Source organism: Pigmentiphaga humi (assembly GCF_900606115.1).
GTDB classification, from domain to species: domain Bacteria; phylum Pseudomonadota; class Gammaproteobacteria; order Burkholderiales; family Burkholderiaceae_B; genus Pigmentiphaga; species Pigmentiphaga humi.
Genome location: NZ_UWPJ01000023.1, coordinates 56,978 through 170,296, shown reverse-complemented (window position 1 = coordinate 170,296; position 113,319 = coordinate 56,978). Strand labels below are relative to the sequence as shown.

95 protein-coding genes, 2 tRNA genes, 1 pseudogene and 1 riboswitch (1 of these 99 running past the window's edge) are annotated in these 113,319 nt (G+C 67.7%); of the genes and pseudogenes, 35 read left to right on the top strand and 63 right to left on the bottom strand.

Going from position 1 to position 113,319, the window contains the following annotated elements; translation table 11 throughout:
- Positions 1-49 precede the first annotated feature (49 nt).
- The gene (locus tag PIGHUM_RS14615) at positions 50-1,006 is read left to right on the top strand and encodes a Bug family tripartite tricarboxylate transporter substrate binding protein (RefSeq protein WP_124080299.1); all 957 of its coding nucleotides are present in this window, start codon (positions 50-52) and stop codon (positions 1,004-1,006) included.
- 84 nt (positions 1,007-1,090) lie between these two features.
- The gene (locus PIGHUM_RS14610; RefSeq protein WP_124080298.1) at positions 1,091-1,774 is read left to right on the top strand and encodes a GntR family transcriptional regulator; all 684 of its coding nucleotides are present in this window, start codon (positions 1,091-1,093) and stop codon (positions 1,772-1,774) included.
- Between the two features lie 57 nt (positions 1,775-1,831).
- On the opposite strand, the gene PIGHUM_RS14605 is transcribed toward PIGHUM_RS14610, so the two are convergent.
- Entirely contained in the window at positions 1,832-2,740 is a 909-nt protein-coding gene (locus PIGHUM_RS14605) for a LysR family transcriptional regulator (protein ID WP_124080297.1), read from the bottom strand.
- Positions 2,741-2,885: 145 nt separating this feature from the next.
- Here PIGHUM_RS14605 and PIGHUM_RS14600 point away from each other — a divergent pair, with 145 nt between their 5' ends.
- Complete coding sequence (locus PIGHUM_RS14600) at positions 2,886-3,782, top strand: DUF1684 domain-containing protein (RefSeq protein WP_124080296.1); 897 nt, start codon at positions 2,886-2,888, stop codon at positions 3,780-3,782.
- Positions 3,783-3,797: 15 nt separating this feature from the next.
- Here PIGHUM_RS14600 and PIGHUM_RS14595 read toward each other — a convergent pair whose 3' ends face one another.
- The 4 genes from PIGHUM_RS14595 to PIGHUM_RS14580 all read right to left on the bottom strand — a co-directional run bounded on the left by PIGHUM_RS14595 (position 3,798) and on the right by PIGHUM_RS14580 (position 7,748).
- The gene (locus PIGHUM_RS14595) at positions 3,798-4,541 is read right to left on the bottom strand and encodes a sulfite exporter TauE/SafE family protein (protein WP_124080295.1); all 744 of its coding nucleotides are present in this window, start codon (positions 4,539-4,541) and stop codon (positions 3,798-3,800) included.
- Between the two features lie 78 nt (positions 4,542-4,619).
- Positions 4,620-5,435: a phosphosulfolactate synthase gene (locus PIGHUM_RS14590; RefSeq protein ID WP_124080294.1), complete on the bottom strand. Its 816-nt coding sequence runs from the start codon at positions 5,433-5,435 to the stop codon at positions 4,620-4,622.
- A 19-nt stretch (positions 5,436-5,454) separates the two neighbouring features.
- The gene (locus tag PIGHUM_RS14585) at positions 5,455-6,774 is read right to left on the bottom strand and encodes a lyase family protein (protein ID WP_160142277.1); all 1,320 of its coding nucleotides are present in this window, start codon (positions 6,772-6,774) and stop codon (positions 5,455-5,457) included.
- 2 nt (positions 6,775-6,776) lie between these two features.
- Entirely contained in the window at positions 6,777-7,748 is a 972-nt protein-coding gene (locus PIGHUM_RS14580; RefSeq protein WP_124080292.1) for a Bug family tripartite tricarboxylate transporter substrate binding protein, read from the bottom strand.
- Between the two features lie 107 nt (positions 7,749-7,855).
- Between PIGHUM_RS14580 and PIGHUM_RS14575 the strand changes: the two genes are divergently transcribed.
- On the top strand, positions 7,856-8,869 hold the full coding sequence (locus tag PIGHUM_RS14575) for a LysR family transcriptional regulator (protein WP_124080291.1): 1,014 nt from the start codon (positions 7,856-7,858) through the stop codon (positions 8,867-8,869).
- Here PIGHUM_RS14575 and PIGHUM_RS14570 read toward each other — a convergent pair.
- Genes PIGHUM_RS14570 through PIGHUM_RS14555 form a run of 4 tightly spaced genes read right to left on the bottom strand, consistent with a single transcriptional unit; the run spans position 8,818 to position 15,416 of the window.
- Entirely contained in the window at positions 8,818-10,731 is a 1,914-nt protein-coding gene (locus PIGHUM_RS14570; RefSeq protein ID WP_124080290.1) for an ABC transporter ATP-binding protein, read from the bottom strand. The genes PIGHUM_RS14575 and PIGHUM_RS14570 overlap by 52 nt on opposite strands.
- Positions 10,728-12,194 (bottom strand): ABC transporter permease, encoded by a 1,467-nt coding sequence (locus PIGHUM_RS14565; protein WP_124080289.1) that lies wholly within the window; start codon positions 12,192-12,194, stop codon positions 10,728-10,730. Before PIGHUM_RS14565 ends, PIGHUM_RS14570 begins: the two co-directional genes overlap by 4 nt.
- Before the next feature lie 4 nt (positions 12,195-12,198).
- A complete protein-coding gene (locus PIGHUM_RS14560; RefSeq protein WP_124080288.1) occupies positions 12,199-13,176 on the bottom strand; it encodes an ABC transporter permease in 978 nt (325 codons plus the stop codon).
- Complete coding sequence (locus PIGHUM_RS14555) at positions 13,173-15,416, bottom strand: ABC transporter substrate-binding protein (RefSeq protein ID WP_124080438.1); 2,244 nt, start codon at positions 15,414-15,416, stop codon at positions 13,173-13,175. The genes PIGHUM_RS14560 and PIGHUM_RS14555 overlap by 4 nt, the downstream gene beginning before the upstream one ends.
- Before the next feature lie 227 nt (positions 15,417-15,643).
- Here PIGHUM_RS14555 and PIGHUM_RS14550 point away from each other — a divergent pair, with 227 nt between their 5' ends.
- Both PIGHUM_RS14550 and PIGHUM_RS14545 read left to right on the top strand, forming a co-directional pair.
- Positions 15,644-16,609 carry a Bug family tripartite tricarboxylate transporter substrate binding protein gene (locus tag PIGHUM_RS14550; protein WP_124080287.1) on the top strand — a complete coding sequence of 322 codons (966 nt, stop codon included), beginning with the start codon at positions 15,644-15,646 and terminating at the stop codon, positions 16,607-16,609.
- A gap of 116 nt (positions 16,610-16,725) precedes the next feature.
- A complete protein-coding gene (locus PIGHUM_RS14545; protein WP_124080286.1) occupies positions 16,726-17,703 on the top strand; it encodes a YihY/virulence factor BrkB family protein in 978 nt (325 codons plus the stop codon).
- Positions 17,704-17,717: 14 nt separating this feature from the next.
- On the opposite strand, the gene PIGHUM_RS14540 is transcribed toward PIGHUM_RS14545, so the two are convergent.
- The 7 genes from PIGHUM_RS14540 to PIGHUM_RS14510 form a co-directional block, all read right to left on the bottom strand.
- On the bottom strand, positions 17,718-17,912 hold the full coding sequence (locus PIGHUM_RS14540; RefSeq protein WP_124080285.1) for a hypothetical protein: 195 nt from the start codon (positions 17,910-17,912) through the stop codon (positions 17,718-17,720).
- A gap of 67 nt (positions 17,913-17,979) precedes the next feature.
- Complete coding sequence (locus tag PIGHUM_RS14535) at positions 17,980-18,384, bottom strand: RidA family protein (RefSeq protein WP_425466728.1); 405 nt, start codon at positions 18,382-18,384, stop codon at positions 17,980-17,982.
- A gap of 12 nt (positions 18,385-18,396) precedes the next feature.
- Complete coding sequence (locus PIGHUM_RS14530) at positions 18,397-19,620, bottom strand: acyl-CoA dehydrogenase family protein (protein ID WP_124080284.1); 1,224 nt, start codon at positions 19,618-19,620, stop codon at positions 18,397-18,399.
- A 1-nt stretch (position 19,621) separates the two neighbouring features.
- Entirely contained in the window at positions 19,622-20,476 is an 855-nt protein-coding gene (locus tag PIGHUM_RS14525; RefSeq protein WP_124080283.1) for an enoyl-CoA hydratase family protein, read from the bottom strand.
- A 59-nt stretch (positions 20,477-20,535) separates the two neighbouring features.
- On the bottom strand, positions 20,536-21,057 hold the full coding sequence (locus tag PIGHUM_RS14520) for a MarR family winged helix-turn-helix transcriptional regulator (protein WP_124080282.1): 522 nt from the start codon (positions 21,055-21,057) through the stop codon (positions 20,536-20,538).
- Positions 21,058-21,072: 15 nt separating this feature from the next.
- Entirely contained in the window at positions 21,073-21,846 is a 774-nt protein-coding gene (locus PIGHUM_RS14515) for an SDR family NAD(P)-dependent oxidoreductase (protein ID WP_124080281.1), read from the bottom strand.
- 3 nt (positions 21,847-21,849) lie between these two features.
- The gene (locus PIGHUM_RS14510; RefSeq protein WP_124080280.1) at positions 21,850-24,246 is read right to left on the bottom strand and encodes a bifunctional salicylyl-CoA 5-hydroxylase/oxidoreductase; all 2,397 of its coding nucleotides are present in this window, start codon (positions 24,244-24,246) and stop codon (positions 21,850-21,852) included.
- Between the two features lie 336 nt (positions 24,247-24,582).
- On the opposite strand from PIGHUM_RS14510, the gene PIGHUM_RS14505 reads away from it, so the two are divergent.
- The 4 genes from PIGHUM_RS14505 to PIGHUM_RS14490 all read left to right on the top strand — a co-directional run bounded on the left by PIGHUM_RS14505 (position 24,583) and on the right by PIGHUM_RS14490 (position 30,410).
- Positions 24,583-27,735: a response regulator gene (locus PIGHUM_RS14505; protein WP_124080279.1), complete on the top strand. Its 3,153-nt coding sequence runs from the start codon at positions 24,583-24,585 to the stop codon at positions 27,733-27,735.
- A gap of 33 nt (positions 27,736-27,768) precedes the next feature.
- Positions 27,769-28,590: a CheR family methyltransferase gene (locus PIGHUM_RS14500; protein ID WP_124080278.1), complete on the top strand. Its 822-nt coding sequence runs from the start codon at positions 27,769-27,771 to the stop codon at positions 28,588-28,590.
- A gap of 69 nt (positions 28,591-28,659) precedes the next feature.
- A complete protein-coding gene (locus tag PIGHUM_RS14495) occupies positions 28,660-29,247 on the top strand; it encodes a chemotaxis protein CheB (RefSeq protein WP_246013212.1) in 588 nt (195 codons plus the stop codon).
- Positions 29,248-29,255: 8 nt separating this feature from the next.
- Entirely contained in the window at positions 29,256-30,410 is a 1,155-nt protein-coding gene (locus tag PIGHUM_RS14490) for a hybrid sensor histidine kinase/response regulator (protein WP_124080276.1), read from the top strand.
- A 28-nt stretch (positions 30,411-30,438) separates the two neighbouring features.
- On the opposite strand, the gene PIGHUM_RS14485 is transcribed toward PIGHUM_RS14490, so the two are convergent.
- The gene (locus PIGHUM_RS14485) at positions 30,439-32,517 is read right to left on the bottom strand and encodes an ATP-dependent helicase (RefSeq protein ID WP_124080275.1); all 2,079 of its coding nucleotides are present in this window, start codon (positions 32,515-32,517) and stop codon (positions 30,439-30,441) included.
- A gap of 51 nt (positions 32,518-32,568) precedes the next feature.
- Here PIGHUM_RS14485 and PIGHUM_RS14480 point away from each other — a divergent pair, with 51 nt between their 5' ends.
- Entirely contained in the window at positions 32,569-33,489 is a 921-nt protein-coding gene (locus PIGHUM_RS14480; protein WP_124080274.1) for a DUF72 domain-containing protein, read from the top strand.
- Here PIGHUM_RS14480 and PIGHUM_RS14475 read toward each other — a convergent pair.
- A complete protein-coding gene (locus tag PIGHUM_RS14475) occupies positions 33,470-34,756 on the bottom strand; it encodes a c-type cytochrome (RefSeq protein WP_124080273.1) in 1,287 nt (428 codons plus the stop codon). The two genes, PIGHUM_RS14480 and PIGHUM_RS14475, sit on opposite strands and share 20 nt — an antisense overlap.
- Complete coding sequence (locus tag PIGHUM_RS14470; protein WP_160142276.1) at positions 34,753-35,484, bottom strand: c-type cytochrome; 732 nt, start codon at positions 35,482-35,484, stop codon at positions 34,753-34,755. The genes PIGHUM_RS14475 and PIGHUM_RS14470 overlap by 4 nt, the downstream gene beginning before the upstream one ends.
- 227 nt (positions 35,485-35,711) lie before the next feature.
- Between PIGHUM_RS14470 and PIGHUM_RS14465 the strand changes: the two genes are divergently transcribed.
- From PIGHUM_RS14465 to PIGHUM_RS14455, 3 genes are all read left to right on the top strand, one after another.
- Positions 35,712-35,788, top strand: a tRNA-Arg gene (locus PIGHUM_RS14465).
- A 106-nt stretch (positions 35,789-35,894) separates the two neighbouring features.
- Complete coding sequence (locus PIGHUM_RS14460) at positions 35,895-37,121, top strand: LysR family transcriptional regulator (RefSeq protein ID WP_124080271.1); 1,227 nt, start codon at positions 35,895-35,897, stop codon at positions 37,119-37,121.
- Between the two features lie 103 nt (positions 37,122-37,224).
- Positions 37,225-38,238, top strand: coding sequence for a Bug family tripartite tricarboxylate transporter substrate binding protein (locus PIGHUM_RS14455; protein WP_124080270.1), 1,014 nt, complete (start codon positions 37,225-37,227; stop codon positions 38,236-38,238).
- 133 nt (positions 38,239-38,371) lie between these two features.
- Here the strand turns inward: PIGHUM_RS14455 and PIGHUM_RS14450 are convergent, their stop codons facing one another.
- The 3 genes from PIGHUM_RS14450 to PIGHUM_RS14440 form a co-directional block, all read right to left on the bottom strand.
- Positions 38,372-38,599, bottom strand: a complete 228-nt coding sequence (locus tag PIGHUM_RS14450) for a hypothetical protein (protein WP_124080269.1) — start codon at positions 38,597-38,599, stop codon at positions 38,372-38,374.
- Positions 38,600-38,876: 277 nt separating this feature from the next.
- Positions 38,877-39,062 (bottom strand): CsbD family protein, encoded by a 186-nt coding sequence (locus PIGHUM_RS14445; RefSeq protein ID WP_124080268.1) that lies wholly within the window; start codon positions 39,060-39,062, stop codon positions 38,877-38,879.
- A gap of 161 nt (positions 39,063-39,223) precedes the next feature.
- Positions 39,224-40,456 carry an MFS transporter gene (locus tag PIGHUM_RS14440; RefSeq protein WP_124080267.1) on the bottom strand — a complete coding sequence of 411 codons (1,233 nt, stop codon included), beginning with the start codon at positions 40,454-40,456 and terminating at the stop codon, positions 39,224-39,226.
- Positions 40,457-40,547: 91 nt separating this feature from the next.
- A riboswitch (FMN riboswitch) is annotated at positions 40,548-40,701 on the top strand.
- 116 nt (positions 40,702-40,817) lie between these two features.
- Between PIGHUM_RS14440 and ribB the strand changes: the two genes are divergently transcribed.
- Positions 40,818-41,483, top strand: coding sequence for a 3,4-dihydroxy-2-butanone-4-phosphate synthase (ribB, locus tag PIGHUM_RS14435; RefSeq protein WP_124080266.1), 666 nt, complete (start codon positions 40,818-40,820; stop codon positions 41,481-41,483).
- A 131-nt stretch (positions 41,484-41,614) separates the two neighbouring features.
- Here ribB and PIGHUM_RS14430 read toward each other — a convergent pair whose 3' ends face one another.
- Positions 41,615-42,547 (bottom strand): VOC family protein, encoded by a 933-nt coding sequence (locus tag PIGHUM_RS14430; RefSeq protein WP_124080265.1) that lies wholly within the window; start codon positions 42,545-42,547, stop codon positions 41,615-41,617.
- A gap of 40 nt (positions 42,548-42,587) precedes the next feature.
- Positions 42,588-43,427 carry a fumarylacetoacetate hydrolase family protein gene (locus tag PIGHUM_RS14425; protein ID WP_124080264.1) on the bottom strand — a complete coding sequence of 280 codons (840 nt, stop codon included), beginning with the start codon at positions 43,425-43,427 and terminating at the stop codon, positions 42,588-42,590.
- Between the two features lie 82 nt (positions 43,428-43,509).
- Between PIGHUM_RS14425 and PIGHUM_RS14420 the strand changes: the two genes are divergently transcribed.
- The 5 genes from PIGHUM_RS14420 (at position 43,510) to PIGHUM_RS14400 (ending at position 48,047) form a co-directional block, all read left to right on the top strand.
- The gene (locus tag PIGHUM_RS14420; protein WP_124080263.1) at positions 43,510-44,187 is read left to right on the top strand and encodes a GntR family transcriptional regulator; all 678 of its coding nucleotides are present in this window, start codon (positions 43,510-43,512) and stop codon (positions 44,185-44,187) included.
- Between the two features lie 94 nt (positions 44,188-44,281).
- Entirely contained in the window at positions 44,282-45,616 is a 1,335-nt protein-coding gene (locus PIGHUM_RS14415) for a DUF3182 family protein (protein ID WP_160142275.1), read from the top strand.
- Positions 45,603-46,346 carry an alpha/beta hydrolase family protein gene (locus tag PIGHUM_RS14410; protein WP_124080261.1) on the top strand — a complete coding sequence of 248 codons (744 nt, stop codon included), beginning with the start codon at positions 45,603-45,605 and terminating at the stop codon, positions 46,344-46,346. The genes PIGHUM_RS14415 and PIGHUM_RS14410 overlap by 14 nt, the downstream gene beginning before the upstream one ends.
- A gap of 100 nt (positions 46,347-46,446) precedes the next feature.
- Complete coding sequence (locus PIGHUM_RS14405) at positions 46,447-46,938, top strand: DUF421 domain-containing protein (RefSeq protein WP_124080260.1); 492 nt, start codon at positions 46,447-46,449, stop codon at positions 46,936-46,938.
- Between the two features lie 107 nt (positions 46,939-47,045).
- Complete coding sequence (locus tag PIGHUM_RS14400; protein WP_187697793.1) at positions 47,046-48,047, top strand: SDR family oxidoreductase; 1,002 nt, start codon at positions 47,046-47,048, stop codon at positions 48,045-48,047.
- Between the two features lie 41 nt (positions 48,048-48,088).
- On the opposite strand, the gene PIGHUM_RS14395 is transcribed toward PIGHUM_RS14400, so the two are convergent.
- The 6 genes and pseudogenes from PIGHUM_RS14395 to PIGHUM_RS24430 all read right to left on the bottom strand — a co-directional run.
- The gene (locus PIGHUM_RS14395; RefSeq protein WP_160142274.1) at positions 48,089-48,358 is read right to left on the bottom strand and encodes a DUF883 family protein; all 270 of its coding nucleotides are present in this window, start codon (positions 48,356-48,358) and stop codon (positions 48,089-48,091) included.
- Between the two features lie 85 nt (positions 48,359-48,443).
- Positions 48,444-50,204, bottom strand: a complete 1,761-nt coding sequence (locus tag PIGHUM_RS14390; protein WP_124080257.1) for a thiamine pyrophosphate-requiring protein — start codon at positions 50,202-50,204, stop codon at positions 48,444-48,446.
- 508 nt (positions 50,205-50,712) lie between these two features.
- Positions 50,713-50,804 (bottom strand) — tRNA-Ser (locus PIGHUM_RS14385).
- A gap of 81 nt (positions 50,805-50,885) precedes the next feature.
- Positions 50,886-52,145, bottom strand: a complete 1,260-nt coding sequence (locus tag PIGHUM_RS14380) for an aspartate kinase (protein ID WP_124080256.1) — start codon at positions 52,143-52,145, stop codon at positions 50,886-50,888.
- Between the two features lie 100 nt (positions 52,146-52,245).
- Positions 52,246-53,001, bottom strand: a complete 756-nt coding sequence (locus PIGHUM_RS24210) for a PD-(D/E)XK nuclease family transposase (protein ID WP_281279085.1) — start codon at positions 52,999-53,001, stop codon at positions 52,246-52,248.
- A 10-nt stretch (positions 53,002-53,011) separates the two neighbouring features.
- Positions 53,012-53,341, bottom strand: a pseudogene (locus PIGHUM_RS24430) (hypothetical protein); the annotation flags it as partial.
- A 360-nt stretch (positions 53,342-53,701) separates the two neighbouring features.
- Between PIGHUM_RS24430 and PIGHUM_RS23915 the strand changes: the two are divergent.
- A complete protein-coding gene (locus PIGHUM_RS23915; protein ID WP_160142273.1) occupies positions 53,702-53,857 on the top strand; it encodes a hypothetical protein in 156 nt (51 codons plus the stop codon).
- Between the two features lie 240 nt (positions 53,858-54,097).
- On the opposite strand, the gene tilS is transcribed toward PIGHUM_RS23915, so the two are convergent.
- The 4 genes from tilS to cysS form a co-directional block, all read right to left on the bottom strand.
- Entirely contained in the window at positions 54,098-55,498 is a 1,401-nt protein-coding gene (gene tilS / locus PIGHUM_RS14360) for a tRNA lysidine(34) synthetase TilS (RefSeq protein WP_160142272.1), read from the bottom strand.
- 144 nt (positions 55,499-55,642) lie between these two features.
- Positions 55,643-56,608 carry an acetyl-CoA carboxylase carboxyltransferase subunit alpha gene (locus PIGHUM_RS14355; RefSeq protein ID WP_124080252.1) on the bottom strand — a complete coding sequence of 322 codons (966 nt, stop codon included), beginning with the start codon at positions 56,606-56,608 and terminating at the stop codon, positions 55,643-55,645.
- Positions 56,608-57,276 (bottom strand): DNA-3-methyladenine glycosylase family protein, encoded by a 669-nt coding sequence (locus tag PIGHUM_RS14350; RefSeq protein WP_124080436.1) that lies wholly within the window; start codon positions 57,274-57,276, stop codon positions 56,608-56,610. The genes PIGHUM_RS14355 and PIGHUM_RS14350 overlap by 1 nt, the downstream gene beginning before the upstream one ends.
- Positions 57,277-57,321: 45 nt before the next feature.
- Positions 57,322-58,704, bottom strand: a complete 1,383-nt coding sequence (gene cysS, locus PIGHUM_RS14345; RefSeq protein ID WP_124080251.1) for a cysteine--tRNA ligase — start codon at positions 58,702-58,704, stop codon at positions 57,322-57,324.
- 134 nt (positions 58,705-58,838) lie between these two features.
- Between cysS and PIGHUM_RS14340 the strand changes: the two genes are divergently transcribed.
- The 4 genes from PIGHUM_RS14340 to PIGHUM_RS14325 all read left to right on the top strand — a co-directional run bounded on the left by PIGHUM_RS14340 (position 58,839) and on the right by PIGHUM_RS14325 (position 61,664).
- Complete coding sequence (locus PIGHUM_RS14340; protein WP_124080250.1) at positions 58,839-59,558, top strand: tetratricopeptide repeat protein; 720 nt, start codon at positions 58,839-58,841, stop codon at positions 59,556-59,558.
- A 53-nt stretch (positions 59,559-59,611) separates the two neighbouring features.
- Positions 59,612-60,121 carry a peptidylprolyl isomerase gene (locus PIGHUM_RS14335; protein ID WP_222929263.1) on the top strand — a complete coding sequence of 170 codons (510 nt, stop codon included), beginning with the start codon at positions 59,612-59,614 and terminating at the stop codon, positions 60,119-60,121.
- Positions 60,118-60,618 carry a peptidylprolyl isomerase gene (locus PIGHUM_RS14330; protein WP_124080248.1) on the top strand — a complete coding sequence of 167 codons (501 nt, stop codon included), beginning with the start codon at positions 60,118-60,120 and terminating at the stop codon, positions 60,616-60,618. The genes PIGHUM_RS14335 and PIGHUM_RS14330 overlap by 4 nt, the downstream gene beginning before the upstream one ends.
- Positions 60,619-60,920: 302 nt before the next feature.
- The gene (locus PIGHUM_RS14325; protein ID WP_187697796.1) at positions 60,921-61,664 is read left to right on the top strand and encodes a UDP-2,3-diacylglucosamine diphosphatase; all 744 of its coding nucleotides are present in this window, start codon (positions 60,921-60,923) and stop codon (positions 61,662-61,664) included.
- Between the two features lie 50 nt (positions 61,665-61,714).
- Here PIGHUM_RS14325 and PIGHUM_RS14320 read toward each other — a convergent pair whose 3' ends face one another.
- From PIGHUM_RS14320 to PIGHUM_RS14300, 5 genes are read right to left on the bottom strand one after another with little or no spacing between them, the layout of a single operon-like run.
- On the bottom strand, positions 61,715-62,815 hold the full coding sequence (locus PIGHUM_RS14320) for an NHL repeat-containing protein (RefSeq protein WP_124080246.1): 1,101 nt from the start codon (positions 62,813-62,815) through the stop codon (positions 61,715-61,717).
- 31 nt (positions 62,816-62,846) lie between these two features.
- Positions 62,847-63,737 (bottom strand): alpha/beta fold hydrolase, encoded by an 891-nt coding sequence (locus tag PIGHUM_RS14315; protein ID WP_124080245.1) that lies wholly within the window; start codon positions 63,735-63,737, stop codon positions 62,847-62,849.
- Entirely contained in the window at positions 63,734-64,024 is a 291-nt protein-coding gene (locus PIGHUM_RS23910) for a 4Fe-4S dicluster domain-containing protein (protein WP_160142271.1), read from the bottom strand. Before PIGHUM_RS23910 ends, PIGHUM_RS14315 begins: the two co-directional genes overlap by 4 nt.
- Positions 64,021-65,805, bottom strand: a complete 1,785-nt coding sequence (locus PIGHUM_RS14305; RefSeq protein WP_124080243.1) for an FAD-dependent oxidoreductase — start codon at positions 65,803-65,805, stop codon at positions 64,021-64,023. The genes PIGHUM_RS23910 and PIGHUM_RS14305 overlap by 4 nt, the downstream gene beginning before the upstream one ends.
- A gap of 1 nt (position 65,806) precedes the next feature.
- The gene (locus tag PIGHUM_RS14300; protein ID WP_160142270.1) at positions 65,807-66,685 is read right to left on the bottom strand and encodes a Bug family tripartite tricarboxylate transporter substrate binding protein; all 879 of its coding nucleotides are present in this window, start codon (positions 66,683-66,685) and stop codon (positions 65,807-65,809) included.
- A gap of 268 nt (positions 66,686-66,953) precedes the next feature.
- Here PIGHUM_RS14300 and PIGHUM_RS14295 point away from each other — a divergent pair, with 268 nt between their 5' ends.
- Complete coding sequence (locus PIGHUM_RS14295) at positions 66,954-67,556, top strand: MarR family winged helix-turn-helix transcriptional regulator (RefSeq protein ID WP_124080241.1); 603 nt, start codon at positions 66,954-66,956, stop codon at positions 67,554-67,556.
- Positions 67,557-67,594: 38 nt separating this feature from the next.
- Here PIGHUM_RS14295 and PIGHUM_RS14290 read toward each other — a convergent pair whose 3' ends face one another.
- Positions 67,595-68,725, bottom strand: coding sequence for a PrpF domain-containing protein (locus tag PIGHUM_RS14290; RefSeq protein WP_124080240.1), 1,131 nt, complete (start codon positions 68,723-68,725; stop codon positions 67,595-67,597).
- Positions 68,712-69,485 carry an RNA methyltransferase gene (locus PIGHUM_RS14285; RefSeq protein WP_124080239.1) on the bottom strand — a complete coding sequence of 258 codons (774 nt, stop codon included), beginning with the start codon at positions 69,483-69,485 and terminating at the stop codon, positions 68,712-68,714. The genes PIGHUM_RS14290 and PIGHUM_RS14285 overlap by 14 nt, the downstream gene beginning before the upstream one ends.
- A gap of 55 nt (positions 69,486-69,540) precedes the next feature.
- On the opposite strand from PIGHUM_RS14285, the gene PIGHUM_RS14280 reads away from it, so the two are divergent.
- The 4 genes from PIGHUM_RS14280 to cls all read left to right on the top strand — a co-directional run bounded on the left by PIGHUM_RS14280 (position 69,541) and on the right by cls (position 73,626).
- Positions 69,541-70,365 carry an inositol monophosphatase family protein gene (locus tag PIGHUM_RS14280; protein WP_124080238.1) on the top strand — a complete coding sequence of 275 codons (825 nt, stop codon included), beginning with the start codon at positions 69,541-69,543 and terminating at the stop codon, positions 70,363-70,365.
- Positions 70,366-70,598: 233 nt separating this feature from the next.
- Positions 70,599-71,414, top strand: a complete 816-nt coding sequence (locus PIGHUM_RS14275; protein ID WP_124080237.1) for an undecaprenyl-diphosphate phosphatase — start codon at positions 70,599-70,601, stop codon at positions 71,412-71,414.
- 177 nt (positions 71,415-71,591) lie between these two features.
- The gene (locus PIGHUM_RS14270; protein WP_124080236.1) at positions 71,592-72,179 is read left to right on the top strand and encodes a GTP cyclohydrolase II; all 588 of its coding nucleotides are present in this window, start codon (positions 71,592-71,594) and stop codon (positions 72,177-72,179) included.
- A gap of 4 nt (positions 72,180-72,183) precedes the next feature.
- Positions 72,184-73,626 (top strand): cardiolipin synthase, encoded by a 1,443-nt coding sequence (cls, locus tag PIGHUM_RS14265; protein WP_124080235.1) that lies wholly within the window; start codon positions 72,184-72,186, stop codon positions 73,624-73,626.
- Here cls and PIGHUM_RS14260 read toward each other — a convergent pair.
- A complete protein-coding gene (locus PIGHUM_RS14260) occupies positions 73,623-75,290 on the bottom strand; it encodes a Na+/H+ antiporter (RefSeq protein WP_124080234.1) in 1,668 nt (555 codons plus the stop codon). The genes cls and PIGHUM_RS14260 overlap by 4 nt on opposite strands.
- An 81-nt stretch (positions 75,291-75,371) precedes the next feature.
- On the bottom strand, positions 75,372-76,958 hold the full coding sequence (gene gshA, locus PIGHUM_RS14255) for a glutamate--cysteine ligase (RefSeq protein ID WP_124080233.1): 1,587 nt from the start codon (positions 76,956-76,958) through the stop codon (positions 75,372-75,374).
- A gap of 276 nt (positions 76,959-77,234) precedes the next feature.
- Between gshA and PIGHUM_RS14250 the strand changes: the two genes are divergently transcribed.
- A complete protein-coding gene (locus PIGHUM_RS14250; RefSeq protein ID WP_124080232.1) occupies positions 77,235-77,585 on the top strand; it encodes a hypothetical protein in 351 nt (116 codons plus the stop codon).
- 85 nt (positions 77,586-77,670) lie between these two features.
- Here the strand turns inward: PIGHUM_RS14250 and PIGHUM_RS14245 are convergent, their stop codons facing one another.
- The 9 genes from PIGHUM_RS14245 to glgA form a co-directional block, all read right to left on the bottom strand.
- A complete protein-coding gene (locus tag PIGHUM_RS14245) occupies positions 77,671-78,969 on the bottom strand; it encodes a solute carrier family 23 protein (protein ID WP_124080231.1) in 1,299 nt (432 codons plus the stop codon).
- A gap of 125 nt (positions 78,970-79,094) precedes the next feature.
- Positions 79,095-81,800, bottom strand: a complete 2,706-nt coding sequence (gene treY, locus PIGHUM_RS14240) for a malto-oligosyltrehalose synthase (protein ID WP_124080230.1) — start codon at positions 81,798-81,800, stop codon at positions 79,095-79,097.
- Complete coding sequence (gene malQ / locus PIGHUM_RS14235; RefSeq protein ID WP_124080229.1) at positions 81,790-83,901, bottom strand: 4-alpha-glucanotransferase; 2,112 nt, start codon at positions 83,899-83,901, stop codon at positions 81,790-81,792. Before malQ ends, treY begins: the two co-directional genes overlap by 11 nt.
- On the bottom strand, positions 83,898-85,733 hold the full coding sequence (gene treZ / locus PIGHUM_RS14230; RefSeq protein ID WP_124080228.1) for a malto-oligosyltrehalose trehalohydrolase: 1,836 nt from the start codon (positions 85,731-85,733) through the stop codon (positions 83,898-83,900). Before treZ ends, malQ begins: the two co-directional genes overlap by 4 nt.
- Positions 85,730-87,814, bottom strand: coding sequence for a glycogen debranching protein GlgX (gene glgX / locus PIGHUM_RS14225; protein ID WP_124080227.1), 2,085 nt, complete (start codon positions 87,812-87,814; stop codon positions 85,730-85,732). Before glgX ends, treZ begins: the two co-directional genes overlap by 4 nt.
- Positions 87,815-87,820: 6 nt before the next feature.
- The gene (glgB, locus tag PIGHUM_RS14220; protein ID WP_124080226.1) at positions 87,821-90,022 is read right to left on the bottom strand and encodes a 1,4-alpha-glucan branching protein GlgB; all 2,202 of its coding nucleotides are present in this window, start codon (positions 90,020-90,022) and stop codon (positions 87,821-87,823) included.
- The gene (gene treS / locus PIGHUM_RS14215; RefSeq protein WP_187697792.1) at positions 90,003-93,374 is read right to left on the bottom strand and encodes a maltose alpha-D-glucosyltransferase; all 3,372 of its coding nucleotides are present in this window, start codon (positions 93,372-93,374) and stop codon (positions 90,003-90,005) included. Before treS ends, glgB begins: the two co-directional genes overlap by 20 nt.
- A 16-nt stretch (positions 93,375-93,390) precedes the next feature.
- Complete coding sequence (locus PIGHUM_RS14210; RefSeq protein ID WP_246013191.1) at positions 93,391-96,525, bottom strand: alpha-1,4-glucan--maltose-1-phosphate maltosyltransferase; 3,135 nt, start codon at positions 96,523-96,525, stop codon at positions 93,391-93,393.
- Positions 96,525-98,051 (bottom strand): glycogen synthase GlgA, encoded by a 1,527-nt coding sequence (gene glgA, locus PIGHUM_RS14205; RefSeq protein ID WP_160142269.1) that lies wholly within the window; start codon positions 98,049-98,051, stop codon positions 96,525-96,527. Before glgA ends, PIGHUM_RS14210 begins: the two co-directional genes overlap by 1 nt.
- Before the next feature lie 335 nt (positions 98,052-98,386).
- On the opposite strand from glgA, the gene PIGHUM_RS14200 reads away from it, so the two are divergent.
- Positions 98,387-98,776: an ankyrin repeat domain-containing protein gene (locus PIGHUM_RS14200; protein WP_124080223.1), complete on the top strand. Its 390-nt coding sequence runs from the start codon at positions 98,387-98,389 to the stop codon at positions 98,774-98,776.
- A 15-nt stretch (positions 98,777-98,791) separates the two neighbouring features.
- On the opposite strand, the gene PIGHUM_RS14195 is transcribed toward PIGHUM_RS14200, so the two are convergent.
- From PIGHUM_RS14195 to PIGHUM_RS14165, 7 genes are all read right to left on the bottom strand, one after another.
- Positions 98,792-99,985 carry an MFS transporter gene (locus PIGHUM_RS14195; protein WP_124080222.1) on the bottom strand — a complete coding sequence of 398 codons (1,194 nt, stop codon included), beginning with the start codon at positions 99,983-99,985 and terminating at the stop codon, positions 98,792-98,794.
- A 106-nt stretch (positions 99,986-100,091) separates the two neighbouring features.
- Positions 100,092-101,693, bottom strand: a complete 1,602-nt coding sequence (locus PIGHUM_RS14190) for a sulfite reductase subunit alpha (RefSeq protein WP_124080221.1) — start codon at positions 101,691-101,693, stop codon at positions 100,092-100,094.
- Positions 101,690-102,697 carry an FAD:protein FMN transferase gene (locus PIGHUM_RS14185; protein WP_124080220.1) on the bottom strand — a complete coding sequence of 336 codons (1,008 nt, stop codon included), beginning with the start codon at positions 102,695-102,697 and terminating at the stop codon, positions 101,690-101,692. Before PIGHUM_RS14185 ends, PIGHUM_RS14190 begins: the two co-directional genes overlap by 4 nt.
- Positions 102,698-102,765: 68 nt before the next feature.
- Positions 102,766-103,575, bottom strand: coding sequence for a DUF4198 domain-containing protein (locus PIGHUM_RS14180; RefSeq protein WP_124080219.1), 810 nt, complete (start codon positions 103,573-103,575; stop codon positions 102,766-102,768).
- Positions 103,576-103,615: 40 nt separating this feature from the next.
- Positions 103,616-104,128 (bottom strand): DUF2271 domain-containing protein, encoded by a 513-nt coding sequence (locus tag PIGHUM_RS14175; protein WP_124080218.1) that lies wholly within the window; start codon positions 104,126-104,128, stop codon positions 103,616-103,618.
- Between the two features lie 10 nt (positions 104,129-104,138).
- The gene (locus tag PIGHUM_RS14170; protein ID WP_124080217.1) at positions 104,139-104,777 is read right to left on the bottom strand and encodes a PepSY-associated TM helix domain-containing protein; all 639 of its coding nucleotides are present in this window, start codon (positions 104,775-104,777) and stop codon (positions 104,139-104,141) included.
- 164 nt (positions 104,778-104,941) lie between these two features.
- Positions 104,942-105,160: a dodecin gene (locus PIGHUM_RS14165; protein ID WP_124080216.1), complete on the bottom strand. Its 219-nt coding sequence runs from the start codon at positions 105,158-105,160 to the stop codon at positions 104,942-104,944.
- 135 nt (positions 105,161-105,295) lie between these two features.
- Here PIGHUM_RS14165 and mdtD point away from each other — a divergent pair, with 135 nt between their 5' ends.
- Together mdtD and PIGHUM_RS14155 are read left to right on the top strand one after the other, a co-directional pair.
- Entirely contained in the window at positions 105,296-106,708 is a 1,413-nt protein-coding gene (mdtD, locus tag PIGHUM_RS14160; protein WP_281279083.1) for a multidrug transporter subunit MdtD, read from the top strand.
- 50 nt (positions 106,709-106,758) lie between these two features.
- Positions 106,759-107,661, top strand: coding sequence for a recombination-associated protein RdgC (locus PIGHUM_RS14155; protein ID WP_124080214.1), 903 nt, complete (start codon positions 106,759-106,761; stop codon positions 107,659-107,661).
- A gap of 16 nt (positions 107,662-107,677) precedes the next feature.
- On the opposite strand, the gene PIGHUM_RS14150 is transcribed toward PIGHUM_RS14155, so the two are convergent.
- The 3 genes from PIGHUM_RS14150 to PIGHUM_RS14140 all read right to left on the bottom strand — a co-directional run bounded on the left by PIGHUM_RS14150 (position 107,678) and on the right by PIGHUM_RS14140 (position 111,730).
- Complete coding sequence (locus PIGHUM_RS14150; RefSeq protein WP_124080213.1) at positions 107,678-109,078, bottom strand: MFS transporter; 1,401 nt, start codon at positions 109,076-109,078, stop codon at positions 107,678-107,680.
- Positions 109,079-109,098: 20 nt separating this feature from the next.
- Positions 109,099-110,808 (bottom strand): sulfatase-like hydrolase/transferase, encoded by a 1,710-nt coding sequence (locus PIGHUM_RS14145; protein WP_160142268.1) that lies wholly within the window; start codon positions 110,806-110,808, stop codon positions 109,099-109,101.
- A gap of 199 nt (positions 110,809-111,007) precedes the next feature.
- Positions 111,008-111,730: a TerC family protein gene (locus tag PIGHUM_RS14140; RefSeq protein WP_124080211.1), complete on the bottom strand. Its 723-nt coding sequence runs from the start codon at positions 111,728-111,730 to the stop codon at positions 111,008-111,010.
- Positions 111,731-112,110: 380 nt separating this feature from the next.
- On the opposite strand from PIGHUM_RS14140, the gene PIGHUM_RS14135 reads away from it, so the two are divergent.
- Positions 112,111-113,088 carry a threo-3-hydroxy-L-aspartate ammonia-lyase gene (locus PIGHUM_RS14135; protein ID WP_124080210.1) on the top strand — a complete coding sequence of 326 codons (978 nt, stop codon included), beginning with the start codon at positions 112,111-112,113 and terminating at the stop codon, positions 113,086-113,088.
- Here the strand turns inward: PIGHUM_RS14135 and PIGHUM_RS14130 are convergent.
- On the bottom strand, positions 113,076-113,319 hold the 3' portion of the coding sequence (locus PIGHUM_RS14130) for a hypothetical protein (RefSeq protein WP_124080209.1). Its footprint extends 119 nt past the window's final position; only the last 244 of its 363 coding nucleotides appear in the window; the start codon falls outside the window, past its right edge — the gene reads right to left on this strand; the stop codon is at positions 113,076-113,078. The genes PIGHUM_RS14135 and PIGHUM_RS14130 overlap by 13 nt on opposite strands.

Genomic DNA, 113,319 nt, shown 5'->3' with positions numbered 1-113,319 from the left:
CTGCCGCGTGTCCGGCCATATCGTCTCCTCAACGTTGCAAGGAGTTCCCATGAAAAGCTTGTTTGCCGCCCTGGGACTGTCCATGGGCATGTTCGCAACCGCTGCCCATGCTTTCCCCACCCAACCGCTGACCGTGATCGTGCCCTATGCGGCGGGTGGTTCGTCCGATGCGCTGGCGCGCGCACTCGGCCAGGCCGTGGGCAAAGCCGCCAACACCGCCGTGGTGATCGAGGACCGGCCCGGCGGAGGCACGGTGATCGGCGCCCAGGCGCTGTTGGGCAAGCCCGCCGACGGCCACACCGTTTTCATGATGGCCGCCAGCTTTATCATCAATCCCTATCTCATCAAGAACCTGCCGATAGACGTGAACAAGGATTTCCAGCCGATTACACGGCTGGCGTCCAACCCGCACGTGCTGGTCGTATCGCCCAAGGTTCCCGTCAGCGACCTGCAGGGTTTCCTGACCTGGACCAAGGCGCAACACGGCAAGGCCAGCTTTTCCTCGTTCGGCAACGGGTCTTCGGGCCATCTCGGCTTCGAACTGTTCAAGCAGCGCGCCGGGCTGGAGATGCTGCACGTTCCCTACAAGGGCTCGGCCCCCGCCACCATGGCCGTCCTGTCCGGCGAAGTCGATGCCACGCTCGGCGACATCGGCGTGATCGCTCCGCATGTGGCGGCCGGCAAGCTCAAGGCGCTGGCGATCTCCGCCGACAAGCGGTCGCCCGTCCTGCCCGACGTGCCCACCTTCGCCGAGGCAGGCCTGGCCGGTTTCGAATCCGAGACCTGGATGGGCCTGCTGACGCGGTCCGGCGTGCCGCAAGACCGGGTGGCGCGCCTGAATGCCTTGTTCGTGCAGGCGCTGGCGGATCCGGAAGTCCGCAAGACGCTGCAACAGCAGGGCATGGATCCCCAGCCCAGCAGCCCCGAAGCGTTCCGCAGCTTCCTGCAGCAGCAGTCCGACCAATACCGCGCTGCGATCGAGAAGGCCGGACTCAAGCCGGAATGACGCGGCGCCCCACGGCGCTGCCGCCGGATACGGGAGGGCGAAGGGCTACAATCGCTGGCGCTCTCCCCTACCCCGTCCCATTGCATGCCGAAGACCGCCAAGACCGTGCGCCCGCCCGCCAGCCAGCCCGCCAACGATGACGTCGGCGCGCGCTCGCTCGGCGAGCAGGCGTACGTGGCGGTCAAGAAGCTGATCCTGTCGCACCAGTTGCGTCCCGGCGAGCAGATCAACGTGGCCCAGCTCTGCGAACGCCTGGGCCTGGGCCGCAGCCCGGTGCACCAGGCCACCCATCGGCTGGCCCGCGAAGGACTGGTGGACATCCTTCCGCGCAAGGGCCTGCTGGTCAAGGCCGAGTCGCTGGACGGCTTCCTCGAGCTCATGACCGCGCGGCAATTGATCGAGCCGTTCCTGACCGGCCTCGCGGTGGACAACATGCGGCCGGAGGTCGTTGAAGAATTGCGCGCGCTGGTGGAGGCAGGCTGGGAGCACTACCGCCGCAAGGACCATCCCGCCGGCATGGAAGTCGACCGGCGCTTCCATCACCTGATCTATGCGGCGGCGGGCAATCGCACGCTCGCCGACATCGCCGCCTCGCTGCTCGACCGGTGCATGCTGCTGTGGTTCCGGCCCAAGGTGGATGCGGCCGAACGCGCCAACGTGGCCGAACTCGAAGAACTGCTCGAATATATCGAACGCGGCGACCGCGAAGAGGCGGTACGCACCATGGAGAACCACGTCGGAGCGGTCAGACGCAAGTTCCTGGGCTGAAGCTCCGCGGCGCGGGCACTGCCGCCAGGAACTGTCCGCGCCGGAAGACGCCGCTCGTCATATGCCCGCGTATTCGTCGAAGCGGGCTTCCAGCCGGTCCAGCAGCGCCGCGGGGGCCATCGGCAGCGCGCGCCCCGCCCTGACCAGCAGGGAGAGCTGCATCGAGCGCGCATGCGGGTCGGACAAGGGAACGTGGATCAGCTCGCCGCGCCGGATCTCGTCGAGGACCGACATCCTCGTCATGATCGCGACGCCGGTGCGGTCCAGCACGAGCTGGCGCATGGCGAAGATGGAATTGGTTTCCAGCAGCGGCGTCACCCGGCCCGACATGCCGTTGTGCAGGCCGTCCAGCATGCGCCTGAGTTCCATTTCCGCCGTCGGCAGTATCAAGGGATGGCGTGCGCATTCGTGAAACCTGATGCTGCGCCGCCTGGCAAGCGCATGCCCGGCCGGCACGACCGCGCCGATGGCCACGGGAACCGTGCGCACCCGGTGTATCAGAGCCGTCGGCGGAGGCGTCCAGCACAGTCCGATGTCAAGTTCGCCGGCCTCGACCAGACCGGCGATCTGGTCCGAATTGGCGATGTGGACCGTGAAGGATATGCCGGGGTGGGCCCGGTTCGTCTCGGCCACGAAAGACGGAATGAAACGATCGCTCAAGTACTGCAGCACGCCCATCCGGACCCGCCCCCAGCGCAAGCCTTTCAGTGCGTCGAGCTGGACGAGGGACGAGTCGAATTCGTGCTGCAGGCGGCGCACGCTGGCCAGCATCAGTTCGCCGGCCTCCGTCAGGCGCACGCCGCGCGGCAGCCGCTCGAACAACGCGACGCCGAGCATGTCCTCGAATCCCTTCAGTTGCCGCGTGACCGCCGAAGGCGCGATATGCAGGCGCTCGGCGGCGCGGCGCACCGAACCTTGGACGGCGACTTCTTCGAAATAGCGCAGGAACGGAGACAGGGCGTGCATGGCGGCCGGGGACGATAAGCGGATTGCGTTGCCTTCATGAGAACGCAGATCGCTAAAAACGATTCTTGTAGCACGCGGGGGTGGGCCTATAAAGTTTACTCAACCCGCAGACGCCCACGCGCTCACGCAACCGGAAGAGGCACTCATGGCGCTTTCAAAGAAATACATCGCTGAATGGCAGACATGGCATGACGACCGGATAGCCGATCTGAACCGGCCTTATGGCTTCCTGTCCGTCGTCAGCCAGGACTGGCTGACCGAAGGGGAGCCGTTCACTTCGGAATTCGTCGGCGGACAATGGCTGCTCGAGGATGGCGAGATCTACTACCGCCCCGACCCGGACTGCATCGCGAAAGGCGAGTTCCTGACGGTCGATGGCAAGAACGCGACCGGACCGACCCGTATTCCGCACGGCTACAACAAGAACTCCGGCACGGGATCGGCCGTGCATCTCTTCTATAGGGATCTCGAAGTGGAGACGATCACCCGGGTGAACGCCCGCGACGAGACGATCTACGGGGTCCGCGTCAGGGACCCGGAAGAGGCCGCGCGCAAGCGGTTCGACGATATCGAGACCTTCCCGCTCAGCGAAGAATGGATCGTGCCGGCCACATTCACGGCAACGGACATCGAATTGCACAATGTGCCTACCGTGGACGACAGCGTCTACGAGGCCAGCTACATCGTCGGCACCATCGCGCTCGCCATCGAAGGCCAGGCTTTCCGCCTCGAAGTCAGCTGCCACCGCGCCGGCAGCGAGGACACCGGCTATTTCAGCAACTATTGCTACGTCCATTTCGGCGACCGCACCAACGGCAAGGAAACCTACGGCGGCGGCAGAATCATCAAGTTCCGCGACCTCGACGAGCTTGCCGCCCTGCAGGCGCTCGATTTCAATCGCGCCGTGTCGTTCCCTTGCGCCCTGTCCACATTCGTTGCGTGCCCGTCCACCCCGCCGGGCAGCCGGCTTCCGTTCCGGGTCGCCGCGGGCGAGTACACCCCGCCCGTGCCCCACGAGCGCGTGTCCACCTACAAGGGATGAGCGGCAAGAGCGGCGCTACAGCAGCGACGCCACGCCCTGGGCCAGGTAGACCGTGCCTATGCCCAGCACGATCGTCCTGGTCCAGCGGCGAAACTGCGCATCGGATATCCGGTCCAGGACCGAACGGCTCAGCGAGGTCCCGGCTATCGCGCAGGCAACGATGCCGCCCCATTGCCACCACGGCATCGCCAGGGAGCCGACCCCCAGGGCGCCGCCGAAATAGAACAGTTTCGAGGTGTGCCCCAGTATCTGGCAGGTGGCCTTGGTGGCGACGACCGTGCGGCGGTCCATTTCGTTGGAGCGCACGAAGAAAATGTCGAGCAGCGGTCCGGTCACGCCGCTCACCAGGTGCATGATCTGGCAGATGAATCCGCAGACCTCGGCGGCGAAGCGGCGCTCGGCCTGCGGCGCCAGGCGCGCTGGCATGGCGATCGCGATGAAGGGGCTCAGGCCCAGCACGATCAGCACCATTGCCCGGCTGGGAACGAACTGGATGCTCAGCATGAGGGCGAAAGCGAGCGCCGACCCCAGCGCATAGCGCCCCACTATCCCCCAGTGCGTGTGCGAGCGCCAGAGCACCGCGCGCCAGACATTGGACGCCAGCAGCGCGGCGCTTTGCATCAGCATGGCCGCGGTCACCGGCATGAGCACGAGCAGCGCGCCCATCAGCACCATTCCCCCCGCCATGCCGAAGACGCCGGACAGGAAGGAGGCAAAGATCGTCAGCGCGCCGACCAGCGCGAATACACCCACGGTCATCCGAGTTCCCCATGAAGGGAGCACCTGGCGCGGCGGCATTGCCGCCGGCCCCCCAACAGGCGATCCCGAGCCGCGATACTACTCGAACTGCGCGAACAGCGAATAGCCTACCGCCCGCCCCACCCCGCGCCGCAGGCCTTCCAGGCGCAATGCCTGCCCCAGCGTGACATTGGCCAGGTTGACGTTCGCGCCGAACTCCTGGATCAATGAGGCGTGCTGCTGCGGAAAACGGTAGGGATCGCCTTCTATCATGATCGCGTCGAACCAGCTGCTTTGCTTGAGATCGTTCATCGCGGAGGGAGAGGTGGCCGTGAGCAGGTCCAGCTCGGACTGCTCCAGCGTCACGTGTCCGATTCCCAGCTCGTTCATGTCCGATACGATGCGCGCCAACTCGTCCAGTTCGAGCGGCGCCTCGGGGTTCTTCGCGCCGAATTCGTACACGACCCGGACGCCCTGCCCCTGCAGGCGCTCGATCACGCGCCGGCGCTCGTCCCGGTCGAGGGTGATGCAGTTCTCGGAGACCTCGACGGCGTCCAGGCCCAGCGTGCGGAGCAGGTTCACCATTCCGTCCAGCTCGTTGCGGCGCCATGCGTATTCGAACAGTATCCCGCCCGCGTACACGTCGATGTCGAAGCTCCGGTAGCACCCGATCGCCTTGCGCATCACCGGATGCGGCACGAGCAGGGGATTCAGGGCGAATATCTTGGCCATGTCGATGTAGGGCGCGGCGCACTCCAGCATTCCGCGCAAACTGGATTCGCTGCCGCCCCAGCCGAACGTATCGGGGCCGAAATCGATGACCGAGGTAATGCCCTGGGCGCGGGGCTTTTGCCCCCGTTCGGGAAGGACCAGGCATGCGGCGTGGCCGGCGTTTTCGAGCGTCGTGTCTTCCATGGATATCTCTCCGTGTCGTCTATGTGCGGGGACCTTGCGCCGCCCGCTCGCCCGCCCTGCGCGCTTCGATATGGTCGAGCGCACGGCCGACCGCCTGCGGCGCCATGCCCAGATACGTGCGGTGATCCAGCAATTGGGCGATCCGATCGCAGTCCAGGTGCGGTGCGATGCCCGGATGGCCGCGCAAGGCCTGGGCGAACGGCATGCCGGACGAGCGGGCCTCCAGCGCGGCCTCGCGAACCAGCGTGTGCGCGGCATGCTTGCCCACGTGCTCGCCGAGCGCGAACATGACTCTCTCGGCCATGATCAGGCCTCCGGTCCGGCCCAGGTTGCGCGCCATATTCTCCGGGTATACCTTGAGCCCCGCCAGCAGTCCGTGGGCGGCGGCCAGCAGCCTGTCCATGTTGTGCGCGATCGAAGCCAGCGAACTGTCGTTGCTGATCTGGTCCCGCTCGTAGATGGACACCATCCAGTCCAGCAAGACCTCCGACTCGTGGCAGACCTGGCGGGCCAAGCCGATGACCGCCGTTGCCTTGCGCGGGTTGGATTTGTGGGGCATGGTGCTGGACCCCACTTCTTCATTGCCCTCGTCGAGCTCGGCGAAGTCGTCGCCTTGCAGCAGGAAAATCTCTTGCGCCATCCGCGCCATGCTCTTGGCGGTGATCGCGAGCAGGCTGCCCCATTCGGCGTGCTTGTCCCGCGTTCCCTTCCAGTCCGCGGGTTCGGGCGCCCCGAGGCCGAGCTCCGCCATCGTCCGGCGCTCGACTTCGAAGCCCTGGTCTCCGAGCGCCGCGTAAGTGCCGACGGCGCCCGCCAGCACGCCGGCGCTCGTCCGCTCCAGCCACCCGTCCAGGCGGTCCAGGTTGCGGCGGTTCTCGAGCATCCAGGTCGCGGCCTTCAGGCCGAAGGTGATCGGCAACGCATGCCGCCCCACCGTCCGTCCCATCATCGGCGTCGCGCGATGATCGCGGCACAGGCGCGCCAATTCCTCTTCGACTGCGCGCATGCGTGCCCCGAGGCGTTCGACCGCCATGCGCATCTGCATGATCTGCATGGTCAGGCGGATGTCCGGCGTGGTGGCGCCATAGTGCAGGTAGGGAGCGGCTTCCTCGCCCAGTTGCTCGGACCAGGCGCCCAGCAAGGCCACCAGCGGGTGCCCGACTTTCGCCGCGTGGCGCCGGATAACGGCCTCGGGCGCATAGGCGGGGTCGGCCTTGGCGCGAATGGCCGCGGCGGCCTCCTTCGGAATGATGCCCATCGAGGCTTGCGCGGCGGCCAGCGCCGCCTCGATGCGCATGGCTATCGCGACGCTGGCGCGCTCGCCGAAAATCTCGTCCATGCTCAATTTCCCACCAACCCCAGTTTCTGGACAAGCTCGGCCCAGGCCTGCTGCTGGCGGGCCAGCCATGGTCCGAACTCCTTCTGGCTGCCGGATACCGCCTCGAAACCTATCTCCTTGAACTTGGCCTGGACCTCCGGCGCGGCAAGCATTTGCGCGACGGCGTCCTGCATCTTCGCGGATACACCGGCCGGCGTCCCGCCCAGGCCGACCAGTCCGATCCAGAGCTGTACGTCGAAGGCCTTGAATCCCGCCTCGGCGAACGTGGGAACGTCCGGCGCCTGCGGGTCGCGTTTGTCGCCCGTCTGGGCGAGCGCGCGCAACTGGCCGCTCTTCAACTGGTTCAACACCGGCGCCAGGCCGATGAAGCCCGCATCGACGCGGCCCGAGACCATGTCGACGATGGACTGGCCGCCGCCCTTATAGGGAATATGGGTAATGTCTATGCCCGTCTGCTTGCGGAAAATCTCGCCCGCCAGGTGGTGCACCGACCCGGTGCTGGATGCCGCATACGAGATTTTCCCGGGCTGGGCCTTCGCCCGCTCCACGAACTCCTTGACCGTCCTGGCCGGGAACCGGGCGTTGACCACCAGCAGCTCCGGCGACGTCGCGATCTTCGCGATGGGCTCGAATTGATCCATGCGCCAGTCCAGCGACTGCCTGAGCAAGGGCTGCAGGGGAATGGAGTCCGTAATCAATGCGAAGGCGTACCCGTCGGGCTGGCTACGCGCCAGCTCGCTCATCCCTATCGCTCCCGCCGCCCCGGCGCGGTTGTCGACGACGATCGTGACGCCCAGCCGCTTGCCCAACTGGTCCGCCACTATCCGTCCGACGATGTCCGTCGCGCCGCCGGGCGCGAACGGCACGATCAGGGTAATGGGCTTCTCCGGCCACCCCGCCGCCAGCGCGGCGGAACCGTGCAAGCCTGCCGTGGCCGCGACGGCGCAAGCAACGAACTGCCTACGGCTGAACATGGTGTCACCTCCTTTTTCTTTATGGATGCCGATCGACCCGAAGTATGCCGGGCTTGCTGATAAGGAGATAATTGAACTTTCCGTTCATGTGAAATGGATTTCCGATCATGGCGAACGACCAGACCTCGTTCCGCATTTCCCAGCTCCGGTTCAGAAACCTGCGTCTGCTCGAATTGATCGACCGCTTCGGATCGATACGCCAGGCGGCCAGGCAATTGCACGTGACCCAGCCTACGGCAAGCGCGATGCTGCGCGAGATCGAAGCCGCGCTGGGCAAGCCGCTGTTCGTGCGCTCGCGCAGCGGCATGACCTCGACGCCGAGCGTCAAGGCCATCCTGAGGCGCGTGGAAGTCATAGGCAACGAACTGGCGACGATCGAGGCCGAGGCCGGCGGGACCCGGGATATCCTGCGCATCGGCGTCTTGCCGCGCTGCATGCTGAACATCATGCCGGCGGCATTGTCGGGCCTGATCGCTTCCCATCCCTCGCTGGACATCCAGCTGACGGAAGGCACTTCGGATCTCTTGCTCGAATGGCTGTCGCAGGGAAGGTTCGATTGCGTCGTCGGCCGGGTGACCCGCGATGCCGCGCTCGTGCCCGAAGAGGGCCATCGGTTCCGCGTGGAGACCCTCTACGACGAGGGCATGTGCATAGTCGTGGCCCGGAGCGACCCCTTGGCCGCGCGCAGGAAACTGGCACTATCCGACCTGGCGGGCCGCGCCTGGGTCTTGCCTCCGCCAGGCTCGGTAACGTCGGCGCTGCTGGTGGACGAGTTCCTCCACGCGGGCCTGCCGCCCCCGCAACCGGTCATCCGTTCGTCCAGCTTTCTTTCCAACCTGAGCCTGGTCGAACAAGGCGGCCTTATTACCGCCTCGCCGACGTCCGCGGCGCAGCATTACCGGCGCCTGCGCAGCATCCGAGTCCTGCCCATCGAGTTGAGCGCCCCGCTCCCGCCTATCTCTCTGATTCTGTCCCGGCATCGCGCCATCGACGGTCCGCTGAAGAACCTGAGAAAGGAATTGCTGCGGGCGGCTGGGCAGTTGCGCCCGGCCGCCCCCGAACAAGCTCCTCATGCCGCGGCGTCGAAACGCGGCACGGCATCGAGCAGGCGGCGGGTATAGGCGTGATCGGGCCGGGTCAGGACGCGCTCGGCCGGGCCGGCCTCGACGATGCGGCCGCCTTGCATGACCGCGATGTCGTCGGCCAGGTACTCCACGACGCCGAAGTTGTGGGTGATGAACAGGTAGGCGATGCCCAGGTCGCGCTGCAAGGCGTGCAGCAGGTTCAGGATCTGCGCCTGCACCGACACGTCGAGCGCCGAGGTCGGTTCGTCGCAGACCAGCAGCCTGGGCTCGACCGCCAGGGCGCGCGCGATGGCGATGCGCTGGCGCTGGCCGCCGGAGAACTCGTGCGGATAGCGGTCGCGCGCCTCCGGGCGCAGGCCGACCTGGTCGAGCAGGCGCGCGGCCGCGGCCTGGCGGGTGCGGGCGTCGAGGTCGGGCCGCAGCGAACCCAGCCCTTCGTCGAGGATCTCCCCTACCCGCATGCGCGGGTCGAGCGAGGCATACGGATCCTGGAAGATGATCTGGATGTTGCGCCGCAAGGCCTTGAGCCGGCGCGCGCGCGCGCCCAGCAGGTCTTGTCCGGACAGCCGCGCCTGGCCGGATACCGAGGCCACGCCGTCGAGCAGGCGCAGCAAGGCCTTGCCCGTCGTGGTCTTGCCGCAGCCGGATTCGCCCACCAGCGCCAGCGTCCTGCCGGCATGCAGCGCCAGGTCTACGCCGTCCACCGCCTTGATCCAGCCCACCGTGCGCCGCAATACCCCCTTGCGTATCGGGAAATGGACTTTCAGCTCACGCACCTCGAGCAGCGGTTCCCCTGCGGCGGGCCGCCCGGCGTCTTGCGGCTGGGGCGCCTCGGCCTCGGGCAGCGCGGTGCCGGCCGCAGCCGCCTCGGCATCCGGCAGGACGGCTTGCTGGCGCCCGCCCTCGAGCGCATCGATCTGCGCCAGGCGCACGCAGCGCACCGCATGGTGCGGGCCGTCGGGCAGCAGCGGCGGCGGTGCGGCGTCGCACTCGGACGCGTGTGCCGGACAGCGCTGCGCGAACCGGCAGCCGCCGAAAATCTGGTTCAGCGGCGGCACCGATCCCGGTATGGCCGCCAAATGCATGCCGCGCCGCGCCATGGTGGGCAAGGCGCCGAACAGCAACCGTGCATAGGGGTGGCGCGGCCGGCTAAAGAACTCCTTGGCCGGCGCGGTCTCGACGATCTGGCCCGCATACATCAGCGCGACGTGGTGCGCCATGCTGCGCACGATGCCCAGGTCGTGCGTGATCAGCATCATCGCCATGCCCAGTTCGGCCTGCAAGGCGCGCAGCAGGTCCAGGATCTGCGCCTGGATGGTGACGTCGAGCGCGGTCGTCGGCTCGTCGGCGATCAGCAGTTCCGGTTCGGCCGCCAGCGCGATGGCGATCATGACGCGCTGCTTCTGCCCGCCCGAGAGCTGGAACGGGTAATCGTCGATGCGCCGCTCGGGCTCGGGAATGCCCACGCGGCGCAGCCATTCCACCGCCTTGGCGCGCGCCGCCGCGCCGCGCAGCGCGGTATGCGCGACGATGGTCTCGACGATCTGCTCGCCCACGCGCATCACGGGATTGAGACTGGTCGACGGCTCCTGGAAGATGATGCCGACCCGGCCGCCGCGCACCCCGCGCATGCGGCTTTCCGGCAGGCGGTTCAGGTCGGTGCCTTCCAGCACGGTCTGGCCGCGCTCGATGCGGCCGGCATCGGGCAAGAGCCGCAGCAGCGCGAGCGCCGTCATGCTCTTGCCGCAGCCGGACTCGCCCACCAGCGCGAAGGTCTCGCCGCGCGCGATCGTCAGCCCCAGGGCGTCCACCGCATGGACCACGCCATGGTCGCTGTCCAGCCTGACGTCCAGGCCGCGCACCTCGAGCATGGCGGCGGGTGTAACGGGCGCGTTCATTGCCGTTCCTCCTGCAGCGCGGTGGGCCGGCGCCGCGCCCAGGCGGGCCGGTAGCTGCGCGCGCGCGGGTCGAAGGCCTCGCGCACGGCGTCGGCGAACAGATTGGCCGACAGCACCAGGGCCAGCATGAAGACGAAGGCCGACAGCAGGTTCCACCAGATCATCGGGTCGCGCGACATTTCCAGGCGGGCCAGGTTGATCATCGAGCCGAAGGAGTTCATCGATGGGTCCACGCCGACGCCGAGGTAGGACAGCACGGCCTCATAGAGCACCAGCGTGGAGAAATCGAGCACCACGGTGATCAGCACGATGTGCATGACGTTGGGCAGCAGGTGCTTGAGCATGATGCGCGCCGGCGAGGCCCCGAAGGCGCGCGCCGCCAGCACGTAGTCCAGTTCACGCAGCTTGAGCGTCTCGGCCCGCAGCAGGCGGCACAGTCCGGCCCAGCCGGTCACGCCCAGGATGATGCACAGCAGGAACAGGCGCAGGTCGGCGCGCTCGGCACCGGTCTCGAACAGTTCGGGGTTGGTGTCGATGAAGACCTGCACCATCAGCACGCAGGCGGCGATCAGCAGCACGCCGGGAATCGAGGTGAGCGTGGTGTAGACGTATTGGATGACGTCGTCGACCCAGCCCTTGAGATAGCCCGCCATGATGCCCAGCGACAGCGCCAGCGGCAGCGTGGCGAGCGTGGTGAGGCTGCCGATCACCAGCGCGGTGCGGAAGCTCTTGACGGTCTGCACCAGCACGTCGTTGCCGGTGCTGTCCGTGCCCAGCGCGTGATAGCCGGTGGACAATGCCGCCGCCACGCCGCCCAGCACGGCGATGACGCCGAAAGTCAGCAGCATGGGCCCCAGCGGCGTGCGCGTGCGCCGCCTGACGATGGCGCGCCAGGCCGCGCCCAGCGAGGCGCGCCGGCGGCGCGCCAGGGACGCCGACGCGAACAGCGCAACCACCGCCGCCACGGCCAGGCCGGCGGCCGCGCCGGCCGCGGTCCGCCGCAGCACGTCGCCCAGCCACTGGCCGTCGGGATCCTCCAGGTGCGCGCCGCCGTGGCGCAGGCGCGGGTAGTCGCGCACCGGCTTGCCGTCCACCAGCATGGATTCCTTGGTGAACTGCCGCACGGCCAACGGCGCGGAGTAGGTTTTCTCGCGCCCCGCCATCGGTGCCTCGAGTAGGTCGTCGAGCACCGAACGGGTGACCGGCGCATAGGCGCGCGCGCTCTGCGCGCCGTTGACCTCGACCGACTCCAGCAGCGGCCGGTAATGCAGGGAATCGAGCAGGCCGATCAGTACGAACACACCCATCACCACAGCGGCGCACATGGCCGGCGTGTCGCGCGCCACCCGGCTCCAGGTGGCCCGCAGGTTGGGGCTGCGGCGCGCATGCCAGGCGTAGCCGGCCACCGCCAGCACCAGCAGGAACAGCGCGACATCGGTCCATAGGAAGACGAGCTTGGGCATGTTCTTACTCGAAACGCACGCGCGGATCCGCGATCGTGTAGGAAATATCGGCCAGGATCAGGCCGATGATGTAGAGCACCGAGCCGATGAACACCATGGCCCGGACGATGGCGAAGTCCTGGGCATTGATGGCGTCCAGGGTGTAGCTGCCCAGCCCCGGGATGCCGAAGAACGACTCGGCGATCAGGCTGCCCATGAACAGCAGCGGGATCGCCGAGATGGTGCTGGTCAGGATGGGCAGCATGGCATTGCGCAACACGTGGCGGAACAGCACGATGCGCTCGGACAGGCCCTTGGCGCGCGCGGTGCGTACGTAATCCTTGCCGATTTCCTCCAGGAACAGCGCGCGGTAGAAACGCGCTTCGGGGCCGAGCTTGGCGACGATCGCCACCAGTACCGGCAGCAGCAGGAAGCGCACGCTGTCCAGCCCGCCGGCGAAACCCGACAGCGGCACCAGCCGCAGCGTCTTGGAGAACAGGTACTGCCCCGCGATGATGTAGAACAGCGCCGAGATCGACAGCATGGCCACGCACAGCACCACGCCCCAGAAGTCGAGATACGTCCCCCTGAAGAACACCAGCAGCAGCGCGAACGCGATGCTGGCGAACAGCCCCAGTATGAAGGTCGGCACGGCCAGCGCCAGGCTGGCCCCGACGCGCTGGCGGATTTCGTAGCCGATGTCGCGGCCGGCGTCGGAGGCGCCGAAGTCGAACACGAACAGACGCGCCGAGCGCTCGAAGAAGATCGTATCGGTATAGCGCCCGGCGCCCTGCGCCTGGCCGTTGACCAGCAGCGGCTTGTCGTAGCCGCGCTCGACCTTCCATTTCTCGATGGCGTCGGCGGTGACGCGGCGCCCGCCTATGGCCAGGCGCGCCATGTCGTCGGGCGTGTTGACGGCGAAGAACAGCATGAAGGTGAACAGGTTCACGCCGATCAGGATCAGGATGCCGTAGAGGATACGGCGCACGATGTAAGCGGTCATGCCGCGCTCCTGTCGGATTGGCCGGCGTAGACGGCCGCCGCCCGCTCACGGCGGCGCACCATGAGCCAGGCCGGCAGCGCCAGCAGCACCAGCAATGCGGCCACCAGCGCCACCGGCCACCACACCGGCCGGTTCCATTCGGCGATCTTCCGGGCGCGCAGGTCGGGGTCGATTTTCATGTACTGGAGGTTGTTGCGGATCATCTGGGTCGGCTTGCCGTTGCCCACCCACTGCTGATAGGCGCCCCCGGACTTGGGGAAGTAGCCGAACAGCCAGGCGGCATCGCCCTGGACGATGGCCACCATGCGCGCGATCAGCGCCTCCTTCTCGGGGCCGTCGTCGAGGTATTTCATGCGCTCGAACAGCTTGTCGAATTCGGGATTGGCATAGTTGGAGGCGTTCTCGCCGCCCTCTTTGGCCTTGCCGTTGGGGCCGTAGAGCAGGAACAGGAAGTTCTCGGCGTCGGGATAGTCGGCGTTCCAGCCCCACATGAAGATCTGCGCCACGCCGCGCCGCATCTTGTCCTGGAAGCGGTTGTAGTCGGTCGAGCGGATCTCCAGCTGGATGCCGAGCTTGCCGAACTGGCGCTGCATCCAGTCGAACTGGGAGCGCGCCGCCGGCGAGACGCCGCCCATGGCGTCGTAGTTCAATACCAGCGGCTGGCCCGTCTCGGCATTGCGCCCCTCCGGATAGCCGGCCTCGGCCAGCAGCCGCCTGGCCACGTCGAGCGGCTTGCGCGCGACCTGACCCTCGGCGATGTCGTAGACCACCGGGTTGGCGCCCGCGGGCGGCTCGCGGTAGCCCAGCAGGCCGGGCGGCAGCGGGCCATGGGCCACTTGCGCCTGGCTGTTCTCGAAGATGGTGACGTACTCTTCCCAGTCCACCGCGATGCTGATGGCCTGACGCAGCTTGCGGTTGCGTTCCTGCTGCGCGGGCGTGTCGCCCTTGCCCACCACCGGATCCAGCCAGTTGAAGCCCATATACCAGTTCTGCGTTTCCACCGTGGTGGGCAGCTTCAGGCCGCGCTCGGCGTACAACGCGGCCTTTTCCTGCGAGTCGCCCGCGGCAACCAGGTAGGCCACGCCGTATTCGCCGCGCTCGGCCTGCGGCACGTCGTAATAGCCCTGCAGGAACTTGCCCTGCAGCGGCACGCTTTCCTTTTCGATATTGAAGACGATGCGGTCGATGAAGGGCGTGGGCTTGCCGCAATCGTCCAGCAGCCCTTCGGCGCGGTCCTGCTCCGAGCCTTCGCAGGGATAGGGCTCGCCGTGGAAGTTCGGATTGCGCGTCAGCACGTGGCGGCGGTTCTCCCGGTACTCGGTGAGCATGTAGGGGCCGGTGCCCACGGGCCAATAGTTCAGCGTCAGATTGCGCGCCGCCATCCCCGGCTGGCTGTAGAACTGGTCGGCCTCCCAGGGGATGGGCGAGAAAAACGTCATCGCCAGCCAGTATTTGAACTGGGGGTATTTGCCCTTGATGCGGATGCGCAGGGTATGCGGATCGATCGCTTCGACGCCCTCGAAGGCATATTGGCGGAAATCGATCCAGGGCAGGTCGCGCGTGGTCGGATCCAGGCCCTTGCGCATCTGCGCATCGAGGGCGCGGATGCGATCGCCATACTCCTTGAAGCCGACGATGTACTCGGCCATGTGCGCGAAGATCGGCGACACCACCCGCGTGGTCGCCAGGCGGCGGATGCCGTAGACGTAGTCGTCGGCCGTCAGCTCGCGCGTGCCGGTCTCGGGAAAATCGGTGATGGCGTATTTGCCCTCGAGGTCGCCCGGCTGAAGATGGCGGTAGCGATCGCGCCCGGCCCCGTCCACCGCGAAGGCGGGATGCGGCTGGAAGCGGATGCCCGGCTTGATGGGAATGTCGTAGACGCTCTGTGCGACCTGCTCGCCCGGCACGTCGCCGGCCAGCGGGCGGCCCTGGGCATCCAGGTAGACAGGGTCGGCCACCTTGACCGCGGCGCGCGGCACCAGTTGATACGGACGCTTGAGGTAGTGGTAGCCGTAGAGCGGCTCGTAGATCTGGTAGGTGTACGGCGTCTCGTCCACCGAATACGAGCTGGCGGGATCGAGATATTTGGGCGAACGCTGCGTGAACGCGGTATAGAGCACGTTCTGGCGCTCGGCGCCGGCGGCATAGGGACTGTTCAGCGGCGAAGCAGGTTCGCTGCCGGGCCGGCCACAGCCGGCCAGCACGGCCATGGCCAGAAACAGGCATGCCGTTCCGCCCATCGCGCCCCGTTTCGCACCGTCAGCGCGCATCCAACGCATCTGCCACCCCCCCTGTAGGCCCACTGCTGAGCAGCATAGCAAATCCGTACCTTCGGCCGGGCCGCATGTTTCAGGGATAGCCCCAAGATCCCGCCCGCCATAGCCGGATGGCATAGCCATGCCGGACAAATTCATTGTGCAGCGTACATGGCAAGCTTCTAGCATGGGCGCTTTGCTACGGAGGCCCCATGATCCGCTACGCCGCGCTCACCCTGTCCTGCATGCTGGCCGCATCGCTCGCCCATGCCGAAACATACCCGTCCCGCCCCATCACGCTGGTGGTTCCCGGCCCCGCCGGCGGCACGCCCGACGCCGTGGCGCGCATGGTGGGCGAACAACTGCGCACCCGCCTCGGCCAGCCGGTCGTCATCGAGAACAAGGCCGGCGCCAGCGGCTTCATCGGCACCCAGGCCGTCGCGCGCGCCGCCCCGGACGGCTACACGCTGCTGATGGGCTTCGCCCAGACCATGGCGGTCAGTCCGGCCACCTACAAGAAACTGCCCTACGACCCAATCAAGGATTTCGAGCCGGTGGCACGCCTGGTGGAGTTCGAGCTGGCGCTGGCCACGCCCGCCAGCGTGCCCGCCGACTCGCTCCCGCATCTAGTCTCCTGGCTGCAGGCCGGCCGCGGCAAATACTCGTACGGCTCGTTCGGCGCGGCCTCGCCTTCGCAATTCGCCGGCGACATGTTCAATCGCGCGGCCAGGCTGGACATGCAGCACGTTCCCTACAAGGGCTCGGCCCCGCTCGTCACCGACCTGGTGGGCGGACAGGTGCAGTTCGGCTTCCTGGTGCTGCAGGCCGCCCAGCAGCTTGCGCAGGACGGCAAGCTCAAGGTGCTGGCCGTCACGGGCGCCCGGCGCCAGCCCACCGCGCCCAACGTGCCGACCATGGCCGAATCCGGCTACCCCGACGTCAACGCCACGGGCTGGTACGGCTTGTACGCGCCCAAGGGCACGCCGGCGGCAGTCGTGAGCCGGCTGGAAACCGCGGTGCGCGACGCGCTGGACGACGCGGACATCCGCCAGAAGCTGGTTTCCCAGGGCGTCAACGCCGCGTTCGCCGCGCATGCCGAGCTGGCCGGCTACCAGCGCGCCGAGATCGAACGCTGGCGCGGCATCGTGGCGCAGACCGGCTTCAACGTGCAGGATTGACCCTCCGGGGCCAGGCGTTAGCAAACGCCTACAGTTGCGTCGGAATGTTTTAAGTACTGACGCACCGTGCCTGCGCTGCACAGAATGGAGCCTGGACCCGCCCGCCTCCACTCTCCATGCCCAACGGACTCCTCGACAAGCTGCGCCGCATCCTCATCGTCTCCGTGCTGTGGGATACGGTCCAGCGCTGGTCCGATCACCGTGCCGCCAGCAAGGGCGCCGCGCTCGCGCTCTACATGGTGTTCTCGCTGGCGCCCATCCTGCTGCTGGTGATCGCGATTGCCGGCGCCTTCTTCGGCGAAGACGCCGTGCGCGACCAACTGGTCCACCAGATCGGCGGCCTGACCGGCCGCCAGGGCGCCGAGGCCATACAGACCGTGCTGGCCAGCGCCGTTCAGTCGGAGAAAACCTGGGCCGCGGCCTTGATCTCCACCGTGCTGCTGATGTTCAGCGCCACCACGGCCTTTGCCGAGCTGAAAAGCAGCCTGGACGATCTATGGGATGTCCCGCCCGCCCGGACCAGCGGCGTCTGGGCGCAGATCCGCGGCCGCCTGCTGTCGTTCGGGCTCGTTCTGGTGCTGGCGCTGTTCCTGCTGATCTCGCTTGCGGTGAATGCCGCGCTGTCGGTGCTGCAGGACTACTGGCATGCCTTCTGGGTCGAATCGGCATTCGCCACGGCGGCGCTGGTGCTGTCCAATGTCTTTTCCTTCGCCGTCATCACCGCCTTGTTCGCGGTAGTGTTCAAGCTGCTGCCCAGCGTCTACATCCCATGGCGCGACGTGTTCCCCGGCGCGCTGGTGACCGCGGTCCTGTTCCTGGTCGGCAAGGGGCTCATCAGCCTGTACCTGGGCCAGGGCAGCGTGGCCTCGTCCTACGGCGTGGCCGGATCGGTCATCGCGCTGCTGCTGTGGATCTACTATTCCGCGCAGATCTTCTTCTTCGGCGCCGCGTTCACGCGGCAATTCGCCGATACCTTCGGCCGCCGCGGCCAGCACAGCCTGGACCAGGTATTAAAAGAAGTGCCGCCCGCTCCCGCCGATCATCAGCCGTCGTCCGACCCAGGGCGCCGCGGATCCGGCTCCGCCGGTCCGTAAGCGCCTAGGTGGGTTCAATGCGGCGGATCGATCCAGACGAAGGTCTCGCCGCGCTCGATCATCTCGGCGACGTCCTCGGCAGGGACCTCGTAGTCGGTCCCCATGAGGCTGGCGGCGCCCGATTCGTGGATGTGGATGATCGAAGGCGGGTCGGTCTCGATGAAATACCAGTAGTAGCCGGGCTTGAGCGTATGCGGGTTGTCGTTCACGGTGCTTCTCCATGGATCACACCCCGATGATACCTACACCGCCCTGTATCGGGCGACTGCGGGCCCTTCAGTCCGGGACCACGGCCGTGACTTCGATCTCGACCAGGGCCTCGTCCTCGATCAACCCGGCTACCTGCACCGCGGTCATCGTCGGGAAATGCCGGCCGATGATCTCGCGATAGGCCTGGCCGATCTCGGGATACGCCGCCACGTAGGCGCGCTTGTCCAGCACGTACCAGGTCATGCGCACGATGTGCTCGGGCCTCGCCCCGCCGGCGGCGAGCACGGCCGCGATGTTGGCCAGGGCCTGCCGCACCTGGCCGGCGAGGTCTTTCGCGTGGAAGACTTCGTCGGCGTCCCAGCCTATCATCCCGCTGATGAAGACCTGCCTGCCCCGGGCGGACACGCCGTTGCTGTAGCCGCGGGGACGCGGCCAGCCCTCGGGTTGCAGGAAGTCGATGCTCTGGCTCATGGAAACTCCTTGTCAGGCGGCTGCGTCGCGCAGCAGCTCGCGTGCGATGATCAATTGCTGGACTTCGGTGGCGCCCTCGTAGATGCGCAGCGCGCGGATCTCGCGGTAAAGGCGCTCCACCGTCTCGCCGCACACCACGCCCTGGCCGCCGAACATCTGCAGCGCGGCGTCGATCACGCGCTGGGCGGTCTCGGTAGCGGTCATCTTGGCCATGGCCGCCTCCTTGGTGATGCGCGCGCCGTTGTCGCGCGCCCAGGCGGCGCGATAGGTCAGCAGCGCCGCCGCATCCACGCCGGTCGCCATCTCGGCCAGCCTGGCCTGGGTCATCTGGAAATCGGCCAGGGTCTGGCCGAACATGCGGCGCGAGGTCGCCCGCGCCAGCGCTTCGTCCAGCGCGCGCCGCGCAAAGCCCAGCGCGGCGGCGGCCACCGAGGTGCGGAAAACGTCCAGGGTGGCCATCGCCACCTTGAAGCCCTGCCCGCCCTCGCCCAGGCGCTGCGACACGGGCACGCGGCAGTTCTCGAAGCTCAGCCGCGCCAGCGGATGGGGAGCGATGACATCGATGCGTTCGGCTATCCCGAACCCCGGCGTGCCGGCATCGACGACCAGCGCGGTAATGCCGCGCGCGCCGGGCGCTTCGCCGGTGCGCACGAACACCACGTAGAAATCGGCGATGCCGCCGTTCGATATCCAGGTCTTGCAGCCATTGAGCACGTAGTGCCCGCCGTCCTGCACCGCCGCGCAGCTCATGGCGGCGACGTCCGAGCCGGCCTCGGGCTCGGACAGCGCGAACGCCGCGATCGCCTGCCCTGCCGCCACGCGCGGCAAGTAGGCGGCGCGCTGCGCCTCGGTGCCGAACAGGCTGATGGCGCCCGAGCCCAGGCCTTGCATCGCAAACGAGAAATCGGCCAGGCCGTTGTGGTAGGCCAGCGTCTCGCGCAGCAGGCATACCGCGCGCGTATCGATGACATCGCTCAACCCGCCGTGCGCCAGGCCCGCCACGGCATAGCGCAGCCAGCCGTCCTCGCCCAGCGTGCGCACCAGTTCCCGGCACGTCGCGTCGGTATCCGGACCGTGGAGCTGCGCCACGCGGCGCTGCGCCCAGGGGTCCAGCTCGGCCACCAGTTCCTGGTGGCGCAGCTCGAAGAACGGCCAGTTCAGGTGCTGCACCCGCGCGGCCGTTCCCGCCGGCTGGCCCAGCGGCGTCGCCGCCTTGGTCGAGGAGTCCGAAGCCATGTCAGTTCCCTTCGAAAGTGGGCCGCTGCTTGGCCACGAACGCGTGGTAGGCGCGATGGAAGTCGTTGGTGGCCATGCAGATGGCCTGGGCCTGCGCCTCGGACTCGATGGCCTGTTCGATCGCCATGTTCCATTCCTGCTGCAGCATGCGCTTGGTCATCGCGTGCGCGAACATCGGTCCCTGCGCCAGGCTGGACGCCAGCGCGCAGGCGTCGTCCTGCAGGGCCTCGGGTTCGCACAGGCGATTGAAAAAGCCCCAGCGCTCGCCCTCCTCGCCGCCCATCGAGCGTCCGCTGTACAGCAACTCCGACGCCCGGCCCTGGCCGATCAAACGAGGCAGCACCGCGCAGGCGCCCATGTCGCAGCCGGCCAGGCCGACCCGCGCGAACAGGAAGGCGGTCTTGCTGCGCGCCGTTCCCAGCCGCATGTCGGAAGCCATCGCCAGGATCGCGCCGGCGCCCGCGCACACCCCGTCCACCGCCGCGATGATGGGCTGCGGGCACGCGCGCATGGCCTTGACCAGGTCGCCGGTCATGCGCGTGAAAGCCAGCAGCGACGGCATGTCGAGCCGCGTCAGCGGGCCGATGATGTCGTGCACGTCGCCGCCCGAGCAGAAATTGCCGCCGGCGCCCTGGATGACCACCGTATGGATGTCCTCCGCATAGGCCAGCGACCGGAAGAAATCGCGCAGCTCGGCATAGGAATCGAAAGTCAGCGGGTTCTTGCGCTCGGGCCGGTCCAGCGTCACCACGGCCACCGCGCCGCGGACCTCCAGCGAAAAATGCCGGGGACGATACCCCGCCATCGCCTGCTCACCACCGTGCAGCATCTGCCGCTCACCATGTACGTAGCGCATTCCGTTCACCTATTAAAAAGCCTCCACGCTTGCCGTTGCACGCCCCAGGGGGACGCACGTCAGCGCGTAGGGGGGAGCCTCATTTTCAGCAGAGAAAGCAGTTCCATGAGCGCGTCTTTCGACTCGGCCGGCAGGCCGGAGAACAGTTCGACGATCCACTGCTCGTGCACTGCCGCCATCTTGACGAAGGCCTTGCGGCCGGCGGGCGTGAGCTTGACGACGAAAGAGCGCCGGTCTTCCGGCGACGGCTCGCGCAGAACCAGCCTTTCCTGTTCGAGCTGATCGGTGATCCCGGTCACGTTGCCGCCCGTCACCATCATGCGCTGCGACAATTCGCCCATGCGCAGCCCTTCGGGATGGCGTTCGAGCTGGGCCATCAGGTCGAAGCGCGGCAAGGTGATGTCGAACTGGCTGCGCAGGCGCGAACGGATCTCGCTCTCGATGCGCGTGGTGCACGACAGCATGCGCAGCCACAGCACCAGCGACTGGTGGTGATCCTCGGTCAGCCGCGCCTCCAGGTCCAGAACCGGCACGGGCCCGATGCCGCCCCCGCTCGCCTCTTCGACGGACTTCCGTGCCATCGCTCATCCTTTCTGTCAGGTAGTTTCACCACCCGCGACGGCGACGGACTGGCCGTTCATCGCGGACGAAATCGGCAGGCACAGCCAGCCGACGGCATGCGCCACTTCCTCGGGCTGCACCAGCCGCTTCTGCGGGTTGAAGGCCGCCAGCGCCGCCTTGGCGTCGGCCTCGCTGCGGCCGGTGCGGGCGGAAATGTTGGCGATGGCCTCGCGGCCGAGGTCGGTTTCGGTAAACCCCGGGCACACCGCATTGACGGTAATGCCCTTGGTGGCGACTTCCAGCGCCATGGCCCGCGTCAGCCCGACCACGCCGTGCTTGGACGCGCAGTAGGCCGCAGTATAGGTATAGCCGATCAGCCCCGCCGTGCTGGCGACGTTGACGATGCGGCCCCAGCCCGCCTCGAGCATGCCGGGCAGCACGGCGCGCGAGCAATAGAAAGTGCCGCTCAAATTGACCGCCAGCATGCGCGCCCAGAGCGCGTCGTCGGTGCGCCCCACCGAGGCGGATCCGGCCTGGCCGGCGTTGTTGACCAGGATATCGATGCGCCCGCCCGCCTGGACGGCCGCGGCGACACCCTGCTCCACCGATTCGGGATCGGCGACGTCGATGCGCACCCGGCGAGCCGTTCCCAGCGCGGACAATTCCTCTACCGTCTGGTCGAGCGCGGCTTCGCCTCGTCCCGCCACGGTGACGCAAGCGCCCAGGCGCAGCAGTTCCCGGGCCACCGCCAGGCCGATGCCGCGCGCGCCGCCCGTCACCAGCGCATGTCTACCGTCGAGCTTGTCCATGTCCTACCCCATCAGCATGCGTTCGGCGATCTCGCGCGCCGACAGGCCTTGCTGGGCCGCGGCCAGCTGGCGTTCGCGCTCGAGGTTGCGTTCAAGCTGCATCTTTCCTGCGTAGTATTGCCTGGGCCAGCCTGCGTCGAAACCTATCTTGGCCGACTCCAGCAGCGTCCATGCGGGATTGGCCAGGTGCGGCCGTGCCAGCGCGCACAGGTCGGCGCGGCCTGCGGCGATGATGCCGTTGACGTGATCGGCTTCGAAGATCCCCCCTACCGCGATGGTCGCGATGCCGGTCTCGTTGCGGACGCGGTCGGCGAACGGCGTCTGGAACATGCGTCCATAGATGGGCTGTTCGCGCTTGCTGACCTGGCCGGAGGAACAATCGATCATGTCCGCGCCGGCCTGCTTGAACAGCCGGCCGATCTCGACCGCGTCGTCCGGCTTGATGCCGCCCTCGACCCAGTCGTGCGCCGATATCCGCACGCTCATGGGCTTGTGCGCCGGCCACACCGCACGCATCGCCGCGAAGACCTCGAGCGGATAGCGGCAGCGGTTCTCCAGGCTGCCGCCGTATTCGTCGGTGCGCAGGTTGGTGAGCGGCGAGATGAAGGTGGACAGCAGGTAGCCGTGGGCGCAGTGCAGCTCCAGCCAGTCGAAGCCGGCCTTGTCGGTCTCGACCGTGGCGCGCACGAAATCGCCCAGCACCCGGCGCATGTCCTCGCGCGTGGCCTCGCTCGCCACCTGAGAGATGCCCTCCAGATACTGGGTGGGCGACGCGGCCAGCAGCGGCCAGTTGCCGGATTCCAATGGCTGGTCCGTGCCTTCCCAGGCCAGGCGGGTGGAGCCCTTGGGACCGGCATGGCCCAGTTGCATGGCGATCCGCGCATCGGTGTTCCGGTGCACGAAATCGACGATGCGCTTCCAGGCATCGGTGTGCCCCGGCCGGTACAGGCCCGGGCATCCCGGCGTAATGCGCGCATCGGCCGATACGCAGGTCATTTCGGCGAACACCATCGCCGCGCCGCCCATGGCGCGGCTGCCCAGATGCACCATATGGAAATCGCCCACCGTGCCCCCCACCGCCGAATACTGCGCCATCGGCGACATGACGATGCGGTTCTTCAGCACCAGGTCGCGCACGCGCAGCGGCGTCAGCATGGGCGGCAGCGGCTTGCCGTGCTGCCCGGCGGGCAGGTCCTGGCCGGTGGCCGCCACCGCGCGCTGCGCCAGCCAGCGCTCGTACCCCTCGACATAGGCCGGATCGCGCAGGCGAAGGTTCTCGTGCGACAGGCGCTGGCTGCGCGTCAGCATGGAATAGGCGAACTGCTCGGGCTCCATGCCGACGTAGCGATCGACGTTCTCGAACCACTCCATGGAGTTGCGCGCCGAACTCTGGATCTTCAGCACCTCGATCGCGCGCACCGCTTCGTAGCCGGCCATCACGGCCGCCAGGTCGTCGCGCGGCGCGTTGTCGAAGCAGCGCGCCAGCTCGATGGCATCTTCCAGCGCGAGCTTGGTGCCCGAGCCGATGGAGAAATGCGCCGAATGCGCGGCATCGCCCATCAGCACCACCGGCACCTGCTTGCCCTCGATGGCGTTCCAGTGGACCCAGCTGCCGCAGACGATGCGGGGAAAGCGGATCCAGTTGGCCGAACCGCGCAGGTGCGGCGAATTGCTCAGCAGGGGCTGTCCGTCGAGGTATTTGGCGAACAGCCGTTCGCAGAAAGCGATGGCGTCCGCCTGGCTCATCTCGTCGAGTCCGGCGCGCTGCCAGACACTGTCCGGGGTCTCGATGATGAAGGTGGAAGTATCGCCGTCGTATTGGTAGGCGTGGGCCTGGAACCAGCCGTGCTCGGTTTCTTCGAAAGCGAATGTAAAAGCCGAAAACAGTTTCTTGGTGCCCAGCCAGACGAAGCGGCAATCGCGCGTCTCGATGTCGGGCCGGTACGTGGACTGGTAGCGCGTGCGGATCTTGCTGTTGAGCCCGTCGCAAGCCACCACGAGATCGGCGCCGTAGCGTGCGGCGACGGCCTGGTCGTCGTCCACTTCGGTCTCGAACACCAGCTCCACGCCGAGCTCCTCGCAGCGCTCCTGCAGGATGTTCAGGAGGCGCTTGCGCCCGATGCCGCAGAAGCCGTGCCCGCCCGACGTAATGGTGCGGCCCTTGAAATGGACGTCGATGTCGTCCCAGTGATTGAACGACTGCAGGATCTTGCGCGCGGTAGGCTCGTCGGCCTGCACCAGGTTGCCCAATGTCTGGTCGGAGAACACCACGCCCCAGCCGAAGGTATCGTAGGGCCGGTTGCGCTCGATCACGACGATGCGCGAGGACGGATCGCGCTTTTTCATCAACAGCGCGAAATACAGGCCGGCGGGACCGCCGCCGATGCAGACGATATTCATGGCACCTCCGCGGGCTGCGCGGAAAAGTCTGTATGAACCGGCTGTACGAACCGGAGACGGCCGCGGCGCGACGCTTGGCGACCTTGGATATTATTTCATACCTAAAATATTTTTGCGTCAAGCAAGGCTCGGGATAGTCCCGATGCCGGGCCGCCCGGCATGGCGGGGAGCGCCGCCGCAACCGCCGCGTTTGCCTCGCATCGGCGTTTTGCGCCGTCCCGGCAGACCGTTTATGCTTGGGAGCCTCTTCCGTCCCGCCCGGGCCGCACGCCGCCGGGCTTTGCGTCCGGCCGGTACGCCGGCATTCCTTCCGACCCTATCGTTTCCCTTCTGGATATGGCCCTGCCCCGCAACCTGAACTCCCTCCAGACCTATCTGCTGGCAGGCGTAGTCGCCCTGGTGGTCTTCGCCACGGATATGGTCCTGCCCATCGGCTATGCCATATGGGTGTTCTATTTCGGCGCCGTGATCAGCTGCCTGCTTTCGCGCGACCGCTACGCACCCTATGTGATCGCCGCGGCCTGCTGCGGCCTGATCATCATCGGCTACGGCACCTCGCCGAACACGCCCGACATGGCCACGATGGCGATCTTCAACCGCGCGATAACCGGCTTTTGCCTGCTCGGCTTGGCAGGCATCGTCTCCGCCTATATCCAGTCCAGCACCAGCCTGGCGCGCAACGCCTGGGTCCAAGACGGTCAGGTCCGGCTGTCCAAGGCCGTCCAGGGCGAGCAGAGCGAATCTGAATATGCGGCGCTGGTGCTGCGGACCGTGGCCGATTACCTGCGTGCGCAGGCCGGCGTGATGTATTCGCTCGACGGCGGACGGCTGCGGCGCGTGGCCGGCTGGGCGTTGCCCGATACGGCGGGCGTGCCTGCCGAAATCCCGGTGGGCGAAGGCGCGATCGGCCAGGCGGTGCTGGAGCGCAAGGCGCTCGTCCTGGACGGCGTGCCTGTCGCCCATCTGCAGGTCGGCTCGGCCCTGGGGGCGGCCGACCCGGCGCGCCTCATTGCCGCACCGGTCACGGCGGAAGGCAAGGTGGTGGGCGCCATCGAACTGGCGTTCACCGACAGCCACGGCGGCAGCGACGATGCGCAGGAGATGCTGCAAACCGCCGCCGAAGCCATCGGCTCCGGCCTGCGTTCGGCGCAATACCGCATGCGTCTGGAGGAACTGCTGGCCGAAACCCGCCGCCAGAGCGAGGAATTGCAGGTGCAGCAGGAAGAGCTTCGCGTATCGAACGAGGAACTCGAGGAACGCAGCCGCGCGCTAATGGACTCGCAATCGCGGCTGGAGACGCAGCAGGCCGAGCTGGAACAGACCAACAGCCAGCTCAACAGCTATACCGATAGCCTGGAAAAGCAGAAGCAGAACCTGATCATGGCGCAGCGCGCGCTGGCCGAGAATGCGCGCGCGCTGGAGCGGGCCAACCAGTACAAGTCCGAGTTCCTGGCCAATATGTCGCACGAGCTGCGCACGCCGCTGAACAGCTCGCTGATCCTGGCCAAGCTGCTGTCCGAGAACAAGGACGGCAACCTGAGCGATGACCAGGTCCGCTACGCCCAAACCATCCACTCGTCCAACACCGATCTGCTGGTGCTGATCAACGACATCCTGGATCTTTCCAAGGTCGAGGCTGGCCACATCGAGATCCAGGCCGAGCCCGTCGCCATGGCCAGCTTGCTGGAAGCCCTGCAGCGCGCCTTCGAGCCTGTGGCGGCGCAAAAACACCTGGCGTTCGTCATCGAGCGCGCCGACGATGCGCCGCAGTTGCTGGTGACCGACAACCAGCGCCTGCAGCAGATCCTCAAGAACCTGCTGGCCAACGCGTTCAAGTTCACCGAGCGCGGCCGCGTCACGCTGAAGGTATCGCCCGCCGGCGACAATGCGGTCCGCTTCGACGTCACGGACACCGGCATCGGCATTCCGAGCGCCCAGCAAGACGTCATTTTCGAAGCGTTCCGGCAGGCCGACGGCACCACCAGCCGCAAGTACGGCGGCAGCGGGCTGGGACTGTCGATCTCGCGCGAGTTCGCCCATCTGCTGGGCGGCGAGATCACCGTCTCCAGCCAGGAAGGCACCGGCAGCACCTTCTCGCTGACGGTCGCGCTGCATGCGCCTTCCCAGCCGGCCGAAGGCGGCAAGCCGGCGGTACCGCACACTGCCACGCCTCCCACCCGTGGCAGCGCTGCGGCGCCCGCTCTTGCCGCAGAGCCTCCGGCCATTGCCAGCGCGCCTGCCGCGACGCCCGCCGCGGCGCCTCCGGCGCCGGTCGGCCGCGTCGCCGACGACCGCAACGCGCGCCACCGTCCCGAACGCCTGATCCTGGTGATCGAAGACGACCTGGCGTTCGCACGCATCCTCTACGACCTGGCCCACGAACTCGATTTCGACTGCATCATCGCAGCCAGCGCCGGCGAAGGCATGGGCCTGGCCCGCACCGCCCAGCCCTGCGGCATCCTGCTCGACGTGGGCCTGCCGGACGACTCCGGCCTCAGCGTCCTGGAGCGCCTGAAGCGGGACCCCGCCACCCGCCACCTGCCGGTGCACGTGATTTCCGCCACCGATTACACCGAGACCGCGCTGCAGCTGGGCGCGATCGGCTACACCCTCAAGCCCAGCGCGCGCGAGCATCTGGAAAATGCCATCCACTCGCTGGAAAACCGGCTCAAGCAGCGCATGCGGCGCATCCTGATCGTCGAGGACGATGCCGAGCTGCGCGGCAACATCCAGCTGCTGCTCGACTCCCCCGACCTGGAGCAGACCGGCGCCGGCACCATGGCCGACGCCCTGGAGCAATTGCGTTCGACCAGCTTCGACTGCGTGATCATGGACCTGGCCCTGCCCGACGGCTCGGGCTACGACCTGCTCGAGAAAATGGCCAGCGGCGGCCCCTACGCCTTCCCTCCGGTCATCGTCTACACGGGACGCTCGCTGACGCCCGACGAAGAACAGCGCCTGCGGCGCTATTCGAAATCCATCATCATCAAGGGCGCTAAATCGCCCGAACGGCTGCTGGACGAAGTCACGCTGTTCCTGCATAGCGTGGAATCGGAACTGCCCGCCGAAAAGCAGCGCATGCTCAAGGAGGCGCGCAAGCGCGACTCCGCCTTCGAAGGACGCCGCATCCTGCTGGCCGAAGACGACATCCGCAACATCTTCGCGCTGTCGCAGGTGATCGAGCCGCTGGGCGCGCAACTGGAGATCGCCCGCAACGGCAGGGAAGCGCTGGACCTGCTGGCGCGCGAGGGCAGCGCCATCGACCTGGTCCTGATGGACATCATGATGCCGGAGATGGATGGCCTGACGGCGATTCGCGAAATCCGGGCGCAGAACCGGCATGCCCGGCTGCCCATCATCGCCCTCACGGCCAAGGCCATGCCGGCCGATCGCCAGCGCTGCCTGGACGCCGGCGCGAGCGACTACATCTCCAAGCCGCTGGACGTCGATAAATTGCTGTCGCTGTGCCGCGTCTGGCTGCCGCAATAATCGAGGCTCTTGCCATGCATAGCGACTCTTGAAATGAGCAAGAACCCGGATTTCGACATCGAGCTCAAGCTGTTGCTGGAGGCGATCTACCTCAAGTACCAGCACGATTTTCGCGACTACTCCGTCACGTCGCTGGCGCGACGCATCCGGCAGGCGCTGCCGGTATTCCACTGCCATACGCTGTCGCAGCTGCAGGACAGATTGCTGCACGACCCCGCGGTGTTCCCGCAGCTGATGCAATACCTGACGGTCCAGGTCAGCGAGATGTTCCGCGACCCGGGGTATTTCAAGGCGCTGCGTCAGCACGTGGTGCCGCTGCTGCGCACCTATCCGTCCATCAAGATCTGGGTGGCCGGCTGCAGCACGGGCGAGGAACTGTGGTCGCTGGCCATCATGATGCACGAGGAAGGGCTGGGCGAGCGCACGCTGTTCTACGCCACCGACATCAATCCGCAGGCGCTGCGCTCCGCCGAGGCGGCCATCTATCCGACCGAGCGCATCAGCGAATTCAGCCGCAACTACCTGGCCGCGGGCGGCACCGCGTCGCTGTCCGACTATTACCATGCCGCCTACGACGCCGCCTCGTTCGCACGCAGCTTCAAGTCGCAAGTCGTGTTCGCCAACCACAGCCTGGCCACCGACAGCGTCTTTTCGGAAGTCCACCTGGTGTCGTGCCGCAACGTGCTGATCTACTTCAACCATGGCTTGCAGGACCGGGCCCTGGGCCTGTTCCGCGACGCGCTGGTGCGGCGGGGCTTCCTCGGGCTGGGCAGCAAGGAGAACCTGCGCTTCACCTCGGCCAGCGAACATTTCGACGATTTCGTGCCGGCCGAGAAAATCTATCAAAGGAGCTGAAGGCCCCACCCCGAGCGGCTATCGCCGGGCCCCGGGTCATCAACAGCGCCATGAATGATTGATATGGATATGTGCTTGTCTATTCGTGCTGTCGAAGCGGTCGCGATCGGCGCTTCGGCCGGGGGCATCGAGGCCTTGGGGGAACTGCTGCCGGCGTTGCCGGCGGGGTTCGTGCCGGCGGTCTGCATCGTCCAACACATCGTCCCTTCGCAGCGCAGCATGCTGGCCGAACTGTTCGGCGAACGCTGCGCCCTGCCCGTCCTCGAGGCCAGCGACAAACAGCCCATACTCGGCGGTCATATATACTTCGCTCCCCCCGATTACCACCTGCTGGTAGAGCCCGGCCGCACGTGGGCGCTCACTCAGGAAGAGCCGGTCAATTTTTCGCGGCCGTCGATAGATGTACTGTTTGAAACGGCTGCGGAGGTGTACGGTCCGGCGCTGCTGGGTATAGTTCTGAGCGGAAGCAATGGCGACGGCTCGGCGGGCGTGCGGGCCATCGGCCGGGCGGGGGGATCGGCATGGGCGCAGGATCCTTCCACGGCTCCGGCCGACGCCATGCCGCGTTCCGCCATCCAGACCGGACATATCGATGCGGTACTGGACATCCGACAAATGGCTGCCCTGCTGGCCGCATGCACGATGGAGAAAAACTGAGGATTGCCATGTCACGCTCCACCAAGATCCTCGTGGTCGACGACCTCGAACAAAATATCGTGGCCCTCGAAGCGCTGGTACGCCGCCCTGATGTCGAGCTGCTGCGCGCCGACTCGGGCGCCCAGGCGCTGGAACTGCTGCTCGAAAACGACGTCGCCCTGGCTCTGGTCGATGTGCAGATGCCCGGCATGGACGGTTTCGAATTGGCCGAGTTCATGCGCGGCAGCCCGCGCACCCGCCATGTCCCCATCATTTTCCTGACCGCGGCCGACCGCAACAGCCATCGAACCTTCCGCGGCTACGAGGCGGGCGCCGTCGATTTCCTCTACAAGCCCATCGATCCGCACATCCTGCGCAGCAAGATCGAAGTCTTCGTGCAGCTGCAGAACCAACGCCTGCAATTGGCCGATCAGCTCGACAAGCTCACGCAATTGCTGCGCACCAATGAAATGTTCGTGGCGGTGCTGGGCCACGACCTGCGCAATCCGCTGTCCGCCGTGGTCAACCTGTCCGAAGCGCTGGTGCGCGCCGCCGGCGAGGGGCAGGTGCACGATTGGGCCCTGCGCATCCGCAATAGCGGCAACCGTATGTCGCGCATGGTGGACCAATTGCTCGACCTGGCGCACATGCGCTCCGGCACGCTGGCGATCAGCAGCGAGCCGGTGGATCTGTCTTCGCTTTGCTCGGCCATCATCGACGAACTCGACCCGCTGGGCGACAAGCGGACGGTGACGCTGGACGTCGTGGGCGATGCGCGCGGCAGCTGGGATCCCGACCGCCTCCAGCAAGTGTTCTCGAACCTGCTGGGCAATGCGCTGCAACACGGCACGCCAGGGCACCCGGTCAGGCTCCAGATCGACGGCAACCGTCCCCATGCCCTGCACGTCCGGGTCGTCAACGCCGGTACGATCGCCTCCGACGTACGGCCACACCTGTTCCAGCCCTTCGAGGCGGGCAAGCTGCGGCGCAGCAACGGCAGCGGGCTGGGCCTGGGGCTCTACATCGCGCGCGAACTGATCAACACCCACCAGGGCCAGTTGCGGCTCGATTGCGAGACGCCCGGACTGACGATATTCGAAGTCGAGCTGCCGCGCCGGGCTCCCGCTCCGGCTGCAAGCCAGTTCACGCTGGCCCAGCCTGCCGACAGCGCCGGACGCGCTTGAAGCAACCGGGCGCTGCCGGCAGGCGCCCTCAGGACCAGGCGCCGCGCAGCCGGCCGGCGATATCGATGCGGCTGCCCTCGCGCACCGGCGCAGCGCCGGCCGCCTGGCCGCGCGACTTGGGCAGCACCTCGAACAGCGGCAACAGCGCATCGGGCACGAAGCGGCTGCGCGTGCCGTAGACGTGGCGGTCGCCCAGGCCGCTTTGCTGGTGCACGTAGAATCGCTGCGGCACCACCAGTTGCAGCCGCTCGCGCGCCCGCGTCATTGCCACGTACAAGAGCCTGCGCTCTTCCTCGATTTCATCGGCATCGCCGGTGCTCATGTCGGACGGAATGCAGCCGTCGACCACGTTCAGCACATAGACCGCGCGCCACTCCTGTCCCTTTGCCGAATGGATGGTGGACAGGATCATGTAGTCTTCGTCCAGCAGCGGCGCCCCCGACTGCCCACTGGTGGCATCCGGCGGATCGAGCGTCAATTCCGTCAGGAACTGTTCCCGCGAAGCATAAGTGCCGGCGATGCGCGCGAGCTGGTCGAGGTCGGCCTGCCGCACGACAGGATCGTCGTACAGGCGCGGCAGTTGCGGCAGATACCAGCGCAGCGCCAGGTCCAGGTCGGCGGGCCAGGCCAGCGCCGGGTCGCCCAGCGCCAGCACCGTCTCGAGGAAAGGCTGCCAGTCCGCGGCAACCGCGGCGCCCGGCTTGAAGGCTTGCAGCGCCTGGCGCGGCAGGTCGGCGGCGGCCATGGCGTCGAGCACCCGCGCGGCCGTGGCCGGCCCTACCCCCGGCAGCAACTGCACCGCGCGAAAGCCCGCCAGGCGCCCCAGCGGATTGCGCGCCCAGCGCAGCAGCGAGAGCACGTCCTTGATGTGCGCCGCCTCGAGGAATTTCAGGCCGCCGAACTTGACGTAGGGAATGTTGCGGCGAGTCAGTTCCAGCTCCAGCGCCGCGCTGTGGCTGGCCGAGCGGAACAGCGCCGCCTGCGAGATCAGCCGCACGCCCGCCTCGCGCCGGGCCAGCACCTGGTCGGCCACCCAGCGGGCCTGGCCGGATTCGTCGCTGACGTAGACCAGTTCGGGCTTCTGCGATGAAGCCCGGTCGGTCCACAATTGCTTGGCATAGCGCTCGGGAGATTCGGCAATGACCGCGTTGGACGCATCCAGGATGGGCTGGGTGGAGCGATAGTTGCGCTCCAGCGTCACCACCTGCGCGGGGCGGGCGAACTGGCCGGGAAAATCGAGGATGTTGCGGACGGTGGCCGCGCGAAACGAATAAATGGATTGCGCATCGTCGCCGACCACCGTCAGGCCGCGGCCGTCCGGCTTCATCGCCAGCAGGATCGCCGCCTGCAGGCGGTTGGTGTCCTGGTATTCGTCGACCAGCACGTGCTCGAAGACCCCGCCCACCTCCTCGGCGACGGCGGGCTCCTTCATCATTTCCGCCCAATACAGCAGGAGGTCGTCGTAGTCGAGCACGTGCTGGTCCTGCTTGGCGGCCACGTAGGCGCCGAACAGGGCCTTCAGTTGCGCCTCCCATTGCGCGCACCAGGGAAAGTGGCGCGCCAGCACCCGGTCGAGCGGCTCCTGCGCATTGACGGCGCGGGAATAGATCGACAGGCAGGTGCCCTTGAGCGGAAAGCGCGACTTGGCGCCGGAATACCCCAGTTCGTGGCGCGCCAGGCCCATCAGGTCTTCGGCATCTCCGCGGTCGTGGATGGTGAACGATTCGGACAGGCCGATGCGCGGCGCATATTCGCGCAGCAGCCGCGCGCCGACGGCATGGAAGGTGCCGGCCCATTGCAGCGCGGGCGGCTGCGCGCCGCCCGGCCGCATGCCGAGAACGGCTTGCAGCACCCGTCCGACGCGCCGCTCCATCTCGGCCGCGGCGCGGCGGGAGAAGGTCAGCAGCAGGATGCGGTTCGGATCCGCCCCGTCGGCGATCAGGCGCGCGACGCGATGCGCCAGGGTGCTGGTCTTGCCCGACCCGGCGCCGGCGATGACCAGCAACGGCCCCGCGTCCGGCGCCGCGCCGTAAGCGACGGCCTCGCGTTGCTGGGGGTTGAGTTCGGCCCAGGGATCGCGGGCGACGGGGTCCGGAGCGTGTGACATGCGGTGGCGAAAACTGTATATTCATCCAGTATAGACCATGCCGATTCCGCCATGACCGTGCGCACGGGCACCTGCTCCTGGACCGATCCCACCCTGCTGGCCTGCGGCCGCTTCTACCCGCCCGGCGTGCGCAGCGCCGAGCAGCGCCTGCGCCACTACGCCGCGCGTTTCCCGCTGGTGGAAGTGGACAGCAGCCACTACCGGCTGCCGGACGCCTGCACCGCCTATCTCTGGACACAGCGCACACCCCCGGACTTCCTGTTCCACGTCAAGGCGTTCCGGCTGTTCACCGGACACCTGACGCCGGTGGCGGCCCTGCCTCCGGACCTGGCCGGCGAATTGGATCCCGCCATCCGCTACGTGGACTACGCCACCCTGCCCCGGGAACTGCGCGACGAAACCTGGCGGCGCTTCCTGCCGGCGCTCGAGCCTCTGCGCCAGAGCGGCCAATTGGCGGCCGTCCACATGCAGTTCGCGCCGCGGGTGCGCAACGACGCATCGGGCCGGGCGCTGGTGCGCGCCTGCGCCGCCCGGCTGGAGGATCTGGCTCCGGCCGTGGAATTCCGTCATCGCTCGTGGCTGACCGCCTCGTCGCGCGCGGCCACGCTGGCCTTGCTGCGCGAAGCGGGCGCCGTGCACACGGTGGTCGACAGCCCGGTCGGGCCCGTCAATACCGTGCCGGCGGTCTGGGCCGCGACGCACCCCGGCCTGGCGGTGGTGCGGCTGCATGGCCGCAACCGCGGCGCCTGGAACCGCCGCGGCGTACACGCCTCCTCGGGGCGCTTCGTCTACGAATACACCCCCGAGGAACTGGCCGAGATCGCCGAACTGGTGGCGCGCCTGACCCGCTCGGCCGCCAACGTGCACGTCCTGTTCAACACCAACCACGAAGACCAGGGCATGCGCAATGCCGCCGCCTTCCAGGACGCCTATGAACGCAAGCGGCAGCGGGTCAGCGCGCCGCTTCCCTGACTTTGCGCACTTCCGGCAGGCTGACCGCGCTGGCCTGGTTGTCCCAGCTCTGGCGGATGTAGGACACCACCGCGGCGACGTCCTGGTCGTTCAGCATCTGGCCGAACGGCGGCATGCCGTGCGGCTCGGGATTGCCCGCCGTGGACGGCGGGAAGCCACCGGACAGCACCATGTGGATGGCATTGTCCGGCGCGGCGGCCATGACCGAGATATTGCCCGCCAGCGGCGGCCAGGCCGGAACGTTCCCTTTGCCGTCGTCCTGGTGGCACTGCGCGCAGTACTGCCGGTAGAGCCTGCCGCCGTTCTGCATGACCGCCTGCGATGCCGGCTCGGCCAGCGCGGCCTTGTCGGTGCCGGCCGCAGGCAGCGACTTCAGATAGACGGCCATCGCCCGCAGATCGCTTTCCTGCGCATGCTGGAAACCCTGCAGGATCGCTTCGGCCATGGGCCCCGCGGCGTGCGAGCGGCGCGAGACGCCGGTCTTGAGCAGCTCGACGATGTCCTGCTCGGTCCATGCTCCCAGGCCGGTGGCCTGGTCGCCGGTCAAAGGCGGCGCGTACCAGGACTGGCCTTCGATGCGCGATCCGGCAAGGCCGGCAGAGAGGGCCATCGCGCCCAGGCGGTTGCGCGGCGTATGGCATTCGGCGCAATGCGCCAGCCCTTGCACCAGATAGCGGCCGCGCAGCCAGGCTTCGGAACGCTCCTCGGGCGGCGTGTCCGGCCGGTCGGACTGCGGGCGGAAATAGAACGCGCGCCACACCGCCACCAGCCAGCGCTGGTCGTAGGGAAACTTCAGCTCGTGCGGCCGGTTCTCCTGCGCCGCCGGCGGCAGCGACTGCAGGTAGGCGAACAGCGCGTCGGCGTCGGCGCGCGACACATTGCGGTAGCTCGGGTACGGAAAAGCCGGATACAGCAGGCTGCCGTCGGGCGTCTTGCCATGATGCAGCGCCCGCCAGAAATCGTCGGCGCTCCAGTTGCCCAGGCCGTGCCGCGGATCCGGCGTCAGGTTGGGCCCGTAGAACACGCCGAAAGGCGTGTCCAGCGCCCGCCCGCCGGCATACGCCTGGCCGCCCGCCGCCGTATGGCAGCCCATGCAGTTGCCCAGCCGGGCAAGATAGCGGCCGCGCTCCACGCGCTGCCCCGCATCGGTCTCCGCGGAGACAGGCGCCGCCGTGCCGCCGTGCTCCCGATAACCGGCCCAGAAGACCGCCGCCACGCCGGCTATGGCCAGCATGCCGACTCCGGCCATGAAGGTGCGCACTTTCATGGCTGTCCCTCCACCACGGCCTGGCTGCCACAGGCCATCGGCATGGGCGCGGGAAGCTTGTCGGCCGGCGCCGCGCTGCGCACCGATTGCGACGACAGCCATCCCGCCACCGCGCTGACGTCCTCGGGCGTCATGCGCCGTGCAATGTCGGCCATGCAGTCCGGGCCGATCGCATGGCGCAGGCCGTTGGTCCAGGCGCCGAATTGCGAGCCGATGTAGTCGTGGGGCAGCCCCAGCAGCGCGGGCACCGCCGGCCGTACGCCGTTCAGCGCTTCGCCGTGGCACGCCACGCACGCGGGCAGCTTGCGCCCGCTGTCGCCCTGCATGACCAGTTGCCTGCCACGCTCCAGCGTCGCCGCCGGCAGCCGCGAGGGCACCGGCGCCGCATAAGGAGGATGCTGTTCGGAAAACCAGTCGGCGATCTGGCGCAGATAGTCGTCCGACATGAACTCCAGCAGGTGCTGCATCGGCCGGTACTGGCGCCGCCCATCGCGGAAATAGACGAGCTGGTTATAGAGATAGTCCGCCGGCTTGCCGGCGATGCGGGGGTAGTAGCCGTCCGGGCCGGCACGGCCCTGGCTGCCGTGGCAGGCCGTACAGGCCGCCATGCGCCCCGCCATCGTTCCCGGTTCGAGCCGCTCCGGCTGCTGCGCTGCCAGCGGCGCCGATACAGCCAGCGCCGCCAGCGCCCCCATGATTTTGTATTTATGCTTATTGGCCAATGGCATGGTGTTATCGAATGCCGCCACCCCGGGCGCGGCATCCGTAAAATGCGTGTCGACCGCACCAGTGTAGCCCTCCCTCCGCGTGGCCGGACGCGGCAAGGTGTCGCACCCGGCCCGGCAGCAGCAGCCGCCGCGGGGGCATCGCGGCATACGCGTGGACGGGCTTTGGCGACTTGCGCCGCCTGATTTGCACAACGGAAAAAGTGTGGCTATAATTCTGTTTCTTCGCAGCGCCCGTAGCTCAGTTGGATAGAGTACTTGGCTACGAACCAAGGGGTCGTGGGTTCGAATCCTGCCGGGCGCGCCAGAACAAAACCTCCGGGTAACCGGGGACCAAAACGGCTTGAGGACCACGACCCTCAAGCCGTTTTTCTTTGCCTGCAGATTCTTTACGCGCAGATTTTGGGCCGCCTATGACCCAGCAGACCGTACCGCTACGTATTCTCCGGGTGGTCGCATCCGTGGCCGAAACCGGCGGCATCACGAAAAGCGCGAAAGCCCTGCATCAATCCGCTTCGTCCATCACCCGGGCGGTGCAGAGCGCCGAATCCGCGCTCGGCATCCCGCTGTTCGACCGGGGCGCCCGCGGCATGGCGCCCACCGCGGCGGGCGCCATGCTGACCTTGCGGATCGGCCGCGCCATGCACGTGCTGCGTGACGCCGCCGACGGACTGCAATTGCGCGGCGCCCCCGCTTCGGTCGCCACCCTCCCTCGATTGGTCAACGACAGCTTGCTGGCGGCGCTGTCCGCGCGTGCCGCCCACGCCACCGAAAGCGCCGCGGCCGACGCCCTGGGCCTGTCGCAACCGGCCCTGCACCAGGCGCTGCGCCGGCTCGAGCACCTCGCCAAAGTGCAGTTGTTCGAACGCACCCGCGTCGGCACCCGCCTCAACGAATCGGGACGCTGGCTGCTGCTGCATGCCCAGCAGGCCCTCGACGAGATCCGCATCGGGCACGAGGAACTGGCACGCTGGCGCGGACTGGGCGGACGCAACGTCGCGATCGGTTCCCTGCCCATGACCGGCGACGTACTGGTGCCGCGCACGGTGGCGCTGACGCTCGAATCCCAGCCCGACATCTGCCTGACGATCAAGGGCGGCACCTACGAATCGCTGATCGCCATGCTCAGATCGGCGGAGATCGATTTCCTGGTCGGACCGCTGCGCGGCGCCGCGCTGGCCGGCGACCTGGTCGAGGAAGAACTGTTCGTCGACCGCTTCGTTGCGGTCGTGCGCAGCGGCCATCCCCTGATGCGGGGCAGGCAGCAGCCCTCGCTCGTGCGGATGGCCGGCTATCCGTGGATAGGCCCGCTGCCGGGCACGCCGGCGCAGCAGGCCTTCGACCAACTGTTCGCGCAGGCCGGCCTGGCCGCGCCCTGGGTCTCGATGCAGGTCAACAGCACCGCCGTCCTGCGCTCGCTGCTGCTGGCCGGCAACCACATCGCACTGGTCTCTCCGCTGCAGGTGCATGCCGACGTCGCGGCCGGGCTGCTGGCCCACGCCAGCGAGCCGCTGCCCGGAACGGAGCGATCCATAGGCATCACGCAACGCCGCGGCGCCCTCGCCTCGTCCGCTTGCGAGCAGGTTTTAGCCGCCTTGCGCCAGGCCGTCCAGGAAACCGCGGCCCCTGCGTCCTTATAAGAAGAACGCAACGTTCTGCCGATACCCAGCAAGACAACCCTTTCCAGCCGCGCCCCAGGATCCGTATACTTGTTGCGAATACCAACAACACACGAGACTAGCCATGGCCTTGCACACTTCCCCATCCCGTTTCCTGCGCCGCAATGCACTTGCGCTGCTGGCCGCCATGACCGCCGCCGGCGCCGCGGGCACCGCCTGGGCCGCCGATGACGCCAGTTCCTATCCGAACCGGCCGATCCGCCTCGTCATTCCGTTCACGCCGGGCGGCTCCACCGACATCCTGGGCCGCACCATCGGCGAGCAGCTGAACAAGGCATGGGGCCAGCCGGTCGTGGCCGAGAACGTGCCGGGCGCCGGCGGCAGCATCGGCGCCGACCGCGTCGCCAAGGCCACGCCCGACGGCTACACGCTGCTGATGGGCCACATCGGCACGCTGGCCGTGACGCCGTCGCTGTACTCCAAGCTCCCGTACGATCCGATCAAGTCGTTCGCCGCCGTGGCATGGGTGGCGCGCGTGCCGAACGTGCTAGTGGTGCACCCCTCCGTGCCGGCCAAGACCCTGAAAGAACTGGTCGCCTACGCCAAGGCCAATCCCGAAAAGCTCACCTACGGTTCGGGCGGCAACGGCAGCGCGGCCCACATCGCCACCGAGTATCTGAAGCTGCAGAGCGGCACGCAGATGCAGCACGTGCCGTACAAGGGCACGGCTCCCGCGGTGACCGATCTGGTCGCCGGCCACATCAAGGTCATGTTCACCGGCGTGCCCGCCGTCAATGCCCAGATCAAGGCTGGCCAGCTGCGTCCGATCGCGGTGTCGTCGCCCAAGCGCGTGAAGATGCTGCCCGATGTCCCGACCGTGGCCGAATCCGGCTACCCTGGCTTCGAGGCCGACCAGTGGTACGGCGTCGTGGCGCCGGCCGCCACGCCCAAGGAAGTGATCGCCAAGCTGAACAAGCAGATCAACCAGTCGCTGTCCTCGGCCGAGATCGAGACCAAGCTGTCCAGCGAAGGCGCCGAGGCCACGCCGAATCCGCCGGAAGTCTTCGCCAAGCTGATCTCCGACGAAATCGCTCGCTGGAAGCCGGTGATCGAGAAAGGCGGCGTGAAGATCGACTGATCGACTGCGCATCCGCCGCATGACGCCGGGCACCCCGGCGTTGCCGGCCGAAACGGCAACGGGGCATGTCGGAAGACATGCCCCGTTCGTTTTTCAGGCGTCCTGCCAGGCGCAATAGCGCGTAGCCCCTGGTTCAGGCGCGGTTCATGACCGGCGCGTATATCTGCGCATTCGCGTCTTCGTAGCGGCCATCCTGCCGGCGGGACACCAGCGGCCCCGAATGCAGTTTGTAGACGATACGGCCATCGTCCGCTCCCCAGCGCAGCCAGCCCTGAAACACATTACCCTGGTGATCCGAGACGAATATGGAAAACGGCGGATCCGCGGCGTGCGATTGCAAAGCCCCCCAGAACTGCAGCACAGCTCACTCCCTCGCGTATACATGTAAATAACTGTATCAATCGCGACGGCGAGGCGATATCCCTCGAACGGGGGATATCGCCTCGCCGTGAGACGGCGCGCCAGGGCGCGAGGCAGATCGGGCGCCGGAGCGCACGCTCCGCTTGCGCCGGGAGAGCCGCTCCAGGGCGGCGCGGCGGTTCGTTCCTGACGGCCGCCTCCAACGGACGCGGGGCCGGCGCATTGCTGCACCGGCCCCGCCATTCTTCCATCATGCCACCCTCGCGGGTGGCGCAGGCTCATGCGTCCTTCACCGCATCGCGCAGCTTGTCCTTGGCCTGCCCGACGTTTTCCTGCACTTTGCCCACGTTCTTCTGCACGTTCCCTTCGGCCTCGAGACCGTGGTCGCCGGTCACCTTGCCGGCGGTTTCCTTGACTGTGCCCTTGACCTGATTGGCAACACCCTTGATCCGGTCTTTATCCATGGTCGCTCCTTGAGGTGGATGGAGTACCGCAATCGCGGTACGACACCTCTACCTTAAGAGAACTCCGGCCTGAAAGGACCGGCGTTTGTTAGCAAGTCTTCCACCTCCCCGGGGGGCGGTCATATCCTGCAAAGCTTGATGCACTTGTCCGGCCTCGGCGCCTACCGCCGCGCGGGGGCGCGCAGGCACCACCACAGCACCGAGACCGCCTGCAGCACGCCCACGCCGGCGAAGGTCCAGGAGTACGCCAGGACGCTGGACAGTCCGGCCGCCCGGAGCCCGTCCACCGCGACGCCGATTCCCCATTGGATGAGGAAGGCGCCGATGAAGACGAACATGTTGTAGAGCGTCACCACGCGCCCCGCCACTTCCCTGGGAAATTGCATGGAGACGTAGGGCTGCATCAGCGCCACCGGGGCCGTCCCCAGCGCCATCAGCAGCCATAGCATCCACGCGCCCGGCGCCGGATACAGCGCGAGCAGGAAGGTCGCGGCGATGCAGACCGCATAGCCGGCCAGCGCAACACGATCCAGGCCGAAGCGGCGCTGCAGCGGCGGACTGGCCAGGCCCATGACCACGTAGCCGGCCATCATCGTGGACATGATCAGCAGCAGCGTGGACGCGCTGCGGGCCGTGCTCATGCCGAGCACGTCGATCAGCCAGGGTCCCGCCCACAGGGTATAGAGCGCGATCGCCGCGCCCTGCCCGATGATGGACGGCGGCATGACGCGCCGCATTTCCGGATGCCTGAGCAATTCCCAGAAAGCACTCGCGCCTGCGCTTTTCGTGCCCGAGGCGACGTCCAGGTCGCGGTCGGGCACCATGCGCCACAGCAGCGCCGCGACCACCGCGAACGACAAACCCGAGACCAGGTGCACGCTGCGCCAGCCGTAGTGCCCGGCCAGCCACGCCGCCGGACTGGTGAAGAACACCGCGCCGGCCGTGCCCGCGACCATGGTCCATAGCGCGAGCTGGGGCTGGCGTCCGGACGGATAGCAGCGGCGGAAATAGGAGAACGGCGCCATCAGGCTGGCCGCCACGCCCACCCCGATCAGGATGCGGCCGAGCGAGACCAGCATGAACGCATCCGCCACGACCATCAGCAGCGAGCCCAGCGCAGCCACGGCCAGCAGCACGGCTTCCACGCGCCGCGCGCCATACCGGTCCAGCCATACGCCCAACGGCGGCTGCATGGCGGCCATCGCGATGAAGAAGGCGGACGACAGCCATCCGAGCTGCGCGCTGGTTACGCCGAGGTCTTGCGTGATGAACGGCGCGATGGCGGCGTTGACCGACCGCAATCCGTAGGAGAAGAAATAGGCTGCCGCGAAGCAGGCGAATACGATGAGGGACTGGCGCCGGCCCAGCGGTGCCGGTGACGATGTGCCGGGCATGATGACGGTGATGGCCGAAAGCGTTCAAGGATACCCGATTCGACCGCCCCGCCGCTTCTTGCTACCATAGGCACAGCCGCCCTGCCGGGCGGTGCGTCTTCAGGGCGGGGTGCAAATCCCCACCGGCGGTAGGGTGCGACGATGCGCACCGAGCCCGCGAGCGCTTGCCGGCCACGCCGGCAAGGTCAGCAGATCCGGTCGAATACCGGAGCCGACGGTCATAGTCCGGATGAGAGAAGACGGGAACCGGTACCGCCCAGCACGCGCGCGCGCCTGTGCCGCGGTATGCCTCCTACCGGCGCGCTCTTGCGAACGCGCTGTGCCCTGAACGCTTCTCGTGGCCAACATACGGAGCGTTTCCATGCAGTCCCTGCAGCACTATTTCCAGTCCACCACCGCCGAACAGCGCATGCATGCCGCGCTCGCCGCCCTTCGGCAGGGCCAGCCCGTCGTCCTGCTCGATGACGAGGACCGCGAAAACGAGGCGGACCTGATCATCGCCGCCGAATCCATTACCGAAGCCATCATGGCGCGCATGATCCGCGATTGCAGCGGCATCGTGTGCCTGTGCCTGACGCCCGGCCACGTCGAAGCGCTGGGCCTGCCGCAGATGACCAGCAGCAACCGCAGCCGCAACGGCACGGCCTTCACCGTCACCATCGAAGCGCGCGACGGCGTCAGCACCGGCGTCTCGGCGGCGGATCGCATCACCACCGTGCGCGCGGCGCTGAGCGGCGATCCCGGCACCCTGGTCAGCCCGGGCCACGTATTCCCGCTGCGCGCAGACCCGCGCGGCGTGCTGGGCCGGCGCGGCCATACCGAAGGCTCCCTCGACCTGGCCCGCCTGGCCGGTTTCGCCCCCGCGGCGCTGCTGTGCGAACTGATGCACGAAGACGGCTCGATGATGCGCGGCGACGCGGCGCTTGCCTATGGCCGCCAACACGGCTGGCCGCTGCTGACCATCGAGGACATCGTCGCGTGGCTCGTGAACGCCGAAGCCGCCAACGCCGAAGCTCTCGCCGCCTGAAGCGGAGACAAAATTGCCCGGCGCCGCCCCCCCCTGGGTCCGGCGCCGGGCTGCCCCAAGGCGGGCCCAGGCCCCGTCAGGGGCTGCCCCGTGTATGTCCCAGTCCATACACCCCGCAGCGGCTGGGGGGGCTAGCCTTCCACTTCGGTATTGAAGATGAAGTCGGCCGGTACGTCCGGTCCCCAGAGATAGAGCGAATCTTCCGGTGGGAACTCACCCGCGGGCCACGGCTTGCCGGCGGAAACATAGTCGATGTCGGCCGAATACTCGCAGAACGACCCCCAGGGATCCTGCACATAGAAGAAGTAATTCGACCCCAGCACGTGCCGGCCCGTGCCCCAGCCGTGCTTGTAGCCGGCCGTGTTCATCTGGGCCGCGCCGCGGCCCACTTCGTCCAGCGTGGCAACGTCCCACGATGAGTGGTGCCAGCCCTTGCCCGCGCTTTTGGCGAACGCCACCAGGTGGTGGTCGCAGCCGTGCGGCGCATGCGTGAACGCGATGATGTCCAGCGACTTGTCGGACAATTGCAGGCCGATGGCGCGATGGTGGAAATCCACGGCATCCGGCACGCTGGACGTGAACAGCAGCACGTGCGAAAGCCGCCGCGGCCGCACCTGCCTGCCTTCCGAACGCGGATGCGACCCGCGCATGTCCGCGCCGACCTTGGGAACGTCGAATGGCGATTTGCTTTCCGGCATGGTCCGCGGGCCGGCCCGGACCTGGATCAGGTTGCCGTCCGGATCGTGGAACCAGATGCCCTCGCCGTTCTTGAACGGGCTGTCGATATCGAAACGGCCCCCGGCCTCGCGCGCCTGCCGGCCGATGGCTTCGAGATCCTGCTCGTAGCAGTTGAAGCTCAGGTAGGCCAGCGACTTGCCGGAAGCCGGCAGCACGCGCGCCCAGCGATGGCCGTCGGCGGCGCGCAGTTCGAGCTCGCCGCCTGCGCGGCGGACATCGAGCCCGAAGTTCGTGAAGAAATGTTCCGCCTGGTCGAGCGACGGCACATTCAACGCGAAATGGTCGATCGAATGCACCGCCGCCCCGGCGAAGTATTGCTCAGGCATGTCTCCTCCTGCCGCGCATGGCGGTCTGGTTCCCGGCGGCTCAGCGTTCGTCGACGATGGGGTTGCGCAGCGTGCCCAGCTTCTCGACGGTCACCTCGCACACGTCGCCGTGCTTCATCAGCAGCTTGGGCGTGCGCGCCCAGCCGATGCCGGCCGGCGTGCCCGTGACGATGACGTCGCCCGCCTCGAGCGTGATGGCTTCGCTGGTCACGGAAATCAGTGTTGGAATGTCGAAGATCATGTCGTCGGTCGTGGCCGACTGCACGACTTCGCCGTTCAGGCGCGTCTCCAGCTTCAGGCCCTTGGCGCCGGGAGGCACCTCGTCGGCCGTGACGAAATCGGGGCCGAAGCCGCCGGTGTTGTCGAAGTTCTTGCCCACCGTCCATTGCGGCGACTTGAACTGGTATTCGCGCACCGAGCCTTCGTTGAATACGGCGTAGCCGGCCACGCAATCGAGCGCCTCGTCCTTGGGAATGAAGCGGCCGCCCTTGCCCAGGATGACGGCGACCTCGCCCTCGAAGTCCAGCGAGTCCGAGACCTTGGGCCGCACGATGGGCGCGTTGTGTGCCACCAGGGTGGTATGCAGGCGCAGGAACAGCGTCGGATAATCCGGCTGTTCGTACTTGCTTTCCTTGGTATGGTCGGCGTAGTTCAGGCCGACGCAGATGATCTTGGTCGGGCGCGCCATCGGCGGCAGGAAGCGCGCATCCGCATCCTTGACCGTCTCGCGCACCGCTTGGCCCTTCGCATAGGCGACCAGGTCGGCGCCGCGCGCCAGCAGCGATTCCAGGCTTTCTTCGCCGATCACGTCGATGTCGCCCTGGGCGTTGCGCACGCCCAGGACAGCCCTGCCATTTCTTTCAATCGATACGTAGCGCATGGTGAATCTGTCTCCACTTCACATTGGTCATGACCGGCATCCTATGCGAAAATATATACAAAAACAAGTTTTATAGATCAAATTGAGCGCCCTTCCTTCTTCTCCCACCACAGCGTCCGCGCTGCAATGGACCATCCGCCAGGACCTCATCAACGGGGTCTATCCGGCTGGCGCCAAGCTGCGCATACGTGAACTGGCCGAACGCTACGGCGTCGGCACCATCCCGCTGCGCGAAGCCCTGTCGCGGCTGTGCAGCACGGGTTTCGTCGTCGCCGTGGACCAGAAAGGCTTTCGCGTCTCGGAAATATCCGAGTCCGAACTGCGCGACATCACGCACGCGCGCCGCCAGCTCGAATCGCTGGCCCTGCGCGAAGGCATCGCCCGGCGCGACGCCGGCTGGGAAGGCCGGGTGCTGGCCGCCTCCCACCAGCTCAAGCACATCCCGCTGTACCAGGATGGCGTGCTCAACCCCGATTGGGAGCGCGCGCACGAGACCTTCCACGAAATCCTCACCTCGGGCGGGGACTCGGAATGGATCGCGCGCTTCTGCGCCACGCTGCGCGAGCAGACCGCCCGCTACCGCGCGCTGTCGGCCGGCATCGGCCATGCCGAACACCGCGACGTGGATGCCGAACACGGCGCCATCGTCCAGGCGATCCTCGACCACGACGCCGATCGCGCATGCGAACTGCTGTGCGAACATTTCTCGGCGACCACGCGGCTGGTGGGCGAGCTGCTGAAGCGGCGCGCCGCGGCCTGAGGCCGGCGTCCGCCGGAGGCGCGGATCGGCACGGATGCGGTGCGTCGCCTCGCGCCACGGTATGCTTTCTCCACTTTCGCACATGGAGACGAGCATGACCCGACCCAAACCCGCCGACCAGACGCAACTGGGCGGCAGCTTCAACCAGGCCCTGTTCGACAAAGGCCTGGCCACGCGCCGTGAAGTCCTGGGCCGCGAACACGTGGACGCCTCGCTGGCCAAAGCCGCCGAAGACCCGCTGCGCATGGAGCTGCAGCAGCTCGTCACCCAGCACTGCTGGGGCGACATCTGGAACCGGCCCGGCCTGGACCGCCGCACGCGCAGCTTCCTGAACCTGGCCATGATCACTGCGCTCAACCGCCCCCACGAGTTGCGCCTGCACGTGCGCGGCGCCATCAACAATGGCCTGACCAAAGAAGAGATCAACGAGGTATTCATGCAGGCCGCGATCTATTGCGGCAGTTGCTACTACGTGCCGGATCGAACCCTGGTCGGGAACTGGCGCTCCGGCGCGCTCGGCATACGCGCGGCATCGCATTTGTTCGGCGGCATCGTTCCCCATGGTTTCATCGCGACGAAGGTAGTGAGCCATGGCTTGTGGGCCGCGGACAGCCAGGCGCCGGCCGGTTGGGCGCACGGACTGGCGCCGCGCCTGCATGGCTGCGTGCTGAGCGGCTATTCGGCGTTCTCCCGCGAGGACGCCCTGCGTGCGGGCCGGGCGCTGCTGCGCAACGGGCCGGTCAGGCTCAAGTCGGCCGCCGCCTGTGCGGGCCGTGGCCAACGCGTGGTGGAAGACAACGGCGACCTCGAAGCCGCGGTGGACGACGCGGCGCGCAGCGGCGCGCTGGCTTCGGGCATCGTGCTGGAAGAAAACCTAGAGGACGTGGAAACCTTCAGCGTGGGCTGGTGCCGCGTCGGCGACCATACCCTGGCCTATGTGGGAACCCAGGAACTCACGCGGGACCGCCAAGGCCAGCCGGTGTACGGCGGCTCGGTCCTGCGCTGCGTGCGGGGCGAGCCCGGGCGGCTGGCCAGCCTGGACCTGTCGGCCGGGCTGGCGCGCGCCGTCGAGCTCGCCGTCGCCTACGACGCGGCGGTATCCGCGGCCTATCCCGGCCTGCATGCGTCGCGCCGCAACTACGACGTTGCAGCGGGTCGGGATGCCGGCGGCCGGACGCGAACCGGCGTCCTGGAGCAATCGTGGCGCATGGGAGGCGCGAGCCCCGCAGAGATGGCCGCGATGGTGCATTTTTTCCGCACCCCCCTGCAGGATGAGGTGTGGGCTTACAGCAAGGAACGCTATGGCGCGGACGCCGGCGAACCGCCCGCCGGCGATTGCGTGTTCCAGGGAGAGGACAGCCAGGTCGGTTTCATGACCAAGTCGGGCGGCATATTGGACACAAGAGGTAGCGAATATGGTGGGTCGTAGCGATCCAGCGGTCATAGAAGTCGCCGGCAGCGAATTGCAAGGCACTTTCCTGACCCCGCGGAGCAAGATACCGGGTGTGCTGTTCATCCACGGCTGGGGCGGCAGCCAGTCCTTCGATCTGTTGCGCGCGCAAGGCATCGCCGCCTTGGGCTGCATCTGCCTGACTTTCGACCTGCGCGGCCATGCCGCGACAGAGGCCCAGCGCGAGCAGGTATCGCGAGACGACAACCTGCACGACATCATGGCGGCCTACGACCGCCTGGCGGCCCATCCCGGGCTCGACTCCACCGAGGTAGCGGTGGTGGGCAGCAGCTATGGGGCCTATCTCGCCGCCATCCTGAGCGGCCTGCGCAAAGTGCGCTGGCTCGCGCTGCAGGTGCCGGCGCTGTATCCGGACGATCACTGGTTCAAGCCCAAGGACCAGCTCGATCGCAGCGTGCTGCGCGCCTTGCGCAACCGGGCGGTCACTCCCGACGAAAATCGCGCGCTGGCGGCTTGCGCGGGCTTCCAGGGGGACGTGCTCATCGTCGAATCGGAGCACGACGATTTCGTTCCCCACTCCACCGTCATGAACTACCGTTCCGCCTTCCGGCGCGCGCATTCCATGACCCATCGCATCATCGACGGAGCGGACCACGCGCTGACGGAAAAAACCGCGCAGCGGGCGTATACCGCCGTCCTGGTGAACTGGATCACGGAAATGATAACGGGCGCGCGTATCAGCGGCTGACGGGGTTGCGCCACGGTGCGCAGCGGCGCCTCCGGCCGCCGATCGGACCGGGCATGCGCCTTGCTGCCGGGTTTCCAGCTCAACCGCTGGGAGCACCGCCATGAGTCCGGACTGGTCCGAAATGTTTTCTTTGTCCGTCGCGCCGCTGGAGATCGTCATCCGCGGCAGCATCATCTACTGGTTCATCCTGATCCTGCTGCGCGTGGCCGGCCGCCGCGACGTGGGGTCGATGGGCGTTGCCGACATGCTGGTGCTGGTGTTGATCGCCGATGCGGCACAGAACGCGATGGCCGCCGAATACCGCTCCATCATCGACGGCATGGTGCTGGTCGCGACCATCGTGGGCTGGAGCGTCATCGTGGACCGCCTGGCCTACTTCGTGCCCTCGATCGGGCAGCTATTGACCAGCAGCCGCGTGCTGCTGGTTCGCGACGGCACGCTGGAACGCCGCAATCTGCGCCGCGAATACATCACCGTGGACGAATTGATGAGCGAGCTGCGCCTCAAGGGCATCGACGAACTGGGCCAGGTGCGGCGCTGCTACATCGAAGCGGACGGCAACATCAGCGTGCTGCAGAAGCATCAGGACTGACCGCCGCGCCGCCGCTTCCGCCCCGTGGCCGGCCGGGTATGCGCATTGCTGGCAACACCGCCGAACGGGGCGCCGCGCCCTCCCCCGCATCCACGAGGAGAAACGACATGGAAGACCACGACCGGTCCGCCGACCGAACGGCCGAACGCCAGCGCCAATTGCAAAAGGACCAGGACCGGCGCGATGCCCAGGATAGCGCCTCGAATTCGTCCAAGGATCAGGGATCCGGCCAGCAGGCCGCCCAGACCGGCGACAGGCAGCGCCCCGAGCCTCCCCTACCCGCCCAGCACCAGGCCAAGCCCGGCCGCAGCAGCGAACTCGATCCCCAGCCCCAGTTCATGGCGCCCGACTACCGGGGCAGCGGCAAGCTGGATGGCATGGTCGCGCTCATCACCGGCGCGGATTCCGGCATCGGCCAGGCCGTGGCGGTGCTTTATGCGCGCGAGGGCGCGGATGTCGCGATCGCCTATCTCAACGAGGACGAAGATGCCGCGCGCACGCTGCAAGCCGTACAGGCCGAAGGCCGGCGCGGCGTCCTGATCAGCGGCGACGTGCGCGACCCCGCCTTCTGCGAAGAAGCGGTGGCCCGCTGCGTGCGCGAGCTCGGCCGCCTGGACATCCTGGTGAACAATGCAGCCTTCCAGGAGCATGCGGAATCGCTGGAAGACATTACCGATGCGCGCCTGGACGAAACGCTGCGCACCAATGTCTACGGCTATTTCCAGATGGCCCGGGCCGCGCTGCGCGTGATGCCGGATACCGGGTGCATCATCAACACCGGCTCGGTGACCGGCCTGCGCGGCAGCGCTAAACTGCTCGACTACTCGGCCACCAAGGGCGCCATCCATGCGTTCACCCAATCGCTTGCCGCGAACCTGGCCAAGCGCGGGATCCGCGTCAACGCCGTGGCGCCAGGTCCGGTGTGGACACCGCTGAACCCGGCCGACCGTCCGGCCGAAGAGGTCCGGAATTTCGGCAAACAGACCGACCTGGGCCGGCCCGCCCAGCCGGAGGAAATTTCGCCCGCCTACGTTTTCCTCGCGGCGCCTTGCTGCGCCAGCTACATCACCGGCATCGTCCTCCCCATCACCGGCAGCGCGGGAGATTGAGGAATGAAACTCGCCCCCCCCTGCGCACGCGCCGCGGGAGCTCACGCGTCGCGCCGGCTCAGGCAGGCAGCCAGGGCTGCCCCTGCCAGGAAAGCCATGCCCAGGGATTTCCACGGATGGCGGCGCACGCATCGTTCGGCGCTTCCGCATCCCTCGCGCATGCGGGTTTCGAGGGCGTCGCGCCAGTCGCTCTCCCGCGAGGCGCGCGCAGCCCATTCCCGCCTGAGGCGGTCGCGGCCGGTCTCGATCTCCGCACTGCCATAGGAGGCGGTACGCTTGAGCAGTTCTTCCAGTTCTCGTTCCTTGTTCATGCCATCTCCCGATCGATCGCGGCATGCGCATTGCCGCATGCCTCGCGCTCGAGCCGCAAGTTGCGTGCCGCGGCAGGACGAGGCATCACGCCCACCACTGCCTGAGCGTGGCGCGCAACGCCGCTCCCCCGGCCGCATCCTTGCCCAGCGCGCGCAGATAGGCCGCGAACTGTTTGGGCTCGATATGCGGTGGAACAGGCGGTATTTCAGGATCAGCCATAACCTCGATCACCAGCGGCACGCGTGACGAAACGGCGCGCTCCATGGCGCTGCCGACCTGGTCCGCCGCGTCTATCCGTATGCCGTCCAGACCCAGCAGCTTCGCATACTCGGCGTAAGGAAACGCCGGCAGCCGCTGGGACGCTTCGAATCGGGGATCACCGCCCATGACGCGCTGCTCCCAGGTCACCAGGTTCAAGTCGCCATTGTTCAGCACCAGCACGACGAAGCGCGGATCCGGCCAGTCCCGCCACCGGTCGGCCACGCCGATCAGGGTGTTGATGCCGTTCATCTGCATCGCGCCGTCTCCCACCAGCGCGAACACCGGCCGTTCCGGCCAGGCGAGCTTGCCCGCCAGGGCATACGGCATCGCGCATCCCATCGTGGCCAGCCCGCCCGATACCGACGCCAGCATGCCCGGACGCGCGTCGATGTCGCGCGCGTACCAATTGGCGGCGGAGCCCGAATCGCAGGTCAGAATGCTGTCGTCCGGCAATCTGCGGGACAGCTCGTAGAACGGCAGTTGGGGATTCACGGGCGTGCCCGGTACTGCGGCCCTGGCCGCCACGGTCTGCTTCCATCGGGCAACGTCGTCCTCGATCTGCCGCCGCCAGGCAGGGTCCGTCTTTTCCTCGAGCAGCGGCAGCAAGGCGGCCAGCGTCTGCTTCGCATCCCCGACCAGCCCGGCTTCGGCCGGATAGCGGACCCCGATGGAACGGCCATCCCTGTCTATCTGCACGCAACCGGCCTGCCCTTCGGCGGGCAGGAACTCCGCGTAGGGAAACGTCGTGCCGACCATGAGGAGGCAGTCGCAATCCTGCATCATCTGCCAGCTGGGCCGCGTTCCCAGCATGCCTATGCTGCCGGTCACGTAGGGCAGCGCGTCGGACAGGACCGCCTTGCCGAGCAGGGCCTTGGCTACGCCAGCGCCGAGCCGGTCAGCGACGGCCGCCAGTTCAGCGCTCGCTCCAAGCGCGCCGGCTCCCGCCAATATGGCGACTTTGCGGCCGCGATTGAGCACGTCCGCGGCGCTGCGCAGGGCGTCCTCACCGGGCACATGGGCGTGCGACACGAAACCGATGCCGCTGTGCATCATCCCGTGGCGCCGCGGCGGGGCCGGCACCGCGGGCAATTGCTGCACATCGTTGGGCACCACGATGCAGGTGACGGCGCGGCGTTCCAGCGCGATCCTCATGGCCCGGTCGACCAGGTGGCGGGCTTGTTCCGCGCTCGTCATGAGCTGCACGAAATCGTGCGCGACGTCCTTGAAGAGCGAAACCAGATCGACCTCTTGCTGGAAATCTCCGCCCAGGCTGCTGCGGCTTTGCTGCCCCACGATGGCGACCACCGGCTGGTGGTCCATCTTGGCGTCGTACAGGCCGTTGAGCAGGTGGATCGCGCCCGGCCCCGACGTGGCCAGGCAAACCCCGGCCTGGCCGGTGAACTTGGCGTGTGCGCACGCCATGAAGGCGGCCTCTTCCTCATGCCGGGACTGGATGAAATCGAGATCCCGGTTGCGGCCGAAAGCGCCGATCAAGCCATTGATGCCGTCACCGGGGTAGCCGTAGATCCGCGCCACCCCCCAACTGGCCAGCCGGGCCAGCATGAAGTCCGCTACCGTCGCCATATCCGCTCTCCGAAAACATCGAGTAAAGGCCGGAAAGCAGCAAGCGACGTACCCGCAGCAAGGCCTGCCGGCCCTCCGGGGATGCGCCCAGGAGGATTCAGGACGGCCGAGCCACCATGAGATAAAGATCGCAAGAAAGCAGAACAGCGCGGGTATGCCGAGAACGATCCAGGCTTTGAACCACGTCCAATAAGCCCTGGGCAAGGATTCGTCCGCCGACAGGGCCGCCTTCGCGATGTTGCATTCCCCACCTGGACGATCTCAGGCGGCGCGGCGAGAAAAAGGAGCGGCTGACGCCGGGATTCGAGCGCGCGCTGTCGCGGCTCTCCATGGGGCCGCCTTCGGCGCCGGCCTGGCGCTGGCGGCCCACCTCGTGGTGTCCAGACGTTAGGCGCCAAGTCCATGCGACGGAAGACCGGCCGTCCAAAGCCCCGTTTCTGATAGTTGTTTGGCAGGGGCAATAAAAAACCCCTTGATTCGCCAAACGAATCAAGGGGTTGCCAATACTTGGCGGAAGCGGTGGGATTCGAACCCACGATGCAGTTTTAGCCGCATACTCCCTTAGCAGGGGAGCCCCTTCGGCCACTCGGGCACGCTTCCGAAGCGGGGCGTAGTGTAGCACGCCTTTGGGGAGCCACCGGCCATGGCGGCCGGCATTTATCCCCTTTCACAGCAATTATTCTACTGCGCAGCGGCCTGGTCCAGGCCGAACGCCTTATGCAGCGCGCGCACGGCCAGTTCCATGTACTTATCCTGGATGACCACCGAGGTCTTGATCTCGCTGGTGCTGATCATCTGGATGTTGATGCCTTCCTCGGACAGGGTCTTGAACATCAGGCTGGCGATGCCGACATGCGAACGCATACCGATGCCGACGATGGAAACCTTGCACACCTTGTCGTCCGCCACGACTTCGCGGGCGCCGATGGTCTTGACCACGTCGCGGTTGAGCACCTCGATCGCCTTGTTGAACTCGTTGCGGTTCACCGTGAACGAGAAATCGGTAGTGCCGGCGACCGACTGGTTCTGCACGATCATGTCGACGTCGATGTTGGCGGCGGCGACGGGACCCAGGATGGAGAAGGCGACGCCCGGCTTGTCGGGCACGGCAACGACGGTGATCTTGGCTTCGTCCCGGCTGAATGCGATGCCCGAAACAACGGCGGCTTCCATTTTCTCGTCTTCCTCAAAAGTAATCAGGGTGCCCGACTTCATTTCTTCGTCGAGCGGAATCATCGGGTCGGTCAGCGACGACAGCACGCGGACCGGCACGCGGTACTTGCCGGCGAATTCGACGGAGCGGATCTGCAGGACCTTGGAGCCCAGCGAGGCCATCTCGAGCATTTCCTCGAAGGACACGACGTTCAGGCGGCGCGCCTCGGGCACCACGCGCGGGTCGGTCGTGTAGACGCCGTCCACGTCGGTGTAGATCAGGCACTCCGCAGCCTTGAGCGCGGCCGCGACCGCCACGGCGGAGGTGTCCGAACCGCCCCGGCCGAGCGTGGTGATGTTGCCTTCGTCGTCCACGCCCTGAAAACCGGTGACGATGACCACGCGGCCGGCGTCGAGGTCGGCGCGCACGCGCGCATCGTCGATCGAGTTGATGCGGGCCTTGGTGTGGGACGAATCCGTGCGGACCGGAACCTGCCAGCCGGCGTAGCTGCGGGCATCCAGGCCCTGCGCCTTGAGCGCCATGGCCAGGAGGCCCACGCTGACCTGTTCGCCGGTAGAGGCGATCATGTCGAGTTCGCGCGGATCGGGTTGTTCCTGGATTTCCTTGGCCAGGCCGATGAGGCGGTTGGTCTCGCCCGACATGGCCGAGGGAACGACCACGATCTGGTGGCCGGCGGCGTGCCATTTGGCCACGCGCCGCGCCACGTTCTTGATGCGCTCGACCGAGCCCATCGACGTACCGCCATACTTGTGAACGATGAGTGCCATGGATTTTGCGTTACCGTCCGGTTGCACGCTTAAAGAAAGACTAACCGTAAATTCTAGCGCACCTGGAACGGCGCCGCAAAAAGCCTGGCTCCGAGCCCCGTCAGGCAGGATTGGAGCGAAACACCTCGTCCAGCGTGCCGGCATCGAGCAGGTTCAGCGCCCAGGTCTCGAGCCGGGACGCCGTGGCGGTGCGCAGTTGCTCGAGCACGGCATCCGGCAGCGGGCCGAACTTGCCAGTCAGGAGGTTTTCCAACAGACGCGCTCCGACTTCCTGGCGACCTTCTTCCCGCCCTTGCGCCAGTCCTTGCTCCAGACCCCGTGCCATGCCTTGCTCTATTCCCTGCTCGAGCCCCGTTCGCGTGGCATAGGCCAGCGCGGCGGCATCATCGGCAATGGCCTTCTCGCGGGCGAACGCCCGCCAGCGAGCGTCCTCGTCCATGGTGAGCACCTTGAGCCGGCCCAGCGCTTCATGGACGGGTTCGTGGGTGATGTCTTTCATCCGGGCTTCCTCCTGGGCGTGCTGCAGGCACGCAACCCATGCCGACAGGGCCGGCGGCAGGCGGCCGAGCCGTTCGGCCTTGCGCAGTTCGATTATATGCAGCTGCAGCGTCTCTCCCAGCCGCACCGCAGGTTGGCGCTGGTCGCGCAGCTCGAAGCGCCAATCGGCCTGGTCCGGATCGGCCAGCAGGTCCTCGACGAGGAAGTGGATGGCGATGGTGGGCTTGAGGGCGAGGTAATCGTGGCCGCGTTCGATCTGCCCCGACAACGCCCGGGCCAGGTAATAGGCGCTGCGGGGCCGGCCATTGTTCGTAGTGGCGCACCTGCATCTCGATGTTGTAGAGGTGGCCGGCGGTATCGCGGGCGAGCAGGTCCAGGGCGATGGCCTTGCCGTGCAGCTCGGTGGGATCGATGTGCGGATTCAGGATCCGCTCGACCTGGATCGGCGCCTGGTCGTGGCGCACGGCGTTGATCAGGTCGGCCAGCAGGTGCGGGGCGCTGGTGAACAGGAGCTTGAAGACCAGGTCGTTGCGCAGATCGAGCAGCGGGCCGGTGTAGGGTTGGCTGGCGTGGGGCCGCTCAAGACCCGAGGCGTCCTGGAGGGAGCCGTAGGGCGGCGTGTCGGGTTCGGATGCGCGGCTCAGGACTGGCCGGACCGGATGCCGCGGATAGGGAAAGGTGCCGTGGAAACGCTGCATGGTGGACTCGCGTCAACAAGGGAGGGTCCACCTTAGTCCCGGCCACCGCATCCGGATGCGTCAAATGCATGGGTTTGCCCAAGCGGGTTACTACATACGCATGGCGGAAAGGCTCGGTCAGCTCCACCTTGCGGCCATTCTCAGGAAACGGCCTTCAAGCGCTCCACCCGCGGGCATACTTCGCGGCTTCTATTGCATCGCAGAACTACCCAAGTTCCTCAGCTTGTCCGGGTTTCTTGGCGGCGATTCTCCTCCTCTCTATCTGCAAAGCGGTGGTCTGCACGATCCCGCACCTCTCGATGGTGACGAAACCGGGAAGTCCATCGATCACCGCATACCGGACCAAGCTAAGGGGACTTGATGAATCCCCGTGCAAGCTGGGCATGGCGCGCGATTACCTCTGCGATGCTGATCAGCGGACGTGTCGAGGCAGGCACCTTGCCGCTCGGCATCCGTGACCGAGCCAAGCATCCGGTACGCAAGACGGACGAGGCGAGGACGCATTTCGGAGAATGACGGGTCGGAAGGGATGTCGTTCATCTGCCGCCTCTCCCCTCCCTGCGTGAACCGCTTCGACCTTATATCTTGCCGTCGAGGCTGCTGTGGATGCAGACTGACACGAAGCCGGGCTGATGCCGGATGGCACTTTCAGTGGATTCTGAAAGCGCCCTCGCCAATTCGGCCTGCTTGCCAGGCCGACACCGGCCGTTTCCCGGGCATCTGTTGCGCAATGCCTGAAAACGGCCAGGTTTGTCGTCAGGACGTCACGGTAGCGCCGGGATGATCCGCCTGCCATTCGAGGCGGATGCCGGGCGAGGCCTGCGGCATCCGCGCATCGACGCCCAGTCCGGCCGCGAAGACCAGCACGTCGCCCCGGTACAACAATGGCAGGCGTTCGCGCTCCCAGCTGGGTATGCCGCGCTCCTGGTAGAGGTTCTTGAGACTGCGGCTGGAGCCTTGCGCGCTCGTCTTCAGGCGCTCGCGCCCCCGGCGCATGCGCAGCGTGAGCCCGGTATCGCGCAGCCACGCCGGGTCGATGCCGGTCGCAGCGCTGGCGAACAGCAACGTTCCGCCCATGTCGGGCAGCGCCACGGACACTTCGCCCGACCACCTGAACTCGATGCTGCCGGCCTGCGCCGACGGCGGTTTGTTCCTGCTGTCCACGATGACATGATCCCGATAGCGGCGCACCTGCCAGCCGCCATGCCGCAGCAGCAATTGCCTGTCCTGCGCGGCATCGGCCAGTTGGCGCACCATTTCCCGCAAACGGGCCTCGGACGGCGCAGCGATCCCGCGCCCCGCCAGCCAAAGCCTCAGCGCCATGGCCCGGCGCGCCGGCGCCAGACGGTTCAGCCCCGACAGGCGCAAGGCATTGCCATAGGGGGGGCACATTTCCTGGATGGCGTCCAGGTCGGACTGCGCGATCTCCCTGAGCAAGGCCGCCGCCTCGGCCGACCGCCGCGCAAAGCGCTCCAGGGTCGTGCGATAGCCCGGCCAGTGGCGCTCGACGGCGGGCAGAACCGCTGCGCGCAGGACGCCGCGCGCATGGCGGGCGTCGAGGTTGCTGGGGTCCTGCACCGCCGCAAACCCGGTTTGCGCCGTGTAGGCCTGCATGAACGCCAGTATCCGACTTCTGGGCACGCCTAGCCAGGGGCGCAGGTAACGAATCCCGTCCCGCACGGTCTCGCCGGCCATGGCGCCCATGCCGTCCGGACCCGCGCCGCGCAGCAGCCTCAGCAGGACGGTCTCGGCCTGGTCGTCGAGGTGATGGGCGAGCAGAATGGCGGCCACGCCGGCCTCGGTGGCCAGCCCGGCCAGCGCCTCGTAGCGCGCGGCGCGCGCGGCGGCTTCGATCCCGGCGGGGTCATGCGGGTCCACCGCCACCCGGCGCATGCGCAGCTCCAGCCCGAGGCGTTGCGCCAGGTCGCCGGCGCGCGCCGCCCAGGCGTCCGCATCGGGATGCAGGCCGTGATGCACGTGGAACAGCAACAGCGGCAGGCCCCGGCGCCGCGCCCAACCCGCCGCCTTGATCGCCAGCGCGGCGGAATCCGGCCCCGCGCTCAGCGCAACCGCGACGGGCGCGGCCAGCGGCGGCAGACCGTCGAGCGCCCGCTCCAGAAGTTCGGACGCATGCAGGGCGGCGATGTCAGGATCCATATGAATAAAAAACCATATCTGATCCGGCTTCCTCTCAATCCTGCCAAGCTGTAAGGGCATAACCCAGGGCGCCGCGGATCCGGCTCCGCCGGTCCGCCAGCGCCGCCCCCTTGAGGGGGCCCGCGTAGCGGGTAGGGGGTGGGCTTATCCTACGGTTTCCTTGAAGCGGCCATAAGCCATGATGCGTTCCAGGCGCGTGGTCACGAGATCGCCCGACTTGACGCCCTGGAAGTGCCGAAACGCGTCCGCCAGCGCGCGCTTGAGCAATTGCGCCATGTGCTTGGGGTCGCGGTGCGCTCCGCCGACCGGCTCGTTGACGATCCTGTCCACCAGGCCCAGGGCCTTCAGGCGGTGGGCTGTGATGCCCAGCACCTCGGCGGCCTCGGAGGCCTTTTCCTGGCTGCGCCACAGAATGGAGGCGCAGCCTTCGGGCGAGATCACCGAATAGGTGGCGTATTGCAGCATCAGCACGCTGTCGGCCACCGCAATGGCCAGCGCGCCGCCCGAGCCGCCTTCGCCGATGATGGTGGCGACGATGGGCACTTGCAATTCGGCCATGGCGAACAAGTTGTGGCCGATGGCCTCGGACTGGCCACGCGCCTCGGCATCGATGCCGGGATAGGCGCCCGGGGTATCGACAAAGGTGAACACCGGCATGCCGAATTTCTCGGCCAGCCGCATCAGGCGCAGCGCCTTGCGATAGCCCTCGGGCTTGGGCATGCCGAAGTTGCGCACGGCGCGCTCCTTGGTGTCGCGGCCTTTCTGGTGCCCGATCACCATGCACGGCGTGCCGTTGAAGCGCGCCAGGCCGCCCACGATGGAGCGGTCGTCGGCGAACATGCGGTCGCCGTGCAGCTCATGGAAGTCGGTGAAGATGTCGCGCACGTAGTCCAGCGTATAGGGGCGCTGCGGATGGCGCGCCACCAGCGCGGTCTGCCAGGGCGTCAGCTTGGAATAGATTTCCTTGGCCAGCGTCTGGCTTTTCTGCTGAAGGCGGCTGATTTCCTCGGAGATATCGACGGCGGAATCGGCTTGCACAAAGCGCAGTTCCTCGATTTTCCCTTCGAGTTCGGCCAGGGGTTGTTCGAATTCAAGAAATGCGTTGCGCATCAGTACTCCACGGGAACAGGATCCAGGCTGCGCCACAGATACCAGGTTGCGACGGTACACCAGGGTTTCCAGGCCTGGGCCACTTCGCGCGCTTCGAAGCGGGACACGGGTTCCCCGCTGAAATAATGCAGCGAAATGGCGCGCAGCAGGCCCACGTCGTCCAGCGGCAGAATGTCCGGCCGCCGCAGATTAAAGATCAGGAACATCTCGGCTGTCCAGCGCCCGATGCCGCGGATCGCGGTCAGCTCGGCGATGACGGCCTCGTCGTCCATCTCGGCCCACAGGGCCGGATGCACCAGGTCCTGCCGGAAGTGCGCCGCCAGGTCGAGCAGGTACTCGGCCTTGCGCTGCGACAGCCCGGAGGCGCGCAAGCCCGGCAGCCCGGCATGCGCCACGGCCTGCGGCGTCAGGCTGCCGCCGCAGGTATCCAGGCTGCGCGCCCATACCGCGTCGGCGGCGCGGACCGAGATCTGCTGGCCGACGATGGCGCGCGCCAGCGTAACGAAAGGCTCGCCCCGGGACAGCAGATGGACCTCGGGGTGTTGCGGGATCAGCTTCTTGAGGATGCGGTCGCGCTTGACCAGGTGGGTCACCGCGGCATCCCAGTAGGCCGGCTTGTCGGTTCCGGCTACGAAGCAGGCGGCCAGGGGCGCGCCGGCATCGGCCATTGCTTGAGACTTCATTTCCAACATCGGATATCCGGTTCGCGGCACTCAGGCCTTGCGCCACACGGTCACGCCGCCGGGCTTGTCTTCCAGGACGATGCCTTCGGCCAGCAATTCGGCGCGGATGCGGTCGGCAGCGGCAAAGTCCTTGTCCTTCTTGGCCTGGGCACGCTCGGCAATGCGCGCCTCGATGGCGGCGGCATCGCTGTCGCCGCCTGCCGAGGCGCCCTGCAGAAAGGCCCGGGGCTCTTGCTGCAGCAGGCCCAGCAACCCGGCCAGCGCCTTCATCTGGCCGGCGGCCCGCGGCGATGCCGTCTTGTTCACCTCGGCGGCGAGGTCGAACAGCACGGCAATTGCCTCGGGGGTATTGAAATCATCGTCCATCGCGGCCTTGAAGGCCTGGCCGGAAGAGTCGCCCCAGTCTACTCCCTGCTCGTCGGGCGCGGCATTGGCCAGCGCGGTGTAGAGCCGCGTCAGCGCCGCGCGAGCGTCCGCCAGGTTGTCGGCGGCGTAGTTCTGCGGGCTGCGGTAGTGGCTGCGCACGACGAAAAACCGCAGCACTTCGGCATCGTAGTGCTTGAGCGTATCGCGCACCGTGAAGAAGTTGCCCAGCGACTTGGACATTTTCTCGGCATCGACCATCAGCGGCCCGCAATGCATCCAGGTCTGGGCCAGCGTGCCGCCGTAGGCGCCTTCGCTCTGCGCGATCTCGTTCTCGTGGTGGGGGAATTTCAGGTCGGGGCCGCCGCCGTGTATGTCCAGCGGCATGCCCAGCAGTTCGCGGCTCATGGCCGAGCACTCGATGTGCCAGCCGGGCCGGCCCGGACCGTAGTCGGACTCCCAGCGCGACTCGGGCGGCTCGCTCGGCTTGGCCGCTTTCCAGAGCACGAAATCGAGCGGATCGCGCTTGGAGGCATCGACCTGGACGCGCTCGCCGGCGCGCAGGTCGTCCAGCGACTTGCCCGACAGCTTGCCGTAGCCCGGGAACTGGCGCACCGCATAATTGACGTCGCCGTCGCCGGACCGGTAGGCCAGGCCTTTCTCTTCGAGCAGGCGGACGATCTCGAGCATCTTGCCGACGTGCTGGGTCGCGCGCGGCTCGAAATCCGGCGGCTGCACGTCCAGGGCCTGTTCGTCCTCGTGCATCGCGTCGATGAAGAACTCGGTGACCTCGGAGATGCGCTTGCCGCTTTCGACCGCGCGGCGGATGATCTTGTCGTCGATGTCGGTGATGTTGCGCACGTAAGTGACGCGATAGCCGCTGGCGCGCAGCCAGCGCTGCACCACGTCGAAGCTGACCAGCATGCGCGCATGGCCCAGGTGGCAGTAGTCGTAGACGGTCATGCCGCAGACGTACATGCGCACGCATCCCGGCTCCACCGGCTGGAAGGGTTGCTTGGCGCGAGCGAGCGTATTGTAGATATGGAGCATGAGCGGTTGCCGGCTGAAAACGTGAAGCCCCGGCGGGTGCGGGCACGACCGGGGCTAAAATCGGACCGAATTATATCAACCGGGAGCGCGATTCCGCGCGGATGGCGTCTCCCCCACCGAAAGGCAGAATCCGTTTGGCCACCACCAACGCACGTTTTTCCGCCATGGGCCGGGCCTGTCAGGGTCTCGCGGCCGCCGCGGCGCTGGCCGCCGTCCTTGCGCCCGCCGGCCTTTCCGCCCAGACCACCACGGCCACGCCGCCGGTGCTGGCCCCCTCTTCCGCCGGCGACATCCCCTGGCTGAGCAACCTGCTCGAAGCGCTCAAGCCCGGCGTGGACACCCGCCTGCCGGAGTCCAAGCGCGCGATGGCCGAGCGCCTGGAGCGCCAGATCGACCAGAACCAGGCCGCCGACGCCCTGGCCGAGATCGACCGCCAGCTGGATGCCGACCGCGAGAAATCGCCCGACTCCGTCAATGCGCAGCTGCTGTTCCTCAAAGGCCGGGCACTGGCGCAACTGGGCCGGCGCGACGAGGCCAAGGCGGTCTACCAGGACATGACCCAGCGCTTCCCCGAACTGCCCGAGCCCTGGAACAACCTGGCGGCGCTGGAAGTGGCCGACGGCCGGCTGGACCAGGCCAAGGTCGCGCTGGAAATGGCGATCCGCACCGCGCCCGACTACGCCGTCGCGCGCGAGAACCTGGGCGATTTGTATATGATGCTGGCGGCGCGCTCGTACGGCACGGCCGGCAAACTGAATCCCGCCGATACCGGCGCGGCCCGCAAGGAAGCCGACACCCGCAAGCTGCTCGAACCGTCCGCTCCCGCCGAACCCTCGAACCGGAATCCCCGATGAAACTGTTTTTCTCCAGCCTTGCGCTGGCCGCCGCACTGGCCGCGCCGGCCGCCATGGCCGCGCCGCAGGTGGCGCTGCAGACCAGCGCCGGACGCATCGTGCTCGAACTGGACGATGCCCGCGCGCCCGCCACCGTGGCCAACTTCCTGCAATACGTGCGGGACGGCCACTACGACGGCACGATTTTCCACCGCGTGATCGGCAGCTTCATGATCCAGGGCGGCGGCTTCACCGCCGACATGAAAGAGAAGCCCACGCGCCCGGGCATACGTAACGAAGCCTCAAATGGCTTGAAAAACACTGCCTATACCGTAAGCATGGCGCGTACGCCCGACCCGCATTCGGCCTCGGCGCAATTCTTCATCAACGTCGCCGACAACGATTTCCTGAACTATCGCGCCGCCACCGCCCAAGGCTGGGGCTATGCGGTATTCGGCAAGGTGGTCCAGGGCAAGGACGTGGTCGACAAGATCCGGTCCGTGCCCACCACCACACGGGGGCCGCACGCCGACGTCCCCGTCCAACCCATCGTGATTCAGAAAGCAGAGGTCCTGAACAAATGACTACCCGCGTCAACCTGCACACCAACCACGGCCTGATCGGCCTGGAACTGGACGCCGACAAAGCACCCAAGACCGTCGAGAACTTCGTCTCCTACGTCAACGCCGGCCACTACGACAACACGATCTTCCACCGCGTGATCGGCAATTTCATGATCCAGGGCGGCGGTTTCGAGCCCGGCATGTCGCAAAAGCCGACCCAGGCCGCGATCGACAACGAGGCCGGCAACGGCCTGAAGAACCAGCGCTACACCGTCGCCATGGCACGCACCAACGCGCCGCATTCGGCCACCGCGCAATTCTTCATCAACGTCGTCGACAACGACTTCCTCAACTTCTCGTCGCCCACTCCGCAAGGCTGGGGCTATGCTGTGTTCGGCAAGGTCGTGGAAGGCACGGACGTGGTCGACAAGATCAAGGGCGTGCGCACAGGCAGCCGCGCCGGCCATCAGGACGTCCCGCTCGAGGACGTGGTCATTACCAAGGCTGAAATGGTCTGACCCCCCGGTAGATAGCCCCCCCGTACCCGCTTACGCGGGCCCCCCAGGGGGCGGCACTGGCGGACTGGAAGGAAAGCCCACCCCTACGCGGCTACGCCGCGCCCCTCAAGGGGCGGCACTGGCGGACCGGCAAAGCCGGATCCGCTGTGCCCGGGGATGAAGGGCAACCGTTCTATGAGCAGGTCGCCGGGCTCCCTTCCGCGGTTCCGCGTTTCTTCATCGAGCATATTTTGTCGACTACAGTTCCGTCCGAAACGGCTGCTCCCGCGGCTTCCCATTCGCGTCTCTCTTTCTCCGGTCCGGTGTGGCTGGCTTCGGACATGCATCTGAGCGCCGAGAGCGCCGCCACGCGCGAGGCTTTCCTGGCGTTCCTGCAGGCGGCCGCCGAGCAGGCGTCGGCGCTGCTGCTGCCGGGCGATATTTTCGACGCCTGGGTGGGCGACGATGAAATCGAGGCCGGCGCCACCTGGCTGCAAGAGATCGTGGAAGGACTGCGCGGGGTCTCCTCCCGCATTCCGGTCTATCTCGGCACGGGCAACCGCGACTTCCTGATGGGCGAACGGCTCGCCCAGGCCACCGGCACCCGGCGCCTGATCGCGCCGGCCGTGCTCGGCACCGACTGCGGCGCGTTCCTGCTGTCGCACGGCGACGAGTTCTGTACGGACGACGTGGCCTACCAGCAATTCCGGGCGATGGTGCGCAATCCGCAGTGGCAGGCGCAGTTCCTGGCCCAGCCGCTGGCGGCGCGGCAGGCGCTGGCGCGCCAGATGCGCGAACGCAGCATGGCCGAAACGAGCCGCAAAGCGGCCGACATCATGGACGTGAACCAGCAGGCCGTCGAAGCCGCGCTGCGCGCCCACGGCGTCACCCGCATGATCCATGGACACACCCACCGGCCCGGCCGCCACGTCTTCGAACTGGACGGCCGGCCCTGCGAACGCTGGGTCCTGCCCGACTGGGACCTGGACGACGCCGGCGCCCCGCGCGGCGGCTGGCTCGCCATCGATCAGGACGGGGCAGTTTTCAACGACATCGAGTTCGGTTGAGCGCCGCTTGATGCGGGGGCCGCCGCTTCCCGAGCCCCTCCCCCGGTCCCTTACTTCGCGGTGTATTTCACCATCTGGCGCGCCCCGACCTCGGCCGCGTAGATGTTGCCCTGCGCATCGACGGCCACGCCTTCGGCCGAGCTGGTGCCCTTGAAATTGTCCACATCCGGGATGCGATACAGCACTTCGCCCGTTTTGTAATCGCCCACCCGTATGCCTCGCTCCCAGCCCGGGTGCGCATAGGTGCCGTTGGACTCGGAATCGGCCACGTAGATCTTGCCGTTGGCCAACGCGATGGCGCTGGGTCGGCTGTATTGCTTCCACTCGGCAAGGTACTTGCCGGCCTCGTCGAAAACCTGAATGCGCATGTTGCCGCGGTCGGCCACCAGCAGCCTGCCCTGGTCATCGAACACGATGTCGTGCGGCGTGCGGAACTCGCCTGGACCGTAGCCCCATTGTCCGAACGAGCCGATGTACTTGCCGTCCTTGGTGTAGCGCGAGATGCGCGCAACGGTGCCTGGACCGCTGGCGGGCGCCTGCCCGCTGTGGCCTTCGGAGATGAGGATGTCGCCGTTGGGCGCCTCGGCGATGCTGTTCGGTTCGTTCAACCCTTCCGGCGGATCGCCGGCCTTGCCGGGCGTGCCTATCGTCATCAGCAGCCTGCCCTGCCGGTCGAACTTGTAGACGGCATGGCCGCGCCCCGCCGAGGCCGGATTGGCTTTGAGCTCGCGCTCGTTGGGGCTGCGGTTGTCGGCCACCCACACGTTGCCTGCCTTGTCCAGGAACACCTTGTGAGGGAAGACGAACCGGCCGCCGCCAAAGCTCAGCAACGGCGCGCCCTCCGGGCTCAAGTGATGGATGGGGTGCGCGTCGGACTCGGCGCAGCTGTCCCAGGCGAACGCCGATACGCCCGGCGGCGTCTTGGGATGCGGACCGCAGCGATCGCCCACCCACACCGATCGGCCGTCGTTGTCGACCGCCACCGCGCTGACCGCTCCCCAGGCGCGCTCGCCGGGCAGCTTGCCCCAGGGCTTCTCGGCCCGGTAGGGATTGGGCAGGTCGTTGGTGGGCACGACATCGTCGGCAGCGAACGCCACCCCCGCCGCCAAGCCAGCCAGGAACACTAAGGAAAACCTGCGACTTGCGCGCATTTTCTTCTGCATTGTCTCCTCCACTCTCTTTTTATAAAGACGGCGCCGGGAGATCCCGCCAGGCGCCTGCGAACGCTGCATCGGCGAGGATGCGCGCGGTGACTTCCGGCTGATCGCACTGCACGTTGTGACCGGCATCGGGAATCGCGTGATAGCCGGCATGGGCCGGCAGCCGCTCACGGATGCGCTCGGCCAGCTCCACCGGATTGAAACGTTCGGCCAGGCCCGCCACCAGCGTGACCGGACCGGCGTACTCGCGCATGCGCCGGCCCATCGCGGCGCGCTCTTCGGCCGCGGCCGGCGACGCAGCGGCGCGCTTGCTGTGCATCGTGCGCTGCACCTCGATCACGACCGGATTGGCCAAAGTGCGCAGGCGCCGCTCCACCTGCCCCGCCTGTCCGCGCTGCTGGTCGCACATCAGCGCCACCAGCGCCCGCAACCGCTCCTCGTCGGGTTGCTCGACAGCGCGCGCGATCTCGCCCATGCCCGCCGAGTGGTAACCGGTCAACCCATAGAACGCCCCTCCGGGCGAAACCAGCACCAGGTGTCCGACCAGGTCGGGGCGCTGCAGCGCCAGCGTGGCCGCGACCGCCGCGCCCATGGAGTGGCCGACCAGCGTCACCGGCCCCAGGCCCAGCGTCTCCAGGCACTCGGCCGCCGCCTGGGCGAATGCCGGCCCCCCGTATTCCTCGCCCTGGGGCAACGGGTCGCTGCCGCCGAAGCCGGGGAAATCGAGCGCATAGCACTGCAGGCCCGCGGGCATGACGGCCATGCAATCCATCCAGTCGCAGCTGCTGGTGCCCGGCCCGCCCCCGTGCAGCAGCACGACCGGGCGGCCGTCGCCGCGCACGCGCACGAGCAGCTTGGCCGTAGGCACTCTTACGTGCAGATTGACGATGTCTTGTTCGTGAATATCGTTCATGGTTCACCTGTCGAAGGGAACGTAGCCGGGTCGAGATCCAGCCCGAGGACGTCATAGACACTGATCTGGCGCAGGTTGGGCGCCTCCCAGGACACCGTGATGGCGCCGCTTGGGCAGTCGGGCACACATAGGAAGCAAACGTGGCAATCTTTGGCGAAAACGGCCATGGGCTTGGCCCCCGGTTCGGGCCTCTGGAACACGCCGGTCGGGCAGGCGTCCAGGCACTTGCCGCAATCGGCACAACGCGCGCTGTCCAGAACGACGGGAAACTGCGGGCCGGCGCTCATGCATCCTCCGGCTGGTAGGTGCCGGCGAAGATCGCGGCAATGGGGCTGAGCGCGCGCGGCTTGCTCGGCCGGTCGCGGAACGGATACTCCTCCAGCGGGATGGGCAGGCGCTCGAAGCGCATGCCCTGCGCGGTGCGCGTTACACCGTGCTGGCAGAACCATTGCGTGTCGTCGGTCTCCGGGTAGTCGGAGCGGTAGAACTGCTCGCGGCTCTCGGTGCGGTCCAGCGCCGAGGCGTAGATGAGCAAGGCGTTCTCCGCGATGTTGCGCGCCTCGTGCACCTTGACCAAGTCGTGCAGGTGGTCGGCGGCGGTCCGCTCCGCCTCCCGGTACGCCGCGGCGGAACGCTCGCACAGAGCTTGCAGGCGCTCGGCATTGAGCTGCATGGAATCGAAGATGGAGCCACCCAGCGCGGCCAGTTCGTCATGGAGCCGGTCCGGCGTCATCGGCGACGGCTCCCGGGCCAATGGCGCGAGCGCCTCGCGCGCCAAGCGCTCGACCAGCCCGGCGGGCAATTCGGGCGAGTCCTCTCCGCGCGACGACAAGGCTGCGGACTCGCCGGCGAAGTAACCCGAGTTCATCGCGAACGCGGTAGGTGCTCCTGCGCTGGCATGTGTGCCCGTCGCGGGATTCTTGGCCGTGGCGCCGGCGGCGTACAGGCCGGCCAGCGTCGCGCGGCACTCCAGGTCGATCTCCACGCCGCCGCGGCCGCCGCTCCAGAAGTTCCAGGTCGCCTCGATGGGAAGGGGATGGACGCGCGGGTCCGGCACCTTGCCCGACAACAGGACGGTCGCGCCGCTGGTCATCGCCATGCTCTCCAGGTCGCTCCAATAGGAAGCGTCGCAATGGCGCAGATCGAGGTAGACCGGTCCGTTGCCGTCGCGCAACTCCTTGACGAAGGCGGCCACCACGCGCGACAGCTCGCTGCGCTCGAAGCGCACCGGATCGTACTTGGCCATGAAACGCTCGCCATGGCGGTTGATCAGCCGCGCGCCATGCGCCACCGCGACGTTGTAGCTGCCCAGGTTGTAGCGCTTCATCAGCGTCACGAACGTCCCGCCGAACGAGAACTCCAGATCCGCCAGGCGCGCCCCCGCGCGCCAGGCCATCGCTACGCCGTCGCCGGTGTCGTTGTCGACATGGTGAATGCCTTTCATGCTGATCTGGCCAGTGGCGACGATCGTGCGCTTGGCGCGGAAGGCCGTGCACTGGCCGGTCTTGACGTCGAAGCCGAAAGCCCCGATCACCCTGCCGGCGGTCGGGTAACGGCCATCGCTGGTCATCAGCTCGGTAATGCTGTGGCGGTCGACGATGCGCACCCCCTGGGCGAGCGCCTGCTCGCGCAGCGCCTCGGTAGCCCGCTTGGGGTCGTATTGCATGCAGCGCACCGCCACCATGCCGCGGCTGGCGAAGCGGCGGATCGCTCCCTGGTCGTCGCGCGAGATCGGCACGCCCCAGGCCTCGAGCGAGGCCACGCGCTCGCGCTGGCCTTCCATGAGCCGGCGCGTCCAGTTCTGGTCGCACATGTAGTCGCCACGCGTGACGAATTCTTCCACCCAGGGCGTGAGATCGTCGCCAGGCAGCGGACAGGTGGTAATGCCGCCCGACATGGTCGAAGCGCCGCTGCGGCTCACGTAGGCCTTGTCCACCAGCACCACGCTGGCGCCCAGCTCGGCCGCGCGCAATGCCGCCCACGCCCCGCCGAACCCCCCGCCGATCACCAGTACGTCGGTATCGACGATGTTCACCGGAATACGTTCCGGTACTGCTTGCCTCGTCAAATCATGCTCCCTTTACTGTCGTCAACTTGATGATGTCTGCCCATCGGGCGCGCTCGGCCTCCACCGCGCGCTGCATTTCCGCTGGCGTGCTGCCTACCGCCTCCAGCCCCGGCGTATTGGCAAAGCGGCGTGCGAAATCCGGATGCGTGAGCGCCCGCCCGACTTCCCTTGCGATGCCTTCGGCCAACGGCGCCGGCGTCTTCGGCGGACATGCCAGCCCCGTCCACAGCGGCACTGAAAATCCGGGCAGCGCCTCGCCCACCGTCGCCACACCGGGCAGAGCATCGTTGCGGCGATCGGCCGCCACACCGATCACCTTGAGCTTGCCGGCACGGATATTGGGCAGCGAGTTGCCCATGGCGTCGAAAAACAGGTCCACCTCGCCGCCCAGCAGCGCCGTAGTCGCCGGGGCCACGCCTTGGTAGGGAACGTTCACGCCGCTGACGCCGGCCATGCGGAAGAACAGTTCATTGGCCAAATGGGCGGTCGACCCGACGCCCGTGGAAGCGAAGTTGAGCTTGCCGGGATTGGCCTTCGCGTAGGCGACCAATTGCGCGACGTTGTCCGCCGGCACCTTGGAACTGGCGAGCAACAGCACGATGCTGCGCGTCACCATGGAGACCGGCGTCATCGCGTCGGGGTCGAAGGCGATCTGCGGCGTCAGCATCTTGGCCAAGGTCAACGTGGCATGCGGCGTAAACAGCAGCGTGTAGCCGTCCGGCGCCGCGCGGTAGACGGATTCGGCGCCGATGTTGCCAGAGGCGCCGGCCCGGTTCTCGACCACCACCGGCTGATGCCAGGCCTCTTGCAAGCGGCCTGCGAGCTGGCGCGCCAGCGAATCGGTCAGCGCTCCCGGGGGAAACGGCACTATGATTTTCACAGGCCTGGCGGGAAAATCCGGCTGCGCCCACGCCGGGCGCGTCGCAAGCACCGGACAGACTGCAGCGGCGCCCAGAAATTGTCTCCGATCCATTGTTCTATCCCCTGCGCGATTCATTCGATCGCAAAAATATTTGTACAAATCGATTTGATATCCATTCGATTTGTACAAATCATATTTGCATACCGTTTATGATGTAGATTGGGAGTTACCCGAAACCCCGGCCGCATGCGCGCAACAACGCCGCGGTGTCACCCCGCTTCCCACCATGAGCATCAGTCCGCAGAAGAAACCAAGCGGTCCGCCTCCTGCCCGACACGGCGATGCGGACGACGACAACCTGCCCTACATGTCGCTGCCGCGGGCGCAGCGGGATCCCAAGGCAGGCTCGGACATTGCCAGCCTCTACCCCTCGCATCCGGTCGGGGCGGAGATCCGGCTGACCCATCTACTGTTCAAGTCGGCGCTGCACCAGCGGTTCCGCACCCACAAAGTGACGTCGGCGCAATGGGCCTTCCTGCGCATACTCTGGAACGAGGACGGCATCACCCAGAAGGACCTGGCCGCGCGCCTGGGCATCCACGCCACCACCGCCGTGCCGGCGCTCGCCATCATGGAGCGCAACGGCTACGTGCGGCGCGAGCGCAACGGCGCGGACAAGCGCAATGTCTACGTCTACCTGACGGAAGCGGGCAAGGCCCTGGCGTTCGACCTCGTGCCCTACGCGGCCGAAATGAATGAACGCTCGCTCAAAGGCATCTCGTCCAAGGACGCGGAGAAATTGATGAAGCTTCTATGGCAGGTTCAGGCCAACCTGAAGGAAGCCTTGGGCGAAGACGGCGTCCAGGGCCTGGAATCCGAGGACGAGTAGGGACGCCGCCTTACGCGCGCGAAGCGCGCAGGGAGGACTCAAGCCGGCACGTGCACCCATCCGCTCATCAGACAGCGCGCGGTGCGTGAGACCGTGGCGCGCTCCAGCCCCCAGCCCTGTCCTTGCGGCGACACCGTGGCCCAGGCGGTCTGCACGCCGCCGGCGTGGCCGATGCGCGTCGCGACGCCGGGAAGCGTGCGCGCCATCTGCGATACGACCGAACCCGGGACGGCCGCGGCAACCGCCAGCGCCAGCGCGTTGCGGGTGCCGAAGCCGCGCTGCATGCGGCCGTCGGCGACGATGCGCGCCAGCACGTCTATGCTGTCGCGCGGCACGTCGGCGCCGCTGGCGCTCTTGTAGGCCATGGGGGGCGCCACCCACACCAGCCTGGGCAGCGGCGCGCCGGGCTTCTCGGCGCGGGCGCGCGACATCAGCCCCATCGCCACGGCGCCTTCGATGCGCAAGGCCTCGAGACGCGCCAGCATCCTGCTGTCGCGGTTGAAGGTATCGGGTTTTTCGCGCCCGTGCAGGCCCAGGTCGGACGCACGCGCGAAGACGGTGGCCTGCTCGGTGCGGATCAGGCTGACGGACAGCGGGCCCAGCCCGTCGACCTCGAGCACGTCCTGCACTTTGCCGGTGGGCAGCAGACAGGAAGTGCCGTCGTCGATGAAATCCAGGCGCACCTCGGCGGCCGGGAACGGCACGCCGTCCTCGACGAACACGCCGTCTTCCAGGACTTCGCCGCCGCGCACCTCGACGTGGGCCGCCAGCCAGCGCCCCGGATGCGGCTGCCAGATACGGACCTCGGTCGTGCCTTCCCTCGGCGCGACCAAGCCCTGCTGGATGGCATAGGGTCCGACCGCCACCGCCAGGCTGCCGCCGCTGGCGGTCCAGTCTATTTCGGGCCGGTCGACGGCCACCTGGCCGCAGCGGTACTCGACGTCGCAGCCGTCGCGGCCGGAGGCCTCGACCACCACCACCCGGCTGGTGGCCGGGCTCGCGCCGCCCATGCCGTCGGCCTGGCGCGAATACGGGTCGGGGCTGCCCAGCACCCGCAGCAGCACGCGGTCGCGCTGGACGGGATCGCGCGGAAGATCGCGCGCGTTGAAAAAGACACCCTTGCTGGTACCGCCGCGCATGTAGACGGCGGGAATCTTAAGAACTGCCATGGGAAATCTTGCGGGCCTGCGCGATCATGGCGGTGCAGACGCCACGCAAAAGGTCGGTTTCTTCACGGCTCAGGCCGGCGCGCGCGAAGAGGTGCCGCATGCGCGGCATGAGTTTCTTGGGATGCCGGGGATCCAGGTAGCCCACTTCGATCAGCGCCTGCTCCCAGTGGACCAGCAGCGCTTCGACGGCTTCGCCCGGGGCCGGCTCGGCGCGCGGACCGGCTACCGCCAGTTCGCCTGCTGCGACCAGCGCATAGCGCAGCTCGTAGGCCGCCAGTTGCAGGGCCTGGGCGACGTTGAGCGAGGAATAATCGGGATTGGCCGGGATGTGGCAGATGCGCTGGCACAGCGCCACCTGTTCGTTGGTCAGGCCCGAGCGCTCGGTGCCCAGCACCACCGCGGCGTGCGGGCCGCCCTCCCGCTCCGGCCCGGCGCCGGCCAAGTGCTCGCGCACCAGGCCGGCCGCCTGCCGCATGTCGCAGGCCGGCGGCCCCAGGTCGCGCAGCCGGGCGGTCATCGCGAAAGCCATGGTGACGGGCGCCAGCGCCTCTTCCAGGGTGGCGCAGATGCGCGCCTGCCCCAGCACGTCGGCGGCCCCGCTGGCCAGCGCGATGGCTTCGGGATGGACGTTGGCATCGGCCACGCGGGGGTTGACCAGCACCAGCCGGGAGAAACCCATGGTCTTGATCGCCCGTGCCGCGGACCCCACATTTCCGGGGTGGCTGGGCTCGACCATGACGAAACTGACTCGGGAAAGCATGTGTCCTTTAAACTAGAGGGGTTTACTACCGAATTCCTAGCCAATCGGCCTTTTTATGCATCCCATGCTCAACACCGCCGTCAAGGCGGCCAGGCGCGCAGGCGCCATCATCAACCGCGCCAGCCTGGACCTCGACCTGGTCAAGGTATCCCAGAAAGGACCGGGCGATTTCGTCACGGAAGTCGACAGGGCGGCAGAAGCGGCCATCATCGACGTGCTGAAGACGGCCTACCCCGAGCACGGCATTCTAGCCGAAGAGTCCGGCGAAACCCCGGGCGCCGCCGATGCCGGCGGCCAGCAGGAAAACCTCTGGATCATCGATCCGCTGGACGGCACGACCAACTTCATCCACGGCATGCCGGTCTACGCGGTCTCGATCGCGCTGATGCAGCGCGGCCAGGTCACCCAGGCCTGCGTGTTCGATCCGTCCCGCAACGAACTGTTCACCGCCACGCGCGGCGCCGGCGCGTTCCTGAACGACCGCCGCATCCGCGTCTCGCGCCGCATCCGCGTCCCCGAGGCGCTGGTCGGCACCAGCTTCGCCCCGGAGGCCAACGGCAAGCGCCTGGCGCTCTGGACCAAGACCTTCGGCCAGATATCGGCCACCACCTCGGGCGTGCGCCGCCAGGGCTCGTCGGTGCTGGACCTGGCCAACGTCGCCGCCGGACGTCTGGACGCCTACTTCGGCAGCGGCCTCAAGCCCTGGGATCTCGCCGCGGGCAGCCTGCTCGTGCTCGAGGCCGGCGGCCTGATCGGCGATTTCGACGGCGAACAAGGCTGGATGGAAAGCGGCAACGTCATCGCCGCCACGCCCAAGATCTTCCCGCAGATGCTCGGTTTGCTGGAACCGCTGAAGGAGAGTCCCCCCCCTACGCCCTGAGGGAAGAGTCCCCCCCTACGCGCTTACGCGCGCCCCCCAGGGGGCGGCACTGGCGGACCGGCAAAGCCGGATCCGCTGTGCCCTGGGTGGAATCCAACGGGCTTCGTGGGTGCGCTATGCCCTGGGTCTGAACAGGTTCGTGTAATTCCTCGTCCGTACAATAGCGGCGCCGCGCGTGCTTCCGAGCAGCCCGGACTCCATCCACTCTGTCCCATCGCGGACGCCGATCAAGCATGACCGACAATACGCTCTATCTGATCAAGGCCTTTTTCCTCGGCATCATCGAGGGTCTTACCGAATTCCTGCCGGTTTCCAGTACGGGCCACCTGATCCTGGTGGGCGACTGGATCGATTTCTACTCTGGCCAGGCCAAGGTGTTCGAGGTGGTGATCCAGTTCGGCGCCATTCTTGCCGTGATGTGGATTTTCCGTCACAAGGTGGCGCATATCCTCGGCGGCATCCTGACCGGCGACCGCTTCTCGCTCAAGTTCGCGCGCAACATCATCATCGCTTTCCTTCCTGCCGCCATCGTCGGCGTCAGCTTCCTGAAGGAAATCAAGACGGTGCTGTTCAACCCGGGCGTAGTGGCGACCGCCCTGATCATCGGCGGTTTCATAATCCTGTGGGTGGAACGCAAACCCCAGACGGAAATCAGAACGGCCAACATCAGCGAAATCACCTGGTTCCAGGCGCTCATGGTGGGCCTGGCCCAATGCCTGGCCATGATCCCCGGCACCTCGCGCTCCGGGGCCACTATCATCGGCGGCATGGCCGCCGGCCTGAAGCGCACCACCGCTACCGAGTTCTCGTTCTTCCTGGCCATGCCCACCATGCTGGCGGCGTCGGTCTACGACGCGTGGAAAAACCACGCACAGCTCGGCAGCCACGACGTCACGGCCATCGCCATCGGCTTTCTCGCCGCCTTCGCCGCCGCCCTGCTGGTGGTGCGTGCCCTCATGCGCTTCGTGGCCACTCACTCGTACAAAGTGTTCGGCTGGTATCGTATCGCCCTTGGGCTGGTCATCGTCGTGTGGTTGCTAGCTGTATAAAGCCCCCCCGTACGCGCTTACGCGCGCCCCCCAGGGGGCGAAACCGGCGGACCGGCGGAGCCGGATCCGCGGTTTCCTGGATTGAACCCAACGCGCTTCGTAGGGCGCGGGTCCGGGCTGGGTAGGTTGTTGCGCCGGCTTAGTTTCGAGAAGGCGCATGGGGTTTTGGAAAGAGTCATGGTCACTATAAAGAACCGCGTCGTCGTGCCCCTGGAAGGGGCGGAGACGCCGCCGGAATTCATTACGTTCAACGGGCTGGTGGAAGAACACGTCGCCATCGTGTTTCCGCAGCTCAAGCCAGGCAACATGCCGCCGCTGGTGCGGGTGCATTCGGAGTGCCTGACCGGCGATACCTTCGGTTCGCTGCTCTGCGATTGCGGGCCGCAGCTGCATGAGGCGCTGTCGTGTTTTTCGCGCGAAGGCGGCGTGCTTCTGTACCTGCGCCAGGAAGGACGCGGCATCGGGCTGTATGCCAAGCTGTCGGCCTATGCGCTGCAGAAGAAGGGCCTGGACACGTTCGAGGCCAACCGCCATCTGAACCTGCCCGAGGACGCGCGCAGTTTCGAGCCTGCCGCGCAGATGCTCAAGGCGCTGGACGTGAACAACATCCGGCTGCTGACCAATAATCCCGACAAGGCCAGCCAGCTCGAGGAATACGGCATCGGCATCGAGAGCATCATTCCCACCGGGGTCTACCTGAATCCCAGCAACCGCCGCTACCTGGAAGCCAAGGTACGCCACAAGAAGCACACCATTCCTCTGTAGCACCATGGACGATACGGAGGTCCTGCGGCACCATCTGCTCAATGCCTGGTCGATAGGGTGGGCGATCTATCTGGCCGGCATGGCGCTCTGGATCGTCCTGCAGCGGCGGCCGCCGCTGTCGACCGTGCTGTGGGTGCTGGTGCTGGCGCTGCTGCCTTACGTGGGCTGGTGGGTCTACTATTTCTTCGGCCCGCAGCGCATGAAGCGCCGCCGCCTCAGGCGCCTGCGCAGCCGCCTGCTGATCGCCAGCCAGACTGAACGCGCCCTGCTGCGCGAACACCGGCACGAGATTCCGCCTACGGTGGCCCGCATGGCGGCGCTGGCGCGGGCCACCAGCGACATCCCGCTGTCCTCGGCCAGCGACATCCATCTGCTGGTGGGAGGCGCCCAGACCTACGACGCGTTCCTGGAGGCGATCGCGGCGGCGCGCCACCACATCCACATCGAGTTCTACATCTTCGACCCCGACGGCATCGGCACGCAGGTCCGCGACGCCTTGATCGCCAGAGCACGCGAAGGCATCGCGGTGCGCCTGCTGGTCGATGCGCTGGGATCGGCGCGGCTGGGGCGGCGTTTTCTCGCGCCGCTGCGCGAAGCCGGCGTGCAGATCGCCTTCTTCCACGACGTGCGCATCGGCCGGCGCCTGCGCCCCGTCACCAACTACCGCAACCACCGCAAAATCCTCATCTGCGACGGCGTGCTCGGCTTTACCGGCGGCCTGAACATCACGGACGACGAGGACGAGCGCGTGCGCAAGGATGCCTACCACGACGTCCACGTGCGCATCCAGGGTCCCGCGGTGCGCTGGCTGCAGATGGTGTTCCTGGAAGACTGGGCCTACACCACCGACCAGCGCATCGACGACGAAGCGCTCGATGCGCTGCTGCCCGAGATGCCTCCCGGCCAGCACCACGTGCAGATCCTCACCTCGGGCCCGGAAGATCCGCGCGAATCCATCCACTGCACCCAGGTAGCGGCCATCCACGCGGCAACCGAGCGGGTCTGGCTGACCACCGCCTATTTCGTGCCCAGCCTGCCGGCGCTGATGAGCCTGACCAGCGCCGCGCGCAAGGGCGTGGACGTGCGCCTGCTGGTGCCCCGGCGCAGCGATTCGCTGGTGGTGACCGCGGCGTCGCGTTCGTATTTCGACGAACTGCTCGAGGCCGGCATAAAAATCTGGGAATACGAAGACCGGATGCTGCACTCCAAGACCCTGCTGGTGGACGACACGTATTCCTTCATCGGCACGGCCAACTTCGACAACCGCAGCTTCGAACTGAATTTCGAGGTAATGGCGATGGTCTACGGCAGCAAAATGGCCCGCCAGCTCGGCCGCCAGTTCGAAACCGACCTGAGCTGCGCCACCCGCGTCGCCAAAGACCGCCAGGTCTCGTTCCCCCGCCGGCTGTTCGACTCCTTCGCACGTCTGTTCTCGCCCATGCTCTAGCCCCCCTTGCTGACCAGCGGACCCGCCAGCCAGTTCTCGGCCAGGTCCACGTCGCGCAGCAGGGTGTTGAAGACGTCGTCGTCGATCAGGCGCTGTTCGCGCAGCCGGTACAGTTCGGTGCGCTGGGCATAGATCGCCGCCATGCGCAGGTCGCGCTCGAAGTTCCGGTGCAGGTTGGCGCGCTCGGCCACGGCTTCTTCGCTGCTCTCGGCGTCTATGCGGGTGTGGTAGATGCTGCTCAGCCCCGCGGCGACCTCGTTGAGGACGACCAAGGCCTCCTCGCTCAGGCCCGGCTGCATGCGCATCTGGGCCTGCTCCAGGCCCTGCACCGCGGCATGGGCGAGCTTGAGCCGGGCTTTGCGCGCCTCGCGGTCTTTCATGGTTTCCACCGGCGTGGGCACTTTGGGCAATACCAGCGGCAGCAGGCTGCTGGCGATCAGCAGCGAGCAGAGGATGACCCCGGTAGCCAGGAAAATCAGCAGGTCGCGGCCCGGGAAAGGCACGCCCTCGCTGATTTCCAGCGGCACGGTCAGCACGCCCGCCATCGTGATCGAGCCGCGCACCCCGGCCAGCGAGCTGACCAGCAGCACCCACAGATTGACCTTGCGCACCCGCGAGCGCTGCACCAGCAGGCGCACCGTGCGCAGGTGATAGGTCACCCACACCCAGATCAGCCGCAGCACGATCAGCGCGATCGTGATCGCCACCACGTAGACGAACAGGTGCCAGACCGGCACGTTGCCCGCCTCGCGCGCATCGGCGTGGGCCAGCCCGATGACGCTGGGCAATTGCAAGCCCAGCAGGATGAAAGTCATGCCGTTGAAGACGAACTCCAGCATGGACCAGACGCTATTGCTCTGCAGGCGCATGGCCGACGAGCCTTCGCCGCCGGATTCGGTATAGGTCATGGCCAGGCCCGCCGCGACCGCCGACAGGATGCCCGAAACGCCGAAATGCTCGGCCACCAGATAGGCGGCGAACGGCGTCAGGACCAGCAGCACGACCTGGATGGCGGGCTCGTCGTCGGTCCAGCGCGCCACCATTTTTCGGGTCAGGCTCAGCAGCCAGGCGAGCAGCGCGCCGATGGCCAGCCCGCCCACGGCGATGACCACGAAGCTCAGGCTCGCTTCCCAGAGCGAGAAGGTTCCCGTCAGCACCGCGGCGATCGCGAACTTGAACGCCACCAGGCCGGAGGCATCGTTCATCAGGCTCTCGCCTTCGAGCACGTGCTGCAAGGCCGGCGGCAGGCGGTTCTTGCCGACGATGGCTGACACCGCCACCGCGTCGGTGGGCGACAGCACGGCCCCCAGCGCGAAAGCGACGGGCAGTGAAATCGCCGGGATCAGCCAGTGGATGAAATACCCTACCCCGGCCACGGTGAACAGCACCAGGCCGAGGGCCAGCGCCAGGATGGGCTTGCGCAGCCGGTACAACTGGCGCTTGGGTATGCGCCAGCCATCGACGAACAACAGGGGCGGAATGAACAGCAGCAGGAAAAGCTCGGGGTCGAACCTGACCTTGAGCCCGAAGGCGGGGGCGGCGAGCAGCGCACCCAACGCGATCTGGAACAGCGGCAGCGGCAGCCTGAGCGGCGAGACCCTGGACAACACCCCCGAGACTGCCACGGCGAGCAGCAATACGAGGACGGTAAAGACGATTTGCATGGACAGCGAATCCAGCGTGGAGGGCGTCGCCTAGCCTACCACCAAATCAGGCCGGACCCGGGCGGATCCGGCGTCCCGGCTTTACTGGCGTCCCAGCAGGCCGGCCTGGTAGGCGGCGACGAATTCGCCGAAATCCCCCGTCTGCACGCGCTCCAGTTCGCGCTGCTGCTCCAGGGAGGCAGCTGCGGCGCGGCGGAAGGCCTCTTGCTGCGCGGGCGCGCACGGCTCGCTGCGGAAGGCGTCGGCATGCTTGCGGCTCAGGTCGAACATGAACTCCTGGAACGACAGTCCGCTGTCGCGCAGGCCGGCCAGCACCTGGGCCGAAGGCGTCCGGGCAGGATCCTCGACCTTGGCGCGCTGGGCCGCCACCGCCTCGGTGTAGCCGGCCTCGCCGTGGACCCGGTCGAGCAGCCCGGCACAGCGTCCGATCGCATCGAGCAGTTCGTCGGCCCACTCGCGCAGGCCGATCTCCGTGCCCTCGCGGTTCAGGCGCAGGCCGGGCTCGCGGCCTTGCTTGACCACCGTGAGGAAATTATTGGCGCTGAGCGTACAGTGCCCGCCGCCCGCGAACAGCGGGCTGTCTTCGAGGGCGCAGTAGAGCAGGAAGGCGTCCAGGAAACGGCTGGTGGACTCGTCTATGCCGACCGGCAGGAACGGGTTGATGTCCATGCAGCGGACCTCGACGTACTGCACCCCGCGCTCGGCGAGCGCCCGCAGCGGCCGCTCGCCGCTGCTCGCGACCCGCTTGGGACGGATGCTCGAGTAGTACTCGTTTTCGATCTGGAGGACGTTGGTATTGAGCTGCACCCACTCGCCGCCGTGGATGGTGCCGATCTTCTCGTATTCCGGCCAGGGCGTGCTGACCGCCTCGTACAGCCGCTCGACGTAGGTGGACAAATCGTTGTAGCAGGGCTTGAGGCTGGCCTGGGCCTTGTTCTGGTAGCCCAGGTCGCTCATGCGCAGGCTGGTCGCATAAGGCAGGTACAGCGTGTCCTCGCCCATGCGCTCGAGCTCGTGCGGCCGCCCTTGCAGGAAGCTTTCGACCAGCGCGGGCGATGCGCCGAACAAGTACATCAACAGCCAGCTGTAGCGGTTGAAATTGCGGATCAGCGCGACATACTTGGCCGATTGGCGGTCCTTGGCGGACAGGCCGGCGGGTTCGCCGGCGTCGGCCAGCAGCGGCCAGAGCGCATCGGCGAACGAGAAATTGAAGTGGATGCCGGCGATGCACTGCATGGCCTTGCCGTAGCGATAGGCCAGGCCGCGCCGATAGACGTGCTTGAGCATGCCGATATTGGAGGTGCCGAACCAGGCGATGGGAATCTCGGGTTCGGGAGGCAGCCCGCAGGGCATGGACTGGTTCCACAGCAGTTCGCCGTCCAGTTCGCCATAGACGAAACGATGGATGCCGCGCAGCTCGTCCAGCAGCGATTCGTGGCTCGCGTGGGTGCCCGTGATCAGCTCGATCAAGGCCTCCGAATAGTCCGTCGTGATGCTGGTGTGCGTCAACGCCGAGCCCAGGCCGGCCGGATGCGGGGTGAGCGCCAGGCGGCCATCGGCATCGACCCTCAGACTTTCCCTTTCTATGCCGTGCAACCGCTTCGCCAGCAGCGCGCGGTGCTCGGGTTGGTCCAGCAGAGCCAGGCGGCGGTCTAACAGATCACTCACGGAAATCCTTGATTCGCGGGGCGCCCCAGCGCGCACCCGTGTGGGCGTGTTTATATCCCAATTATGGCGCTCACGCACGAGCCGCCCTTGACGTCGAAGTGTTACGCCCCGCGGCGAGCCCATGGGCTGTCCGGGCGCCATCCTGCGGCCTCCGGGCAGAAGGAAGGAAGGCGGCGCGGATTACCAACCGTAGATATTCCATGCAAAGCCTCACAGCGCCCCCCTGGCCGGGCCGCTACAGTGGATACTCGAAGCAAACGCATCAAGGAGTACGCGATGAAGAAGCTCGTTCTAGCCCTGGGCCTGGCAGGCTGCTGCACGTCGGCCTTCGCCCAGCCCCAGTCCGCCCCTACCCGGGAAGAAGCCACGCAGGCCCTCCAAAACGCGATGCAGCGCGAGATCCAGACGATGAACGACAGACAGGGATTCGACGGCCCGGCCGCCACCGGCGTCGCCAAATCGCTGCAGGTCAGGTCGCTGGACAACTGCCAGGCCACCGGCGGGCAGGGCGTGGTGTGCGACGTGACGACCAGCGCCGACGTACGCGGCAGCCGCCGCGAAGGCGTGAACCGCTATGAGTTCTACCAGCAGGCGGGGCGCTGGGAGGCCAGGCTGCCGGCCTCCTAGGCGCAGCCGACGAGACCGCCACGGCGAAACGGCAGGGCTTGCGCCCTGCCGTTTCTTCGTCATGGGCGGCTCGCGGCCCGGTTCGTCATGCGCCGCGGCGGGCTCCGCCGAGCAGCGCGTTCAGCAGAATCGCGCCAAAAGTGGCGGTGCCGATGCCGCCCAGCGAGAAACCGCCGAAATGCAGCGTGAAATCGCCCGCGCCCAGCACCAGCGTGACCGCCGCCACGATGAGATTGCGGTTGTTCGAGAAATCGACTTTGTTCTCGACCCAGATGCGGGCGCCGGCCACCGCGATCAGCCCGAATACGACGATGGAGACGCCCCCCAGCACCGGCCCCGGAATGGTCAGGATGACCGCGCCGAACTTGGGCGAAAAGCCCAGCAGGACGGCGATGGCGGCGGCGATCACGAATACCAGCGTGGAATAGATGCGGGTGACGGCCATCACGCCGATATTCTCGGCATAGGTGGTCAACCCCGTGCCGCCAACGCTGCCCGACACCACCGTGGCCAGGCCATCGCCGATAAAGGCGCGGCCGACGTAGCGGTCGAGGTTGTAGCCGGTCATCGCGCTCACCGCCTTGAGGTGGCCGAGGTTCTCCGCCACCAGAATGACGGCCACCGGCGCGATCAGCATCATTGCGTCGAGCCGGAACTCGGGCGTGGTGAAATGCGGCATTCCCAGCCAGGCGGCCTGGGCGACCGGCGTGAAATCGATGGGCTTGCCCAGGCCCATGCCATTGGTCAGCACGACGTACAACACGTAGGCCAGCAGCAGTCCGACCAGAATCAGGAGACGCTGCATCATGCCGCGCGTGAACACCGCCACGCCGCCCACGCACAGTACCGTGGCCAGCGCGACCCAGCCGTCGAAAGCCTGGGCCGACACGCCCTTGACCGCGATGGGCGCGAGGTTCAGCCCGATCACCGCCACCACCGCGCCGGTAACCACGGGCGGCATCAGGCGCTCGATCCAGCCCGTGCCCGAGGCCTGGACGACGAGGCCGATCAAGGTGTACACCACGCCGCAGGCGATGATGCCGCCGAGCGCCACGCCGATGTTGGCGTTCAGCCCGCTGCCGCCGTAGCCCGTCACGGCGATCACCAGCCCGATGAAGGCGAAGCTCGACCCCAGGTAGCTGGGCACCCGCCCGCCGACCACCGCGAAGAACAGCAGCGTGCCGATGCCCGACATGAAGATCGCCAGGTTGGGATCGAAGCCCATCAGCAGCGGCGCGAGCACGGTGGAGCCGAACATCGCGACCACGTGCTGCACGCCCATCGCCAGCATCTGCGGCCAGGGCAGGCGTTCGTCCGGCGCGATCACGCGCCCCTCTATGCTGCCCGACTGTTCGCGCCAGGATGGAAAATAGGAACCCGCCATGGAACACCCCCTCGCATCGTTTGCGTTGCCGATTTTTGATGGACCCCCCATCAAGCAGCGCAAGTGTAGAGGTTCCGGCATCGCGCCGGAACAAAGCGGGGAAAAATGGTTCTCGCGCCGCGCCCTCAGGAGTACAGCAGGGCCACGGGGAACTGCGCCAAGGCATCTCCCACGGCCAGCGCGCCGCCTTCGATGCGGCAATCGGAGCCTCCTAGCGCATGGCGCAGGACGCGCTCGGAAGTCAGCCCGGCCACGGAGACAGCCGTATCGCCCCAGGCTTGAGCGGGGACGTGGGGCACGGGCGAGGCAGCCGCGGCCAGCACGAGATCGGCCGCGCAATGCGGCATGACCACGACCGCCAGCCGCTGCCGGTAGCGGCGCGCGAACGCCAGCACCGAGCCGGCCGCATCGCCCTGAACGACCAGCGGCAGGTAGTCGCCGCGCCGGAAGAGGTCCGGCTCCCGGCGGCGCAGCTCCAGCGTCCGCCGGACCAGGGCCTGTTTGATACCGCCGTCCCGCCAGCGCGCGACCAGCGCGGCGGGATCGGCGTGCGCCGCGTCCTCGAGCATCGCGCGGCGCAGTGCGTAGTCCACCGGCCTACGGTTGTCGGGGTCCACCAGGCTGAAATCCCACAGTTCCGTGCCCTGGTACAGATCCGGCACGCCCGGGACGGTCATCCTGAGCAGCGTCTGGGCCAGGCCGTTGAGCGCGCCGGCCGCGCCGGCCCGCGCGGCCAGCGACGCCAGCTCGAGCAGGGTGCGGCCGTTGCGGCGCGGATCCAGCACCGCGCGCAGAAAGCCATGGCAGGCCTGCTCGTACTCGTCGGCCGGCAGAACCCAGCTCGACCTGAGCTTGGCCTCGCGCAGCGACTTGGTCTGCCACTCCGCGACGCGGTCCCCCAGGGCGCGCAGGCCCTCCGCGTCCTCCACCTGCAAGTCCAGCGGCCAGGCGCCGAACAGCATCTGGTAGAGCATGTATTCGTCCGCGGCCGCGGGCCTGGGTCCCTCCCGGGATCGGTAGATGTCGTGGCGGCGCATCCATCCGGCCACCAGGCGCAGCCACTCCGGACTCAGTTCGCTGAGCACCGCCAGGCGCGCGCGCAGGTCCTCGCCGCGCTTGTGATCGTGCGTGGCGGTGGCGAGCATGGCGTCGGGCGTGTGCGCCGCGCGGGCCAGCACCTTGCGGTGAAAGCCCTCGGCATCGAGCGCGAACACGCCGGGATCGGAGCCGACTTCGTTGCGCGACAGCAGTCTGCCGTAGCGGTAAAAACCGGTGTCTTCCACGGATTTGGCCGCGAGCGGCGCGGTCACTTGCTGGAAACGGCGGATCGCTTCGTGCCGCCAGGCCCGCAAGGCTGGCGCGATGGCCGGATCGGGCGCCCGGCCCAGCCAATCCACCAGCAAGTCCAGCAGTCCATGTTCGGCGCGCCGCAATGCGCGGCGCGCGCCGCGCGCGGCGATTCCCATGGCGATGCCGTCGGCCGCCGGCGGCGCCTCGCCCGCGGCATAGGTGCGATACACCGGAAAATGCACCAAAAGCTCGGTCAGCACCCGGCGGATGGCGGGGGGCGCCCAGTCCCGCGTGGCCAGGTCCGCGCCGGCAATGCGATGCAGCACGCGCACCAGCGCTTCGCACTCCCCGGCGAAATTCTGCGCCGCCAGTTTGCGCCGCACCTCCAGCACCAGCGCGCGGAAATCGCGCGTCTCTCCCGAAACGGCCTGCCATTGCGCTGTCAACGGAATCTCGCCGTCCGGCGCATGCAGCAGCGCGCCGGCATCGTTCATGAAGTCGTAGCCGGTCGTGCCGTGCACGCGCCAGCCCGCGGGCAAGGGCTCGTCGTCGGCAAGGATTTTCTCGACCACGATGTAGGGGACGTCCTGCGGGCATTCGGACGGCCGCTGCGCATTGAGTTCGCCGAGATTTTCGCGCAGGTAGCGGCAATAGCCGGCCGGGTCGGCCAGGCCATCGATATGATCCACGCGCACGCCGTCGATCAGGCCCTCGGCGTACAGGCGGAAGATCAGCGCGTGCGTGGCCTGGCGCACCTCCTCGCGCTCCACCCGCACGCCGACCAGGTCGCTCACCTCGAAAAAACGGCGCCAGTTGATGGCCTCGGCCGCGGTGCGCCACCACGCCAGCCGGTAGTGCTGGCGCTCGAGCAGAGCATGCAGGCGCGCCCTGCCCGCCTCGGTCGAGGCGTCGTAGGCGCCGGGCGGCTGGGCGGCGATCTCGTCCCGGCACTCGGGCGCGACCGGAAAACGCGCGCCGCAGTAGGCGACAAACCAATCGTCCCCGCGTTCCTCGCGCTGCAGCGACAACTCGCCAGCCGCCAGGACCTGTCCGTACGGTTCGCCCAGAAAGGGAGCGAGCAGCTTGCCGCGCAGCGCCGGTTCCTCCGGCTCCCAATCGATGTCGAAATATTCGGCGTACGGGCTGTCCCGGCCTTCTCGCAGCACGCTCCACCACCAGGCATTGTGGCTGCTCGCGCCCATGTGGTTGGGCACGATGTCCACCACCAGCCCCATGCCCAGGGCGCGCAGGCGCGCCGCCAGCTGGCGCAGGCCGGGCTCGCCGCCCAGTTCCGGATTGACGGCGCGATAGTCAACGGTGTCGTAGCCGTGCTCGGACCCGGGGCGCGCGCAGGTCACGGGGGAAAGGTAGACGTGGCTGATGCCCAGCGCATGGAAGTAGTCGGCTTGCGCGGCGGCATCGTCGAATGTGAAACCGGCATGCAGCTGCAGCCGCACCGTGGCGCGCGGCACGCCGGAGGCCGGCGCGGCGTTTCCGGCATGGGCGGCCGGCGCGGCGCGGCGCTTGGACTTAGCGCTCATGGATTCCCCTGGTGTGCGCCAGCACGTCCGCGCGCTCGGCCACGTGGGCGTCGTCGAAGCAGGCCCCGACACTGCCCGGCATGCGCCGGCGCCAGTTCGGATGCGTATCAACCGTGCCGGGCAGGTTGGGCTGTTCCTGCTGTCCTTGCATGTCTTCCAGCGGCACGAGCAGCAGGGGCGCGGGCGTCCGGGCCAGAAAACCCAGCACCGACGCCACGGGCGCCTGTTCCGGCTCGGGTTCGTCCGCCGGCGCGACGCCGGCTTGCCCGAGGTCGTGCCACAGCCGGGCGCGGTCGAGCGCGCGCTCGGCCTGCTCCGCCGCGCGGCTGCTGCCTTCGGCAAGCAGGCCCAGCCGTTCGCGCCAGGCGATGTCCCGCCCTTCCCACCAGCCCGCCACGGTGGGCAGGTCGTGCGTGGTGGTCGTGGCCAGCGCCTGGGCGGACCAGTCGCGCGGCGCCCGGAACGGCGCGCCCGGCCAGTTGCCCTCGCGCGTGAACCAGAGCACGTCTATGCCCAGCATGCCGGCCTGCGCGATCCGGTCGTTGAAGCCCTCGGGCACGGTGCCCAGGTTCTCGCCGATGACGATGGTGCGATAGCGCCAGGACTCCAGCGCGATCAGCCTCATCATGTCGGTGAACGGATAGCGGACATACGCGCCTTCGGACGGCGCGGCGCCGTGCGGCACCAGCCACATCCGCGCCAGCCCCAGCGCATGGTCGATGCGCACGCCGCCGGCATGGGCCAGGCTGGCGCGCAGCATTTCGATGAAGGCGCGATAGCCCTGGGCGCGCAGCGCGTGCGGCGAAAACGCGGTCAGCCCCCAGGCCTGGCCCTTGGGATTGTAGATATCGGGCGGAGCGCCCGGCGAGAGACTGGCGAGCACCTCCTGCTGCCGGGTCCACGCGTGGCTGCCGGCCGGATCGGTGCCGACCGCCAGATCGGCGATCAGGCCGATGGGCATGCCGGCGGCGCGGGCGGCGGACTGGGCGCCGGCCAGCCCGCGCGCGGCCAGCCATTGCAGGAAGATGTGAAAGCCCACTTCGCGGGCATGCTGCTGCGCGAACCGTTCGACCTCGGGGCCGTCCGGCGTGCGCAGCGAGACCGGCCAATGCTGCCAGCCGGATTGCTCGCCGGTGAGCGCCACCCGCCAGGCATGGACGGCCTCGTAGCGCGCGTGCGCCTGCAGCGCCGCGCCTCCGGCCCGGACGAAGGCATCGTGGTCCTGCACCTCGGCAGCGCCGGCATTGCCGGGAAACCCGTCGTACAAGGCGCGCAGCACCGCGAGCTTGGCGCGTCCCGCGCGCGGCCAGTCGATCAGGTCCAGGGATTCCAGCTCCGCCAGCTCGGCGGCCAGGCCGCCGGCCGCGACCGCCGCGAGCGCCTGCGCACCGAACACGTCGGAGGGATCCACGTGCAGCACGTTCAGGAACAGGCGGCTGGACGGCGCATAGGGACTATAGCGGCGGGGATCGGCGGAGAACATCGCGTGCACCGGACTGACCGCCACGGCGGCGGCGCCCCGGGCGGCGGCCGACTCGGCGAGATGCCGCAAAGCGGTAAAATCGCCGAACCCGGCGCTGCCCGCCTCGACCGCGTGCAGCGGATCGCGCCGCAGGCTGTAGAGCTGCACCCCCAGCCCCCAGGCACGCGCGTGCTCGCGGTGCAGCGCGTCCCCGACCGAGAAGCAGCGCGTAGGCGCGACCGCGAGGGTGCAGGCCGCGTCGCCCAGCAGCAAGGTGTGATAGCCGGGGCGGTCGACGGCCGGCAGGACGACCTGCCCCGGGCTGCAGCGCCGGGCGATGCCGTCCAGGTGGCCGCCGTCCTCGTACAGCACGCGGCAGGCCACCTGGACGGCATCGCCCGCGCACGGCACGGTCGCCGGTTCGCCCTGCTGCGCGGTGTACAAAGGCGCCGCCGCGCCCTGCTCCCTGAGCATTCCCTCCATGCAGCCGGGCACATCGGCATCGATGCAAAGCTCGGCCAGGATGGTCCGCAGCACATCGGGCCCGACCACTTGCTCCCGACCCATGGCGTCGCGCCAGTGGACGCAGATGCCGGCCGATTCGGCCAGTTTCGCCAGATCGTGGTCGGACAGGCTCATGATGCCCCCTCCTCTATCCAGGCCAGCGTGCAAACCGCCGCCAGGCTGCCCTGCTCCAACTCTCCCGCCGCGCCGGCGCGGCTCTCGAACAACAGGCCGGCCGCGTCGGCCGGCGTCGGAGCCGGCACCGCGGCATCGCCGAAATTCGCATACAGGGCCAGCAGCCTGCCGTCGCCCAAACTCCAGCGCGCCCAGACCGCCTGCTCGCCCAGGGCCTGGGCGCCGATCGCCCGCGCGGCGTCCAGGCTGGGCACGAGCGCGTCGCGCCGGCAACGCAGCAGTGTGCCGTAGTAATCCGGCCAGTCCTGCGCAGCGCCGCGGTCGAGCAGTCCGTGCCGCGAGGCTTCGAAAGTGGCAGCCTCGTTGGGATCGGGAATGGCGGCGCGCGCAGCCTCGTCGGCGAATTCGGCAAAGCCGGCGAATTCGCGCCGCCGCCCTTCCCGGACTGCCTGTGCCAGTTCCGGTCCATGGCTGGTGAAATACAGGAACGGCGCTTCCACGCCGTATTCCTCGCCCATGAAGATCAGCGGGATCTGCGGCGCGAGCAGCACCAAGGCCACCGCCGCGCGCAAGACCTCGGTGCGCCCCTGCGCGCGCAACAGGGCCAGCAGGCGCTCGCCGCGCGCGCGGTTGCCGATCTGGTCGTGGTTCTGCAGGAACAATACGAAACTGGTCGGCGGCAGGTGCGCCGAGGGCCGGCCGCGCGGCACGCCGCCGCGGTGCGCCGAGCACTCGCCCTGGTAGGCAAAGCCCTGGGCCAGGCAGCGCGCCAGCAGCGCCGCCGGCTGTTCGTCGTAGTCGCCGTAGTAGCCTTGATTCTCGCCCGTCAGCAGGCGGTGCAGCACGTGGTGGCCGTCGTCGTTCCACTGCGCGTCGAACTCGTGCTCCAGCAGGACGACCGCATTGTCGTCGTGTTCGAGCACGAGGTGCACGTGGCGCTGCCGGTCGGTCGCCTGGCGCAGCACGTGCGCCATCTCCTCCAGCCAGTCCTGCTCGGCGATGGCGTGCGCCGCATCGAAGCGCAGTCCGTCGAAGCGGTAGTCGCGCAGCCAGTACGCCGCATTGCCGGTGAAGAAGTCGCGCACCTGCGCACGCCGGAAATCGATCGCCGGCCCCCAAGGCGTGTGCATGTCTTCGCGGAAAAAGGCCGGCGCGTACGCATGCAGGTAGTTGCCGTCGGGGCCGAAATGGTTGTAGACCACGTCGAGGAATACCATCAGCCCCAGTCCGTGGGCCTCGTCGACCAGCGCCTTGAGTTGTTCCGGCGTCCCGTAGGCGCGGTCGGGCGCATAGGGCAGCACGCCGTCGTAGCCCCAGTTGCGCGCGCCGGGAAAATCGGCAACCGGCATCAACTCCACGGCGGTGATTCCCAGCTTGGCCAGCCGCGGCAATTGCGCGCGCACGCCGTCGAAGCCGCCGAACGCGCCCACGTGCAATTCGTAGATGACCGCTTCGCTCCAGGGCCGGCCGCGCCAGCGCGTTTGGCGCCAGCGGTAGGCTGCCGGATCCACCACCACGCTGGCATCGTGCACGTCGCCATCCTGCATGCGCGAGGCCGGATCCGGCACGGACTGGCCGCTGCCCAGGCCATAGCGGTAACGGGTGCCGGCGCCGCAATCGACCTGCACCTCGAACCAGCCGTCGGGCCCCGCCTGCATGGGAACCCGGCGCGCGCCGGGGCGGTCCGGCTCGATCTCGACGGCGACGCTGTCCTGCGCCGGCGCCCATAGCCGGAACCGCGTTCGGCCAGGGGCGAGCAGGCAGGCGCCGAACCGGTCGGGAATGGATGCGGCGGCCCCGCGCAGCGCAAGGCGCGTGGTTGTTTCGCTCATAAGGCCAACCTTCTGCCCAGCAGCACCGTACTGCGCGGCGATAGTTCGATGGACGTCCCCGGCAGGTCGACCTCGGGCGCCCAGGGGCGCGCGCTGTCGGCCAGCAGCCGCCAGTTTCCGCGCGCGGGCGGCAGCGTGAAAGCCACGGCATGCGCATCGCCATTGATCGCCAGCAAGGTGAGATCGATCCGGGCATCCTGCGCGGCCGCGCGCCACAACACCAGCGCACGCCGCTCGGGATCGTTCCAGGCCGGCGCGTGCATGGGCTCGCCGCGTTCGTCGAACCAGGCGATCTCGGGAATGCCGTCGGCCACGCAGCGGCCGTCCTGCAGGAAACGCTCGCTGCGCAGGGAAGCATGCTCCTGGCGCAGCGCCGTCAACCTGGCGACGAAGGCGGTCATGCGCCGGCCTTCTTCCGATTCCGCCATGCTCCAGTGGAGCCAGGACACCTCGTTGTCCTGGCAATAGGCATTGTTGTTGCCGCCCTGGGTCCGGCCGAACTCGTCGCCGCCCAGCATCATGGGCGTGCCATGGGAACAGAACAGCGTCATCAGCATCGCGCGCGCCACCGCCGCGCGCGTCGCGGCGATGCCCGGATCGCCGGTCGGGCCCTCCACGCCCCAGTTGCTGCTGTGGTTGTCGTCCTGGCCGTCGCGGTTGCCCTCGCCATTGGCCTCGTTGTGCTTGCGCGCATAGCCGACCAGGTCGGTCAAGGTGAAGCCATCGTGCGCGGTCACGTAGTTGACCGAGGCCCAGGTGCGGCGATGCCGGCGATTGAACAGGTCGCCCGAGCCCGCCAGCCGTGTCGCCAGCTCCGGCCGCACGCCCGCGTCGCCGCGCCAGAACCGGCGCACCGTGTCGCGATAGCGGTCGTTCCATTCGGCGAACCCCGGCGGATGATGGCCGACGTGATAGCCCTCGGGGCCGATGTCCCAGGGTTCGGAAATCAGCTTCAGGCGCGACAGCAGCGGGTCTTGCAGCAAGGCGTCGAAAAAGCCCGCGCCGGGATCGAAGCCCCCCGCCTCGCGTCCGAGCGTGACGCCCAGGTCGAAGCGGAAACCGTCCACACGGAAATCCTCGGCCCAGTAGCGCAGCGAATCCATCACCATCTGCAGCACCCGCGGATGCGTCAGATCCATCGTGTTGCCGCAGCCGGTGTTATTGACGTAGTGGCGCTCGTCGCCCGGCACGAGCCGGTAGTAGCTGGCATTGTCCAGGCCGCGCCACGATAGCGTGGGTCCGGTATGGTCGCCCTCGCATGTGTGGTTGTAGACCACGTCCAGGATGATCTCGATGCCTGCCGCATGCAGGCTGCGCACCGCCGCGCGGATCTCGTCCAGGCTGTCGCGCGACAGGTAGCCGGGCTCGGGCGCGAAATACGACAGGCTGCTGTAGCCCCAATAGTTCTTCAGCCCGCGTTCGACCAGGAAGCGGTCGTTGATGTGCGCGTTGACGGGCAGCAGTTCCAGCGACGTCACGCCCAGCGACAGCAGATGGTCGATCAGCCTGGGGTCGGCCAGCGCCTGGAACGTGCCGCGTTCGATAGGCCGCGTGTCATCCCTCAGCATGGACAGGCCGCGCACGTGCGCCTCATAGAGGATGGTCTGGCCCCATGGCCACTCGGGACGCTGGTCGCCGTGCCAGAGAAAGGCATCGTCCACCACGACGCACTTGGGCATGGCGGCGGCGCTGTCGTGGCGGTCCATGCCCCGGTCGTCGCGCCGGTAGCCGTGCAGCGCATCGGTCCAGCGCAGGTTGCCCACGAGCTTGCGCGCATACGGATCGAGCAGCAGCTTGTGGGGATTGAAGCGGTGGCCGTGCTGCGGCTCATAGGGGCCATAGGCGCGCAGGCCGTAGACCTGGCCCGGGCCGGCGGCCGGGAGGTAGCCGTGCCAGATCTCGTCGGTGCATTCGGGCAGCGGCATCCGGCGCAGTTCCTTTCGGCCGGATTCGTCGAACAGGCACAGGTCGATGCGGCTCGCGTGGGCGGAGAACACCGCGAAATTCACCCCCATGCCGTCGCAATGCGCCCCCAGCGGGAACGGGCGGCCAGGCAGCAGGCGGTCGGGTATGGCGCCCATGCCTGCTTACTCCCGGGCTTCGAGCAGCAAAGTCGCCAGCGGCGGCAAAGTCAGCGACAGCGCGTGCGGCAGGCCGTGGGCGGGCTCGTCCACGGCCTGCACCGCGCCGCCGTTGCCCATGCCCGAACCGCCGTAGTCGGCGGCATCGGTGTTGAGCCGTTCGCGCCAGAGGCCGCCGCGCGGCACCCCCACCTTATAGCCGGCGAGCGGCGTGGGCGTCATGTTGCAGACGGCGAGCACCCAGTGTTCGCCGTCGGTGCGCAGGTAGGCGAACACGCTGTTGCTCTCGTCGTCGCCCACCACCCAGCGGAAGCCGGATGGCTCGGCGTCGCGCCGATGCAGCGCCGGCAGCGCCGCGTAAGCGTGGTTCAGATCGCGCACCACGCGCTGCACGCCGGCATGCAGCGGATCGGCCAGCAGTTCCCAGTCCAGCTGCCGGTCGTGGTTCCATTCGCGTTCCTGCGCGAATTCCCCGCCCATGAACAGCAGCTTGCTGCCCGGGTGGGTCCACATGAAGCCGAAATAGGCGCGCAGGTTGGCGAAGCGCTGCCAGCGGTCGCCCGGCATCTTGCCGATCAGCGAGCCCTTGCCGTGCACCACTTCGTCGTGCGAAAGCGGCAGCATGAAACGTTCAGTGTAGGCATACACCATGCCGAAGGTCAGGTCGTGGTAATGGTAGCGTCGGAACAGCGGATCGCGCTGCATATAGCGCAATGTGTCGTGCATCCACCCCATGTTCCACTTGCGGTGAAAGCCCAGCCCGCCCTCGGCCACCGGCGCGGTGACTCCAGGCCAGGCGGTGGACTCCTCGGCGATCATCAGCGCGCCGGGAACCCCTCGGCGGACCTGCTCGTTCAACTCGCGCAGGAAATCGATCGCCTCCAGGTTCTCGCGTCCGCCGAGATGGTTGGGCACCCACTCCCCCGGCTTCCTGCTGTAGTCCCGGTAGAGCATGGACGCCACCGCATCCACTCGCAGGCCGTCGATGTGAAAGCGCTCGAGCCAGGCCAGGCCGCTGGCGCGCACGAAGTTGCGCACCTCGTTGCGGCCCAGGTTGTAGATGTAGGTATTCCAGTCCTGGTGAAATCCTTCACGCGGATCCTGGTATTCGTAGAGGGCGGTGCCGTCGAAGCGGGCCAGACCGTGCGGGTCGGTGGGAAAGTGCGCCGGCACCCAATCCAGGATCACGCCCAGGCCGGCGCCGTGGCAGCGATCGACGAAGGCCGCGAAATCGCGGGGCGAGCCGTAGCGCGCGGTGGGCGCGAACAGGCCCAGGGGCTGATAGCCCCACGATCCGCCGAAGGGATGCTCCATGATGGGCAGCAGTTCGAGATGGGTGAAGCCCATCCCGCGGGCATAGGGAATCAGGCGGTCGCCCAGCTCCTCCCAGGTTCCTGCCCGGCCCGCTTCGCCATGCAGCCAGGAGCCGACATGGACCTCGTAGACCGACAGCGGCGCATCGGGCGCATGGCGCGCCGCGCGCCCGGCCATCCATGCGCCGTCGGTCCAGGCGAACGGCTGGGGATCGGCGACGACCGAAGCGGTCGCCGGCGCCAGTTCGGCCTGGCGCGCGCAAGGGTCGGCTTTCTGCGGCAGCAGGCTGCCGTCCGCGCCGATCAATTCGAACTTGTACGCCTGGCCGGGGCGCACGCCCGGCACGAACAATTCCCACACGCCGGCCGCGTAGCGCAGCCGCATGGGATGGCGCCGGCCATCCCATGCATTGAAATCGCCGACCACCGACACGCGCCGGGCATTGGGTGCCCACACTGCGAAACGCACGCCTTCGACGCCGTCCATGCGGACGCAGTGCGCGCCCAGGCATGCGTCGATCTGCTCGTGCGTGCCGCGCGCGATCGCGTCGAGATCCGCATCGCTCAGGATCAGGCCGAAGGCATAGGGATCGGCAGTTTCCTGAAGCGCGGACGGCCATTGGATGCGCAGGCGGTAGTCCGTGGCCGAGACCATGAACGAGGATGCCGCGCCAGCCTGGAACAGGCCGTCATGCACATGCGCCAGCGGCAGCTCCGCGCCCGCCTCGGACACGGCCTGCACGGAAGCGGCGCCCGGCAGGAAGGCGGCGATGCGCCATCCGCCGTCCGCGCGGCGGTGCGGTCCGAGTACGGCGAAGGGATCGGCATGGCGGCCGGCCGCGAGCAGTTCGATATCCGCGGGCGCAACCGGCTCGTCAGGGCTGAGGTCCGTCAATCTCTTCCTTCCTTTGCATGTCCGGGTCGAGCCGGGCGGCCAACGCCGCCAGGCCGCGCAGCGGCACGCCTATCCAGGCCGGGCGGTTGGCGGCCTCGTAAGCCACTTCGTAGGCCGCCTTCTCGATCAGGAACAGCAGGAGCAGCGTCTCTACGTCCGCGGGACTCGCCCAGGGCACGGGCGCCGCGTCCGCGACCTCCTGGTAGGCCTCCAGGAAGGCGCGGCTCGCCTCTTTCCTGAAGCGCTCCAGCAGCAGGCTGCGGCGCTGCGCGAGCGCTTCCCCGGCGGGACCAGCCAGCGGCAGCGTGCCCGCATCGGGCACGGCGGCATCGGGCGCTCGCTGCGCCACCGCGGCGGCATAGTCGAACGAGCGCAGCAGCCCGGCCACGTCGCGCAGCGGATTGCTCTTGCGCCGGCGCTCTTCCATGGTGCGGGCGGGCTCGCCCTCGAAATCGATGATGAAGACGTCGTTCTGCACCACCAGCACCTGGCCCAGATGGAAATCGCCATGGACCCGCGTCAGCCAAGCGCCGTCCAGGCGGGCGCCCAGTTGCCGGAGCGCCGCATCCAGGTGCTCGCGGTGCGCCAGCAGCAAGCCGGCCTCGGGCGCAAGCTCTCCCCAGTCCTGCCGGGCGGCGAGGATGGCCATGGCGCGGTCCAGGCTCTGTCGGGCATCGTCCGCCCACTGCGCGACGTCCGCCGGGCCGGCCGCCACCGGCGCAAAGGCCGGATCCTCGCTGGGCTGAGCCAGCGTCGCGTGCAACTCGCCCAGGCGCCGGCCCATGGCCGATGCCAGCGCCGCATAGCCGCGCAATTCCTGCCGGTATTCCTCGTCGCTTTCGTCGACCAGCGCGGCATCGTCCAGCGTGCGCCGCAGATAATCCAGCGTCCAGTTCCATGCATCGCCCTGGTTGCCGACGTACTGCTGCACCAGCATCAGCGTGTGGGGCGTACCCTCCTCGTCCACCCGCACCACTTCGCCCAGCAGCGCAGCGGCATTGCGATAGCCCATCCGCGTCAGGTAGCGAGTCATCTCGCCTTCCGGATGGACGCCGGCGGTCACCCGCCGCACGATCTTCAGGACGGCCTGGTTGCCGATGACCAGCGAACTGTTCGACTGCTCGGCGGAGAGCCAATCGATGGCGCTCGGGTCGACGGTCACGTCGGCCAGTCCCGCCTCGGGCAGGAAGCGGATGCGCGCCGTGCCGCCATCGTCGCCTGCGCTGCGCGATTCCAGCTCCACGCCCTGCCGCAGGCTGTCCATCACCGCGACCGCAAAGCCGGGCAGGCTGAACGCATCGGTGACCATGCCCACCTGGGCGCCGCGCCGCACGCGCGCCAGCGCCAATTGCTGCTGCAGCAGCGGCAGCGTCTCTTCCCAGATCAGGCCCAGCGGCACGACGTAGCGCTCGCGCCGGTCGCCCAGGTCGGCTTCCACTTCCGCCAGATAGAGTTCCTCCTGCGCGGGCAGGCGCACGCCATAGGCCACGCGGCCGGCGCCGATGCGCTCGTTCTTGGAGGCGAACCAGCGGCGCAGGGACAGATACTCGGGCAACACTGCGTGCTCCAGCGTCCGGCGCGACTCCATCGTCAGCTCGTAGCCGGTCTTGCCGCGCAGCACCAGGGTGCGGAATTCGTGCAGCTGGTCGGCGGTGGCCAGGTGCCAGCTCGGCGGCGCGGCGCTGGCGCTCAGCTCGAACCAATAGAAGCCGTAGGGCGGCAGGGTCAACAGGTAGGTCAGACGCCCGATGGCCGGAAACGAGGTGCCCCCCATCAGCTCGACCGGCACGCGGCCCTCGAATTCGGCCAGGTCGAGCTCGACCGCCTGGGGCGTATGCGAGAGATTGGCCACACACAGGATGGCGACGCTTTCGTGCTCGCGCAGATAGGCGAGGATCTTGCGGTTGCCCGGGTGGAGAAAACGCAGCGCTCCACGCCCGAACACACGGTACTGGCGCCGCTTGGCGAGCATGCGGCGCGTCCAGTTCAGCAGCGAGTGGGCATCGCCCGCCTGCGCTTCGACGTTGACGGCCTCGTAGCCGTACAGCGTCCCCATCAACGGCGGCAGCACCAGTCTTTCGGGGTCGGCGCGCGAGAACCCGCCGTTGCGGTCCGGCGACCATTGCATCGGCGTGCGCACGCCATCACGGTCCCCCAGGTGGAAGTTGTCGCCCATGCCGATTTCGTCACCGTAATAGATCACCGGCGTGCCGGGCATGGTCAGCAGCAGGCTGTTCATCAGCTCGATGCGCCGACGGTCGTGCTCGAGCAGGGGCGACAGGCGCCGCCTTATGCCCAGGTTGATGCGCGCGCGCCTGTCGGCCGCATAGACTTCCCACAGGTAGTCGCGCTCGCTGCTGGTGACCATTTCCAGCGTCAGTTCGTCGTGGTTGCGCAGGAAGATGGCCCACTGGCAGTCGGCCGGAATGTCCGGCGTCTGCTGCATGATGTCGGTGATGGGAAAGCGGTCTTCCCGCGCGATGGACATGTACATGCGCGGCATCAGCGGGAAGTGGAACGACATGTGGCACTCGTCGCCCTGGCCGAAGTATTCCTGGGCATCCTCGGGCCACTGGTTGGCCTCGGCCAGCAGCATCCTGTCGCTGTAGGAGGTGTTCAGGTCCTCGCGTATGCGCTTGAGTATCTGATGCGTCTCGGGCAGGTTCTCGTTGTTCGTTCCTTCGCGCTCGATCAGGTAGGGCACGGCGTCCAGCCGCAGGCCGTCCACGCCCAGGTCGAGCCAGAAGTGCATGACGCTCAGCACGGCCTTGAGCACGCGCGGATTGTCGTAGTTCAGGTCGGGCTGGTGCGAATAGAAGCGATGCCAGAAATACGCGCCCGCCACCGGATCCCAGGTCCAGTTCGATTTCTCGGTATCGAGGAAGATGATGCGCGTGCCGGCATAGGCCTGGTCGGTATCCGACCATACGTAGAAATTGCGCGCAGCCGAACCGGGCTTGGCATGGCGCGCGCGCTGGAACCACGGGTGCTGGTCGGAGGTGTGGTTGACCACCAGTTCGGTGATCACGCGCATGCCGCGTTCGTGCGCGGCAGCGATGAAGCGCTTGACGTCGGAGAGGTCGCCGTAGTCGGGATGCACGCCGCGATACTCGGCGATGTCGTAGCCGTCGTCGCGGCGCGGCGACGGATAGAAAGGCAGGAGCCAGATGGTGTCCACGCCCAGTTCGGCGATGTAGTCCAGCTTGGCCATCAGGCCGGGGAAGTCGCCCACGCCGTCGTTGTTGGCGTCGAAGAAAGACTTCACATGGAGCTGATAGATCACCGCATCCTTGTACCAGAGCGGATCGCCCCGGTTCACCGCCTTCGCAGAGGTCTCTCGCTTGCCGTTCATGCTTCCTCGCTTGCCATCAGCCCTTCCGGCCGATTCGCCATATCGCATAGGGACCGTGGGGCTCCAGCCATACGTATTGCATCTTGCCGTGCCAGTCGAAGCGGTAGCCGTGCAGCAGGTCTTCGGCATGCAGGCTGCCGTCGTCGGGCAGGCCGAACGTCCACAGCGGCAATTCGACGTGGGCCCCCTGTCCGCCATGGGGATCCAGGCTCACCACCACCAGGACCACGTTGTCGTGCTCGGGCGTCGACCGGGTGTAGGCCAGCACCTGGTCATTATCCGTGTTGAGGAAATCGATGCCTGTATGGATGTGCAACGCCGGATTGTCGCGGCGGATGCCGTTCAGCGCGGCCACCTCGGCCACGATGTTGCCGGGCCGCTGCCAGTCCCAGGCGCGGATCTCGTACTTCTCGGAATCGAGGTATTCCTCCTTGCCCGGCACCGGCGCGGCCTCGCACAGCTCGAAACCGCTGTACACGCCCCACGACCCCGCCATCGTGGCGGCCAGCGCGGCCCGGATCAAGAAGCCCGCGCGCCCCGAGACCTGCAGAAAGCGCGGATTGATGTCCGGCGTGTTGACGAAGAAATTCGGCCGGAACAGGTCCGAGACCGGCGGCCGGGAAATTTCCTCAAGGTACTCGGTCAGTTCCCGCTTGTGTTCGCGCCAGGTGAAATAGGTATAAGACTGCGAGAATCCCAGCTTGGCGAGCCGATACATCATCTTGGGCCGCGTGAAGGCTTCCGACAGGAACACCGCGTCCGGATGGCGCGCATGCACCTGCGCGATCAGCCATTCCCAGAACGGCAGCGGCTTGGTATGGGGATTGTCCACCCGGAAGATGCGCACGCCCTCCCTGGCCCAGAACAGCACCACGTCGAGCAGCGCCAGCCACAGGCCGGGCGCGGCATCGCGGCCGCGCGCGTAGAAGTCGACGTTGACGATGTCTTCGTATTTCTTGGGAGGATTCTCGGCATAGCGCAGCGAGCCGTCGGCGCGCCAGGCGAACCAGTCCGGATGCTCGGCCAGCCAGGGATGGTCGGGCGAACACTGGATGGCGAAATCGAGCGCGATCTCCAGGCCCTGCCGCCCCGCCGCCTCCACCAGCGCACGGAAATCCTCCAGCGTGCCCAGCTCGGGATGGATGGCGTCATGGCCGCCCGCCTCCGAGCCTATCGCGTAGGGACTGCCCGGATCGTCGGGGCCCGCGGCGAGACTATTGTTGCGGCCCTTGCGGTTCTTGCGGCCGATGGGATGGATGGGCGGGAAATACAGCACGTCGAATCCCATCGCGCGCACCGCGGGCAGGCGCGCGATCACGTCCGCGAACGTACCGTGGCGCTGCGCATCGCCGCTCTGCGACCGCGGAAAGAGTTCGTACCAGCTGGAGAACTGCGCTTTGCGGCGCTCCACGCGCACCGGCATCTCGGCCGAGCATGCGCAGAACTCGCGCGGATCCAGCGCGCGCATCAAGACCTCGGCCTCGGGCGAGAACAGCCACGCCAGCAGGCCGGCCGACTGCAACGCCGGCAACTGCGCGAGCGCTTCGCGGGCATCGCCGCGAATCTGCGGATCGGCATGGGTGCCGCCGCCTTCCAGGACGCGGCCCACCCAGGCGCGGACCTCTTCGAGTTCTACCGCCACGTCCTGGCCGGCGCCGCTCTTCTTGCGCAATTCATCGGTAAAGGTGGCGTAGGTATCGCGCCACGCCTGTACCGCGTAATACCCCATGCCCACGCGCTGCGGCCGGCAGACACCTTCCCAGCGGTCATTGCCGGCAGGCGCCATCGGCACGCGGCTCCACGATTCTTCATCGGCCGAGCGCCACAACAAGGAGGCGGCCAGTTTGTCGTGGCCGTCCATGAAGATGTCGGCCTGCACGCGCAAGGCCTCGCCGGGGGTCCGCTTGACCGCGAACCGGCCGCCGTCCAGGACGGGACCCACCGATTCGATCGCCACGCGCGGCGCCGCCAGCGCCGCCGTCAGCGACTTGCGCCGCGGCTGTCCCGAGAGCACCGGACGTCCGGACCCCAGTTCGACGATGGCCACGGCGCCGGCCTCCAGCCTGCCGGGCACGCCGCCGGCCGACGCCCGGGCGCGCGAGGGCTGCGCGGCGGCGTCGGGCAGCCGCGACTGGATCACGGCCCAATCGACCGGCGCCGCCGCCGTCAGGTTGGCGTTGAGCAGCAGCAGGTGGTTGCGCCGGCCGCGCCCCTGCCCGGCCGACCGGAGCAGCGCGGCCACCTCGCCGTAGCCGCCGCTCAGGGGCAGCAACTCGAGCGGACCGGCCGGCTGGCGGGCCAGCCACCGGTTGGCGGCCCGGATCGCTTCGCCCAGATCCAGCGGCTCGAGTCCGGACCGGCCGTCCAGGCCCTGGCGTTCGAAATCCATGGGAACCAGCCAGCCCGCCCCGCATGCCGCCGCGGCCCAGAGCGCGCGCAGGGCCGCCCGGCCCCGTATCGCGGCATCGGGCACCCCGACCCCAGCCGACCCTTGTCCGTATGGGTCGGCGGGAAAAGCCAGAACCGCGCCCGCCTGCTCCAGCGCGCGCCATTCTTCGAGCAGCCAGGCATCCCGGAAATCCCACCAGGCCAGCGACGAAAATACGTAATCGCATCCCAGGCCGCGCAGGGCGCGCACGGTTTCCCGCGAGACCCCGGGCGTCCAGGCCAGCAGGTCCGGCCCCGTATCGCCCTGCCGCAATGCCGACACGCCGGCGCGCAGCCGCTCGAACGGCACTGCCTGCAATCCACGCAGCAGGAAACCGTCGACGCCCTGGCGATGCCAGGCCGCCGCGGATTCCGCCCAGGCTCGCGCGGCGCTGCTTGCCGCCGCCTCGGTTTCCGCCAGGCTCAGGCTGCGCGGATCGAGCACGCGAACGGGATCGGGCGCCGGCGCCTGCCCCTCCAGCATGCAGTCCACGTATAGCCCCAGGCGGCAGCCACGCGCCGCCTCGGCGAGCGCGGGCACCGCCGCGCCGATTTCCGCCAAGGCTGCAGCCTCGACCAATACGTGTCCGAAACCCAGTTGCGAGGCACGCCCGAGCGCGTCCAGCCAAGTCTCCGCCAGTTTTCCATCGGGCCCGAGCACGGGCCCGAGCACGGCGGCGCGTAACTGGTAGATACGGGGAGCTAGCGGGCCGCGTTCCGTCATCAGGCCAGCTTCCTCGCTTCGTGCAGGGTCGTGGGCAGCGTGGGCTCCATCCTGGGCGCGACCATGGGCGCGCCCACCGGCGCCACGGGAGCAAGCGTGCGGTACAGCTCGACGTATTGGGCCGCCGAGGCCTCCCAGCCGAAATGCGTGGTCATGCCGTTCTTCTGCATCGCCGTCCAGCGCTGCGGCTGCGCGAATTCGGCCAGCGCGCGCTCGACCGCGCGGCGCATGGCTTCGGGCGTCTCGCCGTCGAACAGGATGCCGGTCGCCTGTCCCAGGTCCGCCCCGCCTTCTTCGGCCATTCCGCGGATGGTATCGGCCAACCCGCCCACGCGCGAAGCGATCGGGATCGTGCCGTACAGCATGGAATAGATCGGCGTCAGGCCAAAGGGCTCGAAGCGGCTGCCGTGCAGCAGCATGTCGGCGCCGGCATGCAGCAAATGGGCGCGGCGCTCGTCGTAACCGATATGCACGCCCACGTTGCGCGGATACTGCTCGGCCAGCACGCGCAGTTGCGCCTCGATGGCCGGCTCTCCGCATCCCAGCACGGCGATCTGCAGGCGCGGATGGTCCGCCAGCAGCATGGGCAGGACGCGCACGGCGAGGTCGGCCATTTTCTGGGCGGTCAGGCGGCTGCCCATCGCCAGCAGCGGCGACTCGGGATCGGTCGGCAGGCCGAAGGCCTGCTGCATTTCCAGCTTGTTGCGGATCTTCCCGCGCATGTCGAGCGCCGAAAAATGCTCGGGCAGGAACGGGTCGGTTGCGGGATCCCAGACTTCGGTATCGACGCCGTTGGGAATGGCGTGCAGGTCGTGCGCGCGCTGGGACAGCACGCCCTCGAGGCCGTTGCCGAACTGCGGCGTCAGGATCTCGCGCGCATACGTGCTGCTGACTGTGGTGATGCGGTCGGCGTACATCAGGCCGGCCTTCATGAAACTCAGACGGCCCCAGAACTCCACGCCGCCCATGCCCCGGTAGCCTTGTGGAATGTGGAGCGCGTCCGCCAACTCCATCGGGAAGTTGCCCTGGAATGCCAGGTTGTGGATGGTCAGGACCGACTTGGGCCGCCTGGCGCCGGCGGCATGCAGGTACAGCGGCGTCAGCGCAGCGTGCCAGTCCTGGGCGTGCACGACGTGCGGAACGCGGATCGGCGTATCGCCCACCGAGATGCGCATCGCCGCTTGGGCGAGCGCAGCGAAACGCACGCCGTTGTCGTGGAACTCCCGGCCCGCGGCGTCCAGGTAGAGGCTGCCGCCCCGCACGTACATGGCGTCATTGCGCAGCAACAAGACGGGAATCTCGGTATCGGCCACCCAGCCGGCCCATACCGACGCATCGCCTCCTATCAGCCCCGGCAGTTCGGCAACCTTCTTGAGGTCCGAGACGCCGTCCAGCGCGCTTTCATAAGCGGGCATGAACACCGTAGCGTCCACGTTCGCATCGCGCAGGGCGCGCGTCAGCCCGCTCACCGCGTCAGCCAGGCCACCCGTCTTGGCGAGCGGCAGGGCCTCTGAACTTACTAGCATGACTCTGGGCAGCAAGATCGTTCTCCGGCAAAGACCTTCCCTCGCACAATGCGCCGGGCAGGGATCAAAAGGGGTTCCAAAGTGTTCACAGCAGCACTTCCGTCTTCCGCGCCGGCGGGCTCGAGCAGGCCTGCGAGCGGACACGAAAACACATCCTCGCCGAAAAAAATTACCGTGATGGGTAAGATGTACACGTCCGGCGAGTTTTTTTGCGGGCATCGAGGCCCGCGCGGAAGGCAAACGCAATATGCATGCCACGCTGCGCGGCGAGCGAGCGCTCGTCACGGGCCGTAACATCTACCCCGCTTCCCGGGGTTTTCATAGCGAGCGTTGCCATGAATCCGACCGATCCCCACCAGCCCAGCGAGGGCGTGCTCGCCCTGGCCGCCAAGTTGTTCGACCTCGCCCGCCAGGGCAATACCGAGGTGCTGACCGCCTATTTGCAGGCCGGCGCGCCGGCCGATCTGACCAATGAGAAAGGCGACAGCCTGATCATGCTGGCCGCCTATCACGGCCATGTCGATACGGTGCGCGCGCTGCTGGCGCATGGCGCCGATCCCAACCGGGTCAACGACCGCGGCCAGAGTCCGCTTGCGGGTGCGGTATTCAAAGGCAGCAACGATGTGGTGCAGGCGCTGCTCGACGCTGGTGCCAATCCGCAGCTGGGCAGCCCGTCGGCCGTGGAGACCGCCCGCATGTTCGGCCGCTCCGGCCTGATGAATTGAGCTCCGCCGCGCGCCTCAGCCTTGCGCTGGCCGGGGGGTGGCGCGCATCTGCCATAGCAGCGGCAGCAGGGCGATGGCGATGGCCGGGTAGAGCAGCCAGTTGATGGTTTCCCAACCGGCGGCATTGAGCAGCCTGCCCGAAGAAAACGAGGCCAGCGCGACCGAACCGAACACCAGGAAATCGTTGACGGCCTGCACCCGGGTCCGTTCCTCCGGCCGGTAGCAGTCGGTGACCAGCGCGGTGGCGCCGATGAAGCCGAAATTCCAGCCCACGCCGAGGAACACCAGCGATCCCCAGAAGTGCGCCACGCCCAGCCCGGACAAGGCCACCGCGCCGGAAACACCCATCAGCAGCAGGCCGACGATGGTCACGACCTCCTTGCCGTAGCGCGCGATCAGGCGGCCGGTGAAGAAGCTGGGCGCGAACATGGCCAGGACGTGCCACTGGATGCCCAGGGCCGCTTCGCCCACCGTATGTCCGCACGCCACCATGGCGATGGGCGCGGCGGTCATCACGAAGCTCATCATGCCGAACGACACGATCCCGGCTGCAACGGCCACCACGAAGCGCTGCGTCAGCACGATCTCGCGCAGGGGCCGGCCGCCTCCGCGCTCGGCGGCCGGACGCACTGCGCCCCGCATCATGAGCAGCACCGGAATCGCCAGTAGCGCCAGCACGGCCTGGCTGAAGAAACTGCCGGCAAAAGGCACGCCGGCAATGGCGTCGCGCGTCCAGATGACGGTCTGCGGCCCGATGACCGAACCCGCCAGGCCGCCCACCATGACCCAGGAAATCGCGCGGGCGCGGAATTCGGGCGTGGCGCCGTCAGTCGCGCCGAAACGGTAGCTCTGCACGCACGAACCGTACACGCCGGCGATGGCGGTGGCCAGGCAGAACAGCGCGAACAGGCTCCCGGTAATACTGTATGCCGCCAAGCAGCCCGCAACGGCGCCGACCAGCGCACCGACGATGTAGGCCGCGCGCCGCCCCAGGCGGCGCATGAGCATGGCCGCGGGAATGGTGCCCAGCGCCAGGCCGAGGTTGTAGAGGCTGACCGGCAGCGTGGCCAACGCCTTGTCGGTCGCCAGCGCCTGTCCGACCAGGCCGCCGAGGGAAATCACGATGGCCGGATTGGCTCCCCCCAGCGCCTGCGCGCAGCTCAGTACCAGTGCGTTGCGGCGCACGTCGCGCTCGCTCAATGCATCCATCCCTATCCCCGAATTCATGGCGCCCTTATAAGTTTAAGTTATTACGGACGACTGCCCTGGGAGAAAACGGTCTTCTCGGTCGGGGGAAGCGGCGCGGCCACGCGGCTCAATAGACGTCCCGGCGGTACCTGCCTTCTTGCGCAAGCGCATCCAGGCGCTCCCTGCCGAATATCCGTTCCAGTTCGGCGGCCACGCCGGCCGCCATGCCTTGCAGGCTGCCGCACACGTAGATGGCCGCGCCTTGGTCCATCCATTCGCGCAAGTCCTGCTCGGCGCCCGGCAGGCAGTCCTGCACGTAGCGCGGCCAGCCCGGCGCGCGCGAGAAAGCCAGGTCCACGCGCGCCAGCATGCCGCCGCCGCGCCACGCTTCGATCTCTTCGCGGAAGAAATAATCGTGTTCGGGGGTGCGCTCGCCGAACAGCAGCCAGTTGCGGCCGGCGCCGGCCGCGGCGCGGGCCTTCAGGTGGGCGCGCAGCCCCGCCATGCCGGTGCCGTTGCCGATCAGGATGAGCGGCCGGTGCACGGGGGGCGGATGGAAGCCGCCGTTGCTGCGGATCCGCACGGCGATGCCCGCCCCCGGCGCAGCATGACGCGTCAGCCAGCCCGACCCCAGACCCAGCCGCCCGTCGGGATAGCGCATCTGGCGTACCAGCAATTCGATGCGGCCGTCGGCGGGCAGCGATGCGATCGAGTATTCGCGGTGCGGAATAATGGGCAGCGCCTCGGCCAAGGCGGCCGGCGCCAGGCCGCGCAATGCCGCCGCCGAGGCGGGGTCGTGCGGCAGCGAACGCGCCGCCAGCGCCTCGCGCAGCGTCTGCCCGCCGGCGTCGGCGCCGGCGTCCAGGCCCAGGCCGGCCAGCAAGGCATCGACAGCGACGGGATCGTTGCGCGGCCCGATCTCGACGATGTCGCCGGCCTCCCATTCGCAGGCGCCCGCGGCTTCGGGCTCGAGCGCCAGCCAATAGGCCAGCTCGCCCGGGCTGCCTTCGTTCAGGCAGCGCCGTCCGGCCAGCGTCCAGCTGCGGTAGTCCGGCGCGGCCCAATCCTCCATCTCGGCGCTGGCTCCCAGCACCTGCAGATAATGCTGCCAGCGGCGCAGCGCGTCTTCGTCGCCGTCGTCCACCAGCACGGTGTCGAACAGCGGCGCCGCGCCTTGCCGGTGCAGCCAGTTGGCCAGCGCCAGGCCGAACGCGCAGTACTGGCGATAGCTGCTGTCGCCCAGCGCCAGCACGCCGTACTCCAGCCCGGCCAGCGGCAGGTCGGCGGCCAGAGTCTTGCGCGCGAAGGCCGCGACCGGATCGGGCGCATCGCCCTCGCCCGTGGTGCTGACCACGAACAAGGCCTGGCGAAAGCCCTGCAGGGCCGTGCCGCCGAGCTCGCCCAGACTGGCCAGCCGCACCGGCAGGCCGGCCGCCTCGAGCGCCTGCGCGCTGCGGCGCGCGAGCTGCTCGGCGAATCCGGTCTGGCTGGCATAGGCCACCAGCAGGGCGCCCGGTATAGTGGGCGCCACCTGCCCATCCGCGCGCAAGCGCCGCAGATAAATCCACAGGCAGAACACGCCATAGCACGCCACCACCAGCGCCCCGGCCGCTTCACGCTGCGCCGGGAAAGCGCCAGGCATGGCCGCCGCGGCGATCATGGCCGCCAACAGGATAGCCGCCGCCAGGCCGGCGGCGCGGGCGCATGCCGCGCGGGAACGATTCGTCATTGCATCATTGCCGCGAAATTCGGCGTCATCGTTTCCAGGAAACCGTCCGCGGTACGCGCGACGAACAGGGCGGCCAGGCCGCGCCGCTGCGCCCAGGGCAGGCCTTCGTCTAGCCCCAGTACGGTAAGCGCAGTCGCCAGCGCATCGGCCGCCATGCATTCGGGATGCAGAACGGTCACCGAGGCCAGTCCGTTGGCGATCGGCGCGCCGCTGCGCGGATCGATGGTGTGGCTGTATATCCCCTGGCCGTCCGACGCATAGCGCCGGTAGTCGCCCGAGGTGGCCACGGCCAGCCCGTGCAGCGCGACCCGCGTGGGGACGGCCTGGCGCACCCCATGCTCGTGGGCAGGCCGTTCGAGCTCCACCCACCAGGGCTCCATGCCCGGCTTGACGCCATGGCCCACCAGTTCGCCGCCGATCTCGACCAGATAGGCGGGCACGCCGGCGCGCCGCAGGCAGCGCGCCACCGCATCGACCGCATAGCCCTTGGCGATGCCGGACAAGTCCACGTAGGCGCCGCCGGGCTGACGGGCGCGGCGGCCGGCCGCGTCGAGCTCGATCCGCTGCCAGCCGACGCGGCCGCGCACGCGCGCCACGGCCTGCGCATCGGGGCGGCCGTGCTCGCCCTCCGGCCCGAAGCCCCACAGGTTGACCAGCGGCCCCACGGTGGGATCGTAGGCGCCGCCGCTGTCCCGCGCCACCGCCAGCGCCTGTTCCATGACGGTGTACAGCTCCGGCGGCAGCGCGTGCCAGCTTCCCGCCGGCGCCGCGTTGAAGCGGCTCAGGTCGGAGCTTTCCAGCCAGGTACTCATCTGGGAGATGACCCGATCCAGTTCGGCCTGCGCCCGGGCTTCGAGATCAGCCGGCAAGCCGCCGTCGTCGACGAACCGGACCGACCAGGACGTCCCCATGGTCGCGCCGCCCATGGCGAGCACGCGCGCATGCGGCGCATGTTCGCGGATGGCGTCGGGAGAAAGCGCGAGGGGAACGAGGATACGCGTCATGAACGAACGAATCCCCGCGCCTGCGGGCGCGGGGATGGAGGAGAACGGCCCGGGAAAGCGCCTGCCCGCTACTGGGGCAGCACTTCGAAGGTGACGACGTAGCTGGCGCGGCGTTCCTTGGCCTGGGGCAGCGAAGTCTTGTTGTCCTTGGTTTCCGCTTCCATCCAGTACATGCCGGGCGCGGGCCAGGTTACCGAGAACTTGCCGTCGGCGTCGGTCTTGGTGGTGATTTCCTGCAGCTGGTCGCGATAGCGGATGCCGCCCGGCACGATGGAGACTTCGATGCCGGCCGCGGGCTTGCCGTCGAGCAGCAGGCGGAAGCTGGCCGGCTCCTTGGCGAACAAGTCGTTCGGATGGGTGATGGGCGCCAGTTCCATGCCCTTGCCGGTGGTCTTGAGCACGGTGTCGGTCGGCTTGCCGACGGTGACGAAGGTTTCCACGCGGCCGGCGGATTCGGTCACGCGCAGGTCCTGCGCGTCGGCCGGCACTTCCGCGGCGAATTTCTCGGGGGTGCCGCGCCAGCGCTTGGGCTTGCCGCCTTCCTTGTACGAGGCGAACAGGCCGGCGTTGACCACCGCCAGCTTGTAGGTGCCGGTCTGCGTCAGGTGCACGTCGAAGGTGCTGCGGTAGCGGCCGGTGGACTGGTTCTCGGCCTTGGCGGGCTTGCCGTCCGGCGCGGTCACGACCAGGCCGCCCAGTTGCAGCGGGAAGTGTTCGAAATAGAACAAGTCGTTGGAAACGGCGCCATCCACCGTGACCCACGGATCCGCGCCCGACAGCACGGTGGCCGAAGGCAGCATCCACATGCGGTGCGCCTGGGCGGCCAGGGGCAGCGTGCACGCCAGCGCGAGAGCGGCCAATTTCAGCGTTTTCTTCATATTCGTTTTCCTTTGATAGCGGAAAGAGGTCAGGCGGGAATCACGGTTTGAGTTCGACGGCGACGCGGCCCAGCTCATGCTCGCCGCGCGCTTCGGCTTTGTCGCCGGCCTTGGGCGGCCACTGGAAAGGGATGCGCAGCAATTCGCGGCCTCCCACTTCGCGGGCGGCTTCCACCACCAGCTCGTACTTGCCTGCAGCCAGCTTGCCCAACGGGGCCTTGCCTTCGCTGAAGGCGATCTGGTGCTCGCCGACCGGACGCGTCGCGCCGCTCACGCCGTCGACGGGCATGGTCAATTCGCGGCCGCTGCGCCGCCACCATTGGCGCAAGTCCTTGAGCCACTTCTGGCCTTCGTCGTTCTTGAGCTTCATGTCGTACCAGACCGCCAGGTTGGCGGCGACTTTCTGGTCCGGGCCTTCGATCCACACGGCCACGTAGGGCCGATGGTATTCGGCCACGTTCAGGCGCGGAATCTCGATCTTGACGGCCATGTCGGCGGCCTGTGCCTGCCCGACCAGCAGTCCGGTGACGGCCACCGGGATCAACGTGCGCATAACAACCTCTTCAATGGATGAAAACGATAGCCAGGAACAGCGGGACGGCGACGCCCAGCGCCACCATCGGCCAAGTGACGGGCCGGTTGCGCGCATGGATGTGCAGCAGGAAAAAGCCCGTCACGCAAAACACCAGACAGGCTACGGCGAAGATGTCCAGGAACCATTTCCAGGCCTCGCCGGTGTTGCGTCCCTTGTGCAGGTCGTTGAAATAGGAAATCCAGCCGCGGTCGGTGCTTTCATAGCGCACGGCGCCGTCCGGCAATTCGATGCTCACCCAGGCATCCCCCCCCGGGCGCGGCAAGGACACGTAGATTTCGTCGGGCGACCATTCCGCGTCGCGCTCGTCGACCGCGACTGCCAGCTCGCTGCCCAGCCAGGCGCGCAGCTCAGGCGGCAGCGGCGCCTTGTCCCCGCCTCGGTTCCCGGCCAGCGCGCGCGCCAGCGGCTCCGGCAGGACGCCTTCCCTGGCGACGACGCTGGGCTTGGCCTCGATCTGGGCCGCGTGGTTGAGCGTGATGCCGGTGGCGGCGAACAGCAGCATCGCCACCAGGCAGATCGCCGAACTGATCCAGTGCCACTGGTGCAGATGCTTCAACCAGAAAGATCGTCGTTTCTGTTCCTGGAAACGGTCCGGCTGTTTGTCCATAAGGACGGTACGCGGAGTACCGGCGCGAGTGATTGGTCCAGCCTGTAATGATAACAATTCTCAGCCATTCGACCAACACGCCTGCCCAAGCAGCCATTACAATCGATTACGAGACAGCCCCCGGCCCGAGCCGCCGCGGCCGGGAGCAGTACGGATTCCGGCCGCTACGAATCCGCGTCCTCGAGCCGCAGGCCTACCTTCAGGCATACCTGCCAATGCGCGATCTTGCCCTCTTCGATGTGGCCGCGCAGTTGGGTGACCTCGAACCAGGCCAGGTGGCGCATGGTCATGCCGGCCCGCTCGACCGCGTTGCGGATGGCGTCGTCGCTGGACTGGGCTGACGAACCGACCAGTTCGATCTGCTTGTATACGTGTTCCGTCATTTCCATCTCCTGATTGAGTCGCCTCACCGGCAGCAACCGCCATGCCCGATGCATGGTGGCGGCAAAAGAAAACTTACCCAAGCCCACGCGGGGAATCAAGCTATCCTAGGGCCTCTTTCCTTCTGCCGCCCCGCCGTGGATTCAGCCAAATCGCTCTCCTTCACCCTCTGGCTGGTCGCCACGGGCCTGTTCATGCAGACGCTGGATACCACCATCGTCAACACGGCCCTGCCGGCGATGGCGGCGACGCTGGGGGAAAGCCCGCTGCGCATGCAGTCCGTGGTGATCGCCTATGCGCTGACCATGGCGGTGCTGATCCCGGCCTCGGGCTGGATGGCCGACCGCTTCGGCACGCGCAAGGTCTATTTCTCGGCCATCGTGCTGTTCACCATCGGTTCGATCCTGTGCGCCGTCTCGCAGAACCTCGACCAGCTCGTCGCCTCGCGCGTGATCCAGGGAGCGGGCGGCGCCATGCTGATGCCGGTCGGCCGCCTGGCGATCCTGCGCACCTTCCCGCAGGAACGGCTGCTGCCGGCGCTGAGCTTCGTCGCCATTCCGGCCATGATCGGTCCCATGATCGGCCCGGTGCTGGGCGGCTGGCTGGCCGAAACACTGTCCTGGCACTGGGTCTTCCTGATCAACATACCGGTCGGCGCGATCGGCGCCTACGCCACCCACCGCTACATGCCCGACAAGCACGACGACCAGCGCCAGCCTTTCGACGGCGTCGGCTACGGCCTGCTCGCCTTCGGCATGGCGGCCATTTCCCTGGCGCTGGACGGCATGTCGGGGCGCGGCATGGGCCATGCGCCCGCCGTGCTCCTGCTGGTGTTCGGCATCATCGCCGTCGTCAGCTACTGGCTGCGCGCCGCCCGGCATCCGGCGCCGCTGTTCTCGCCCACCCTGTTCCGCATCCACACGTTCACCATCGGCCTGCTCGGCAACCTGTTCGCACGGCTGGGCAGCAGCGGCATGCCCTTTCTGCTGCCGCTGCTGCTGCAGGTCAGCCTGGGCTATTCACCCACCCATTCGGGCATGATGATGCTGCCGGTGGCGGCCGCCGGCATGCTGAGCAAGCGCCTGGCGACCGCGCTGATCACGCACTATGGCTACCGGCGGGTGCTGGTGGTCAACACCGTGCTGGTGGGCCTGACCATCGCCAGCTTCGCGCTGATCGACGCCACCCATCCGGTCTGGGCGCAGGCCCTGCTGATGGCTTTCTTCGGGGCGGTCAACTCGCTGCAGTTCACGGCCATGAACACGCTGACCCTGAAAGACCTCGGCCAGCACGGCGCCAGCAGCGGCAACAGCATCCTGTCGATGATGCAGATGCTGGCAATGAGCCTGAGCGTCACGGTGGCCGGCGGCATCCTGGCGGCCTTCAGCCACCTGGTCGACCACGACAGCGCCTCCGACACGCTGGCGGCCTTCCACGGCACCTTCATCTGCATCGGCCTGCTGACCGCGGCATCGGCGTGGATATTCTGGCAGTTGTCGCCCGACGTCGAGCGCGAATCCAAGAAGGACGATTCGCTCGACCTGGGTTGAGCAGGCCGGCCGGCATCGTCGTATAGAATCGACCCTTTTGCCGGCCTGCCATGTGGTTCAAGAATCTACAGATCTATCGCCTTCCCGCCCCCTGGCCCATGACGCCCGAGCAGCTCGACGAGCTGCTGCGGCCACAGGCCTTCGCGCCGGGCTCCAGCCTTGAGTTGCAGACCCAGGGCTGGGCGCCGCCGCTGGAAAACGGCGACATGCTGGCGCACGGCGTGGGCGGCCAGTTGCTGATCACGCTGCGCACCGAGAAGAAGCTCCTGCCCACCACGGTGATCAACCAGGTCGCCAAGGCCAAGGCGCAGGAAATCGAAGAGCAGCAGGGCTACAAGCCCGGCCGCAAGCAGATGAAGGAGATCAAGGAGAACGTCCGCGAAACCCTGCTGCCGCGCGCCTTCAGCATCCTGCGCGACACCCGCGCCTGGATCGACACGCGCAACGGCTGGTTCTGCGTGGATGCCTCGTCTTCGGCGCGCTGCGACGAAATGCTGCAATTGCTCAACCGCGCCATCGACAAGTTCCCGCTGGCCAACCTGCACGTGCAGATGTCGCCTGCGGCGGCGATGACGGACTGGCTGGCCGGCGGGGAGGCGCCCGCCAATTTCACCATCGACCAGGACACCGAACTGCGCTCGACCGGCGAAGGCCGGGCCACCGTGCGCTACGTGCGCCAGTCGGTGGACGCCGACGACGTACGGCGCCACATCGAGTCGGGCAAGCAGTGTACGCGCCTGGCCATGACCTGGGCCGACCGCGTCTCGTTCGTGCTGTCCGAGTCGCTCGCCATCAAGCGCATCGCGCCGCTGGACGTGCTCAAGGAAAACGCCGACGCGCTGGCGCGGGACGATGCCGAGCGCTTCGATGCCGACTTCGCGCTGATGTCCGGCGAACTGGCCAAGCTCATCGACGACGTGCTCCAGGCCCTGGGCGGCGAAAAGCGCGACTGAGCGCTCCTGGCCGGGCCTAGCGCGCCGCGGCGCGCGCGCTCCACACCGCCACGGCGGGTATCAGCGCGAAGCTGCCGAACAACCACACCGCGGCCGAACGGGCGCCTTCGACGCCGCCCGGCTCGGCCAGGCCGGCCGCATTGGCCACCATGCCCGCGATCGCCGCGCCCAGGGCGATCGCATAGAGCTGCACGGTCGTCACCGAGCCCGAGGCGAGGTTTTCCTGCCCCGCCGGGGCCGAGCGGAACACCCGCGTCACCATGTGCGACCAGCACATGCCTATGCCGAAGCCCACGCCCGTCAGCGCCAGGACCAGCGCGGCCGCCGCGGGCCAGCCCTTGCCGCCGGTGTACGGAACCAGCACGGCCAGGGCCGCCAGCGCCACCGCCGTCACGATGGGCCCGCCGCGCACCAGCCGCGCCGCCGAAGCCCCGGTGCGCCCCGCATACATCAGCGCGGCAAGCGTCCAGCCCCCCGCCATGACCGCGGTCAGGTAGCCGGCAGCCAGCGGCGCATACGCGTGCAGCACCTGCAGGAAATACGGCACGTAGATCTCGCTGGTGAGTCCGATGACCAGCAGCGCCATGGTCAGGTAATTGGCGCCCAGCACCGCGCGCGCCGAATAGGCGCCGGCGGGCAGCAGCGGCGCCGAGGCGTCCCGGTCCAGGCGCGCCATGGCCCAGGCGAGCGCCAGTCCCGCCGCCACGCCCGCGCCGTTCCACCACAGCTCGTGCGAGAGCCCGCCCACCGAGATCGCCAGCACCGAACCGGCCAGCAGCAGGAGCTTGCCCCAAGGGATGCGGCCGCCCGAAGCCGAGGCCGGCGCGCCCGCGGGCACCAGGCGCCCGACCAGCCAGGCGAGCACGGCGGCCAGCGGCAGCAGCGACAGGAAAGCCGGCCGCCACCATCCCATGCTGGCGAACCAGCCGCCCAGCGCCGGGCCGGACAAGGTGGCCACGCCCCACATGGCCGACACGAAAGCCAGCGCCCGCGCCCACAGGCGCGGCTCGTAAACCATCCTGATCAGCGCGTAGGACAGGGCCAGCAGCACCCCGCCGCCCAGCCCCTGCACCGTCCTCCCCGCCAGCAGCCAGGCCATGGCCGGCGCGCTGGCGCATCCTACCGATCCCGCGCAGAACAGCGCCAGGCCGGCCAGATAGGCGCGCCGCGGCCCCATCCGCTCGATCAGCCGATAGGACGCGGCCGACCCGAGTATCGACGCCACCACGAACAGCGTCGTACTCCACGCGTAATACGACAGCCCGCCTATGCTGCGCACCACGCTGGGCATGATGGTGGTGACCACGTAGACGTTGATGGCGTGCAGCGCCACGCCGCCGCCCAGTGCCAGCGAGCGCAGCGCGTTGCGGCCGGTGATCAGTTCGAAGGCGGAGGAAGTATCTTGGACGCCAGCCATGGAGGTTCCCTGAATCCGGCTCAGCGCGCGGCGACCGGGCGGGCCGGATCGTACGGACGCACCGGCAGTCCATGGCCTACGGGCAGCACCTCGGAGAATTCCAGGCCCACGCCTTCGTGCACTTCGCGGAAGGTATTGGCCCCGTACAGGTTCTTGCCCTGCAGGTAGTGCACGCCCTCGATGGCGGCGAGGGAACGGATGTCGCTGCCCAGTTGCCTGGCCAGCCAGCGTCCCATTTCATAGTGGCTTACCCAGCGCTCGCCGGAGGGCCAGGCCGGCGCCGCGGCGCCGGCGTCGCGGCTCCAGGCGAGCACGGGCACGTCGGCCACCTCGGGTTCGAGCACGTTGTGCCCCCACAGCCCGTTGCTGCCGAGCAACTGGCCATGGTCGCCGGTGACGACCAGGTGGCGTGGGCCGGACAAGCGGTCGAACTCCCCCATCATGCGGTCCAGCAGCGTATCCAGATAGAGCACGGCGTTGTCGTAGGCGTTGCGCATGCGCTCGGCGCGCGGCAATTCGCGCCCGTCGGGCCAGCGCGCGAAATGCTGGCGCGCGTGCGCATAATTGGCTTCGTAGGGAGCATGGACCGAGCGCAGCAAGACCACCACGAAAGTCTTGTCCGGCCAGGCCTGCTCGCGCATTAGCGACAGCACGGCGTCGTCGCCCTCGCGCAGGAAGCGCTCGGGCTCATCCTCGCGGGTGACCGAGACGTCGACGTAGCGGCTGCCGACGTCATTGAGCAGCTTGGATTCCTGCGAGGAAATCCAGTAGGTCGTGAAGCCCGCCTCCTTGGCCAGCCTGAAGAGATTGGTGGCGTTGCCGCGTATCTGCGACAACTGGCCGGGCTCGCGCACGGCATTGAGAATCAGCGGCATGCTGGCAGCGGTGGAAACGGCCGCCGCCACGCCATGCCTGGCCACCAGTCCCTGCTCCATGCGCCGCGCCAGGCGCGGCGTGGTGTCGCGCCCGTAGTCCAGGACGCCCAGGTGCCCGGCGCGCAGCGAATCGGCCACGAACAGCCAGACGTGCCGGGCGTCCGACGGAAACGGCGTGACCACGGGCGCGGGCACGTCCACCGTGGGAATCTTCTGCACGCCGCCGTGCAGCACGTTGTGCACGAGATAGAAACTGAAAGTATTGAGCGAGTTGTGCAGGCCGCTGCGCGTCGGGCCGGGCAGGAAAGCGTTCAGGTCCCGGTAGGAGGCGCGATAGGGCTTGGACAGCAGCCCGGCGGCCACCAGCATCACGCCCAGGGCGCGCTGCCAGCGCCGCACGTCCCGGCGCATATGGGCCATGAAGAGGCACCATGCGGCCAGGTAAGGGATGGCCACGGCTATCAGCACATGGAAGTGGTCGGCGAAATCCGCATGCGCGACCTGCTCGACGTCGTGGAACTCGGCGAACAGGCTGGCCAGGGCGATCGGATCGAGCGGACGCCCCGCGTACGAAATATGGCCCAGCTGGACCAATTGCATGCCGCCCAGCAGCAACAGCACGAGCGATACGAACACGCGGCTGCCGCACAGCCACAGCCCCAGGTTGAACGCCAGCAGCGCGACGAAGTAGTTCAGCTCGAAATCGGCCTGGTTGGCAGGCGTGAACCACTGCTGCACCCAGTCGTCGGCCATCAGGAGGACGGTGGTGGCCAGTACCAGCGCGGTGCGCAGGGCCAGGTCGCGGCAGTGCCGGATCGTCGGCGGGAGAGCTGTGGTCAGTGCGGCGTTCGTCATGCAGACAGCGTGCTTGCTTGAGGTGCGCAAAACGATGGCCGGCATGGGCCGGCCATCGATCCTGGCACCCCGCATGGTTTCGGGAGCCGCAAGGGTAACCCGGCCAGCGCTTGCGCGGAACACCGAACTGGCGGGTTTTCCCGCGGCGGGCCACCCTGGGGCCGCCGGCGGGACCGGTCCGGCCCGCCGGAAACCGCGCTCAGGCGGCGCTGGACTCGAGCTCCCGCGCCTTGGCGCGGCTGCCCACGACCATGCGGCTGCCGCCCAGCACGCCGAACAGCGCGGCCGCGTAGAGCATCCACGCCACCCAGGCGTGCGCCTGGAACCACGGCTTGACCAGGGGCTCGCCGGTCACCATCTTGACCGCGGTCACGACCAGCACGCCCGCGCCGATGTAGATGATCGCGGGATAGCGCTCCATCAGGCGCAGGATCAGGCGGCTGCCCCAGACCATGATGGGCACGCTGATCAGCAGGCCCAGCACCACCAGCAGGAAACTGCCATGGGCGGCGCCGGCCACGGCGAGCACATTGTCCACGCCCATGACCGCATCGGCGATGACGATGGTCTTGATGGCCGCCACGAAACTGGTGTTGGCCGAGCCGTTGCCGTGTTCGTCCTCGTCGGACGTCAGCAGGCGGTAGGCGATCCACAACAGCGCCAGGCCGCCGACCAGCATCAGGCCGGGCACCTTGAGCAGCCAGACCACGGCCAGAGTCATCAGCGTGCGCACGACGATGGCGCCCACCGTCCCCCAGATGATGGCCTTTTTCTGCAGCGCGGGCGGCAGGTTGCGCGCGGCGAGCGCGATGACGATGGCGTTGTCCCCGGCCAGGACGATGTCGATGACGACGATGGAGGCCAGGGCGAAGAGGAACTGGGTCGTGAATATTTCCGCGGCGAAAGCCGTAAGCCATTCCATGAATGGATCTCCAGAGAAGGTTGTCGACCTCTGCTGGCAACGGGAACGGCCGGGAAGCGGGAAGCACCCATGCAGTCTGCTGCCAGGCTGCAAAGGTCTTGTTCGATCACCGGGCGGTGATCCGCACTACCGGAGGAAGCAGGCTTCCACGTATTGACGACAGTGCGAAAGAGCCGGAAGGCTCTCGAACTACTCCCCTTTGGAGGGACATACGGTTGATATGTCAGCCGCGATTCTGACTGTCCCCGCAAACCGAGTCAAATCAGGGATAGCCCTGATAACGTATGGTCGAGCGGCCGGGGCGCATCGCGCCGACGCAGGCCGCGGCGTCGTATATGCTTGGGCCATAGCCCGCCAGCCACCCCCACCGGAATCCTCTTATGTCCGTCACGTTCCAGGCCATCGAAACCGCCGCCGCACGTCTCGCCGGCCAGGCCCGCCGCACGCCGGTGCTGAGCTCGCGCACTATCGATGCACGCACCGGCGCGCGCGTCTTTTTCAAGTGCGAGAACTTCCAGCGCATGGGCGCCTTCAAATTCCGCGGCGCCTACAACGCGCTGGCGCAACTGCCGGACGCGGCGCGCCGGCGCGGCGTGGTCGCGTATTCGTCGGGCAACCATGCGCAAGCGGTCGCGCTGGCCGGCAGCCTGCTCGGCATCCCGGCCACCATCGTCATGCCCGCCGACGCTCCCGAGGTCAAGCTCGACGCCACGCGCGGCTACGGCGCGCGCATCGTCACCTACGACCGCGCCACGCAGAAGCGCGAGGACATCGCGGCCGAACTGGCCAGCCGCGACGGCCTGACCACCATCCCGCCGTTCGACCACCCGGACGTGATCGCCGGCCAGGGCACGGCGGCGCTGGAACTGCTGCGCGAAACCGGTCCGCTCGACTACCTGCTGGTTCCCTGCGGCGGGGGCGGCCTGCTGTCGGGCTCGGCAATCGCCGCCGCCGGCTGCGCGCCCGGCATACGCGTCATCGGCGTGGAACCGGCCGCCGGCGACGACGTCACCCGCTCGTTCCGCAGCGGCAGCCTCCAATCGGTGGACAATCCCGACACCATCGCCGACGGCGCGCGCACGCAGTCTGCAGGCAAACACACCTTTCCGCTGATCCTCGCGCACGTGCACGACATGCTCACGGTGAACGACGATGATCTGCTGCGCGCAATGTTCCTGCTGATGGAGCGCATGAAGATCGTCGTCGAGCCGACCGGCGTGCTGGGCATTGCCGCCCTGCTCTCCGGCAAACTGGACGCTCCCGGCAAGCGCGTGGGCGTCATCCTGTCCGGCGGCAACGTCGATCTGTTCGCGCTGGCGCCCTACTTGCGCCGGGGGCGCGCCGCCTACGGCGCCTGAACCGCCGCAGGCGGCACGCGGCCTGCGCCGGGCATGGCGTCCGGCGTCATGGCCTGCACGGGACGGAAAGTCACGATGGTCATCAACAGGACGGCGATGGCCAAATCGCGCCGCGGAGTTTCGTAGCGCCGGGAGCGCAGGCGATGCACGCCCCACAGGCCCAGCACGATGCATGCGCCCATCAGCGCGGCAGCGATGAAGGCGCCGGCGTACTGGGACAGTACCGGGACA

What these genes read in the sequence shown, in the direction of transcription:
- PIGHUM_RS14615 (WP_124080299.1), top strand. Translation starts at nt 50, where the DNA reads ATGAAAAGCTTGTTTGCCGCCCTGGGACTGTCCATGGGCATGTTCGCA.
- PIGHUM_RS14610 (WP_124080298.1), top strand. Translation starts at nt 1,091, where the DNA reads ATGCCGAAGACCGCCAAGACCGTGCGCCCGCCCGCCAGCCAGCCCGCC.
- PIGHUM_RS14605 (WP_124080297.1), bottom strand. Translation starts at nt 2,740, where the DNA reads ATGCACGCCCTGTCTCCGTTCCTGCGCTATTTCGAAGAAGTCGCCGTC.
- PIGHUM_RS14600 (WP_124080296.1), top strand. Translation starts at nt 2,886, where the DNA reads ATGGCGCTTTCAAAGAAATACATCGCTGAATGGCAGACATGGCATGAC.
- PIGHUM_RS14595 (WP_124080295.1), bottom strand. Translation starts at nt 4,541, where the DNA reads ATGACCGTGGGTGTATTCGCGCTGGTCGGCGCGCTGACGATCTTTGCC.
- PIGHUM_RS14590 (WP_124080294.1), bottom strand. Translation starts at nt 5,435, where the DNA reads ATGGAAGACACGACGCTCGAAAACGCCGGCCACGCCGCATGCCTGGTC.
- PIGHUM_RS14585 (WP_160142277.1), bottom strand. Translation starts at nt 6,774, where the DNA reads ATGGACGAGATTTTCGGCGAGCGCGCCAGCGTCGCGATAGCCATGCGC.
- PIGHUM_RS14580 (WP_124080292.1), bottom strand. Translation starts at nt 7,748, where the DNA reads ATGTTCAGCCGTAGGCAGTTCGTTGCTTGCGCCGTCGCGGCCACGGCA.
- PIGHUM_RS14575 (WP_124080291.1), top strand. Translation starts at nt 7,856, where the DNA reads ATGGCGAACGACCAGACCTCGTTCCGCATTTCCCAGCTCCGGTTCAGA.
- PIGHUM_RS14570 (WP_124080290.1), bottom strand. Translation starts at nt 10,731, where the DNA reads ATGAACGCGCCCGTTACACCCGCCGCCATGCTCGAGGTGCGCGGCCTG.
- PIGHUM_RS14565 (WP_124080289.1), bottom strand. Translation starts at nt 12,194, where the DNA reads ATGCCCAAGCTCGTCTTCCTATGGACCGATGTCGCGCTGTTCCTGCTG.
- PIGHUM_RS14560 (WP_124080288.1), bottom strand. Translation starts at nt 13,176, where the DNA reads ATGACCGCTTACATCGTGCGCCGTATCCTCTACGGCATCCTGATCCTG.
- PIGHUM_RS14555 (WP_124080438.1), bottom strand. Translation starts at nt 15,416, where the DNA reads ATGGGCGGAACGGCATGCCTGTTTCTGGCCATGGCCGTGCTGGCCGGC.
- PIGHUM_RS14550 (WP_124080287.1), top strand. Translation starts at nt 15,644, where the DNA reads ATGATCCGCTACGCCGCGCTCACCCTGTCCTGCATGCTGGCCGCATCG.
- PIGHUM_RS14545 (WP_124080286.1), top strand. Translation starts at nt 16,726, where the DNA reads ATGCCCAACGGACTCCTCGACAAGCTGCGCCGCATCCTCATCGTCTCC.
- PIGHUM_RS14535 (WP_425466728.1), bottom strand. Translation starts at nt 18,384, where the DNA reads ATGAGCCAGAGCATCGACTTCCTGCAACCCGAGGGCTGGCCGCGTCCC.
- PIGHUM_RS14530 (WP_124080284.1), bottom strand. Translation starts at nt 19,620, where the DNA reads ATGGCTTCGGACTCCTCGACCAAGGCGGCGACGCCGCTGGGCCAGCCG.
- PIGHUM_RS14525 (WP_124080283.1), bottom strand. Translation starts at nt 20,476, where the DNA reads ATGCGCTACGTACATGGTGAGCGGCAGATGCTGCACGGTGGTGAGCAG.
- PIGHUM_RS14520 (WP_124080282.1), bottom strand. Translation starts at nt 21,057, where the DNA reads ATGGCACGGAAGTCCGTCGAAGAGGCGAGCGGGGGCGGCATCGGGCCC.
- PIGHUM_RS14515 (WP_124080281.1), bottom strand. Translation starts at nt 21,846, where the DNA reads ATGGACAAGCTCGACGGTAGACATGCGCTGGTGACGGGCGGCGCGCGC.
- PIGHUM_RS14510 (WP_124080280.1), bottom strand. Translation starts at nt 24,246, where the DNA reads ATGAATATCGTCTGCATCGGCGGCGGTCCCGCCGGCCTGTATTTCGCG.
- PIGHUM_RS14505 (WP_124080279.1), top strand. Translation starts at nt 24,583, where the DNA reads ATGGCCCTGCCCCGCAACCTGAACTCCCTCCAGACCTATCTGCTGGCA.
- PIGHUM_RS14500 (WP_124080278.1), top strand. Translation starts at nt 27,769, where the DNA reads ATGAGCAAGAACCCGGATTTCGACATCGAGCTCAAGCTGTTGCTGGAG.
- PIGHUM_RS14495 (WP_246013212.1), top strand. Translation starts at nt 28,660, where the DNA reads ATGTGCTTGTCTATTCGTGCTGTCGAAGCGGTCGCGATCGGCGCTTCG.
- PIGHUM_RS14490 (WP_124080276.1), top strand. Translation starts at nt 29,256, where the DNA reads ATGTCACGCTCCACCAAGATCCTCGTGGTCGACGACCTCGAACAAAAT.
- PIGHUM_RS14485 (WP_124080275.1), bottom strand. Translation starts at nt 32,517, where the DNA reads ATGTCACACGCTCCGGACCCCGTCGCCCGCGATCCCTGGGCCGAACTC.
- PIGHUM_RS14480 (WP_124080274.1), top strand. Translation starts at nt 32,569, where the DNA reads ATGACCGTGCGCACGGGCACCTGCTCCTGGACCGATCCCACCCTGCTG.
- PIGHUM_RS14475 (WP_124080273.1), bottom strand. Translation starts at nt 34,756, where the DNA reads ATGAAAGTGCGCACCTTCATGGCCGGAGTCGGCATGCTGGCCATAGCC.
- PIGHUM_RS14470 (WP_160142276.1), bottom strand. Translation starts at nt 35,484, where the DNA reads ATGCCATTGGCCAATAAGCATAAATACAAAATCATGGGGGCGCTGGCG.
- PIGHUM_RS14460 (WP_124080271.1), top strand. Translation starts at nt 35,895, where the DNA reads ATGACCCAGCAGACCGTACCGCTACGTATTCTCCGGGTGGTCGCATCC.
- PIGHUM_RS14455 (WP_124080270.1), top strand. Translation starts at nt 37,225, where the DNA reads ATGGCCTTGCACACTTCCCCATCCCGTTTCCTGCGCCGCAATGCACTT.
- PIGHUM_RS14445 (WP_124080268.1), bottom strand. Translation starts at nt 39,062, where the DNA reads ATGGATAAAGACCGGATCAAGGGTGTTGCCAATCAGGTCAAGGGCACA.
- PIGHUM_RS14440 (WP_124080267.1), bottom strand. Translation starts at nt 40,456, where the DNA reads ATGCCCGGCACATCGTCACCGGCACCGCTGGGCCGGCGCCAGTCCCTC.
- ribB (WP_124080266.1), top strand. Translation starts at nt 40,818, where the DNA reads ATGCAGTCCCTGCAGCACTATTTCCAGTCCACCACCGCCGAACAGCGC.
- PIGHUM_RS14430 (WP_124080265.1), bottom strand. Translation starts at nt 42,547, where the DNA reads ATGCCTGAGCAATACTTCGCCGGGGCGGCGGTGCATTCGATCGACCAT.
- PIGHUM_RS14425 (WP_124080264.1), bottom strand. Translation starts at nt 43,427, where the DNA reads ATGCGCTACGTATCGATTGAAAGAAATGGCAGGGCTGTCCTGGGCGTG.
- PIGHUM_RS14415 (WP_160142275.1), top strand. Translation starts at nt 44,282, where the DNA reads ATGACCCGACCCAAACCCGCCGACCAGACGCAACTGGGCGGCAGCTTC.
- PIGHUM_RS14410 (WP_124080261.1), top strand. Translation starts at nt 45,603, where the DNA reads ATGGTGGGTCGTAGCGATCCAGCGGTCATAGAAGTCGCCGGCAGCGAA.
- PIGHUM_RS14405 (WP_124080260.1), top strand. Translation starts at nt 46,447, where the DNA reads ATGAGTCCGGACTGGTCCGAAATGTTTTCTTTGTCCGTCGCGCCGCTG.
- PIGHUM_RS14400 (WP_187697793.1), top strand. Translation starts at nt 47,046, where the DNA reads ATGGAAGACCACGACCGGTCCGCCGACCGAACGGCCGAACGCCAGCGC.
- PIGHUM_RS14395 (WP_160142274.1), bottom strand. Translation starts at nt 48,358, where the DNA reads ATGAACAAGGAACGAGAACTGGAAGAACTGCTCAAGCGTACCGCCTCC.
- PIGHUM_RS14390 (WP_124080257.1), bottom strand. Translation starts at nt 50,204, where the DNA reads ATGGCGACGGTAGCGGACTTCATGCTGGCCCGGCTGGCCAGTTGGGGG.
- PIGHUM_RS14380 (WP_124080256.1), bottom strand. Translation starts at nt 52,145, where the DNA reads ATGGCACTCATCGTTCACAAGTATGGCGGTACGTCGATGGGCTCGGTC.
- PIGHUM_RS23915 (WP_160142273.1), top strand. Translation starts at nt 53,702, where the DNA reads ATGAATCCCCGTGCAAGCTGGGCATGGCGCGCGATTACCTCTGCGATG.
- tilS (WP_160142272.1), bottom strand. Translation starts at nt 55,498, where the DNA reads ATGGATCCTGACATCGCCGCCCTGCATGCGTCCGAACTTCTGGAGCGG.
- PIGHUM_RS14355 (WP_124080252.1), bottom strand. Translation starts at nt 56,608, where the DNA reads ATGCGCAACGCATTTCTTGAATTCGAACAACCCCTGGCCGAACTCGAA.
- PIGHUM_RS14350 (WP_124080436.1), bottom strand. Translation starts at nt 57,276, where the DNA reads ATGGCCGATGCCGGCGCGCCCCTGGCCGCCTGCTTCGTAGCCGGAACC.
- cysS (WP_124080251.1), bottom strand. Translation starts at nt 58,704, where the DNA reads ATGCTCCATATCTACAATACGCTCGCTCGCGCCAAGCAACCCTTCCAG.
- PIGHUM_RS14335 (WP_222929263.1), top strand. Translation starts at nt 59,612, where the DNA reads ATGGCCGCGCCGCAGGTGGCGCTGCAGACCAGCGCCGGACGCATCGTG.
- PIGHUM_RS14330 (WP_124080248.1), top strand. Translation starts at nt 60,118, where the DNA reads ATGACTACCCGCGTCAACCTGCACACCAACCACGGCCTGATCGGCCTG.
- PIGHUM_RS14320 (WP_124080246.1), bottom strand. Translation starts at nt 62,815, where the DNA reads ATGCGCGCAAGTCGCAGGTTTTCCTTAGTGTTCCTGGCTGGCTTGGCG.
- PIGHUM_RS14315 (WP_124080245.1), bottom strand. Translation starts at nt 63,737, where the DNA reads ATGAACGATATTCACGAACAAGACATCGTCAATCTGCACGTAAGAGTG.
- PIGHUM_RS23910 (WP_160142271.1), bottom strand. Translation starts at nt 64,024, where the DNA reads ATGAGCGCCGGCCCGCAGTTTCCCGTCGTTCTGGACAGCGCGCGTTGT.
- PIGHUM_RS14295 (WP_124080241.1), top strand. Translation starts at nt 66,954, where the DNA reads ATGAGCATCAGTCCGCAGAAGAAACCAAGCGGTCCGCCTCCTGCCCGA.
- PIGHUM_RS14290 (WP_124080240.1), bottom strand. Translation starts at nt 68,725, where the DNA reads ATGGCAGTTCTTAAGATTCCCGCCGTCTACATGCGCGGCGGTACCAGC.
- PIGHUM_RS14285 (WP_124080239.1), bottom strand. Translation starts at nt 69,485, where the DNA reads ATGCTTTCCCGAGTCAGTTTCGTCATGGTCGAGCCCAGCCACCCCGGA.
- PIGHUM_RS14280 (WP_124080238.1), top strand. Translation starts at nt 69,541, where the DNA reads ATGCATCCCATGCTCAACACCGCCGTCAAGGCGGCCAGGCGCGCAGGC.
- PIGHUM_RS14275 (WP_124080237.1), top strand. Translation starts at nt 70,599, where the DNA reads ATGACCGACAATACGCTCTATCTGATCAAGGCCTTTTTCCTCGGCATC.
- PIGHUM_RS14270 (WP_124080236.1), top strand. Translation starts at nt 71,592, where the DNA reads ATGGTCACTATAAAGAACCGCGTCGTCGTGCCCCTGGAAGGGGCGGAG.
- cls (WP_124080235.1), top strand. Translation starts at nt 72,184, where the DNA reads ATGGACGATACGGAGGTCCTGCGGCACCATCTGCTCAATGCCTGGTCG.
- PIGHUM_RS14260 (WP_124080234.1), bottom strand. Translation starts at nt 75,290, where the DNA reads ATGCAAATCGTCTTTACCGTCCTCGTATTGCTGCTCGCCGTGGCAGTC.
- PIGHUM_RS14250 (WP_124080232.1), top strand. Translation starts at nt 77,235, where the DNA reads ATGAAGAAGCTCGTTCTAGCCCTGGGCCTGGCAGGCTGCTGCACGTCG.
- PIGHUM_RS14245 (WP_124080231.1), bottom strand. Translation starts at nt 78,969, where the DNA reads ATGGCGGGTTCCTATTTTCCATCCTGGCGCGAACAGTCGGGCAGCATA.
- treY (WP_124080230.1), bottom strand. Translation starts at nt 81,800, where the DNA reads ATGAGCGCTAAGTCCAAGCGCCGCGCCGCGCCGGCCGCCCATGCCGGA.
- malQ (WP_124080229.1), bottom strand. Translation starts at nt 83,901, where the DNA reads ATGAGCCTGTCCGACCACGATCTGGCGAAACTGGCCGAATCGGCCGGC.
- treZ (WP_124080228.1), bottom strand. Translation starts at nt 85,733, where the DNA reads ATGAGCGAAACAACCACGCGCCTTGCGCTGCGCGGGGCCGCCGCATCC.
- glgX (WP_124080227.1), bottom strand. Translation starts at nt 87,814, where the DNA reads ATGGGCGCCATACCCGACCGCCTGCTGCCTGGCCGCCCGTTCCCGCTG.
- treS (WP_187697792.1), bottom strand. Translation starts at nt 93,374, where the DNA reads ATGAACGGCAAGCGAGAGACCTCTGCGAAGGCGGTGAACCGGGGCGAT.
- PIGHUM_RS14210 (WP_246013191.1), bottom strand. Translation starts at nt 96,525, where the DNA reads ATGACGGAACGCGGCCCGCTAGCTCCCCGTATCTACCAGTTACGCGCC.
- glgA (WP_160142269.1), bottom strand. Translation starts at nt 98,051, where the DNA reads ATGCTAGTAAGTTCAGAGGCCCTGCCGCTCGCCAAGACGGGTGGCCTG.
- PIGHUM_RS14200 (WP_124080223.1), top strand. Translation starts at nt 98,387, where the DNA reads ATGAATCCGACCGATCCCCACCAGCCCAGCGAGGGCGTGCTCGCCCTG.
- PIGHUM_RS14195 (WP_124080222.1), bottom strand. Translation starts at nt 99,985, where the DNA reads ATGGATGCATTGAGCGAGCGCGACGTGCGCCGCAACGCACTGGTACTG.
- PIGHUM_RS14190 (WP_124080221.1), bottom strand. Translation starts at nt 101,693, where the DNA reads ATGACGAATCGTTCCCGCGCGGCATGCGCCCGCGCCGCCGGCCTGGCG.
- PIGHUM_RS14185 (WP_124080220.1), bottom strand. Translation starts at nt 102,697, where the DNA reads ATGACGCGTATCCTCGTTCCCCTCGCGCTTTCTCCCGACGCCATCCGC.
- PIGHUM_RS14180 (WP_124080219.1), bottom strand. Translation starts at nt 103,575, where the DNA reads ATGAAGAAAACGCTGAAATTGGCCGCTCTCGCGCTGGCGTGCACGCTG.
- PIGHUM_RS14175 (WP_124080218.1), bottom strand. Translation starts at nt 104,128, where the DNA reads ATGCGCACGTTGATCCCGGTGGCCGTCACCGGACTGCTGGTCGGGCAG.
- PIGHUM_RS14170 (WP_124080217.1), bottom strand. Translation starts at nt 104,777, where the DNA reads ATGGACAAACAGCCGGACCGTTTCCAGGAACAGAAACGACGATCTTTC.
- PIGHUM_RS14165 (WP_124080216.1), bottom strand. Translation starts at nt 105,160, where the DNA reads ATGACGGAACACGTATACAAGCAGATCGAACTGGTCGGTTCGTCAGCC.
- PIGHUM_RS14155 (WP_124080214.1), top strand. Translation starts at nt 106,759, where the DNA reads ATGTGGTTCAAGAATCTACAGATCTATCGCCTTCCCGCCCCCTGGCCC.
- PIGHUM_RS14150 (WP_124080213.1), bottom strand. Translation starts at nt 109,078, where the DNA reads ATGGCTGGCGTCCAAGATACTTCCTCCGCCTTCGAACTGATCACCGGC.
- PIGHUM_RS14145 (WP_160142268.1), bottom strand. Translation starts at nt 110,808, where the DNA reads ATGACGAACGCCGCACTGACCACAGCTCTCCCGCCGACGATCCGGCAC.
- PIGHUM_RS14140 (WP_124080211.1), bottom strand. Translation starts at nt 111,730, where the DNA reads ATGGAATGGCTTACGGCTTTCGCCGCGGAAATATTCACGACCCAGTTC.
- PIGHUM_RS14135 (WP_124080210.1), top strand. Translation starts at nt 112,111, where the DNA reads ATGTCCGTCACGTTCCAGGCCATCGAAACCGCCGCCGCACGTCTCGCC.